The 115,343-nt window shown below is 69.6% G+C and carries 89 protein-coding genes (1 of these 89 cut by a window edge); 41 read left to right on the plus strand and 48 right to left on the minus strand.

Annotated elements, in window-relative coordinates; all coding sequences use genetic code 11:
* Positions 1 to 62: 62 nt before the first annotated feature.
* A complete protein-coding gene (locus tag I5731_RS18335) occupies positions 63 to 3,734 on the plus strand; it encodes a hydantoinase B/oxoprolinase family protein (protein WP_235981900.1) in 3,672 nt (1,223 codons plus the stop codon).
* Between the two features lie 360 nt (positions 3,735 to 4,094).
* A complete protein-coding gene (locus tag I5731_RS18340; protein ID WP_197312862.1) occupies positions 4,095 to 4,382 on the plus strand; it encodes a hypothetical protein in 288 nt (95 codons plus the stop codon).
* A 519-nt stretch (positions 4,383 to 4,901) separates the two neighbouring features.
* Here I5731_RS18340 and I5731_RS18345 read toward each other — a convergent pair.
* A complete protein-coding gene (locus tag I5731_RS18345; RefSeq protein WP_197312863.1) occupies positions 4,902 to 6,152 on the minus strand; it encodes an amidase in 1,251 nt (416 codons plus the stop codon).
* 137 nt (positions 6,153 to 6,289) lie between these two features.
* A complete protein-coding gene (locus I5731_RS18350) occupies positions 6,290 to 6,526 on the minus strand; it encodes a hypothetical protein (protein ID WP_197312864.1) in 237 nt (78 codons plus the stop codon).
* Between the two features lie 230 nt (positions 6,527 to 6,756).
* On the opposite strand from I5731_RS18350, the gene parE reads away from it, so the two are divergent.
* The gene (gene parE, locus I5731_RS18355) at positions 6,757 to 8,922 is read left to right on the plus strand and encodes a DNA topoisomerase IV subunit B (RefSeq protein ID WP_197312865.1); all 2,166 of its coding nucleotides are present in this window, start codon (positions 6,757 to 6,759) and stop codon (positions 8,920 to 8,922) included.
* 6 nt (positions 8,923 to 8,928) lie between these two features.
* Here the strand turns inward: parE and I5731_RS18360 are convergent, their stop codons facing one another.
* On the minus strand, positions 8,929 to 9,357 hold the full coding sequence (locus tag I5731_RS18360) for a DUF983 domain-containing protein (RefSeq protein WP_197312866.1): 429 nt from the start codon (positions 9,355 to 9,357) through the stop codon (positions 8,929 to 8,931).
* Positions 9,358 to 9,455: 98 nt separating this feature from the next.
* On the opposite strand from I5731_RS18360, the gene I5731_RS18365 reads away from it, so the two are divergent.
* From I5731_RS18365 to I5731_RS18390, 6 genes are all read left to right on the plus strand, one after another.
* On the plus strand, positions 9,456 to 10,886 hold the full coding sequence (locus tag I5731_RS18365; RefSeq protein WP_235981901.1) for an aminotransferase-like domain-containing protein: 1,431 nt from the start codon (positions 9,456 to 9,458) through the stop codon (positions 10,884 to 10,886).
* 174 nt (positions 10,887 to 11,060) lie between these two features.
* Complete coding sequence (locus I5731_RS18370; RefSeq protein ID WP_197312867.1) at positions 11,061 to 12,146, plus strand: LacI family DNA-binding transcriptional regulator; 1,086 nt, start codon at positions 11,061 to 11,063, stop codon at positions 12,144 to 12,146.
* A gap of 182 nt (positions 12,147 to 12,328) precedes the next feature.
* Complete coding sequence (locus tag I5731_RS18375; protein WP_197312868.1) at positions 12,329 to 13,279, plus strand: ABC transporter substrate-binding protein; 951 nt, start codon at positions 12,329 to 12,331, stop codon at positions 13,277 to 13,279.
* A 94-nt stretch (positions 13,280 to 13,373) separates the two neighbouring features.
* Positions 13,374 to 14,897: a sugar ABC transporter ATP-binding protein gene (locus tag I5731_RS18380; protein ID WP_197312869.1), complete on the plus strand. Its 1,524-nt coding sequence runs from the start codon at positions 13,374 to 13,376 to the stop codon at positions 14,895 to 14,897.
* Positions 14,894 to 15,934, plus strand: coding sequence for an ABC transporter permease (locus I5731_RS18385; protein ID WP_197312870.1), 1,041 nt, complete (start codon positions 14,894 to 14,896; stop codon positions 15,932 to 15,934). Before I5731_RS18380 ends, I5731_RS18385 begins: the two co-directional genes overlap by 4 nt.
* Positions 15,935 to 16,055: 121 nt before the next feature.
* Positions 16,056 to 17,396 (plus strand): hypothetical protein, encoded by a 1,341-nt coding sequence (locus tag I5731_RS18390; protein ID WP_197312871.1) that lies wholly within the window; start codon positions 16,056 to 16,058, stop codon positions 17,394 to 17,396.
* 20 nt (positions 17,397 to 17,416) lie between these two features.
* Here I5731_RS18390 and I5731_RS18395 read toward each other — a convergent pair whose 3' ends face one another.
* From I5731_RS18395 to I5731_RS18405, 3 genes are all read right to left on the minus strand, one after another.
* Positions 17,417 to 19,834: a PAS domain S-box protein gene (locus I5731_RS18395; protein WP_197312872.1), complete on the minus strand. Its 2,418-nt coding sequence runs from the start codon at positions 19,832 to 19,834 to the stop codon at positions 17,417 to 17,419.
* Positions 19,835 to 20,170: 336 nt separating this feature from the next.
* Complete coding sequence (eno, locus tag I5731_RS18400; RefSeq protein WP_197312873.1) at positions 20,171 to 21,445, minus strand: phosphopyruvate hydratase; 1,275 nt, start codon at positions 21,443 to 21,445, stop codon at positions 20,171 to 20,173.
* A gap of 206 nt (positions 21,446 to 21,651) precedes the next feature.
* Positions 21,652 to 22,461, minus strand: a complete 810-nt coding sequence (locus tag I5731_RS18405) for a cell envelope integrity EipB family protein (protein ID WP_197312874.1) — start codon at positions 22,459 to 22,461, stop codon at positions 21,652 to 21,654.
* A gap of 236 nt (positions 22,462 to 22,697) precedes the next feature.
* On the opposite strand from I5731_RS18405, the gene I5731_RS18410 reads away from it, so the two are divergent.
* The 3 genes from I5731_RS18410 to I5731_RS18420 all read left to right on the plus strand — a co-directional run bounded on the left by I5731_RS18410 (position 22,698) and on the right by I5731_RS18420 (position 25,252).
* On the plus strand, positions 22,698 to 23,162 hold the full coding sequence (locus tag I5731_RS18410) for a RidA family protein (RefSeq protein ID WP_197312875.1): 465 nt from the start codon (positions 22,698 to 22,700) through the stop codon (positions 23,160 to 23,162).
* A 4-nt stretch (positions 23,163 to 23,166) separates the two neighbouring features.
* Positions 23,167 to 23,922, plus strand: a complete 756-nt coding sequence (locus tag I5731_RS18415; protein ID WP_197312876.1) for a glycerophosphodiester phosphodiesterase family protein — start codon at positions 23,167 to 23,169, stop codon at positions 23,920 to 23,922.
* 115 nt (positions 23,923 to 24,037) lie between these two features.
* The gene (locus I5731_RS18420; protein WP_197312877.1) at positions 24,038 to 25,252 is read left to right on the plus strand and encodes a GNAT family N-acetyltransferase; all 1,215 of its coding nucleotides are present in this window, start codon (positions 24,038 to 24,040) and stop codon (positions 25,250 to 25,252) included.
* A 35-nt stretch (positions 25,253 to 25,287) separates the two neighbouring features.
* Here the strand turns inward: I5731_RS18420 and I5731_RS18425 are convergent, their stop codons facing one another.
* The gene (locus I5731_RS18425) at positions 25,288 to 25,797 is read right to left on the minus strand and encodes a hypothetical protein (protein ID WP_197312878.1); all 510 of its coding nucleotides are present in this window, start codon (positions 25,795 to 25,797) and stop codon (positions 25,288 to 25,290) included.
* A 128-nt stretch (positions 25,798 to 25,925) separates the two neighbouring features.
* Between I5731_RS18425 and I5731_RS18430 the strand changes: the two genes are divergently transcribed.
* Together I5731_RS18430 and I5731_RS18435 are read left to right on the plus strand one after the other, a co-directional pair.
* On the plus strand, positions 25,926 to 26,180 hold the full coding sequence (locus tag I5731_RS18430) for a FitA-like ribbon-helix-helix domain-containing protein (protein ID WP_197312879.1): 255 nt from the start codon (positions 25,926 to 25,928) through the stop codon (positions 26,178 to 26,180).
* An 80-nt stretch (positions 26,181 to 26,260) separates the two neighbouring features.
* Positions 26,261 to 26,680, plus strand: a complete 420-nt coding sequence (locus I5731_RS18435) for an HIT domain-containing protein (protein WP_197312880.1) — start codon at positions 26,261 to 26,263, stop codon at positions 26,678 to 26,680.
* 7 nt (positions 26,681 to 26,687) lie between these two features.
* On the opposite strand, the gene I5731_RS18440 is transcribed toward I5731_RS18435, so the two are convergent.
* The 9 genes from I5731_RS18440 to I5731_RS18480 form a co-directional block, all read right to left on the minus strand.
* Positions 26,688 to 27,044, minus strand: a complete 357-nt coding sequence (locus I5731_RS18440) for an AzlD domain-containing protein (protein WP_197312881.1) — start codon at positions 27,042 to 27,044, stop codon at positions 26,688 to 26,690.
* Complete coding sequence (locus I5731_RS18445) at positions 27,044 to 27,769, minus strand: AzlC family ABC transporter permease (RefSeq protein ID WP_197312882.1); 726 nt, start codon at positions 27,767 to 27,769, stop codon at positions 27,044 to 27,046. The genes I5731_RS18440 and I5731_RS18445 overlap by 1 nt, the downstream gene beginning before the upstream one ends.
* Before the next feature lie 96 nt (positions 27,770 to 27,865).
* A complete protein-coding gene (locus I5731_RS18450; RefSeq protein WP_197312883.1) occupies positions 27,866 to 28,207 on the minus strand; it encodes a hypothetical protein in 342 nt (113 codons plus the stop codon).
* 89 nt (positions 28,208 to 28,296) lie between these two features.
* Positions 28,297 to 28,710, minus strand: a complete 414-nt coding sequence (locus I5731_RS18455; protein WP_197312884.1) for a hypothetical protein — start codon at positions 28,708 to 28,710, stop codon at positions 28,297 to 28,299.
* On the minus strand, positions 28,707 to 29,201 hold the full coding sequence (locus I5731_RS18460; RefSeq protein WP_197312885.1) for a hypothetical protein: 495 nt from the start codon (positions 29,199 to 29,201) through the stop codon (positions 28,707 to 28,709). The genes I5731_RS18455 and I5731_RS18460 overlap by 4 nt, the downstream gene beginning before the upstream one ends.
* A 170-nt stretch (positions 29,202 to 29,371) precedes the next feature.
* Positions 29,372 to 29,929, minus strand: a complete 558-nt coding sequence (locus tag I5731_RS18465) for a hypothetical protein (protein WP_197312886.1) — start codon at positions 29,927 to 29,929, stop codon at positions 29,372 to 29,374.
* 13 nt (positions 29,930 to 29,942) lie between these two features.
* Complete coding sequence (aroC, locus tag I5731_RS18470) at positions 29,943 to 31,070, minus strand: chorismate synthase (protein WP_197312887.1); 1,128 nt, start codon at positions 31,068 to 31,070, stop codon at positions 29,943 to 29,945.
* Positions 31,071 to 31,240: 170 nt separating this feature from the next.
* Positions 31,241 to 32,233 carry an amidohydrolase family protein gene (locus I5731_RS18475; RefSeq protein ID WP_197312888.1) on the minus strand — a complete coding sequence of 331 codons (993 nt, stop codon included), beginning with the start codon at positions 32,231 to 32,233 and terminating at the stop codon, positions 31,241 to 31,243.
* A gap of 63 nt (positions 32,234 to 32,296) precedes the next feature.
* Positions 32,297 to 33,421: a Gfo/Idh/MocA family protein gene (locus I5731_RS18480; RefSeq protein ID WP_197312889.1), complete on the minus strand. Its 1,125-nt coding sequence runs from the start codon at positions 33,419 to 33,421 to the stop codon at positions 32,297 to 32,299.
* 302 nt (positions 33,422 to 33,723) lie between these two features.
* Between I5731_RS18480 and I5731_RS18485 the strand changes: the two genes are divergently transcribed.
* A complete protein-coding gene (locus I5731_RS18485; RefSeq protein WP_197312890.1) occupies positions 33,724 to 35,271 on the plus strand; it encodes a tripartite tricarboxylate transporter permease in 1,548 nt (515 codons plus the stop codon).
* A gap of 1,125 nt (positions 35,272 to 36,396) precedes the next feature.
* On the opposite strand, the gene I5731_RS18490 is transcribed toward I5731_RS18485, so the two are convergent.
* Together I5731_RS18490 and I5731_RS18495 are read right to left on the minus strand one after the other, a co-directional pair.
* The gene (locus I5731_RS18490; protein ID WP_197312891.1) at positions 36,397 to 37,050 is read right to left on the minus strand and encodes a tripartite tricarboxylate transporter TctB family protein; all 654 of its coding nucleotides are present in this window, start codon (positions 37,048 to 37,050) and stop codon (positions 36,397 to 36,399) included.
* A 99-nt stretch (positions 37,051 to 37,149) separates the two neighbouring features.
* Entirely contained in the window at positions 37,150 to 38,214 is a 1,065-nt protein-coding gene (locus I5731_RS18495; protein ID WP_197312892.1) for a Bug family tripartite tricarboxylate transporter substrate binding protein, read from the minus strand.
* Positions 38,215 to 38,750: 536 nt separating this feature from the next.
* Here I5731_RS18495 and lexA point away from each other — a divergent pair.
* Entirely contained in the window at positions 38,751 to 39,470 is a 720-nt protein-coding gene (lexA, locus tag I5731_RS18500) for a transcriptional repressor LexA (RefSeq protein ID WP_197312893.1), read from the plus strand.
* A gap of 662 nt (positions 39,471 to 40,132) precedes the next feature.
* Here lexA and I5731_RS18505 read toward each other — a convergent pair.
* Entirely contained in the window at positions 40,133 to 42,499 is a 2,367-nt protein-coding gene (locus I5731_RS18505) for a ComEC/Rec2 family competence protein (protein ID WP_197312894.1), read from the minus strand.
* 161 nt (positions 42,500 to 42,660) lie between these two features.
* Here I5731_RS18505 and gltX point away from each other — a divergent pair, with 161 nt between their 5' ends.
* Positions 42,661 to 44,079, plus strand: a complete 1,419-nt coding sequence (gene gltX / locus I5731_RS18510; protein WP_197312895.1) for a glutamate--tRNA ligase — start codon at positions 42,661 to 42,663, stop codon at positions 44,077 to 44,079.
* Positions 44,080 to 44,536: 457 nt separating this feature from the next.
* On the opposite strand, the gene ntrC is transcribed toward gltX, so the two are convergent.
* Genes ntrC through dusB form a run of 3 tightly spaced genes read right to left on the minus strand, consistent with a single transcriptional unit; the run spans position 44,537 to position 48,186 of the window.
* Positions 44,537 to 45,979, minus strand: coding sequence for a nitrogen regulation protein NR(I) (ntrC, locus tag I5731_RS18515; protein WP_197312896.1), 1,443 nt, complete (start codon positions 45,977 to 45,979; stop codon positions 44,537 to 44,539).
* Between the two features lie 60 nt (positions 45,980 to 46,039).
* Entirely contained in the window at positions 46,040 to 47,125 is a 1,086-nt protein-coding gene (locus I5731_RS18520) for a two-component system sensor histidine kinase NtrB (protein ID WP_197313116.1), read from the minus strand.
* Between the two features lie 59 nt (positions 47,126 to 47,184).
* Positions 47,185 to 48,186, minus strand: a complete 1,002-nt coding sequence (gene dusB, locus I5731_RS18525) for a tRNA dihydrouridine synthase DusB (protein ID WP_197312897.1) — start codon at positions 48,184 to 48,186, stop codon at positions 47,185 to 47,187.
* A 298-nt stretch (positions 48,187 to 48,484) separates the two neighbouring features.
* Here dusB and I5731_RS18530 point away from each other — a divergent pair, with 298 nt between their 5' ends.
* Positions 48,485 to 50,389: an ABCB family ABC transporter ATP-binding protein/permease gene (locus I5731_RS18530; RefSeq protein ID WP_197312898.1), complete on the plus strand. Its 1,905-nt coding sequence runs from the start codon at positions 48,485 to 48,487 to the stop codon at positions 50,387 to 50,389.
* A 209-nt stretch (positions 50,390 to 50,598) separates the two neighbouring features.
* Here I5731_RS18530 and I5731_RS18535 read toward each other — a convergent pair whose 3' ends face one another.
* The 8 genes from I5731_RS18535 to I5731_RS18570 form a co-directional block, all read right to left on the minus strand.
* Positions 50,599 to 52,230 (minus strand): alpha-D-glucose phosphate-specific phosphoglucomutase, encoded by a 1,632-nt coding sequence (locus I5731_RS18535; RefSeq protein WP_197312899.1) that lies wholly within the window; start codon positions 52,228 to 52,230, stop codon positions 50,599 to 50,601.
* Positions 52,227 to 54,446: a glycogen debranching protein GlgX gene (gene glgX, locus I5731_RS18540; RefSeq protein ID WP_197312900.1), complete on the minus strand. Its 2,220-nt coding sequence runs from the start codon at positions 54,444 to 54,446 to the stop codon at positions 52,227 to 52,229. The genes I5731_RS18535 and glgX overlap by 4 nt, the downstream gene beginning before the upstream one ends.
* Before the next feature lie 50 nt (positions 54,447 to 54,496).
* A complete protein-coding gene (gene glgA / locus I5731_RS18545) occupies positions 54,497 to 55,948 on the minus strand; it encodes a glycogen synthase GlgA (RefSeq protein ID WP_197312901.1) in 1,452 nt (483 codons plus the stop codon).
* Between the two features lie 142 nt (positions 55,949 to 56,090).
* Positions 56,091 to 57,356: a glucose-1-phosphate adenylyltransferase gene (glgC, locus tag I5731_RS18550; protein WP_197313117.1), complete on the minus strand. Its 1,266-nt coding sequence runs from the start codon at positions 57,354 to 57,356 to the stop codon at positions 56,091 to 56,093.
* A gap of 169 nt (positions 57,357 to 57,525) precedes the next feature.
* A complete protein-coding gene (locus tag I5731_RS18555) occupies positions 57,526 to 58,257 on the minus strand; it encodes a L,D-transpeptidase (protein ID WP_197312902.1) in 732 nt (243 codons plus the stop codon).
* Between the two features lie 127 nt (positions 58,258 to 58,384).
* Positions 58,385 to 58,753, minus strand: a complete 369-nt coding sequence (locus I5731_RS18560; RefSeq protein WP_197312903.1) for a DUF423 domain-containing protein — start codon at positions 58,751 to 58,753, stop codon at positions 58,385 to 58,387.
* A 37-nt stretch (positions 58,754 to 58,790) separates the two neighbouring features.
* Positions 58,791 to 60,803: an acetyl-CoA carboxylase biotin carboxylase subunit gene (locus I5731_RS18565; RefSeq protein WP_197312904.1), complete on the minus strand. Its 2,013-nt coding sequence runs from the start codon at positions 60,801 to 60,803 to the stop codon at positions 58,791 to 58,793.
* Positions 60,804 to 60,964: 161 nt separating this feature from the next.
* Positions 60,965 to 61,969, minus strand: a complete 1,005-nt coding sequence (locus I5731_RS18570; protein ID WP_197312905.1) for a hypothetical protein — start codon at positions 61,967 to 61,969, stop codon at positions 60,965 to 60,967.
* A gap of 492 nt (positions 61,970 to 62,461) precedes the next feature.
* Here I5731_RS18570 and I5731_RS18575 point away from each other — a divergent pair, with 492 nt between their 5' ends.
* The 3 genes from I5731_RS18575 (at position 62,462) to I5731_RS18585 (ending at position 64,473) form a co-directional block, all read left to right on the plus strand.
* Positions 62,462 to 62,905 (plus strand): c-type cytochrome, encoded by a 444-nt coding sequence (locus tag I5731_RS18575; RefSeq protein WP_197312906.1) that lies wholly within the window; start codon positions 62,462 to 62,464, stop codon positions 62,903 to 62,905.
* Positions 62,906 to 63,058: 153 nt separating this feature from the next.
* Positions 63,059 to 63,847, plus strand: a complete 789-nt coding sequence (locus I5731_RS18580; protein ID WP_197312907.1) for an NAD kinase — start codon at positions 63,059 to 63,061, stop codon at positions 63,845 to 63,847.
* A 101-nt stretch (positions 63,848 to 63,948) separates the two neighbouring features.
* Positions 63,949 to 64,473 (plus strand): Hpt domain-containing protein, encoded by a 525-nt coding sequence (locus tag I5731_RS18585; protein ID WP_197312908.1) that lies wholly within the window; start codon positions 63,949 to 63,951, stop codon positions 64,471 to 64,473.
* A 236-nt stretch (positions 64,474 to 64,709) separates the two neighbouring features.
* Here I5731_RS18585 and I5731_RS18590 read toward each other — a convergent pair whose 3' ends face one another.
* The 4 genes from I5731_RS18590 to I5731_RS18605 all read right to left on the minus strand — a co-directional run bounded on the left by I5731_RS18590 (position 64,710) and on the right by I5731_RS18605 (position 68,562).
* Positions 64,710 to 65,978, minus strand: a complete 1,269-nt coding sequence (locus tag I5731_RS18590) for a DUF2336 domain-containing protein (RefSeq protein WP_197312909.1) — start codon at positions 65,976 to 65,978, stop codon at positions 64,710 to 64,712.
* A gap of 111 nt (positions 65,979 to 66,089) precedes the next feature.
* Positions 66,090 to 67,247, minus strand: a complete 1,158-nt coding sequence (locus tag I5731_RS18595; RefSeq protein ID WP_197312910.1) for a transglycosylase SLT domain-containing protein — start codon at positions 67,245 to 67,247, stop codon at positions 66,090 to 66,092.
* Between the two features lie 143 nt (positions 67,248 to 67,390).
* Entirely contained in the window at positions 67,391 to 67,993 is a 603-nt protein-coding gene (locus I5731_RS18600) for a flavin reductase family protein (protein ID WP_197312911.1), read from the minus strand.
* Positions 67,993 to 68,562 carry a nitroreductase family protein gene (locus tag I5731_RS18605; RefSeq protein WP_197312912.1) on the minus strand — a complete coding sequence of 190 codons (570 nt, stop codon included), beginning with the start codon at positions 68,560 to 68,562 and terminating at the stop codon, positions 67,993 to 67,995. The genes I5731_RS18600 and I5731_RS18605 overlap by 1 nt, the downstream gene beginning before the upstream one ends.
* Positions 68,563 to 68,727: 165 nt before the next feature.
* Between I5731_RS18605 and I5731_RS18610 the strand changes: the two genes are divergently transcribed.
* Complete coding sequence (locus tag I5731_RS18610; protein ID WP_197312913.1) at positions 68,728 to 69,825, plus strand: hypothetical protein; 1,098 nt, start codon at positions 68,728 to 68,730, stop codon at positions 69,823 to 69,825.
* A 126-nt stretch (positions 69,826 to 69,951) separates the two neighbouring features.
* Here I5731_RS18610 and I5731_RS18615 read toward each other — a convergent pair whose 3' ends face one another.
* The 5 genes from I5731_RS18615 to I5731_RS18635 all read right to left on the minus strand — a co-directional run bounded on the left by I5731_RS18615 (position 69,952) and on the right by I5731_RS18635 (position 75,885).
* Positions 69,952 to 70,926, minus strand: coding sequence for a 2-hydroxyacid dehydrogenase (locus I5731_RS18615; protein WP_328839195.1), 975 nt, complete (start codon positions 70,924 to 70,926; stop codon positions 69,952 to 69,954).
* A 407-nt stretch (positions 70,927 to 71,333) separates the two neighbouring features.
* Positions 71,334 to 72,230 (minus strand): succinate--CoA ligase subunit alpha, encoded by an 897-nt coding sequence (gene sucD, locus I5731_RS18620; RefSeq protein WP_197312915.1) that lies wholly within the window; start codon positions 72,228 to 72,230, stop codon positions 71,334 to 71,336.
* A 3-nt stretch (positions 72,231 to 72,233) separates the two neighbouring features.
* Entirely contained in the window at positions 72,234 to 73,412 is a 1,179-nt protein-coding gene (locus I5731_RS18625; RefSeq protein ID WP_197312916.1) for a malate--CoA ligase subunit beta, read from the minus strand.
* A gap of 221 nt (positions 73,413 to 73,633) precedes the next feature.
* On the minus strand, positions 73,634 to 74,593 hold the full coding sequence (locus I5731_RS18630; protein ID WP_197312917.1) for an HpcH/HpaI aldolase/citrate lyase family protein: 960 nt from the start codon (positions 74,591 to 74,593) through the stop codon (positions 73,634 to 73,636).
* A 116-nt stretch (positions 74,594 to 74,709) separates the two neighbouring features.
* Complete coding sequence (locus I5731_RS18635; RefSeq protein ID WP_197312918.1) at positions 74,710 to 75,885, minus strand: aminotransferase class V-fold PLP-dependent enzyme; 1,176 nt, start codon at positions 75,883 to 75,885, stop codon at positions 74,710 to 74,712.
* 193 nt (positions 75,886 to 76,078) lie between these two features.
* Here I5731_RS18635 and gcvA point away from each other — a divergent pair, with 193 nt between their 5' ends.
* The 4 genes from gcvA to I5731_RS18655 all read left to right on the plus strand — a co-directional run bounded on the left by gcvA (position 76,079) and on the right by I5731_RS18655 (position 81,672).
* Entirely contained in the window at positions 76,079 to 76,999 is a 921-nt protein-coding gene (gene gcvA, locus I5731_RS18640; protein ID WP_197312919.1) for a transcriptional regulator GcvA, read from the plus strand.
* A 390-nt stretch (positions 77,000 to 77,389) separates the two neighbouring features.
* Positions 77,390 to 78,487, plus strand: coding sequence for an HD-GYP domain-containing protein (locus tag I5731_RS18645; protein ID WP_197312920.1), 1,098 nt, complete (start codon positions 77,390 to 77,392; stop codon positions 78,485 to 78,487).
* Positions 78,488 to 78,523: 36 nt separating this feature from the next.
* A complete protein-coding gene (locus I5731_RS18650; protein ID WP_197312921.1) occupies positions 78,524 to 79,033 on the plus strand; it encodes a hypothetical protein in 510 nt (169 codons plus the stop codon).
* 104 nt (positions 79,034 to 79,137) lie between these two features.
* The gene (locus I5731_RS18655; RefSeq protein ID WP_197312922.1) at positions 79,138 to 81,672 is read left to right on the plus strand and encodes an ATP-binding protein; all 2,535 of its coding nucleotides are present in this window, start codon (positions 79,138 to 79,140) and stop codon (positions 81,670 to 81,672) included.
* A 24-nt stretch (positions 81,673 to 81,696) separates the two neighbouring features.
* Here the strand turns inward: I5731_RS18655 and parC are convergent, their stop codons facing one another.
* Positions 81,697 to 83,958 (minus strand): DNA topoisomerase IV subunit A, encoded by a 2,262-nt coding sequence (parC, locus tag I5731_RS18660; RefSeq protein WP_197312923.1) that lies wholly within the window; start codon positions 83,956 to 83,958, stop codon positions 81,697 to 81,699.
* Positions 83,959 to 84,130: 172 nt separating this feature from the next.
* Between parC and I5731_RS18665 the strand changes: the two genes are divergently transcribed.
* Both I5731_RS18665 and rnr read left to right on the plus strand, forming a co-directional pair.
* Positions 84,131 to 84,613 carry a cupin domain-containing protein gene (locus tag I5731_RS18665; RefSeq protein WP_197312924.1) on the plus strand — a complete coding sequence of 161 codons (483 nt, stop codon included), beginning with the start codon at positions 84,131 to 84,133 and terminating at the stop codon, positions 84,611 to 84,613.
* A 386-nt stretch (positions 84,614 to 84,999) separates the two neighbouring features.
* Positions 85,000 to 87,333 (plus strand): ribonuclease R, encoded by a 2,334-nt coding sequence (rnr, locus tag I5731_RS18670; RefSeq protein WP_235981903.1) that lies wholly within the window; start codon positions 85,000 to 85,002, stop codon positions 87,331 to 87,333.
* A gap of 239 nt (positions 87,334 to 87,572) precedes the next feature.
* On the opposite strand, the gene I5731_RS18675 is transcribed toward rnr, so the two are convergent.
* The 3 genes from I5731_RS18675 to I5731_RS18685 all read right to left on the minus strand — a co-directional run bounded on the left by I5731_RS18675 (position 87,573) and on the right by I5731_RS18685 (position 89,972).
* Positions 87,573 to 88,676 (minus strand): alkene reductase, encoded by a 1,104-nt coding sequence (locus I5731_RS18675; protein WP_197312926.1) that lies wholly within the window; start codon positions 88,674 to 88,676, stop codon positions 87,573 to 87,575.
* A 134-nt stretch (positions 88,677 to 88,810) separates the two neighbouring features.
* Positions 88,811 to 89,194 carry a hypothetical protein gene (locus tag I5731_RS18680; RefSeq protein WP_197312927.1) on the minus strand — a complete coding sequence of 128 codons (384 nt, stop codon included), beginning with the start codon at positions 89,192 to 89,194 and terminating at the stop codon, positions 88,811 to 88,813.
* Between the two features lie 145 nt (positions 89,195 to 89,339).
* Positions 89,340 to 89,972, minus strand: coding sequence for an ATP-dependent Clp protease proteolytic subunit (locus I5731_RS18685; protein ID WP_197312928.1), 633 nt, complete (start codon positions 89,970 to 89,972; stop codon positions 89,340 to 89,342).
* Between the two features lie 357 nt (positions 89,973 to 90,329).
* Between I5731_RS18685 and I5731_RS18690 the strand changes: the two genes are divergently transcribed.
* On the plus strand, positions 90,330 to 91,880 hold the full coding sequence (locus I5731_RS18690; RefSeq protein ID WP_197312929.1) for a helicase HerA domain-containing protein: 1,551 nt from the start codon (positions 90,330 to 90,332) through the stop codon (positions 91,878 to 91,880).
* Positions 91,881 to 92,255: 375 nt separating this feature from the next.
* Here I5731_RS18690 and recD2 read toward each other — a convergent pair whose 3' ends face one another.
* Positions 92,256 to 94,454 (minus strand): SF1B family DNA helicase RecD2, encoded by a 2,199-nt coding sequence (gene recD2, locus I5731_RS18695; protein WP_197312930.1) that lies wholly within the window; start codon positions 94,452 to 94,454, stop codon positions 92,256 to 92,258.
* A 194-nt stretch (positions 94,455 to 94,648) separates the two neighbouring features.
* Here recD2 and I5731_RS18700 point away from each other — a divergent pair, with 194 nt between their 5' ends.
* On the plus strand, positions 94,649 to 96,211 hold the full coding sequence (locus I5731_RS18700; RefSeq protein WP_197312931.1) for a glucan biosynthesis protein: 1,563 nt from the start codon (positions 94,649 to 94,651) through the stop codon (positions 96,209 to 96,211).
* A 153-nt stretch (positions 96,212 to 96,364) separates the two neighbouring features.
* On the opposite strand, the gene glgB is transcribed toward I5731_RS18700, so the two are convergent.
* A complete protein-coding gene (glgB, locus tag I5731_RS18705; RefSeq protein WP_197312932.1) occupies positions 96,365 to 98,566 on the minus strand; it encodes a 1,4-alpha-glucan branching protein GlgB in 2,202 nt (733 codons plus the stop codon).
* Positions 98,567 to 98,974: 408 nt separating this feature from the next.
* On the opposite strand from glgB, the gene I5731_RS18710 reads away from it, so the two are divergent.
* Positions 98,975 to 99,397, plus strand: coding sequence for a hypothetical protein (locus I5731_RS18710; RefSeq protein ID WP_328839207.1), 423 nt, complete (start codon positions 98,975 to 98,977; stop codon positions 99,395 to 99,397).
* 36 nt (positions 99,398 to 99,433) lie between these two features.
* Here I5731_RS18710 and I5731_RS18715 read toward each other — a convergent pair whose 3' ends face one another.
* The gene (locus I5731_RS18715; protein ID WP_197312933.1) at positions 99,434 to 100,756 is read right to left on the minus strand and encodes an LLM class flavin-dependent oxidoreductase; all 1,323 of its coding nucleotides are present in this window, start codon (positions 100,754 to 100,756) and stop codon (positions 99,434 to 99,436) included.
* Positions 100,757 to 100,913: 157 nt separating this feature from the next.
* Entirely contained in the window at positions 100,914 to 102,722 is a 1,809-nt protein-coding gene (locus I5731_RS18720) for a methanol/ethanol family PQQ-dependent dehydrogenase (RefSeq protein ID WP_197312934.1), read from the minus strand.
* 180 nt (positions 102,723 to 102,902) lie between these two features.
* Between I5731_RS18720 and I5731_RS18725 the strand changes: the two genes are divergently transcribed.
* Complete coding sequence (locus I5731_RS18725) at positions 102,903 to 103,556, plus strand: MarC family protein (RefSeq protein WP_197312935.1); 654 nt, start codon at positions 102,903 to 102,905, stop codon at positions 103,554 to 103,556.
* A 172-nt stretch (positions 103,557 to 103,728) separates the two neighbouring features.
* Complete coding sequence (locus I5731_RS18730) at positions 103,729 to 105,771, plus strand: putative bifunctional diguanylate cyclase/phosphodiesterase (protein ID WP_197312936.1); 2,043 nt, start codon at positions 103,729 to 103,731, stop codon at positions 105,769 to 105,771.
* Positions 105,772 to 105,787: 16 nt separating this feature from the next.
* Here I5731_RS18730 and I5731_RS18735 read toward each other — a convergent pair whose 3' ends face one another.
* Positions 105,788 to 107,524: an ArnT family glycosyltransferase gene (locus I5731_RS18735; RefSeq protein ID WP_197312937.1), complete on the minus strand. Its 1,737-nt coding sequence runs from the start codon at positions 107,522 to 107,524 to the stop codon at positions 105,788 to 105,790.
* A gap of 276 nt (positions 107,525 to 107,800) precedes the next feature.
* Here I5731_RS18735 and I5731_RS18740 point away from each other — a divergent pair, with 276 nt between their 5' ends.
* The 8 genes from I5731_RS18740 to cysW all read left to right on the plus strand — a co-directional run.
* Complete coding sequence (locus I5731_RS18740) at positions 107,801 to 109,162, plus strand: M48 family metalloprotease (RefSeq protein ID WP_197312938.1); 1,362 nt, start codon at positions 107,801 to 107,803, stop codon at positions 109,160 to 109,162.
* A gap of 71 nt (positions 109,163 to 109,233) precedes the next feature.
* Entirely contained in the window at positions 109,234 to 110,016 is a 783-nt protein-coding gene (locus tag I5731_RS18745; RefSeq protein ID WP_197312939.1) for a DsbA family protein, read from the plus strand.
* 368 nt (positions 110,017 to 110,384) lie between these two features.
* Positions 110,385 to 110,828: an acetyl-CoA carboxylase biotin carboxyl carrier protein gene (gene accB / locus I5731_RS18750; protein ID WP_197312940.1), complete on the plus strand. Its 444-nt coding sequence runs from the start codon at positions 110,385 to 110,387 to the stop codon at positions 110,826 to 110,828.
* 11 nt (positions 110,829 to 110,839) lie between these two features.
* Positions 110,840 to 112,192, plus strand: a complete 1,353-nt coding sequence (accC, locus tag I5731_RS18755; protein ID WP_197312941.1) for an acetyl-CoA carboxylase biotin carboxylase subunit — start codon at positions 110,840 to 110,842, stop codon at positions 112,190 to 112,192.
* Between the two features lie 143 nt (positions 112,193 to 112,335).
* Positions 112,336 to 113,001, plus strand: a complete 666-nt coding sequence (aat, locus tag I5731_RS18760) for a leucyl/phenylalanyl-tRNA--protein transferase (RefSeq protein WP_197312942.1) — start codon at positions 112,336 to 112,338, stop codon at positions 112,999 to 113,001.
* Positions 113,002 to 113,189: 188 nt separating this feature from the next.
* Positions 113,190 to 114,191, plus strand: a complete 1,002-nt coding sequence (gene cysP, locus I5731_RS18765) for a thiosulfate ABC transporter substrate-binding protein CysP (protein ID WP_197312943.1) — start codon at positions 113,190 to 113,192, stop codon at positions 114,189 to 114,191.
* A 183-nt stretch (positions 114,192 to 114,374) separates the two neighbouring features.
* Positions 114,375 to 115,196: a sulfate ABC transporter permease subunit CysT gene (cysT, locus tag I5731_RS18770; protein WP_235981904.1), complete on the plus strand. Its 822-nt coding sequence runs from the start codon at positions 114,375 to 114,377 to the stop codon at positions 115,194 to 115,196.
* On the plus strand, positions 115,196 to 115,343 hold the 5' portion of the coding sequence (gene cysW, locus I5731_RS18775; RefSeq protein WP_197312945.1) for a sulfate ABC transporter permease subunit CysW. 734 nt of this gene lie beyond the right edge of the window; the window shows 148 of its 882 coding nt (coding positions 1-148); it begins with the start codon at positions 115,196 to 115,198; its stop codon lies off the right edge, out of view. The genes cysT and cysW overlap by 1 nt, the downstream gene beginning before the upstream one ends.

Consider the following 115,343-nt stretch of genomic DNA (forward strand, 5'->3'; position numbering starts at 1 on the left):
GGGAGAAGGGAAGAGCGGCGCGGCCGAGCGCGTTTCCTCCGCTTGACCCACCTGCCCCGCCCATGCCTCATCGCCCCGACATCACCAACCACGGCGGCGAGAGCGAGATGGGCGGGAACGGGCGCTGGGATTTCTGGATCGACCGCGGCGGCACGTTCACCGACATCGTCGCGCGCCGCCCGGACGGCGGCCTCGTCTCGCACAAGCTGCTGTCGGAGAACCCGGGCGTCTACGACGACGCGGCGATCCAGGGCATCCGCGACCTGATCGGAGTCGCGGATGGTGCTGCGCTGCCGGCCGGGCTGATCGGCACCGTCAAGATGGGCACCACGGTCGCAACCAACGCGCTGCTGGAGCGAAAGGGTGAGCGCACCGCGCTGCTCGTCACGCGCGGCTTCCGTGACGCGCTGGAGATCGGCTACCAGGCCCGGCCCGATATCTTCGCCCGGCGGATCGTCAAGCCGGCGCTGCTCTACGAGACGGTGGTGGAGGTGGGCGAGCGGGTGCTCGCCGACGGCAGCATCGAGCAGGCGCCGGACCTCGATGCCGTCCGGCTGCAACTCGCGGACCTCAGGGCGGACGGCTACGACGCGCTGGCGATCGTCTTCATGCACGCCTACGCCTTCCCGGCGCACGAGGCGGCCGTCGCGGCACTGGCGCGGGAGATGGGCTTTGCCCAGGTCTCGGTCAGCCACGAGGTGTCGCCGCTGATGAAGCTGGTCGGGCGCGGCGACACCACGGTTGTCGACGCCTATCTCTCGCCGATCCTCGGCCGCTACGTCGGCCGCGTCGCGGCGGCGCTGCAGGGCGACGGCGCGGCGCCGGCGCCGCGGCTGTTCTTCATGACCTCGGCCGGCAGCCTCACCTCGGCCGATCTCTTCCGCGGCAAGGACGCGATCCTGTCCGGCCCGGCGGGCGGCGTGGTCGGTGCGGTGGAGACGGCGCGCGAGGCGGGCTTCGACCGCATCATCGGCTTCGACATGGGTGGCACCTCCACCGACGTCTCGCACTACGACGGCCATTTCGAGAAGGCGTTCGAGACCGAGGTCGCGGGCGTGCGGATGCGGGCGCCGATGCTGCGCATCCATACGGTGGCGGCCGGTGGCGGCTCGCTGATCGCCTATGACGGCGCGCGCCTCACCGTCGGCCCGGCGTCGGCCGGCGCCGATCCGGGGCCGGCGTGCTACCGCCGCGGCGGGCCGCTCGCCGTCACCGATGCGAACGTGCTGCTCGGCAAGCTCGATCCGGCGACCTTCCCGGCGATCTTCGGGCCGGAGCGCGACCAGCCGCTCGACGCCGAGGTGGTGCGGGCGCGATTCGCAGCGCTGGCGGCCGAGATCGGCGACGGCCGCAGCCCGGAGGACGTCGCCGAAGGTGCCGTCACCATTGCGGTCGAGAACATGGCCAACGCGATCAAGAAGATCTCGGTCGAGCGCGGCCACGACGTCACCGGCTATGCGCTGGCCTGCTTCGGCGGCGCCGGCGGGCAGCACGCCTGCCTCGTCGCCGACGCGCTCGGCATGGGCCGCGTCTTCATCCACGCCGTCTCGGGCCTCCTGTCGGCTTACGGCATCGGCCGGGCCGCCGTTGGCGCGACGCGCCGGCAGGCGGTGGTGAAGCCGCTGGTGGACGGCCTGCTGCCCGACCTCGGCGCCCTGCTGGACCGTCTCGCCGAGGACGCGGCGGCTGAACTCGCCGGTCAGGGCGTGCCCGCGGGCGACATCCGGATCCGCGAGGCGCTGCATCTGCGCTACGACGGCACCGACACGCCGATCGAGGTCGACTTCGCCGGCCGCGACATCGCGGCGGCGCTCGCCGGCTTCGCCGCGGCCCACAAGGCGCAGTTCGGTTTTGTGTTCGCCGACAAGGCGGTGGTGGTCGAGGCGGCGGAGATCGAGGCGCGCGCCGCGGGCGCGGCGATCGCGGCCGCGTCCGACGCGCCGCCGGCCGAGCGTGAAGCGACGCCGTCACGGACGACGCGGTTCTATGCCGGCGGCGGCTTCCACGCGGCCGGTGCCTTCCGCAGCGACGAACTCGCCCCCGGCGACGTCGTCGCCGGCCCGGCGCTGCTCGTCGAGCCGCATCAGACCATCGTCGTCGAGCCCGAATGGCGGGCGCGGATCCTGCCGGGCGGCCACACCGTGCTGGAGCGCACGCGGGCGAAGACGCGCGCCGCGGCCGCCGGCACCGCGGCCGACCCGATCATGCTCGAGGTGTTCAACAACCTCTTCATGTCGATCGCCGAGCAGATGGGCGTCACGCTGCAGAACACCGCCTACTCGGTCAACATCAAGGAACGGCTCGACTTTTCCTGCGCGGTGTTCGACGGCGACGGCCATCTCGTCGCCAACGCGCCGCACATGCCGGTGCACCTCGGCTCGATGGACCGCTCGGTGGAGACGGTGATGCGGGAAAACGCCGGCCGGATCGAGCCCGGCGATGTCTTCGTGCTCAACGCGCCCTATAATGGCGGCACCCACCTGCCCGACCTCACCGTCGTCACCCCGGTGTTTTCCGCCGATGGCGGCCGCATCCTGTTCTGGGCGGCGAGCCGCGGCCATCATGCCGACATCGGCGGGGCGGCGCCCGGCTCGATGACGCCGCTCGCGACCACCGTCGAGGACGAAGGCGTCCTCATCGACAACTTCAAGCTCGTCGACGGGTCGGTGCCCGGCGGCCGGTTCCGCGAGGCGGAGCTCGTCGCGCTGCTCACCGACCATCGCTGGCCGGTGCGCAACGTCGCGCAGAATCTCGCCGACCTCCGCGCCCAGGTCGCCGCCAACGAGAAGGGCGTCGCCGAACTCAGCCGCATGGTGGAGAGCTTCGGGCTCGCCACCGTCGAGGCCTACATGGGCCATGTGCAGGACAACGCGGAGGAGAGCGTCCGCCGCGTCATCGACCGGCTGCACGACGCCGCCTTCACCTATCCGACCGACACCGGCGCAGTGATCGAGGTGCGGGTCAGCGTCGACCGCGCGCGGCGCGAGGCGACCGTCGACTTCACCGGCACCAGCCCGCAGCAGCCCAACAACTTCAACGCCCCGGAACCGGTGACGCGCGCGGCGGTGCTCTACTGCTTCCGCCTGCTGGTCGATACGCCGATCCCGATGAACGCCGGCTGCCTGCGGCCGATCCGCATCGTCGTGCCGGAGGGCTCGATGCTGAAGCCCGCCTACCCGGCCGCCGTCGTCGCCGGCAACGTCGAGACCAGCCAGCACGTCACCAACGCCCTTCTCGCGGCGCTCGGCGCCATGGCGCCGGCGCAAGGGACGATGAACAACCTGACCTTCGGCAACGACCGCTACCAGTACTACGAGACGATCTGCTCCGGCGCGCCGGCCGGGCCCGGGTACGACGGCATCGATGCGGTCCACACGCACATGACCAACTCGCGGCTGACCGATCCGGAGGTGCTCGAGTTCCGCTTTCCGGTGGTGCTGGAGGCGTTCTCGGTGCGGCGCGGCTCGGGCGGGCGCGGGCGCTGGTCGGCGGGCGGCGGCACGCTGCGCACGATCCGGTTCCGCGAGGCGATGGACTGCGCGATCCTTTCCTCGCACCGCGCCTTCGGCCCGCCGGGCCTCGAAGGCGGGGCGGCCGGCGAGACCGGCGCGACGGAGGTCCGCCGCCTCGACGGCTCCACCGAGGTGCTCGGCGCTTCGGCCCAGACCACCCTCGCCGCCGGCGAGGCCGTCACGGTGCGAACCCCGACGGGCGGCGGCTTCGGCCGCGCCTGATGCGGGGTTCCGGGCATCGGCTCCTCGGAATCAGCGCTGCGCCGGTTTGAGCACGCGACCGCTGGCGCCGCGTCGGCGGCCATCCCATAAGCCGGTGCCAGATACCCGCAGTAACGTCTCGTTCACCATGTTGCGCTGCACATTCCACGACAACTCAAAACGAAAGTGCAGATGCACCGGAACGAAAGCCGAATTCTTGGCCGATGAAACAATCCGCATTATTTCTTGAGTGCAAACTGCCCCAAATTTGACCAAGTTAAGCACGATTGAACGTTCTGTAATGTACGTTTCACAACGAGCCGGGCCTTCGCTCTCCGGCCTCGACGGGTTCAGTGCCGCGTAAGGCGAAAGAGGACGATTATGGACCGGACGAAGCTGATCATCGCGGAAGCGGTGAGCCAATATCCGCTCAAGGCCAGCCAGGAATGGGCGCGCGCCTTCGGCAACGACAGCAGCGTCGAGATCGATCACATCGAGACGAGCCCCACGTCCTACGACGTGCACGACTACCTGTTCGAAGGCCAGGCCCAGGTGTTCCTGCGCCATGGCGACGAGCCGGCGGCTCAGGCGGTTTCGGCGCATGTCTTCGGCCGCTGCGATGGTCGCCGCGTCGAACTCGACCGCTTCGTCTTCGATATCGCGTCCTGACTTGGTCAGGGCGACACCACGCCCTGCTGATCCGACCGGCCGACAATCGGGGCGCGATAAGCCCTGCTTAACCGGGATCGGATATCAAGGAATGGCTTGGGTGACCGAGGGTTTTCCCCGGTTGCCACGGGGCCGGCCGGTGCGCCGCCGAGATGATCGGCTGACGGACCGGCAGGCAGAGGTGCGGGGGCAAGCTCGCTTGCCGCATTTGGTGACCGCCGCGTACGGCGAGCACTCCGGTCCAATCGGGCGCTGAGGTGACCCCCTCAGATCGCGCCGACGAGGATTGCGCCCACGAACAGGAACGCGGCGCACACGCACAGAACATTGAGGCTCTTTGTCATGGTCATGGCATTGCCTCTCGTCTCGCAGCTCTGACACGATGAGTGTAGGGTCAAAAGCCCGCTGCACGAAGAAAATCTTTATGTGCAGCGCAGCATTCTCAATCACTTAGATGTTAGCGAAGTCGAATAGCGCCGAAATTCCGGGACTTGCCGCAATTCCGACCGCTTTTCGGACCTAGCCGCGTGCCAGCCGTTCGAGCCAGTTGGCGGCCGCGAGCGCGACCCGATCCTGTCCGAACGGGGCCACGACCTGGACACCGAGCGGCAGACCCGCCTCGTCGACCAGGCCCGGCACCGCGACCGCCGGCGTCCCGATCAACGTCCAGAGGCGGTTGAAGGTGGCGACGCCCGTCGAGCCGAGCCCTTCGGGCGGCGCGCCCGGGGCCGCCGGCATGAGAAGAACGTCGACGTTTTCGAAGAGTTCCCCCACCCGCCGGCGCGCCGTGTGCGCCACCGACCGGGCGGCGTCGTAGGCCGCCGTCTCGGTCGCGGCACCCCGCGCCAGCGCCTCGGCGAGCACGGCGGACAGCGCCGCCCCGTGGTGATCGCGCTCGTGCGCCAGCGCCAGCGCGCCCTCATATTCCATGATCAGCGGATGGATGCGGTCGGCCGCAGCGACGGTGCCGGAGAGGTCGACGGTCCGGATTTCGGCGCCTTTCGCGGCCGCCCGGCGCACGAGGCGATCGACGGCTCCGGCCATCGCGGCACTCGGCTCGGCCGAAAAGCCGCTGCGGACGACACCGATTCGCGGCGCACCGAAATCGGTGACGTCGACGCGGAGTTCGCGGCCCGAGATCGCCGAGAGGAACATGGCACAGTCGGCGACGCTCGCCGCGAACACGCCGACGGTGTCGAGCAGCCACGAGAACGGCTTCACGCCGACCGTCGGCAGCAGCCGGTAGGACGGCTTGATCGCCGCAATGCCGCAGAAACTCGCCGGCCGGATCACCGAGCCCGCCGTCTGGGTGCCGAAGGCGGCCGTCACCATGCCGGCGGCGACCGCCGCCGCCGAGCCCGACGACGAGCCGCCCGGCGTATGCCCCGGCGCCGCCGGATTGCGGGTGACGGTCGGGTTCAGATAGGCGAATTCCGTGGTGCGGGTCTTGCCGAGCACGGCCGCGCCGGCGCGCCGGGCCATGGTGACGACGCTGGCGTCGGCGCGCGGCTGCCAGCCGTCGTAGATCGGCGAGCCGTAGCCGGACGGCATGTCGGCGGTGTCGAAGACGTCCTTCACGCCGATCGGCAACCCGCGCAAGGGCCCGCCTGCCCCGGTTGCCGCGGTCCGCGCGCCACCGAGATCGAGATGCGCGAAGGCGCGGATGTCGGGTTCGCGCTCGTCGAGGGTCGAGGCGACCCCGTCGTAGACCGCCTCGATGGAGGTCCGGCCGGCGTCGAGCCGGGCGAGCAGATCGAGCAGCGAAAGCATGGCACCTCCCTCGGCCGCCAGCGCACGCCGAAGGCCGGCTGGGGGCGGGGCGCCATAAGACAGGCGGTGCGAGTGTTGTGCAAGGGAGGCGGGCAAGAGGTCGCGGGACGCGTAGCCATTAGGCCGGCGCCGCGGCGTCAGGCGAAATAGAACAGGGTCGCGAGGGCAAAGCAGGTGAGCGCGCGATCGAGCGGCACGGCGGCGCGGGCAAGGCCGGCGGCCGACGGCGCGGCGGCGAGGCGGCCGAGTTCGCGGCGCGACGCCCCGAGCCGCCCGGCCGCATCATCGCTCGCCATCACGACGCCGGCGAGGTCGCCGCGGACCGCGACGAGACCGGCAAGGACTGGATCGGAGGTGGACGACGGCTGCGGCATCGAAGCTCCTGCTGCGACAGGTCGAAGCCGACCATGCCCGTGCAAGCGTTAATGCCGCGTCTCCACGCGATGCCTTCTGCACCGTTTTCCGCAGATTTCCGTGGACCGCGCCGGAAAGCGGGCGGAACGAAAAATGAACGCCCTTCATCTTCCGCCGGCCGCCGTGCCATGTTATCGGCTGTTCCATGGTGCGGAAACGCGCGGATGCCGCACCGCAAGACAAGGCCGACATGACCGATCGCGACGATCTCTTCGCCAATCTCGACGCCGCCGTTCGTGCGATGAAGGCCAAGACGCAGCCGCGCCGGACCACGGGCGCCGCGGCGCCCGAACTCGCAGCCCCGGACCCCGTCGTTCCGCCGCCTGCCCTTGACGCCGTCCCCACCCCCGTTGCGCCCGCCGCCAAGTCGCCGGCCCGGCCGGCGGCCGCCGGTGCACGCGCGGCCGTGCCACCGAAGCCCGCCGGCGGCGACGATTACGACGCCGCGTCGATCGAGGTGCTGGAGGGGCTGGAGCCGGTGCGGCGCCGGCCGGGCATGTACATCGGCGGCACCGACGAGCGCGCCTATCACCACCTCTTCGCCGAGGTGATCGACAATTCGATGGACGAGGCCGTCGCGGGTCACGCGAGCTGGATCGAGGTCGAGCTCGACGCCGACGGCTTCCTCTCCGTAACCGACAACGGCCGCGGCATTCCGACCGATCCGCATCCGAAATTCCCGGGCAAGTCGGCGCTCGAGGTCATCATGACCACGCTGCATGCCGGCGGGAAGTTCGACAGCAAGGTCTACGAGACCTCCGGCGGCCTGCACGGCGTCGGCGTCTCGGTGGTGAACGCGCTGTCCGAGGTGCTCGAAGTCGAGGTGGCGCGCGGGCGGCAGCTCTGGCGCCAGCGCTTCGAGCGCGGCCATGCCGCCTCGCCGCTCGAAAGCCTCGGCGAGGTGATGAACCGGCGCGGCACCCGCGTGCGTTTCCGGCCCGATCCGCAGATCTTCGGCGCGGCCGCGAAGTTCGATCCGGCGCGGCTGATGCGGATGGCGCGCTCGAAGGCGTACCTGTTCGGCGGCGTCGAGATCCGCTGGCACTGCGCGCCGGCGCTGGTGGACGGCACGCAGACGCCGGCCGAGGCCGTGTTCCGCTTTCCCGGCGGCCTCAAGGACTATCTGGTCGAGGCGCTCGGGTCCGAGAAGCGGGTCGTCGAGGAGCTGTTTTCGGGCCGCACGCCGAAGCACAGCGGGCATGGCGCGGTCGAGTGGGCGGTGTCGTGGTTCGGCGGCGACGGTTTCGTCAACTCCTACTGCAACACCATCCCGACGCCGGAGGGCGGCACGCACGAGCAGGGCCTGCGCATGGCGCTCGCCCGCGGCCTCAAGGGCTACGGCGAACTCACCGGCAACAAGCGCGTCGCGGCGGTAACGCCCGACGACGTGATGACCTCGGCCGGGGCGATGCTCGCCGTGTTCATCCGCGAGCCCGAATTCGTCGGCCAGACCAAGGACAAGCTCGCTTCGGCGGAAGCGGCCCGCATCGTCGAGAACGCGGTCAAGGATGCCTTCGACCACTGGCTCGCCGGCTCGCCGAGCCAGGCGTCGCGCCTGCTCGACTGGGTGATCGACCGTGCCGAGGAACGGCTGCGGCGCCGGCAGGAAAAGGAAGTCGGCCGCAAGACGGCGCTGCGCAAGCTGCGCCTGCCCGGCAAGCTCGCCGACTGTTCGCAGACGGCGGCGCAGGGCTCGGAGATCTTCATCGTCGAGGGTGATTCGGCCGGCGGCTCGGCGAAGCAGGCGCGTAGCCGCGCCAGCCAGGCCGTGCTGCCGCTGCGCGGCAAGATCCTCAACGTCGCCAGCGCCGGACGCGAGAAACTCGGCCAGAACCAGCAGCTCTCCGACCTGTTGCAGGCGCTTGGCTGCGGCACGCGGGCCCAGTACCGCGAGGCGGATCTCCGCTACGACAAGGTCATCGTGATGACCGACGCCGACGTCGACGGCGCCCACATCGCCTCGCTGCTGATCACCTTCTTCTACCGCGAGATCCCGAACCTGATCCGCGAGGGCCACCTCTATCTCGCCGTGCCGCCGCTTTACCGGCTGAGCCAGGGCGGCAAGACGATATATGCCCGCGACGACGCCCACCGCGAGGAATTGCTCGCGACCGTGTTCAAGGGCCGGCAGAAGGTCGAGATCGGCCGCTTCAAGGGCCTCGGCGAGATGATGCCGTCGCAGCTGAAAGAGACCACGATGGACCCGGCGACGCGCACGCTGCTGCGCGTCCAGATGATCGAGGACGAGGCGGTCGCGACCGCCGATTCGGTCGAGCGGCTGATGGGCAACAAGCCCGAGGGGCGCTTCCAGTTCATCCAGGAAAACGCCGAGTTCGCCGTCGACCTCGATATCTGACCCGGCTCAGGACGGGGTGCGGGTATCGCTCGCCGCATCGCGCCGGGCGGCATAGTCGAGGTCGAGCCGCCCCTCCTCCGCCTTGAAGTAGTACTGGCTCGCGACCAGCCAGCCCTTCAGCGGCCGCAGCGGCGGGATGCAGGTGAGCAGCAGGAACGGCAGCGTCGTGATCAGGTGCATCCAGTAGGGCGCCTGGAACGCAACCTCGATCCACAGCGCCAGAATGACCGCCGGCACGCAGGCAAAGCAGATCACGAAGAAGGCCGGGCCGTCGGCCGGATCGGCAAAGCCGTAGTCGAGGCCGCAGACGTCGCACCGCGGCGCGATGGTGAGGAAGCCGTCGAACAGGTGGCCCTCGCCGCAGCGCGGGCAGAGCCCGCGGATGCCGGTCGAGACCGGCGGCAGCGGCGGGTAGTAGGCGGGGTATTCCTGCATCGAAATTGCTCCTCGGCCTTCCGGCAACGGTCTTGATATTGTATGGATCATCGGCAGTTTGAAGCGACATTCCATGCATTATGTATGGATGTCTTTGTATGGTTCCGCTTGTCCTGATCGATGCGCGGGCCGGCCGGGGGCGCGCGCCGACGATGTGGACACCGTGGATCAAGACCGAGGCCGGCTCGAAGTTCCTCGGCATCGTGGCGGCGATCGAGGAAGACGTCGCGGCCGGGCGGCTGGCCGAGGGCGACCGCATGCCGGCACAGCGCGGCGTCGCCGCGGCGCTCGGCATCGATCTCACCACGGTGACGCGGGCCTATGGCGAGGCGAAGGTCCGCGGCCTGCTCACCGCCGCGCCCGGCCGAGGCGGCACGCGGGTTGCGCCGGCCGCGCCGGGCAAGGCGCGCCGGTCGCTCGCCGATCCGGTCGATCTCAGCCTCAACATCCCGCCGCAGCCGGCGCGCGCCGACCTCGGCGCCCGGATCACCCGCGCGACCGCGGAGGTGCTGCGCGCCGGCACGCGGGTGCTGCAGTACCATTCGGCGGCGGGCAGCGATGCCGACCGCGCCGCCGCGGCCGCCTGGCTCCGCGGCACGCGGGGGATCGGCCGCCCCGGACAGATCGTCGTCGCCGCCGAGGCGCAGGCTGCGCTCTACGCCACCTGCCAGGCCCTGCTCGGCCCCGGCGCGGTGGTCTGCTGCGGGGCGCTGACCTATCCCGGCATCCGTGCGGCCGTGGCGGCGCGCGGTGCGGTCCTGCAGGGCCTCGTCATGGACGAGGGCGGCATCGTCCCGGAGGCCTTCGCCGAGGCGTGTGCGCGCGGGCCGGTCGCGGCGCTCTATCTCGTGCCGACGATGGACAACCCGACCACCGCCACGATTGACGCGGGCCGCCGGGCCGAACTCGCGCGGATCGCCGCGGCGCACGGCGTGACGATCATCGAGGACGACCCTTACCGCGAACTCGCCGTGGACCCGCCGCCGGCGATCGCCGGCATCGCGCCGGCCCATACCGTCCACATCGCGACGCTGGCAAAATGCGCGACGCCGGGGCTTCGCGTCGCCTACCTGCTGGCGCCGTCGACGGCGCTGGCCGACCGGATCGCCGACGTCCTCAGGGCGAGCACGTTGATGGCGCCGCCGCTGATGACGGCGGTGGCGAGCCGCTGGATCGCCGACGGCACGCTGCTCGGCATCGTCGCCGCGCTGCGCGAGGAATGCGCGGCACGGCAGGAGATCGCGGTGCGCCACCTCGGCGCCGCGGCGTTCCGCAGCGAGGCGAACGCGCCGCACATCTGGCTGCCGCTGCCCGCCCCCTGGTCCGGCGACGCCTTCGCCGCTGCCGCGGCGCGGGACGGCGTCGCGGTGGTGCCCGCCTCGGCCTTTGCGGTCGGCGCCGCCGCCCCCGCCGCCGTCCGCATCTCGCTCGGCGCGGCCCCGAGCCGCCCTGCCCTCACTTCCGGCCTCCGCCGCATCGCCGCCCTGCTGGTGAGCGGACCGGAGCGGCGGGAGATCGGGGTGGTGTGAGCGCCGTCCTCCGATTGCCCGATTTCGACCCTTGCTGCCCTATTGACAGGCACACGGACTTCCCGCTAACGTTCCTAAACGATTAGGACAGACGAGAATTAAAATCGTTTAGCTCGACTATGGTCCGCCGATCGGTCCAAAACCTAAACGATTAGGTAGCCTGGGGAGGCTTGGGTGAGGAAGTCGACCATGCGCGACGTCAGCCGCGCGACCGGACTGTCGATGTTCACGGTGTCGCGCGCCCTCAGCGGCGGCGACGGCGTGTCGACCGAGAGCCGTGAGCAGGTGCTGAAGACGGCGCGGGAACTCGGCTACATCCCGAACCGGGCCGCGCAGGAACTGCGGCGGGCGAGCCGGGATTCGGTGGCGGTGATCACCGCCAGTACCTCCAACTCCTACTACCTCGACCTGATGGCCGGCATCCAGCACGCGCTGCGGCCGTCGAACTGGACGGTCGTGGTCGGTGACGTCGCGGTCGACGGCATCTACGACCCCCGGCTCGAGGACCGGATGGTGCAGCGGCTGATCGAGTCGCGCATGGCCGGGGTGATCTCGACGCTGACGCTGACGCCGGAGAACACCCGCCTGCTCGCGAGCTGGGACATCCCGGTGGTGTTCGTCGACTCCTCGCCGCCCGCCTCGGCGCGCGATTTTCCGAGCGTCACCACCGACAACTACAACGCCAGCCTGATGGTCGGCGCGCACATCGCCGAGCACGGGCTGAAGGACTGGCTGTTTCTCGTCTATCCGCCGAAGTGGTCGACGCGCTTCGACCGCGAGCGCGGCCTGCGCGACAGCGCCAAGCGGCACGGGGCGCGGATCGTCGTGCTCGAGAGCGAGAACGACGCGGTGTCGGGCTACGACACCCTCGCCGCCCACCTCGAAGCCGCCGGCAAGCTGCCGGACGTGCTCGTCGCCGGCAACAACCCGCTGCTGCTCGGCGCGCTCAACCTCGTGCGCGACCGCGGCATCAAGGTCCCCGGCGACCTCGCCCTCGTCGCCTACGACGAGTTCGCCTGGTCGTCCCTCGTCAACCCGCCGCTGACCGTCCTCGACGAGCGCAGCGAGGAGATCGGCCGGCTCGCTGCCCGCACCCTCGCCGAGATCATCGAGGGCCAGGCCGAGGCCGAGAAGCGCGGCGGCTCCAAGACACCGGTCTATCGCCCCGAGCACCAGCAGCAGGTGCCGGCGCAACTGGTGATCCGCCGCTCCTGCGGCTGCCACGGCGGCAGCTTCGCGGCGACGCCCGCCCCGGCCTGAGCCGGCGCGGCGACAGAACGACCCCATCCGGCAGCCGGCGACGGCCGCCGCTTCGTCCGCCCCGCCGGGGCGGCGCCCCGTGCGCTCGCGTGCACGAACCCCGCCGCGCGTCCGCCAGCCGGCGCCGCGGTCTTTCGAAGGCTGGCCGCAGACCCGAAGCCTTGTTGAGGAGGAAACCAACAATGAACACGACCGCACGCTTCCGCCACAGTCTCACCGTCTCCGTCGCCGCGCTCGCGACGCTCGTCGCCGCCTCGGCCGCGAACGCCCAGTCGATGCCCGAGAAGATCGAGCAGATCGGCCTGATGGTGCAGGACATGTCCAACCCGTTCTTCTCGGCGATGGACAAGGGCGCCAGGGAAGCCGCCGAGGCGATCGGCGCGACGCTGAACACCCAGGATGCCCAGCTCGACCTCGCCAACCAGAACACCCAGATCGACGCCTTCATCCAGCAGGGCGTCGACCTGATCGTGATCTCGGCGGTGGACGAAGGCGGCATCGGCCCGGCGATCGCCCGCGCCAAGGCGGCCGGCGTGATCGTCATCGCCGTCGACACCCCGGCCGTCGGCGCCGACGCGGTGATCATGACCGACGCGGTGCAGGCCGGCGAGAAGTCGTGCCAGTACCTCTTCGAGCAGATGGGCGGCAAGGGCGAGGTGCTGCTCGTCGACGGCACGCCGATCCAGACGATCATCGACCGCATCGCGGGCTGCAAGACGGTGGCGGCGAACTTCCCCGACATCAAGATCGTCGGCCAGCAGGCCTCGAAGAACGACCGTGCCTCGGGCCTGCTCGTCACCACCGACATGCTGACGGCGAACCCGGACGTCACCGGCATCTTCGGCATGAACGACCCGTCCGCGCTCGGCGCGGTGCTCGCGGTGGAGCAGGCCGGCAAGTCCGGCTCGATCAAGGTCACCGGCGTCGACGGCAGCCCGGAAGCGGTCGCCGAGCTGACGCGCGAGGGCTCGCCCTTCATCGCCAGCGCGACGCAGAACCCGGCCGAGATGGTGCGCCAGGCGGTGAAGATCGCAGGCGACATGGTCGCCGGCAACCCGCCGGCCGAGACCACCATCCTGATCCCGAGCGTGCTCGTCAGCCGCGACACGGTGAAAGACTACGCCGGCTGGTAAGCCGCGGCCGCGGTTCTCGCCGCGGCGGAATGCGACAGGGATCGGGCGCCCCGGCGCCCGGTCTCTCCCCGACACCCAACTCCGGATGGATGCCATGGCCGAGGAGCCGCTGCTCCGACTCGAGGGCGTGACCAAGCGCTTCGGCGCGACGCTGGCGCTCGACGACGTGCGCTTCGACCTCCGTGCCGGCGAAGTTCACGCGCTGATGGGCGAGAACGGCGCCGGCAAGTCGACACTGATGAAGATCCTCGCCGGCAACATCGACCGCGACGCCGGGCGCATCGTCATGGACGGGCGCGAGATCGAGATCCGCTCGCCGCGCGACGCCCGGAGCCATGGCATCGCGATCATCCACCAGGAACTCAACACCGTCCCCTTCATGACGGTGGCCGAAAACCTCGCGCTCGGCAACGAGCCGCGCACCGCGCTCGGCCTGCTCGACCGCCGCCGCATGATGGCGGACGCGCGGGAGAAGCTCGCGCGCATCCATGCCGACATCGATCCCGCCCGCCCGCTCGGCTCGCTCAGCGTCGGCCTGCAGCAGATGGTCGAGATCGCGCGGGCGGCCAGCGAAGAGGCCCGCGTGCTGGTGCTCGACGAGCCGACCGCGGCGCTGTCGCGGTCCGAGGCGCTGGAGCTCTACCGGATCATCAGCCAGATGCGCGCCGCGGGCGTCGGGCTCGTCTACATCTCGCACCGGATGGAAGAGGTCTGGCAGCTCGCCGACCGCGTCACCGTGTTTCGCGACGGCACCTATGTCGGCACCGGCCGCATGGGCGCGATCACGCCGACCGTCGTGGTGCGCATGATGGTCGGCCGCGCCATGGGCGACCTCTACGATCACGCGCCGCGCGCGCCGGGCGACGTGATGCTCGAGGTCCGCGGTCTTTGTGACGACCGCGTCGGGCCGGTGGACCTTGCCGTGCGCGCCGGCGAGGTGGTCGCCATGGCCGGGCTGATCGGCTCGGGACGCACCGAGGTCGGGCGGCTGATCTTCGGCGCCGATCCGCGCAGCGGCGGTACGGTGCGGATCGCGGGGCGCGACAGCGCGCCGGCCGACCCGTTCGGCGCCATCGCCGACGGGATCGGCATGGTGCCGGAGGACCGCAAGGACCAAGGCCTCTTCCTCGAGCACTCGGTCGAGGACAACATCGCGATTTCGTCGCTCGACCGCTTCGTCACCGCTGGCGTCGTGCGCCGCGGCGAAGCGCGCAGCGCCGTGACGCGGCAGATGGAGCGGCTGCGGCTCAGGCTCAGCGCGCTCGCCCTGCCCGTCCGCGCGCTTTCCGGCGGCAACCAGCAAAAGGCGGCTCTGGCGCGCTGGCTGCTCCGCGATTCCCGGGTGCTGATCCTCGACGAGCCGACCCGCGGCGTCGATATCGGCGCCAAGCGCGAGATCTACGAACTGATCGACGAGCTCGCCCGCGCCGGCAAGGCCATCCTCGTCATCTCTTCCGACCTGCCCGAGGCGATCGGCATCAGCGACCGGCTGCTCGTCATGCGCGCCGGCCGGATCGTCCACGAACTCGTCTCCGCCAGCGCCACCGAAGAAGACGTGATGGTCCACGCGACCGGTGCCGGCGCCGGCACGCCCCATTCCGACGGAGCCACCGCATGACCCACACCCCAGACCATCCGGCGCCGCGTGCGCCCGAGGCGCCCGCCCGGCAGCCGTTCGATTTCGCCAAGTGGTGGGACCGGGTCGGCATCCTCTTGGTGCTGGTCGCGCTGCTGCTGCTGATGTCGGCGATCGCGCCGAACTTCAACCGCGTCGACAACCTGCTCAACATCGCCCGGGCGATCTCGGTCAACGCGATCCTCGCCGCGGGCCTCACCTTCGTGATCCTCACCGGCGGCATCGACCTCTCGGTCGGCTCGACCATCGCCGTCTCCGGCGTGGTCGCGGTGATCGCGGCGATCGCCGGCTGGCCCGCTCCCATCGCGATCCTCGCCGGCGTCGCGGTCGGCGCCGCCTGCGGCCTCGCCAACGGCGTGCTGATCGCCTATCTGGCGCTGGCGCCGTTCATCGTCACGCTCGGCACGATGACCTTCCTGCGCGGCCTCGGCTACACGATCACCGCCGGCCAGCCGATCGTCTCCAGCGACCTCAACTTCCGCGACGTCGGCAATGGCTATCTCTCCGGCGTGCCGGTGCCGGTGCTGATCATGATCGCGGTCTACGTCGTCGCCTGGTTCGTGCTGGAACGCACCCGCTACGGGCGCCACGTCTATGCCGTCGGCGGCAATCCGCAGGCGGCGAGGCTCGCCGGCGTGCGGGTCGGGCGGATCCTCACCTCGGTCTACGTCATCGCCGGCGCCTGCGCCGGGCTCGCCGGCGTGATCTTCGCCGCCCGGGTGATCTCGGCGCAGCCGACGGCCGGCACCGGCTACGAGCTCGACGCCATCGCGGCGGTGGTGCTCGGCGGCACCAGCCTCGCCGGCGGCCGTGGCCGCATCGTCGGAACACTGATCGGCTCGGTCATCCTCGGCGTGCTCAGCACCGGGCTGATCCTGCTCAACGTGCCCTTCTTTACGCAGCTGCTGATCAAGGGCGTCGTCATCATCCTCGCGGTCGCGATCGACGGGCTGAAGCAGCGCCCGCTGCCACTGTTCCTGAAGCGCCGCCAGGCGGCGGCGGGCGCCGAGCGGCCCTGAGGCCACGTTGCTTCCAGAGCTTGTTCCCCGCGGTCCACGACATGGGACCGCGGCGACGGCGGGCGCCTCCTCCTCCCCCTCTCACGGTGCCCGCCGTCCCTCTTTCCTTCGGAGTTCCGTCATGGCCGAAACCGTCACCATCACCGATCCGCTGCCGGGCGCCCGCGTCCACGAGCCGGTGCGCTTCACAGTCGCCGGCGAGCATCCCGCCCCCTTGCGCTGGGCGACGACCGACGGCGGCGACCGCGTGCTGTGCCAGCGGCTTGCCGCAGGTTCGGGCGGCGGGCGCACCGCCTATGTCGCGGCGGTGAGCTTCGAGGGCACCGTCACTCTCGCGCTCGGGGCCGCGGCCGAGGGCGCGGAGGGCATCCGCACCCTGCCCGGCAAGGAGAGCGACTGCTTCGCCCGGCTCGACACCGGCGCCTTCGACCTCGAGCTCTGCGCGGGCAAGGCCGAGGGGCTCGGCTCGTCGAAATGGGGCATCCGCCACTTCCGCGCCACGGCCGACGGGTTCGAGCTGCTTCCCTCGGGCAACAACGCCATCGGCGGCTTCTACGGGCCGTTCTTCACCCCCGAGAACGGCCTGATCAACCCGCCGGAGCACACCCGCGTCGAGATCGAGGTCGTCGAGCGCGGCCCGGTGCTGCACCACTACCGCATGCACGGCGTCATCCCGGACGGCCTGCTCGACGAGCTGAAGGGCAAGCGCTTCACGATCGACTGGCAGTTCTTCCACCGGACGCCGTGGTTCCAGCGCCGCTACCTCGTCGACGACTTCCAGACCGTGATCAACGGCCGCTCCGTCACCAACAAGATCACCGTCGGCGACGAGTTCGAGGGCGGCCAGGGCAAGCTGGTGTTCGACCGCTTCGCCGCCTATGGCGGCACCCGCTACCGCGCCGGCGATCCCTATGCCGGCGAACTCGTCGCCATGGTGGCCGAGACGGTGGCGAACTCCGCCGACGACAGCCCGAAGTTCGAGGAGTTCCGCCGCGAGCTCGCCGACATCGAGGCGGCGCACTGGGACCTCTACTGGCGCCTGTTCTGCAAGTGGGAGGGCGTGCTTTCCGACGACGAGATCCGCGCCCGCCTCGCCCGCGTCCGCGCCGCCGCCCACGTCAAGGCCGACCGCAACGACCGGCCGTGGATGCTGACCGACGCGCCGGTGGACGTGTCGGCGACACCGCACGAGACGATCTTCCCCGGCCCCGCCTCGAAGACCGTCGAGTACGACGAGGCGTCGGGCCGGGCGATGGTGTGGTGGACGTCGCAGCCGTCGGGCGCGTTCCAGATCGTGCAACGGCGCCAGTCCGGCTGGGTGAACTGGGGCTCGAACGGCGAGAACGAATGCCCGGAGCTGCCCGTGGGCGTCGACATCAAGACCGCCTACGGCCCGTTTGCGGGCCGCTGGGAGGCGGTGGCAGACGGGCTGGAAACGCCGCCCGTCGTCATCGTCCGCTGAAGGGGCGGTCTGCCGACGGCTCAGCCGTCGCCGTCGATCACCGCCCGCACCTTGCGGGCGAGGTGCTCCATGGCGAACGGCTTCGTCAGCATCGGCAGGCCGGAGGAGCCGGCCATGCCGGCGGCGAGCGCGTCGTCCGGCGCATAGCCGGAGACGAACAGCACCGGCAGCTCGGGCTTCGCGGCCCTGGCCGCCATGGCGAGTTCGTAGCCGGTCATCACCGGCATCACGACATCGGTGACGAGCAAGGCGATGTTCTCGGCGATCGCGATGGGCAGCGCATCGGCGCCGCTGCCCGCCTCGACCACCGTATAGCCGAGGTCACGCAGTACCTCGACCGCATAGGCCCGGACCCGCGGATCGTCCTCGACGACGAGGATGATCTCGGCCGGCGAGCCGTGCGGCAGCGTTGCATCGATCGCGCGCGGCAGCCGTTGGCCGGGTTCCTCGCCGTAGTAGCGCGGCAGATACATCCGTACCGTGGTGCCCTCGTCGACCGCCGACTCGATCTTCACGTGACCGCCCGACTGGCGCACGAAGCCGAACACCTGGCTGAGGCCGAGGCCGGTGCCGCGGCCGACGCCCTTCGTGGTGAAGAACGGATCGAACGCCCGCGCCACCACCTCTTCACTCATTCCCTCGCCCGTGTCGGCCACCGCGATCGTGACATACTCGCCGGCCGGAAGGTCGTAACAGCGGGCTTCCTCCTCGTCGACGTAGACGTTGCTGCAGTCGATCGTCAGCCGGCCGCCGTCCGGCATCGCATCGCGGGCGTTGACCGCGAGGTTGAGCACGGCATTCTCGAGCTGGCCGGGATCGGAATGGATCCGCCAGAGGTGAGCGGCCGCGACGATGCGGGTCTCGATGCGTTCGCCGAGCGCCCGGGTGAGCAACTCCGACATGCCGGCGACCAGTGAGCCCGGCTCGACGACCTTCGGGTCCAGCGGTTGCTGGCGCGAAAAGGCGAGCAGCCGGTGAGTCAGGGCGGCGGCGCGACGGGCCCCGTCGAGCGCGCCGTCGATGTAGCGCTGCACGTCGGTCTCGCCGCGGGCGAGGCGCTTGTCCAGCAGTTGCAGGCCGCTGATCACCACCGAGAGCATGTTGTTGAAGTCGTGCGCGATGCCGCCGGTGAGCTGGCCGACCGCGTCCATCTTCTGCATCTGCCGCATGGCGCCCTCGGCCTCGAGCAGCCGCGCGGTGCGTCGCTCGATCTCGAGCTCCAGTTCCTCTCGGGAGCGGGCGAGCACCTCGCGCGCATCGACGATGTCCTGGATGTCGGTGCAGCTGCCGAACCAGCGGGTGATGCGCCCATCGGCATCACGCACCGCCTGGGCACGGCCGAGCACCCAGCGATAGACGCCGGAGTGGTGCCGCAGCCGGTATTCGATGTGATAGGGCGCACCCGTGCGCAAGCTATGGCGCCAGACCGTCCAGGCCCGCTCCTGATCGTCGGGGTGGAAGAGGCCGTTCCAGCCCTCGCCGTCGGTCGATCCCGGCGGCACGCCGGTGAACTCGTACCAGCGCGCATTGTAGTAGTCGTGGAAGCCGTCGGGACGGGTCGACCAGACCATCTGGTCGATCGAGTTGGCGATCGCCTGGAAGCGTGCCTCGCTCTCACGCGCCTGGCGCTCGGCCTCGTGACGCTCGTCGATGTCGACGACCGAGCCGATGTAGCCGAGGAACTCGCCGGTCTCGCTGTGGCGCGGGGCGCCGGCGTCGATCGCCCAGCGGTAGGCGCCGTCTGCGCGGCGGATGCGGTACTCGATCCGGAAGGGGCGATGCGCGGCATTGGCGGCGAGGAAAATGTCGGCCGCCATCTGCTTGTCGTCGGGATGGGTCGCCTCGAGCCAGCCGAAACCGAGCGCGTCCGCCTCGGTCTGGCCGGTGTAGTCGTACCAGAGCCGGTTCAAGTACTCGCAGTAACCGGTCGCGTTGGTGAGCCACATCATCACCGGCGCCTGATTTGCCATGGTGCGGAAGCGCTTCTCGCTCTCGCGGACGAGGCGTTCGCCGATCACGCGCTCGGTGGTCTCGCTGACGATACAGAGCACACCGGCGACGGCGTCCGTCTCGTCGAACACGGCCGAATAGGAGATGTCGAAATAGACCGTTTCGGGATAGCCGTGCCGTTCGATGTAGAACGGCCGGTCCTTGGCATGGAAGGTTTCGCCGGTCTCGCGAACCTGCCGCAACAGCGGCTCGAGGTCGTCCCAGAGCTCGGACCAGTTCTCCGCCGCCGGGCGGCCGAGGGCGCGGGGGTGCTTGTTGCCGATCGTCGGCGCATAGGCGTCGTTGTAGAGCGCGACGTAGTCCGGGCCCCAGAACATCACGATCTGGGCGCGTGATCCGAGCATCAGACCGACGGTGGTACGAAGCGCCGGCGACCAGCTGCCGAAGGCGCCGAGCGGGGTCGTCGTCCAGTCGAGACGTGCGATCAATCCACCGAGTTCGCCGCCTCGGGCAATGGACCGGGAAACCGTATTGACCATGATCGACCTGCTCTCACGCATCCCGCCATGGGCGGGACCATCATAGGACCAATCAACGAACAATGAAAAAAGTTCATCGGCTGTTCGCCGTTCGTGCCGTCCCGGGCCGGCGCTTCGCGATGCTCCCCGCCGTTTTGCGGCTGCTCACGAAGGCCGGATCGCGCCCCTGCCAGGGCGGAATCCGAGGGATCGACGCAAAGAAGGCCGGCTGCAACAGCAACCGGCCTTCCTTGCGTTTTCACGGACCGACGCGCCCCCGGAGGGAGCGGCGGTCCCGCGTCCGGATCAGCCCTTGAGGATGCTGCGGCCGGCGTAGCGCGCCTGCGGCCCGAGTTCCTCGGCGATGCGGATCAGCTGGTTGTACTTCGCCACCCGGTCCGAGCGGGCGAGCGAGCCGGTCTTGATCTGACCGCAGTTGGTGGCGACGGCGAGGTCGGCGATGGTGCTGTCCTCGGTCTCGCCCGAACGGTGCGACATGACGGCGGTGTAGCCGGCCTTGTGCGCCGTCTCGACCGCGTCGAGCGTCTCGGACAGCGTGCCGATCTGGTTGACCTTGACGAGGATCGAGTTGGCGGTGCCGAGCTTGATGCCGTGGCGCAGGCGCTTCGAGTTGGTGACAAAGAGGTCGTCGCCGACGAGCTGCACCTTGGAGCCGATCTTGTCGGTGAGCAGCTTCCAGCCGTCCCAGTCGTCCTCGGACATGCCATCCTCGATCGAGATGATCGGGTACTTCGCGGCGAGCGAGGCGAGATAGTCGACCTGCTCCTCGATCGAGCGGGTGACGCCCTCGCCCTCGTAGACGTAGGCGCCGTTCTTGAAGAACTCGGTCGCGGCGCAGTCGAGCGCGAGGTAGACGTCCTCGCCCGGGCGGTAGCCGGCCTTCTCGATCGAGGCGACGACGAAGTCGAGCGCCTCGGTGGCGGAGGCGAGGTTCGGCGCAAAGCCGCCCTCGTCGCCGACGCTGGTGTTGTGGCCGGCGGTCTTCAGGCCCTTCTTCAGGGTGTGGAAGATCTCGGAGCCGATCCGGACCGCCTCGGCGATGCTCTCGGCACCGACCGGCATGATCATGAATTCCTGGAAGTCGATCGGGTTGTCGGCATGGGCGCCGCCGTTGATGATGTTCATCATCGGCACCGGCAGGATGCGCGCGTTCGGGCCGCCGACGTAGCGGTAGAGCGGCAGGCCGGCGGACTCGGCGGCGGCCTTGGCGACGGCGAGCGAGACGCCGAGGATGGCGTTGGCGCCGAGGCGGCTCTTGTTCGAGGTGCCGTCGAGCTCGATCAGCGCCTCGTCGATCTTCAGCTGGTCTTCCGCGTCGAGCCCGCCGATCGCCTCGAAGATCTCGTTGTTGACCGCATCGACGGCGGCCATGACGCCCTTGCCGAGGTAGCGGTCGCCACCGTCGCGCAGTTCGACGGCCTCGTGGGCGCCGGTGGAGGCGCCGGACGGCACGGCCGCGCGGCCGAAGGAACCGTCTTCGAGAATCACGTCGACCTCGACGGTCGGATTGCCACGGCTGTCGAGGATTTCGCGGCCGACGATGTCGATGATGGCGGTCATGCGGGAGGGACTCCGTTGGATGGGCCTGGATGAGCAGGCCGGGGCGGCAAGGGACAGAGCCGCCGGGAACCGGGGGTTTCTATAGCCGAGGCGTATGACGCTGCAAAGGCCGGGTACGGCGCGACACGGTGGTCATCGCCCGCGTCGCCCCCGTCGGCCCACCCGCCGCGCTCACCGGGGCCCGGGCCGTGTGCAGCCCCAGGCTCTCAGTCGCACTTCGGGACCGGCAGCGGCTCCAGCGTCGCGAGCCGGCCGCCGATCTGGAAGTCGCCGTAGTCGAGGGTGAGGTCGTCGGACACCCCGTTCTCGTAGAGGTCGAAGGCGATGCTGTACTCCGGCACCTGGTCGCCGGTGGCGCCGATGTCAAAGTAGGCGACGTTGACCGGCCAGCGTTTCAGCCCGGCGAAGGCGGCGGCCGGGCCGCTCGGCGCGTCCATTTCCGGCGCGCTGATCATCGCCGTGGTGCGATAGGCTTCCTGGCCGGTGTCGGAGCCGTCGAAGATGTCGGCCTCGAGCACCCGGCCGCCCTTCTCCGCGGTCGCGATGATGTCGACGAGGTTGCCGGTCGGGAACATGGTGCCGGCGCCGAGGTCCACCGTCTTGCCTTCGGGCTGCTCGAGCTTGACGACGACGCCGTCGCCGCCCCGCGTCGCCGACCCCTTCACCTCCTGGCTGAGCACCTGGTTGGTGTAGGTCTGCGACAGGAACTGGAACGATTCGCCGCCCGGCGCCTCGTAGGTCGAGGTGCGCAGGTCGGTGACGACCTCCTGCTCGTCGTTGTCGGTGAACTCGAGCACGAAGCGGAAGTTGGTCGTGTAGCCCTCGCAGGCGGCGCCGGTGAACTCGAGCACCATCCGGCCGCTGAGGCCCGCGATGTTCGAGCGCTCGGTGGCGTCGGCGAGCGCGAGGTCGTAGATCGCGCGGTGCGGCAGCAATTCGGTGGCCGACGCCGCTCCGGCCGCGGCGATCAGGCCGATCGAGACGGTGGAAAGCAGCGCCCGGGAGGTTTTCGTCATTCAACTATCCTGCGTTCACGCTGCGGCATCAGGCGACGGCGCGGCGATCGACCCCCGCGGACCATAACGCAGTTGGACGCGGCGGCGTAAGGCGCCGCAGTGCAAAAACCATCACTTGCGGGCGCCGCGGCTTTCCGCCAAAACTGACGCGCCGACTGCCGCCGCCCGGTTCCATCCGCGGTCCTACCCCGGCGGCCTCCGCCACTTCTCGCCTTTTTCGAAGCAGGACATTGTCGATGACCGGAACCGTCGAAGCGCTCCTCGCGGAGCTGGGGCTGACGCTGCCCGCCGCCCCCGCCCCGGCCGCCAACTACGTGCCGTTCGTGGTGACCGGCAACCTCCTCTTCGTTTCCGGCCAGATCTCGAAGTCACCGACCGGCGAGGTGTTCACCGGCAAGCTCGGCACCGACCTCGGCATCGAGGAAGGCCAGGCCGCCGCGCGGATCTGCGCGCTGAACATCCTCGCCCAGACCAAGGCGGCCCTCGGCAGCCTCGACCGCATCACCCGCGTCGTGCGCATCAACGGCTTCGTCAATTCGGCGCCGGACTTCGGCGATCATCCGCAGGTGATCAACGGCGCCTCGAACCTGCTCGGCCAGATCCTCGGCGAGAAGGGGGCGCACTCGCGCTGCGCGCTCGGGGTGGCGAACCTGCCCTTCGGCGTCGCGGTCGAGATCGACGCCGTCATCGAGTTCGCCTGACGCCATGGCCCGACCCGACTGGCTGACGGCTCGTCCCGTCGCGCACCGCGGCCTGCACGTCGCTTCCGCCGGCCGGATCGAGAACACGCTGTCGGCGGTCGCCGCCGCGGTGGAGCGCAACTTCGCCGTCGAGATCGACATCCACCTCTCGGCCGACGGCGAGGCCTTCGTCTTCCACGACACCACGCTCGACCGCCTGACCGAAGGCAGCGGCCTCGTCGCGACGCGCACCATGGCCGAGCTCAAGGCCGTGCCGTTCCGGGCGACGGCCGACCGGATCCCGACGCTCGGCGACGTGCTGGACGTCGTCGGCGAGAAGGTGCCGATCTTCTGCGAGGTGAAGAGCTACGGCGGCAACGAGCCGTGGCCGCTGGTCGCCCGCGCCGCCGACGTGCTGGCGCGCTACCAGGGGCCGGTGGCGATGATGTCGTTCGATCCCGGCGCCGTCACCGCCATCCGCGACCTCGCGCCGGGCATCGCCCGCGGCATCGTCGCCGACGACTGCCGCGACGAGGAGGACTGGGCGGGCTTTGCCTGGACCACCCGCTTCTACCTGCGCAACTTGCTTCACCTGCCGAAGACCCGGCCCGACTTCGTCGCCTACTGGATCAAGGCCCTGCCCGCGGCCGCGCCGAACGCGCTGCGGGCGCTGGGCATGCCGCTGCTGACCTGGACCGTGCGCACGCCCGAGGACCGCGCCCGGGCGGCGAAGCACGCCGACCAGATCATCTTCGAAGGCTTCGACCCCGAACTCCCCTGAGCACCGTCCGCCATGCAGCGCAGGGCTGCCCTGCGCTCTTGCATTGCGGCATGAGTGCCTATGTTCATCGGGCTGGACGCGCCGGCGCTGCGTCGGCCGCGCGATGGAAATGCCGATGCCGCAAGAGATCGTGCTCAAGGTCGAGACCTCGCTCGCCGCCGTCGACCGCGACGGCTTCGACGCGGTCGCCAATCCCGGCTGGCACCGCGCCGCGGGTGGCAAGCTGGAAGACCGCGGTTCAACGTCGCCGTACAACCCCTTCGTCTGCCACGACTTTCTGACCGCACTGGAGATCAGCGGCTGCGCCACCGGGCGCTCCGGCTGGCTCGGCCAGCATCTCTTGCTGGAAGATCCGGAGGCGGGGCTGCTCGCCGCCGCGCCGCTCTATCTGAAAAACCACAGCCAGGGCGAATACGTCTTCGACCACGGCTGGGCCGACGCCTATGAGCGGGCCGGCGGGCGCTATTATCCGAAGCTGCAGCTCTCGGTTCCGTTCACCCCCGCGACCGGCCCGCGCCTGCTCGTCGGCGCCGGCAGCGAGACCGAGGCGGCGACGCGGCGGGCGGCGCTCGCGGCCGGCGTGGTGGAACTCGCGCGCCGCCACCGCGTCTCCAGCGTGCACGCGACCTTTCTGGAGACCGCCGACGCCGAGGCGCTCGGCGAGGCCGGGTTCGTTGCCCGCAGCGACCGGCAGTTCCACTGGACCAACGCCGGCTACGGGAGCTACGCCGACTTCCTCGGCGAACTCGCCTCGCGCAAGCGAAAGGCCCTGCGCAAGGAGCGCGAGGCGGCGCTCGCCGCCGGCATCGAGATCGAATGGGTCACCGGCGCGGACCTCACCGAGGCGCACTGGGACGCGTTCCACGCGTTCTACGTCGACACCGGCAGCCGGAAATGGGGCCGGCCCTACCTCAACCGGCGCTTCTTCTCCGAAGTTTCGGCGCTGATGGCCGACCGAATCCTGCTGGTGATGGCGAAACGCGAGGGTCGCTACATCGCCGGGGCGCTGAACTTCATCGGCTCCGACACGCTCTACGGCCGCAACTGGGGCTGCATCGAGGAACACCCGTTCCTGCATTTCGAGGTCTGCTACCATCAGGCGATCGATTTCGCGATCGCGCACGGCCTCGCCCGGGTCGAGGCCGGCGCGCAGGGCGAGCACAAGCTCGCCCGCGGCTACCTCCCCGCCACCACGCACTCCGCCCACTGGATCGCCGACCCGGGCTTCCGCGAGGCCGTGGCCGACTATCTGGTGCGCGAGCGCGCCGCCGTCGCCGCCGACGCGGAGGCCTGTCTGGAGCTCTCGCCGTTCCGGCGCGGGGACGGGTAAGCACGGTCACTCGCCGACCGAGCGGCCGTCGCAACCTACTCGGGCGCCCGTGCCGAACGACCGATCCCGGCCGCGGCGATGACCCAGAAGGCCAAGCCCCCCAGCGCACCGAAAGCTGCAACGTCCAGAAGAAATCTCAGGAAATACAGCCATCCCCAGATGGTTCGAACGCCATCGATGGTGGTAGCGTGTCCTCCCATCGACGAGCTGCCCGCGTTTTCTAGCATCAGATCCAATAACACCCAAGGTGTCACCGCAATGATCGCGCCGAAAGCTGCGCAATTTCCGATAGACGTTCTGGTTCTCTTTCTCAGGATCAGGAAGATCGGCACGCCGAGCGCAATTGCCGGCGGGTAGGCACCAAATGTGGCGTAGAAAAACGTCGACCTGAGGACCCGCTCGGTAATGCTCGGCATCCCGAAGAACATCGGTTGCATCCAGCCGATCGCCAACGCTGCGAACAGCGGAGCGAACAGGAAGGCAGCGACGATCCTCCACGCCGGAGGAGATGCAACGGAGGGTTCTTTCATCCCGCGATTGTACATGTCTCGACGTCCGGCTTCATCTGCAAACACGTGACAGGGATCGAGCCTGGAGTTCCGCCGCGACTTGAAGGCGAATATCTGACGGCTTAAACCTACAGCAACGTCAACGTTGGAAGCAGACAGCCACAATGGCCGACGTCACCATCCCCGATCTTTCCGACGAAGCATACCGCGCCCTGAATTTGCACGCAGCGCAGAACGATCGCAGCGTGGAAGCGGAAATACTCGCCATTCTGGAGGCGGCCGTGCGCCCGGAGGGCCGGTTGCGGCTCGGCACCGCCCTGGCGGCAATCGGACAGAAGCACGGTGTCAACAGCGCCGATATCGAGGCGCTCGAACAGGTGCGTGATCCCCGTGCCGCTGCGCCGATCGATCCGGGCTGACCAAGCATCGTGACCGCCCCCGCCCTTGCCGCGCGCACGCGCCCCGCTTAATCAGGGGCCAGCAACCGGAGGCCCTCGGCATGTCCTACGACGATCAGAACATCTTCGCGAAGATCCTGCGCGGCGAGATCCCGTGTCACAAGGTGTTCGAGGACGCCGATACGCTGGTGTTCATGGACATCATGCCCCAGAGCGAGGGTCATGCGCTGGTGGTGCCCAAAGCGCCGTCGCGCAACCTGCTCGACGCCGATCCCGCCGTGCTCGGCCGCACCATCGCGGTGGCCCAGAAGGTCGCGATCGCGGCGAAGGCGGCTTTCGCCGCCGACGGCATCGTCATCACCCAGTTCAACGAGGCGCCGGCCGGCCAAACGGTGTTCCACCTGCACGTCCACGTCATCCCGCGCTACGAGGGCGCGGCGTTGCGTGCGCATGGCGGCGGTGCGGCCGACCACGGCAAGCTCGCGGCGGACGCGGCAAAGCTGAAAGCCGCGCTCGGCTGAACGCCGGCTAGGGCAGCGTCCAGAGCATCGCGGCGAGCAGCAGGGCCTCGCCGACGAGGACGCCGACGATCACCTTGCGACCGAGGGTGAGATAGGCGGCAAAGCCGCCGAGCAGCGCGACGAGGCGCAGCAGCGCCGGCACCTCGGCGAGCATGCCTTGCGGATAGAGCACCAGCCGGGCGACGACGGCGGCGACCAGCGCCGTCGCCACCGCGCGCACCCAGCGCATCGTCTCGCTGTCCTCGTCGAGCCGCGTGCCGAAGGCAACGCCCAGCCAGCGCCAGATGTGCGTCGGCAGCGCGCCGGCGAGGATGACGAAGGCGAGGTGCCACCACGGCGCGTCGATCAGCGAATAGCCGGGCATCAGAGCCCTCCCCGCCGCCGGCGCAGCCGGTCGAAGCCCCAGGTGGCGGTGCCGCCGATGATGCCGGCGAAGACGAGATCGAGCGTCGGGTCGAGCGCGTGCATCGCAGGCAGCAGGGCAAAGCCGGCGACGAAGGCGAAGCGCTCGAGGTTCGCCCGCGCCGCGCCCCACAGCGAACATGTGAAATAGAGCGGCGTCAGGAAGAACAGCGCCGCGGCGAGCATGTCGGGCAGGCCGCCGATCAGCGCGTAGGCGATGATCGTCATCAGCGTGTTGAGCACGACCAGCGCCAGCGCGAAGCCGGCGAACCACGGCACCCGCGCCTCACGCGGCAGCTTCGGCAACTCGGCCATCGCCACCACCCAGGCGGTGACAGCGACGAAGGTGGAGAGTCCATAGAGCTGCCAGCGCGGCGTGTTCTCGCCGCGCAGCGTCGGCAGCAGCGCCACGACCATCGGCAACAGGCGCACCGAGCACAGCGTGATCGCGAGGATCGTCGCGCCCATCGACGCACCCGCAGCGATCGCGCCGACCAGCACCACCTGGCTTGGCAGCGCCCAGATCAGCGCCGTCATCACCGCGGCGAGTTCCATCGAGATGCCGGATTCGCGGGCGAGACCGGCAAAGCCGACCATCGCGGCGAGCAGGATCGCCGTCGGCACCGACACGACGCCGCGCGCGCCGCGCAGGAACCATCGACCGGCTGAGGCGGGGGGCACTGGCATGCCCTCTCAATGCCCGAAAGCGGCGTCGGGATAAACCCGGGGCGTGGGGATGGGAGGCATGCGGGGATCGGAGGCGACGCGGCGGAGTGCCGGTCTTCACCTCTTGACGAAGCTCCTCAGGTCGTCCAGCGCGTTCTCCGCAGATTCCCCGAAATACTCGTGTTTTTTCAGCTGTTTCAGCACCGGAATTACGGTGTCCCGACTGATACGTCGATGAATCCTGCCGAGATGGCCAAGGCAGATGACCGCGACACGGCGGAGTTGCCTGTCTCTGGTCTCGTCCGCAATCAGGTCCAGGAACAACGCTTCCGCCCATCGCCAGTCATCTTCGAAATAGGCGACCGACAACAAGGCCTCACAAGCGCGTTCGACGGGCTCATGCGCGAGAACCCGGACCGCTTCGTCGCGCTCTATGGGCAGCACTTGATGGTAAAGCACGATGAGTACCTTTAATGGGGACACCCGGGAGATGGTGTCTAGAGACGGCCACTGTACCCTTTAGGATGCAAGATGCATCATGGATAGGATCAACTCTTTATATTTAGATAACATTTTTCCACAAGATAGGACCTGTCAGTTTCAGCGAAAGTCGAAATGAGATACCGAACGATATCTTCCTTGGGATAGCTCTCTTTTCTGCGGAGATACTTCACATGCTGAACCAACCTGTGCTGGACCTCGTTCACATTGATCATCAAGGCGTCATCACCGATGACGAGCGTGAAACTGTCGTCCGAGGCGTCGTCACCGACCTGCTCCCGGGCATATGATTCCCGCCCGACGATGGTCAGCTCCCACGACAAGGCAAGGATCAGATCGATGAGCTGTTCGTCGCTCAAAGCTGTCAGTTGTGTGAAACCATCGTTCCCCATTCGTCTCAACCTTTCGATGGCTCGTTCCGGTGGCGTTTGTTCGGCAATCTTGCGATGCCGGTCTTTCATGTCTTGAGGGAAAGTGCCAAGGCGAAAATCGACAATATCCTGATGACGATCGACCAGCTTACGAGCATTGCAAAAGAAGCCAATGCTTTCGCGCGAAATTTGAAAATCGCGATAAAGAAAAAAGATGCAAGCTCCGAAAGGAGCAGAGCGAAAAATACTGAAATCACCACACTGCTTATTGAAACATTGTATTCCCGAATATAATTCAAATTAATTTCAAAACAGATAAAATTCCAAATGTAAGATGTAGCAACCACAATCGTCGAGAAAAATATAATAAGTATTATATCCTGGCGCAAAAACCTTGATCTGAAAAACAATATTGAACCGATAGCGGCAAAAATGCCAATCAGGTAATTTTCTGCGTCGTATATCAGAAACCGGAACCCTGACTTCCAAGACTGGAAAAGATCGTTTGACCAGATCTGATAAATGCCGAGCCAAACCACCATCAAAATAATGGTGACTGCATACCCGACCGCTCGTCTCATGGCGAACTCCTCAGTCGGATGTCCAATTGCCACTCGCTCGTCTCAAGGGGACCGGGAAAGCCGTCGTCCGCATCGTCATCGCGGGCAACCGCGTTGAACTCTGCTTTTCCAGCATCAGAATGTCTCACACTGCTTGCGTCGGATATACGAACCCCGGCCGGGATTGATTTTCACTTGCTTTGCAAGTCAGCCCTCGTGCCAGCCGGGGAGCGTGGACTTCCGATTGCTCCAAAGTCTTCATACGACTCGATCATAGCGAGAACGCATGTCTGGTCGATCGTCATTCCGATCTTAAAATATAGAGATGGATCTGACTGATAAGATACGTCCAGATGGGTCGATCCGGCCGCATAGACTGCGTGGCTCAACCGAGCAATACAAAATGTGATGCGTCGATAGTCCAGCACCGATTCGATTTTTTCGCTGAACTCTCGTCGACTCAAGTCTCCAAACTCGTCCAGTGAATTGTAAAAATCTCTGATGCTCTCCAGAAACAGAGCCATTGATCCCGGCGGCATCACGAAAGAATAGATCTTGACGATGCTGTCGGTGCTCTTTGCCTGCTCGCTCGTCCCGAGAAAAACGTTCCCCCCGTGGATCTCGAGGTCGAAGACCTCCATTCCATCTTGATCGTACCCACTCCACCAGCAGAGCACTGCCCTGCCGCTGCCGGAGGATGGGAGGCGCCAGACGAGCGGCCTTTGTTTGTCGGCGCTGTCGGCGTGCATGACGCCCCTCCCCTCACCCCTGCCGATGCAGCGGATACTCCGCAGGTCCGCCGCGGCCGGTCTGGCCGCGGTGGCGGAGGAGGTGGTCGGCGAGGACGATGGCGAGCATGGCTTCGCCGACGGGGACGGCGCGGATGCCGACGCAGGGGTCGTGGCGGCCCTTGGTGCGCAGGTCGACCTCGGTGCCCGTCGCGGAGATCGAGCGGCGGTGGGTGAGGATCGACGAGGTCGGCTTGACGGCGAAGCGGGCGACGACCGGCTCGCCGGTCGAGATGCCGCCGAGAATGCCGCCGGCCTTGTTGGAGAGAAACACCGGCTCGCCGTTCGGCCCGAGCCGCATCTCGTCGGCGTTTTCCTCGCCGGTGAGGGTGGCGGCGGCAAAGCCGTCGCCGATCTCGACGCCCTTGACGGCGTTGATCGACATCAGCGCCGAGGCGAGATCCTGGTCGAGCTTGGCGTAGACCGGCGCGCCGAGGCCGGCCGGCACGCCCTCCGCCACCACCTCGATCACCGCGCCGACGGAGGAGCCCGCCTTGCGCACGCCGTCGAGATAGTCTTCCCACAGCGCCGCCGTCACCGGGTCGGGGCAGAAGAACGGGTTGTCGTCGACGGTGGTCCAGTCCCAGCGCGACCGGTCGACCTTGTGCGGACCGATCTGAACCAGCGCGCCGCGGATGGTGACGCCGGGCAGGATCTTGCGCGCGACGGCGCCCGCCGCGACGCGGGCGGCGGTTTCGCGCGCGGACGAACGGCCACCGCCGCGGTAGTCGCGCACGCCGTATTTCATGTCGTAGGCATAGTCGGCATGGCCGGGCCGGTACTGGTCGCGGATGTCGCCGTAGTCCTTCGAGCGCTGGTCGACGTTGCGGATCATCAGCGAGATCGGCGTGCCGGTGGTGACCTGGCCGCCGGTGCGGTCGTCGGAAAAGACGCCCGAGAGGATCTCGACGGTGTCGGGCTCCTGGCGCTGGGTGACGAAGCGCGACTGGCCGGGCTTGCGGCGGTCGAGCCACTGCTGGATCTCGGCGGCCTCGAGCGGGATGCCCGGCGGGCAGCCGTCGACGACGCAGCCGAGCGCCGGACCGTGGCTTTCGCCCCAGGTCGTGACCCGGAACAGATGACCGAAGCTGTTGTGCGACATGGGGGCACTCGCGGAAAGCCGCCCGGAATTCGGGTTGCGAGCGTTCTATGGACTGCGTGCCGCCGCGTCAAACCGGACGGCATCGGCGGGGGCTCAGAACGGCGCCGGGCGCGCACCGGATGAGGGTGCGCGCCCGGCGGGACGTCAGGGGATCGGGCGAAGCCCGATCATCAGGGCAGCAGCGCCAGCGCGCTGGTCGCGCGCAGGCCGTCGCGGGCGGCGGCGCTGAGGCGGAGCTGGTCGATCACCTCGAGCCCGTCGTACTGGCCCATGTCGAAGGGATAGTCGGTCCCGTACAGCACGCGCTCCGGCCCGGCCCAGTCGACGAGGAACTGCAGCTGTTCCGGCCCGTGCAGGATGGTGTCGAACAGCAGCCGGTCGATCGACGCCGCCGGCGAGCCCTGCAGCTTCACCTTCGATTCCGTCCGCTCGGCCCAGCCGTGCACCCAGCGCGCCGCCTGATAGGGCGTGAAGCCGCCGCCGTGGCTGAGCACGATCTTGAGGCCGGGGAAGCGCTCCAGCACGCCGCCGAAGACGAGGCAGGCGGCGGCGATGGTGGTGTCGAGCGGATTGCCGATGAAGTTGTTGAGATAGTAGGAGCGCTGCCGGTCGAGACCGGCGACCTTCACCGGGTGCAGCAGGATGAACGCCTTCAGCCGCTCCGCCTCGGCCCAGAACGGGTCGAGCGCCGGATCGTCGAGGTTCTTGCCCTCGACGTTGGAGCCGATCATCGCGCCCTTCAGTCCGTCCTCGGTCATGGCGCGGGCGAGTTCCGCGGCGGCGAGTTCGGGCGCCTGCATCGGTACCGTGGCGATGCCGAGGAAGCGGTCGGGCATCGCCCGCACCCGGGCGGCGATCGCCTCGTTCTGGATGCGCGAGGCAGTGAGGCCGTCGTCGGGCGACGCGTCGTACATCACCGTCTGCGGCACCACGGCGAGCAGCTGCCGGGCGATGCCGTAGCGGTCCATGTCGGCGAGGCGGACGCCCACGTCCCAGCCGCCGCGCGGGAAGTTGCGATAGGGCGAGCCGTGGATCACCAGCTCGCCAAAGTCGCCGCCGGGCCGGTGCAGTTCGAGCCCGCAGGACGGGACCGCCTTCTGGATCGCCTCGAGCGTCTCGGGCTCGAGGATGTGGGCGTGGATGTCGAGAGAGTCATGGGTCATGCGGAACCTGTCCGTTCGGGGCGCGCCGCAGCGCTATCGGGGGTCGGGCCTCGAGCGCCGGGCTCAGGTCTCCGACATCAGCTCGTCGAGGGCTGCGGGCAGCGAGATCTCGGTGCCGCGGCGGGCGGAAAGGTCCATCGCCATGGTCAGCACCAGATTGCGGTGGCCGTCCTGGGCGGTGGCGTGCGGCGTCGGCAGGCCGACACAGAGCCGCTGGTACCAGGACACGGTCTCCTCGCGCATCGGCCCCCAGAGCTGGCCCATGTGCAGGTCGCCCGGCGGGTAGCTCGTCAGGAAGTCGACATGGCGCGGCGCGCCGGGCGAATAGCCGTCCGGGCTGTAGCCGGCGCCCTGGGCGATCTCCGAGGCGAGCACCAGGTCGCGGTGGGTGTCCTCGATGTCGATGACGCCCTTGGTGCCGACGATGCCGATCTCGAGGCCGTAGACCGAGCCCGGCCAGATTTCCGGCAGGCCCCAGCAGATGTTCATGCTGAAGATCGTGCCGTCGTTCATTTCGAACAGGCCGAACGTCGAATCCTTGGTGCCCCAGCGCGACAGCACCTTGTCGGTCGACTTGGCGTAGATCGAGACCGGCTCCTTGCCCTCCATCAGCCACATGCACATGTCGAGGCTGTGCGTGCCGGAGACGACCATCGGCGTCAGGTGGCGGCGGTTCTGGGTGCGGGACACGGTGGCGATCGGCACCATGCGGTTCATGAAGGCGCGGGTGACGACGGAGTGGACGTCGCCGATCTGGCCGGTGATCAGCCGCTCCTTGACGGCGAGGAAGCGGCGGCGGAAGCGCTGGGTGTAGCCGAGCACGGCGTCGACGCCGGCCGCCTCGATGCCTTGCAGGATCTTGAGGGATTCGAACGCGTCGGTCGCCAGCGGCTTCTCGATGAACAGCGCCTTGCCGCGCTCGGCGGCCGCCAGCGTCGGGGCGGCGTGGTTGTTCTCGTCGGTCGCGATGATGACGGCGTCGACTTCGGGACGGTTGAGCAGTTCCTCGAAGTCGGTGGTGAAGAAGTCCGCCTCGCAGTCGGTCTTCAGGCGTTCGCCGAGGTCGCGGTTGACGTCGCAGAGCCCGAGCCAGGCGATGCCCGGGTAATCGCGGGCGATGATCGCCCTGATGCGTCCGATCGTGCCGCAGCCGATGACGGCCAACCCGATCTGCTTGCCCTTCGCCATGCTCCTCCCCTTCCTGTTTCGGTGGTGCGGGCATCCTGGCGCGCACGTCGTTTTCTTGACCGGCCCCGGGCGGAGCCGACGGATGGGTTATAGTCCGCGGCCCAGCGGCGGCGGAAATCAGCTTTCGTGTTGGCGCCTATAAGATATTATAATACCTAGATTTTTCGGCTTTCGAGTTGACCCGCGGGTATTTGGCGCCCCTAATCGGAGCGCGGGCCAACGATCCCGCCCGGGGGCCCCGAAGCCCGACGTCAGACGAGGGCGCGGCGGCCATTCCCGGCGAACTGGGAGGATTGCCGGACATGGATCTGATGCTGACATCCCTGACGGAGGCGCTCCGTTACGGGCTCGATCCCTTCATGCTGCTGATCATCGCGGCGGGGGTGATCTGGGGCTCGGCGGCCGGCGCCCTCCCCGGGGTCACGTCCGTCATCGCCATCGGCGTGATGGTGCCGTTCACCTTCGGTCTCGCGCCGATCTATGCCGTGGCCTTTCTCGTCGCCATCAATGTCGGCGCGAGCTTCGGCAACTCGATTCCCGCCATTCTCGTCGGCCTGCCCGGCACGCCCTCGGCGGTGCTGACGGCGCTCGACGGCTACGCCCTGCACCGGCAGGGCAAGACCGGCCTCGCCCTCGGCGTGACGTTCTATTCGTCGGTGATGGGGCAGCTGCTGTCGGTGTTCCTGTTCCTGCTGATGGTGGTGCCGCTGTCGGGGCTCACCTACGTGTTCTTGTCGCCGGAGATGTTCGCGCTCTACTTCCTCGGCGTCACCGCGATCATCTCGATCACCAGCGAGAACATCCTGAAGGGCCTCGTCGCCGCGGCGTTCGGCCTGCTCATCGCCACCGTCGGCCGCGATCCCACCACCGCGGTCTCGCGCTTCGACTTCGGCTATGCCGAGCTTCGATCCGGCGTCGCGACGGTGCCGGTGGTGGTCGGCCTGCTCGCGGTCAGCGAGCTCTTCCGCTCCATGCGCCAGAACTACAACTGGAGCGCGCTGTCGACGAAGTTCGAGGCGAAATTCCCGTCGCTGAAGACGCTGTGGAGCGTGACGCCCGCCGTCGGCGTCGGCACGCTGATCGGCGGCGTGATCGGCGCCGTGCCGGGGGTGAGCGGCTCGCCGGCGGCGGTGATCTCGTACCAGCAGTCGAAGCTCTGGTCGAAGCACCCGGAGGAATACGGCAAGGGCTCGATCGAAGGCATCGCCTCCAACGAGGCGGCGCAGAATGCGGCGCAGGCCGGCGAAATGGTGCCGACACTCGGCCTCGGCATCCCGGCCGGCGGCGCCATGGTGATCCTGCTCGGCGCGCTGCTGATCCACGGCTTCGTGCCGGGACCGCTGATGATCCGCGAATCGCCGCAACTGCTGCACGCCGCGGTCGCCGGCCTGCTGCTCGCCACCGTCGTGCTCGCCTTCATCGGCTGGCCGATCGCGCTCGGCCTCACCAAGCTGGTGCAGGTCGACCGGCGGCTGGTGCTGGTGGGGGCGCTGCTCCTCACCATGATCGGCACCTACACGCTCGACCGCTCGACCTTCGACGTGGTGCTGCTGCTGATCTTCGGCGTCGTCGGCTACTTCATGCTGCGCTACGGCTATTCGGTCGCCGGGGCGTCGCTCGCCGCGGTGCTCGGACCGGGGCTCGAGAACAACCTCCGCTCCGGCCTCCTGCTGATGGACAAGGACATCGTCGCCTTCGTGTCGCGGCCGTGGACGGCGGGCATCCTGCTCCTGTCGTTCGCCCTGCTCGCCTACGGCACCTACGGCACCATCAAGCTCGCCCGCGCCTCCGGCCGCGCCAAGCGCGCCGCCCTCGACGCCCACAAGGCGGGCCTCGCCCGGCCGGGCTGAGGGACCAGAGCTGACGGCGGCACTTGCCGCCGCTCCACGACGAAACGCCCCGCGGGACACCGCGGGGCGTTTTTTTGCGTCGGGAAGGATAGCGACCCTGGCGCAGACGATGGGCGGGGTTGCCTGTCCTTACGTGAACGGGCCACCCGGGCAGACCGTGGCGCGCCGGGTCGGCGGTGGAAATCCAGTGGGGACGGCGCGGTCGGCACATCAATGCCGGGGGCGAGACCGCATGAAGCAGGAGAACCTCTCGGTCGTCTTTGCCGGGTTTGACCTACGGCTGTCCGGTTCGGCGAGTTCAGGCGGACGTCGGCTTTCTCTCCCTCGCGACCGTCATCACCGGCCTTGAGCCGGTGACCCACTCGCCGTCCCGAACGGGATGGCGTTCGCGGTGGAATTTTTTCGACCTATCAATCTCTTGGATTAAACGATCCCGCACGGCCATTGGGTCGTCGGGTAGAGCTCACTGCCGTTCGTTCTGGCGAATTTCGGCGGACGTCGGGTTTCTCAGCCTCGCGACCGTCATCACCGGCCTTGAGCCGGTGACCCACTCGCCGTCCGGAACGGGATGGCGTTCGCGGTGCAATTATTGCGAGAAACCAATCCCTTCGATCAAAGGATCGCCGCACGGCCATTGGGTCGCCGGGTCAAGCCCACTGGCGTTCGTGGGCGAGTTCCGGCGGACGTCGGCTTTCTCTGCCTCGCGACCGTCATCACCGGCCTTGAGCCGGTGACCCACTCGCCGTCCGGAACGGGATGGCGTTCGCAGTGGAATTACTGCGAGACATCAATCTCTTCGATCAAACGATCGCCGCACGGCCATTGGGTCGCCGGGTCAAGCCCGGCGATGACGATCGAGAGGGGGGTCATCGGAGGCGAAGTCCGGCGAGCCGCGTGTCCACACCGTGTCCGCGCAGGGCAACGCTGCGAAACATCCCGGCCAATCAACATATTGACCGGCTGGCAGCTGTCGAGGGCGCGCTCGGAACGGAAGCTCTCGGACCACCGCCCGGACGCGGCCGGCGCACAGCCCTCCCGACATGCCGAGGCGATCCGGACGGGGGTCCGGATCGCCTGCAGGCAGCCACGAAGGGTGTCGAGGTCAGGGCGTCGGCCCGGGCCGGGTCAGAGCATCAGCCCGAGCGAGCGCGCCAGCGGGTTGAGCGGGCCGAGCGGCAGGTTGAGGCTGAGGATCTGGGAGAAGGTGATCCAGAGCAGCAGGGTGAAGCCGAGCGGAAAGATCACCAGCTTGACGACGCCGCGCTCACCGAGCATCGCGATCATGGCGGCGCAGGCGAGCGGCGTCACGATGAGGAAGCCGACCGGGCGCAGCAGCAGGGCCCAGCCGAAGGCGATGGCGACGTTCACGAACGCCGTGCGGGCCGAGGCGGGATGGCCCGGTTCGTCCTCCATGCCTTCCGACACGACGAAGTTGCCGGGCAGGTCGTTCCATGTGCGCACTCGGCGCAGCGCCAGGACGAGCCCGCCGACGATCATGCAGCCGCCGAGGATGTAGGGCAGTCCGCGCGAGGTGAGCGGATCGGGGAAGTTGCCGATGCGGAAGCCGGTGGCGATCCAGACCGCCACGGCGCCGACCACGGCGATGGCGGCGGCCAGCGCGGTGTCGATCCGCTTGTCCATCAGGATGGTGAGTTCGTCGGCCTGATCATACACCGCGTCGGGATCGGGCAACCCGTGGAGGGGATCGGGGTGGATCGCCGTCACGGCCGGCGACTGTGCGGGCGCGACCGGCGCCCGCGGGGTTGGATGCGTCGTCATGAAGGTCCTTTTCCTCGCCGAAGCGGCAGCTGGAACGGACCGGCACCGCGCAAGACGGCAGGCGCGGTGCCGGGAGGCGAGCCCCTTGGGGCGGCGGCGTCAGCGGTCGTCGATGTGCATGCCGAGGGCGCGCACCACCGGGTCGAGGAAGGCGACGATATCGGTCTTCACCTTGTTCGCCTCTTCCGGACCGATGATCGCGAAGGTGAGCCCGGGGATGACGTCTTTTCGCTTCTGGTGCACTTCGCTCTCGGCGGCGGCCTTCAGCAGCGCATGCAGCCATTCGACGTGGGCGGCGGGCACGGCCTTCGGCACGACGAAGCCGAGGTAGAGGCCGAACGGCGCCGGCGGCAGGCCGGCCTCGGTCGCGGAGACGACGTTCTCGTCATCCGCCCACGGGGCGGGCACGGTGTCGCCCGTCACCATCACCACGTCGACGCGGCCCGACTGCCAGGCGTTGAGCGCGATGTCCGCCTGCGCCAGCGAGAAGTCGCCCTCGCCTGCGCCGACGATGGCACCGACCTGCGGATCGGTGGGCGCCGGCACCTTGTTCACCTCGAGGCCGAGCTGCTGGATGATCCACGACATGGCGAGGTCGTTGCCGGTGCCGACCTGGTGCGAGATGTACTTCACCTTGCCGGGGTTCGCCTTGATGTGCTCGACGAGCGAGGCGAAGGTCTTGCCCCAGGGCGCGTCCTTCTTCTGGATCAGCACGTAAGGAATGCGCTCGGTGCCGATGACGAGGTTGAGGTCGTCGAGGGTGAGGCCGGTGTCGGCGGTGATCGGCTCGACGAGGATGTCGGCGCTGCCGCCGGGGATCGTCATGATGATCGGGTAGTAGCCCTCGTTGCCGCCCTCGCGGCCCCCGACGTCCTGTACGGTGAAGAAGGTGCCGTAGGCCGGCGACGGTTCGTCGGAAACGAGGACGTCGACCGGCGAGATCGAACGCAGCGCTTCCTGCAGCGAGCGGGCGTAGATGCCGTCGCGGGTGCCCGGATCGTCGACGTTGATCAGCGTGATCGCGCGGTTCGGGAAGCCGTCCGCGAGCGGCTGCAGCTTGCCGTCCTTGAACTCGGGCTCGGCGAAGGCCGCGCCGGAGAGGGCGAGGGCGATCGCGCCGGCGCCGAGCCAGGCCGCAAGGCCTTGCCGTGAATTGGTTTTCATCAGGTTCCTCCCATTTATGGTTCTTGAAGAGCCGTTCGCAAGTCACCTCCTGGCCGCCACCCGCGTGCTGGCGCGCGCCGGGCAAACCTCGTCCGTTCACCCGCGCATCTCCTCCTGCGCGGGCGTCTTCCGACATGCGGCCGGATCCGGTTGCGGCCCCCTTGTCCCTGGTCCCGGGCGGGCGACGGCGATGATGACGGTCGATCGTGCGAGATGATGATAGGCCGACTGAGCCATCAGCCAGAAATCAGAGTTTCTGCTATGCCTCATCAGCGCCGACGATTGCCCATGTGCGCCGGCCGCCGAGAAAAACCGACATCCACCGCCGTATTCGGCACGCCGCTCGCGGCCGGGCTGGCAGGCTTTCTCGGGGGATCCGATCAATCTCCCGCGGTGGCTGTTGCAGAACACACTGGGAACGAGTAAACATTGTTCGTGTTTTGTACCGAATCAACCAAGTCCCCTCGCGGACGAGCCGACGCCGGCTTCCCTGGCGACGGCTGGTCCCGGCAGACGGCGCGATGGAACCCGGAACGATGTTGACCCGCAAACAGCACGATCTGCTGATGTTCATCCACGAACGGCTCAAGGAGACGGGGGTGCCGCCGTCGTTCGACGAGATGAAGGACGCGCTCGACCTGCGCTCGAAGTCGGGCATCCACCGCCTGATCACGGCGCTCGAGGAGCGCGGCTTCATCCGGCGACTGCCGAACCGCGCCCGGGCGCTGGAGGTGATCAAGCTGCCGGATTCGGTCGGCCCGGGCCTCGCGTCCAGCCGGCGCGGCTTCTCGCCGAACGTCATTCAGGGCGACCTCGGTCGCACACCGGCCGAAGCACCTCGGCCACGCGCGGCGGCCCCTGCCGAGAGCAGCGACAGCCTCGCCGTGCCCGTCATGGGCCGGATCGCCGCCGGCGTGCCGATCTCCGCGATCCAGAACCACTCGCACACGATCCAGATCCCGCTCGACCTGCTGTCGCACGGCGAGCACTTCGCCCTCGAGGTGCGCGGCGACTCGATGATCGAGGCCGGCATCCTCGACGGCGACACGGTGGTGATCCGCAAGGGCGAGTCGGCAGAATCCGGCGAGATCGTCGTCGCCCTCGTCGACGACGAGGAAGCGACCCTGAAGCGGCTGCGCCGGCGCGGCGCCTCGATCGCGCTGGAAGCGGCCAACCCGGCCTACGAGACCCGGATCTTCGGACCCGACCGGGTGCGGGTGCAGGGCAAACTGGTCGCGCTGCTGCGCCGCTACTGAGCGGACGCGGCCGGGGTCGACGGCGGTGGCTTGTCGGATTGGATGGCAGGTTCGCTGGGCGGGTCTGCCGCTTGGTCGGGACGTTTGTCTTTGCCATGCGCGGCGCGTCGTGGGGCCAGAGCTCTTCGGTGGACGGGGCGGAGATGCGCTTTGGCGAAGGGCCGGGCTGGCGCTGAGGCGTGCGGTCGGGGCCGGTGCTCAGCCGACCGGTCGGGGCTGGCATTGAGGCGTGCGGCCTCAGTTGGTGCTCAGCCGAGCGGCGGGGTCAGAGCGCCCGGCCTCGCCCTTCGAGACGGCTCGTTCCGGGCCTCCTCAGGATGAGGCCTCCGAGAGGTTTTTTGGTTTATCTGCAGGAGCTTAGCCTTTTCCCTCATCCTCCAGCCCTCTGATTTTCGAACGCGTGTCCTTTTCCCTCATCCTGAGGAAGCCGCGCAGCGGCTGTCTCGAAGGGCGAGGGAAAAGCCGGGGCGTTTTCGCGATACCAGCCCTCTGGTTTTCGGAGGCGTGTCCTTGTCCTTCGTCCTGAGGAAGCCGCGAAGCAGCTGGAAGGGCGCGTGAGACGCGGGTTTGCCCGCGCATCGTGCCCTGTTCTCGTCGGCGGAATTTCGGATTAGGCCGCCGGGCGGCACGGCGTGCCGGCGATCACGGCGGCTGCACCCGGCTTACGGCAGGCCGGACGCTGGGGTCCAGGGCCGCGGTTCGGCCGGGCGGGACCGGTCGATGATCTCGAACCTCGGCATCGCCCCCGGCAAGGCGCGCAGGGCCACGGCGCCGTGCTCGGCGAGGATCGTGCGGTCGATGACCGCCGCCGTGTCGGCGCACCAGCGCGGGGCGTCGAGCGGCGTCACCACGACGGCGTTGCGGCGGCATTCCTCCGCGAAGGCATCGGGCCTGCGCACCACGGCCATGGTGAACTCGGCAGGTCCGGTCTCCGTGGCTCCGCCGTCGTCTTGGCCTTCCCCTTCCCATTCTCCGGACCGAGCGCCGGGCGCCACGACCGCGTGATCGGCCGGGAGTCGGCCGGCGCCGGATCGTGCCCGGCCCCGCGCCGTTGCGTGAGCCTCGTCCCGCTCTTCCCGCATGATGCAGGCGGAGGGGTCGCAGCCGGTGCGGCGCGTCAGGGCGCGGTCGCCCGGCGCGCGCGGGTCACCAAAGGCGCGCAGCATCAGTTCGGTCTCGAGGCCGCCGGCGCGGCCGACGAGCACGAGGTCGCCGTCGGCGCCGCGCAGCATGACGCGGGTTCCGGCCCCGCTGACGAGGACGTCCGGTTCGCGCTCGCCGGCAACGAGCAGGATCAGCACCCCGGCCGCGAGCGGCGCGAGGCAGAACAGCCTCAGCCGGCCCGACCACAGCACGCACCAGAGGCCGGCCATCACGAAGGCGACCGTTGCGGCGAGCGGCGGGCCCCTGAGCACGCCCCCCGCCGGCGTCACGGCCGCGACCTCCTCCGCCGTCCACAGCATCGCCTCGACGCCCTGCCCCATCAGGATCAGCGGCCAGCCGTCGAGGCCGAGCGGCATCGCCAGGGCGGCGACGAGGCCGGCCGGCATGACGACGAAGCTGACGATCGGCGCGGCGACGAGGTTGGCGACGAGGCTGAGCGGCGCCAGTCGGTCGAAGTGATGCAGCGCGATCGGGGTCGTCGCGAGCCCGGCGATCAGCGAGGTCGCCGCCAGCCCGCCGACCCAGCGCGCCGCCGTGCCGAGGCCGCGCACGAGGGGCGAGGCGTCCGGCTCGGCGGGCTGGCGGGCGCGGCGGGCGGTCCACCATTCGAAGCCGGCGACCAGCGCGGCGACTGCGGCGAACGACATCTGCGCGCCGGGATCGAGCACCGCCTCGGGCCGCAGCAGCATCACCACGAGCGCGGCGACGGCGACGAGCCGGAGGCTGATCGCCGGCCGGCCGAGGATGACGGCGAGGAGAACCAGCGACGTCGTCACCGCGGAGCGCTGGGTGGGGATGCTGAGGCCGGACACCGCGAGATAGGCGAGCGCGCCGACGAGGCCGACGCCGGCGGCGATCTGTTTCACCGGCCAGGCGAGCGCGATTGCGGGGATGGCCGCGAGCAGCGCTCGCACAGTGCCGTAGATCGCCGCCGTCACCAGCGTCATGTGCAGGCCCGAGATCGACAGGATGTGCGAGAGGCCGGAGATGCGCATCGCCTCGTCGGCCTCGGGCGTGATGGCGCCGCGGTCGCCGACCATCAGCGCCGCGGCGATGGCGCCGGGATCGCCGGGCAGCACGCTGCGGATGTGCGCCGCGACACGGAAGCGGAAGCGCTCCAGCGCGGCGACGGCGCGCACGTCCCACGGTGCGGGCGGCGCCGGCGTCCACGCCGCGACGTCGCCGATCGCGAAGCCGTTGCCGGCGATGTCGAGAAAGTAGGCGCGGCGGGCGAAGTCGTAGCCGCCGGGCACCAGCGGGCCGGACGGCGGCTGCAGCCGGGCGCGCAGCGACACCGCGCTGCCGGGCAGCGGCGCGCTGCCGCCACGCACCGCGATCTGCAGGCGCTGCGGCCGATCGGCGGCGGCGTAGCCGGACACCGCCACCGTCCGCAGTGTGATTCGGCCGCCGTTGTCGCGCGTCTCGTAGCTTTCCACATGGCCGAGTACCGCCGCGGTGCGCGGCGCCTCCACCCGCGGCGCGTGGTGCCAGGCGGTGGCGAGTTTGGCGTGGAGAAACCCCAGCGCGGCGAGGAGGGCGAAGATGGCGAGGAAGCCCGGCGCGATCGTCGTCGCCCGGTGCCGGACCACCAGCGCCGCCGCGGCGAGCAGCGCGGCGACGGCGCCGGCGGCTGCGCCGGGCTCGCCCGGCCAAGCGAAATAGAGGAAGATTCCGGAAGCAAAGGCGACGGGAAACCAAAGGAAATCGCGACCGTTGCCAAGGTCGGCGGCGGCCTCGGCGGCGAGACGGCGGCCCTCGGCGCGCAGCAGGCGCAGGCGGCGATCGAGGCGCGCGACGGTCGGCGCGGGCAGCGCCCGGCGCAGGCCACCGCCGCGTTCGCCGCCGGCGGCGGCGCCATCCGCCATGCTGCGCCCTCCCCCGCCCGGGCTGCATCGCTGCCGGCCGTCGCAACGCTTTGCGACAGCGCCGCAGCCCGTGCTACATGACCGGCGACTTCGATGGAGCCGGCCGCGCGACAGCCCCCGCTGGCGCGCCTCCGCTCGTCACCCGCATGAAGAGTTTGCCCATGTCCGACGCCGTCGTCACGCGCTTTGCTCCGTCGCCCACCGGCTTTCTGCACATCGGCGGCGCGCGCACCGCGCTGTTCAACTGGCTCTACGCCAAGGCGAAGGGCGGGCGCATGCTGCTGCGCATCGAGGACACCGACCGCGAGCGCTCGACGCCGGCGGCGGTCGACGCGATCATCGACGGGCTGATGTGGCTCGGCATCGAGTGGGACGGCGACGCGATCTCGCAATACGAGCGCGCGCCGCGTCACCGCGAGGTTGCCGAGGAGCTGGTCGCCGCCGGCAGGGCCTATCGCTGCTACTGCAGCCAGGCCGAGCTCGAGACGATGCGCGAGACCGCGCGCGCCGCGGGCCGCCCGCCGCGCTACGACGGCACCTGGCGTGACCGCGATCCGTCGGAGGCGCCGGCCGGCGTCAAGCCGACGATCCGGATCAAGGCGCCGCAGGACGGCGAGACGGTGATCGACGACCAGGTGCAGGGCCGCGTCGTGTTCCCGAACAAGGACCTCGACGACTTCATCATCCTGCGCTCGGACGGCAACCCGACCTATATGCATGCCGTCGTCGTCGACGACCACGACATGGGCGTCACCCACATCGTGCGCGGCGACGACCACCTGACCAACGCGGCGCGCCAGAAGATCATCTACGACGCGATGGGCTGGCGCCTGCCGGTGATGGCGCACATCCCGTTGATCCACGGCTCGGACGGCGCCAAGCTGTCGAAGCGGCACGGCGCGCTCGGCGTCGACGCCTACCGGGCGATGGGCTACCTGCCGTCGGCGCTGCGCAACTATCTCGTCCGCCTCGGCTGGTCGCACGGCGACGCGGAGATCCTGTCGACCGACGAGATGGTCTCGCTGTTCGATCTCGCCAGCATCGGCCGCTCGCCGTCGCGCTTCGACTTCGCCAAGCTCGAGAACCTCAACGGCCACTACATGCGCTCGACCGGCGACGCCGAGCTGCTCGCCGCGCTGGAGGCGCTGCTGCCCTATCTGCCGGGCGGCCCGGCGATCGCCGCACGGATCGACGAGACCGTGAGGGCGCAGTTGCTCGCAGCGATGCCGGGGCTCAAGGAGCGCGCGAAGACCCTGCTCGAACTCCTTGACGGCGCTCAGTTCCTGCTCAGCGACCGGCCGATCGCGATCGACGAGAAGGCGCAGGCGTTGCTCGACGCGACCGGCCGGAAGATCGCCACCGACCTCGCCGACCAGCTCGAGAACATCCCCGAGTGGAGCGCCGCGTCGACCGAGGCGGTGGTGCGGGCCTATGCCGAGACCGGTGGGCTGAAGCTCGGCAAGGTGGCGCAGCCGCTGCGCGCCGCCCTCACCGGGCGCACGACGTCGCCCGGCATCTTCGACGTGCTCGCCGTGCTCGGCCGCGACGAGACGGTCGCCCGCCTGCGCGACGCCGCCTGACGAAAAAGCTGCTTCAGTCGCCGATGACGGATCTCTCCATCATCGCCTGGCAAAGGCGCACCAACTCCGGCGCGAAGCGGCACCCATCCCTCCCCCTCGTGGGGAGGGTGGCCCCGCCAAAGGCGGGGTCGGGAGGGGGGCGGCGGATTCGCCGAGCACGGCGATGTTTGTCGCCTCCAGGATCGGCCGAACATCGCACGACTGAGCGTGTGGAGAGGTCCACCCCTCCCGACCCGGCTGCGCCGGGCCACCCTCCCCACAAGGGGGAGGGATGTATGCAACCGCCGTTCAGGATCCGCTCCTCACCTCGACGAGCGGATCACCTGGATGTCGAGGTCGCGGATCTTCTTGCGCAGGGTGTTGCGGTTGACACCGAGCAGCTCGAAGGCGCACCAACTCCGGCGCGAAGCGGCACCCATCCCTCCCCCTCGTGGGGAGGGACGAACAGACCTGCTCCTCACCTCGACGAGCGGATCACCTGGATGTCGAGGTCGCGGATCTTCTTGCGCAGGGTGTTGCGGTTGACGCCGAGCAGCTCGGCGGCCTTGATCTGGTTGCCCCGGGTGGCGGCCAGCGCCGCCCCGATCAGCGGATACTCCACTTCCTTCAGGATGCGGTGATAGAGGCCCGGCGGCGGCAGCGCGTCGCCGTAGCCGCCGAAATACTTGTTGAGGAAGCGCTCGACCGAGCCGGAGAGGTCGTCCTCGTCCGAGGTCTCGGATTCTGCCGGCGCCGAAGCCGGCGTCGACAGTTCCTGGTCGATCAGGTTCGCCGTGATCACGTCCTGCGGATAGAGCGCGGCGAGGCGGCGGACGAGGTTTTCGAGTTCGCGCACGTTGCCCGGCCAGCGATAGCGCTTCAGCCGCTCCACCGCCGCCTGCTCGATCTGCTTCGAGGGCAGCCCCTGCTTTTCGGCCTGCAGGAAGAAGTGGCGGACGAGGTCCGGCACGTCCTCGGTGCGTTCGCGCAGCGGCGGCAGCCGGATCGGCACCACGTTGAGGCGGAAGAACAGGTCTTCGCGGAACAGGCCCTGGTTGATCAGCTGGCGCAGGTCCTTGTTGGACGCCGCGACGATGCGCACGTCGGTCTTGATCGGGGTGCGGCCGCCGACGGTGGTGTATTCGCCCTGCTGCAGCACGCGCAGGAGGCGCGTCTGCGCGTCCATCGGCATGTCGCCGATCTCGTCGAGGAACAGCGTACCGCCCTCGGCCTGCTCGAAGCGGCCGGCCGAGCGCGAGGCGGCGCCGGTGAAGGCGCCCTTCTCGTGACCGAACAGTTCCGATTCGATCAGGTCGCGCGGGATCGCCGCCATGTTGATGGCGACGAACGGGCCGGCGCGGCGCTTGCCGTAGTCGTGCAGTGCGCGGGCGACGAGCTCCTTGCCGGTGCCGCTCTCGCCGGCGATCATCACGGTAAGGTCGGTCTGCATCAGGCGCGCCAGCACCCGGTAGATTTCCTGCATCGCCGGCGAGCGGCCGACCAGCGGGATGTTGTCGCCATTGTCGTCGCCGGAGGCGGCGAGCGCCCGGGTCTTCGGCTCGGCCAGCGCCCGGCCGATGATCGAGATCAGCTCCTTCAGATCAAAGGGCTTCGGCAGGTACTCGTAGGCGCCGCGCTCGGAGGCGCGGATCGCCGTCATGAAGGTGTTCTGCGCGCTCATCACGATGACGGGCAGCTCCGGCCGCACCTTCTTGATGCGCGGCAGGAGGTCGAAGGCGTTCTCGTCGGGCATGATCACGTCGGTGATGACGAGGTCGCCGTCGCCCTGCGCCACCCAGCGCCAGAGCGTCGCCGCGTTCGAGGTCAGGCGCACCTCGTAGCCGGCGCGCGAGAGTGCCTGGTTGAGCACCGTCCGGATCGCCGAGTCGTCGTCCGCTACTAGAATACTGCCGGTCGCCATACTGCTAGGTCCTCAGGTTCGAACCGCTCCGGGCGGCAGGGTGGGAGGGCACCCGGCGGCTCACGCGTCGACGGACTTTTCGTTGAATGCCGGCATCAGGATCCGGAAGATCGTGCGGCGCGGCTGGGAATCGCACTCGATCACGCCGCCATGGTCGCCGATGATCTTGGCGACCAAGGCCAGGCCGAGACCGGTGCCGTTGGTCTTCGTGGTGATGAAGGGATCGAACAGGTAGGGGTAGAGGTCCTCGGGCACGCCCGGACCATTGTCGCGGACGCAGAATTCCAGCGGCAGGCTGACCCGGTCGCGCGTGCCCGGCACCGACAGGCGGACGCCGGGGCGGAACGCGGTCGTCAGCACGATCTCGGCGTCGGGCGTGTCGGCGAGCGCCTCGGCGGCGTTCTTGACGAGGTTGAGGAACACCTGGATCAGCTGGTCGCGGTTGGCATAGACCGGCGGCAGCGAGGGGTCGTACTCCTCGACCATGCGGATGTGGCGGGCGAAGCCCGACTGGGCGAGCCGCTTCACGTGCTCCAGCACGGCGTGGATGTTGACCGGGTCGCGCTCAATCGGGCGCTCGTCGGAGAACACCTCCATGCGGTCGACCAGCTTGACGATGCGGTCGGCCTCCTCGGTGATCAGGCGGGTCAGCGCGCGGTCGTCGTCGTCGGCCGACTGCTCGAGCAGCTGCGCCGCGCCGCGGATGCCCGACAGCGGGTTCTTGATCTCATGCGCCAGCATGGCGGCGAGGCCGGTCACCGAGCGCGCGGCGCCGCGGTGGGTCAGCTGGCGGTCCATCTTGTCCGCCATGGTGCGTTCCTGGAGCATCAGGACCACCGCGCCGGGCATGTCCGAGACCGGAGCGGCGTAGATGTCCACCACGCGCTCGCCGCCGTTACGCGGCGTGCCGATGTCGACGCGGTACTCGTTGACCGAGGCGCCCCGCTCCAGCACCTGCTCGATCAGGGGCAGCAGCGGGCTGCCGAACGGGATGAAGTGCTTCAGCGGATAGCGCGCCAGCATGGTGGCGCTCGCCTGGAAGAACGCCTGCGCCGCGTCGTTGGCGCTGACGATGGTGCCGCGGTCATCGACCATGATGACCGGGTGCGGCAACGCGTTCAGCATCGTCGTCTCGGTGCCGGACATGCCGTTCCCGTCCTGCTTCTTGCCCGGGCTCTTGGCGCCCAGGGGCCGCGCGGCTTCGCTCATGCGGCTCTCCTGCTGGTTTCGAAGGCATCGAAGTAGCCGGCGAGCGCACGGCGCACGGCGGCGGGGTCGACGCTGGTGAAGATGCTGCGCTTCAGCTGCTCGGCCTCGCGATCGGCGCGCGGCGCGCCGTCGAGGTACCAGCCGAGGTGCTTGCGGGCGATGCGGACGCCGGTGCCGGCGCCGTAATGGTCGAGCAGTGCTTCGTAGTGCGCGGCGGCGATCGCGCCGATCTCGGCCGGGTCCGGCGCGGTCTCGGCGCCGCCGCAGGCGAGCGCCTCGGCAATGCGGCCGGGCGCCCAGGGGCGGCCGTAGGCGCCGCGGCCGACCATGACGGCGGCGGCCCCCGACGCGGCGAGCGCGGCGCGCGCCGCGGCGGCCGAGACGATGTCGCCGTTGACGACGACCGGGATGCCGACCGCGTCGACCACCGGCCGGACCGCGCCCCAGTCGGCGGTGCCCTTGTAGAACTGGCAGCGGGTGCGGCCGTGCACGGTGACCATGGCGATGCCGGCGGCTTCCGCGCGGCGGGCGAGGTCGGGCGCGTTGCGGTTGCTGTCGTCCCAGCCGAGCCGCATCTTCAGCGTCACCGGCACGGAAACGGCCCCGACCACCGCCTCGATCAGGCCGAGGGCGTGGTCGAGGTCGCGCATCAGCGCGGATCCGGAATAGCCCGTGGTGACACGCTTCGCCGGGCAGCCCATGTTGATGTCGATGACGTCGGCACCGGCGGCTTCGGCGCGGCGGGCGCCCTCGGCCATCCAGTGCGCCTCGCGGCCGGCGAGCTGCACCACGTGTGGCGCAAGGCCGGCGCCTTCGGCGCGCAGCAGGCTTTCGGGGTCACCGCCGGCCAGCGTTTCGGAGGCGACCATCTCGGACACGACCATGCCGGCGCCGAAGGCTTGCGCCAGGCGGCGGAACGGGAGATCGCTCACGCCGGACATCGGCGCGAGGAACACGCGATTCGGAAAGGTGACGCGTCCGACCGCGAGCGGCGTCATCGGGTTCAGGTCCGCCTCCTGCTGGGTGCCGGCGCCTTGCCCAGCCGATGGGCAACGGTGTTTTCTGCTTAACATTTAGACATGCATAGCGCCGACCGGCCCGGTGTTGCAAGGCTTCTCGTAGGTGTTTTCATCCAAGGGGCGCTGGCGGGCTCATCGCCGGCCATCAGGGCGTTGAACGCCGCGCCCGGCGGTCCATATCAGGCGTCTCGCCTGCCCACCCTTGCAGCGGCCCCGGAAGCGTGACACCTCCGGCCGGGACGTTACCGTTGCAATGAACAATCCAAGGACATGCCCGATGGCCGAGCCGAAAGAGGCCGGAAAGGTCAGTGCCGACGAAGGCACGCTGATCTCGACGATCCGCCATCTCTGGCCCTACATCTGGCCCAGCGACCGGCTCGATCTCAAGCTCCGCGTCGCGGCGGCCTTCGTCGCGCTGATCATCGCCAAGGTGATCACGGTGCTGGTGCCCTATACCTACAAATGGGCGACCGACGCGCTGGTTCCCGGGGACGCGGACATCTCGCAGGGGACAATCTTCCTCGTCTCGACGCCGATCTTCCTCGTCATCTCCTACGGCGTCGGGCGCATCATGCTCAACGCCTTCAACCAGCTGCGCGACGCGCTGTTCGCCAAGGTCGGCCAGCACGCGGTGCGCACCCTCGCCTTCCGCACCTTCGTGCACCTGCACCAGCTGTCGCTGCGCTTCCACCTCGCCCGCCGCACCGGCGGCCTCACCCGCGTCATCGAGCGCGGCGTGAAGGGCATCGAGACGATCAGCCGCTTCTCGATCCTCAACGCGCTGCCGACGCTGGTCGAGTTCGTGCTGATGGCGGCGGTGATCTGGTGGCAGTTCGACTGGATCTACCTCGTGGTGATCGGCATCACCGTCTGGCTCTACGTCTGGTACTCGGTGCGCGTTACCAACCAGCGCATTGGCATCCGCCGGCGGATGAACGATTCCGACACCGAGGCGAACACCAAGGCGATCGACAGCCTGCTCAACTTCGAGACGGTGAAGTATTTCGGCAACGAGGCGATGGAGGCAAAGCGCTTCGATGCCTCGATGGCGATCTACGAGCAGGCCGCCACCGAGACCAACACCTCGCTCGCCCGGCTCAACAACGGCCAGGTGATCATCTTCTCGATCGGCATGACGATCTGCATGGTGCTGTCGGCGCAGGCCGTGGTGGCCGGCACGCAGACGGTCGGCGACTTCGTGCTGATCAACGCGCTGCTCATGCAGCTGGCGATCCCGCTCAACTTCATCGGCTTCATCTACCGCGAAATCCGCCAGGGCATCGCCGACATCGAGGCGATGTTCACCCTGCTCGGCGAGAAGCCGGAGATCGTCGATGCGCCGGGGGCGCGGGCGCTGGTCGTTTCGGGCGGCACCGTCGCCTTCGACAACGTCGTGTTCGCCTACGACCCCGAGCGGGTGATCCTGAAAGGCATCTCGTTCGAGGTGCCTGCCGGCAAGACCGTGGCGATCGTCGGGCCATCGGGGGCGGGCAAGTCGACGCTGTCGCGCCTGCTGTTCCGCTTCTACGAGGTGACGTCCGGCCGCATCACCGTCGACGGGCAGGACATCTCCAAGGTGACGCAGGCCTCGCTGCGGTCGGCGATCGGCATGGTGCCGCAGGACACCGTGCTGTTCAACGACACCATCCTCTACAACATCCGCTACGGCCGCCCCGAAGCCAGCGACGAGGAGGTGCGGGAAGCCGCACAGATGGCGCAGATCGGCCACTTCGTCGAAATGTTGCCGATGGGCTTCAAGGCGATGGTCGGTGAGCGCGGGCTGAAGCTCTCGGGCGGCGAGAAGCAGCGCGTGGCGATCGCCCGCACCATCCTGAAGGCGCCGCCGATCCTGATCCTCGACGAAGCGACCTCGGCGCTCGACACCAACACCGAGCGCGAAATCCAGGCCGCCCTCGACCGCGTCTCGCGCGGCCGCACCACGCTGGTGATCGCGCACCGGCTCTCGACGGTAATCAACGCCGACGAGATCATCGTGCTCGAAAAAGGCGAGATCCGCGAACGCGGCACCCACGGAGACCTGATCCTGCAGGGCGGCCTCTACGCCACCATGTGGAATCGCCAGCGCGAAGCGGCGGAAGCCGAGGAGCGGCTGCGCGCGGTGCGCGAGGAGGATGCGGCGGGGATGGTGGTGCGGGGGAAGCGGGCGGAGGAGATTGGGTAGGGGGCGACGCCTTTATTCGCGGATAGTCCCCCCCTCCCTGACCCTCCCCCTCGAGGGGGGAGGGGAAATCGGCGTTGGTGCCCGCCGACCTACGTCGCCACTAGCTCTTCGGTCCAATACTGAGGCGGTTCAGTCCCCTCCCCCCTCGAGGGGGAGGGTCAGGGAGGGGGGGACTCTCCGCGGGTAAAGAACATTCGAAAAAGCCCCCCTCACGTCACCACATCCGGCCCCGCCCTGCCCGTCCGGGCCTTCAGCCCCGACAGTTCCTCCGCCGCCGCGATCACGGCCGCCAGCGCCTCCTGCGCGTCCCCGCCGGCCTTCGCCGCGTCCTCCTCGAACTTCTCGAGATAGACCCGCACCGTCGCGCCCTCCGTCCCCGTGCCGGACAGGCGGAACACCACCCGTTCGCCGGTCTCGAAGTAAATGCGGATGCCCTGCCCCGTCGTCACCGAGCCGTCGACCGGGTCGGTGTAGGAAAAATCGTCCGCGGCGCTGACGGTGAGCCCCGCCACGTCGGTGCCGGGCAGCGTGTCGAAGCGGGTGCGCAGGTCGTTCATCAGCACGGCGGCGACGGCGGCGTCGACCGCCTCGTAGTCGTGGCGGGTGTAGAAGGTGCGGCCGAACTCCGCCCAATGCGCGGCCTGGATCTCGGCGATGGTCTGCTGGCGCACCGCCTGGATGTTCAGCCACATCAGCACGGCCCAGAGCCCGTCCTTCTCGCGGACGTGGTCGGAGCCCGTGCCGGCGCTCTCCTCGCCGCACAGCGTCACCTTGCCGGCGTCGAGCAGGTTGCCGAAGAACTTCCAGCCGGTCGGGGTCTCGAAGCAGGGAATGCCGAGCTTTTCGGCGACGCGGTCGACGGCGCCCGAGGTCGGCATCGAGCGGGCGACGCCGGCAAGGCCGCGGGTGTAGCCCTTGGCGAGGTGGGCGCTCGCCGCGATCATCGCGAGGCTGTCGGAGGGCGTCACCGGGGCGCCGCGGCCGATGACGACGTTGCGGTCGCCGTCGCCGTCGGAGGCGGCGCCCATGTCGGGGGCCTCGGGTGACGCCATCAGGTCGTAGAGCTCGGCGGCGTAGATCGGGTTCGGGTCCGGGTGGCCGCCGCCGAAGTCGGGCAGCGGCACGGCGTTGACCACGGTGCCGGCCGGCGCGCCGAGGCGGCCTTCGAGGATCGCCTTGGCGTAGGGTCCGGTCGCGGCGTGCATGGCGTCGAAGCGCATGGTGAAGCCGCCGGCGAACATCGCGGCGATGGCGTCGAAGTCGAACAGCTCTTCCATCAGCACGGCGTAGTCGGCGACCGGATCGACGATCTCGACCACTGCATCGCCCAGCGCCGTTTCGCCGAGGGTGCCGAGGTCGACGTCGGCGACGTCGAGGATCTTGTAGGAGGCGATGTCCTTGGTCCGGGCGAAGATCTCGGCGGTGACCGCCTCGGAGGCCGGGCCGCCGTTCGCCATGTTGAACTTCAGGCCGAAATCGCCCTCGGGACCGCCCGGATTGTGGCTCGCCGACAGGATCAAGCCGCCGAAGGCGCCGCGCTTGCGGATCACGTTGGAGGCGGCCGGCGTCGAGAACAGGCCGCCCTGCCCGACGATCAGCCGCGCCGCGCCAGCGGCGGCCGCCATCTTGAGGATCGCCTGGATCGCGGTGTCATTGAAGAAGCGGCCGTCGCCGCCGACGACCAGCGTCTTGCCGGCGACGCCGCCGACGCCGTCGAAGATCGCCTGGACGTAGTTTTCGAGGTAGCCGGGCTGCATGAAGACAGAGGTCTTCTTGCGCAGGCCCGAGGTGCCCGGCTTCTGGCCGTCGATGGGCTGTGTCGCCACGGTGTTGACCGTCATGGTTCCCCCCGTTGTTCTCTGGTTGCGCCGGATCGGAGTTCTTCGAAGACGAGCACGCTCTTCGCCTCGACGGAGAGCACGGTGCGCGCATGGCTCGCGCGCGCGCCCACCCTGCCATCGGCAGATGCCGTGGAGAAGACGTGGTGCCAGGCGTGACTGCGCCGGGTCGGCGGCAGCGCGAAGCGCACGGCGTCGGTGTTGCCGTTGAACACGATGAGCACGCTGGTCGAATCCTCGGCGGCGGTCCGCGGCGCCGCGCTGCGCAGGATCAGGCCGAAGCAGCGGAAGCCCGGGTCGCGCCAGTCGCCGGTGGTCATGGAGCGCCCGGTCGGCGCGATCCACTGCACCTCGAGCTGGCCGTCGGCCGAGCGGATCTTGGCGTGGATGAAGCGCGGCTGGCGCAGCAGCGACAGCCGGCCGCGCAACTCGGCGAGCGCCGCCACCAGCGCCGGCAGCTCCGGATCGGCCGCCGCGGCCGCCCAGTCGATCCAGCCGGTCGGGTTGTCCTGGCAATAGGCGTTGTTGTTGCCGCCCTGGCTGTTGCCGACCTCGTCGCCTGCCGTGAGCATCGGCGTGCCCTGCGACAGCAGCAACGTCGCCAGCATGTTGCGGCGGGTGCGGCGGCGGGCGGCGAGGATCACCGGGTCGTCGGTCGGGCCCTCGACGCCGTGATTGTCCGAGAGGTTGTCGTGGTGGCCGTCGCGGTTGTCCTCGAGGTTCGCCTCGTTGTGCTTCGACGCATAGGAGGTGAGGTCGGCGAGGGTGAAGCCGTCGTGGGCGGTGACGAAGTTGACCGAGCTCCATGGCCGCCGGCCGCGGTGGTCGAAGCGGTCGGCCGAGCCGAGCAGCCGCGTGGCGAGGTCGGGCGTTATCGCCTCGTCGCCGCGCCAGAAGCGGCGCACCGTGTCGCGGAAACTGTCGTTCCACTCGGCGACACCCGGCGGGAAGGTGCCCAGCTGGTAGCCACCGGGGCCGATGTCCCACGGCTCGGCGATCAGCTTCACCCGCGACAGCACCGGATCCTGCATCAGCGCGGCGAGGAAGCGGCCGTTCGGGTCGAAGCCGGGAGGCTCGCGCCCGAGCGTGGCGGCAAGGTCGAAGCGGAAGCCGTCGACGCCCATCACCTCGACCCAGTAGCGCAGCGAATCGAGCACGTACTGCAGCACGCGGGGATGGCCGACGTTGAAGGTGTTGCCGGTGCCGGTGTCGTTGACGTAGTAGCGCCGGTTGTCGGCGCGCAGCCGGTAGTAGGAGGCGTTGTCGATGCCGCGGAAGGCGATGGTGGCGCCGAGCTGGTCGACCTCGGCGGTGTGGTTGTAGACGACGTCGAGGATCACCTCGATGCCGGCGGCATGGAAGCGGTCGACCATGGCGCGGAAGCGGCCAGCGATGCCGAGCGCGCGGTCGCGGCCGCCGGTCTCGCCGTCGTAGCGCGGCTCGGGCGCGAAGTAGGCGATCGGGCTGTAGCCCCAGTAGTTGGTCAGGCCGCGCCGCGTCAGGAACCCCTCGTCCATGAAGGCGTGCACCGGCAGCAGCTCCACCGCGGTGACACCGAGGCGCACGAGGTGGTCGAGCAGGCCCGGTGTCGCGAGGCCCTCGTAGGTGCCGCGCAGCTCCGGCGGCACGTCGGGGCGCTGCATGGTGAGGCCGCGGACGTGCCCCTCGTAGATGAAGCTGCGCGACCACGGCGTGTCCGGCCGGCCGGTGCCGGGCAGGTCGCCGCCGCGCGGCAGCACCACCGCCTTCGGCACGACGCGGGCGCTGTCGCGGACATCGAAGGTGAGATCGTCGAGGGTGCGGGCGACATAGCCCGCCATCATTTCGTCAGTGCGCACCCGGTGGGTCAGCGCGCGGGCGTAGGGGTCGATCAGCAGCTTGTTGGGATTGAAGCGGTGGCCGTTGCCCGGATCATACGGTCCGTGCACGCGAAAACCGTAGAGCGCGCCGGGGGCGAGGCCGGGCACGTAGCCGTGCCAGACCTCGTCGGTGAACTCCGGCAGGCGGATGCGCGCCACCTCGTGCCCCGTCAGCGGCGCGAACAGGCAGAGGTCGACGGCGGTGGCGTGAGCGGAGAAGATCGCGAAGTTGACGCCGTCCGCGTCCGGCGTCGCGCCGAGCGGAAAGGGCCGTCCGGCCTCGACGGGGCCGAGGCGCGGATAGCCGTCGGCGGACGCCGCCTTCTTCGGGACCTGCCCGGACCTGCCGACGACCTTCATGCCTGTGTCCACCACCCCCGTCCGCCCTCTTCCATCGCCTCGCCGCGGCCTCAGGCGCCGTCGCTACCGAGCAGCGAGCGGTAGAGCTCGACGTAGCGCGCCGCGGACAGTTCCCACCCGACCGGGTGGCCCATGCCGCGCCGCTGGATCCGGCGCCAGCTCTCACGGTCGGCGAAGAGATCGAACGCCCGCTCCAAAGCAAAGCCGAGTCCGGCCGCCGTCACCGGCGCAAACTGCAGGCCGGTCGCGACACCCGCCTGGATCGCGGCGTCGTTGGCGTCGATCACCGTGTCGGCGAGGCCGCCGGTGCGGGCGACGATCGGGACCGTGCCATAGCGCAGGCCATAGAGCTGGGTGAGGCCGCAGGGCTCGAAGCGCGACGGGATAACGATCGCGTCGGCGCCGGCCTGCAGCAGGTGCGACGCTTCCTCGTTGTAGCCGAGGTAAACGCCGACGCGGCCGGGCCAGTTGCGCGCCGCCTCGGTGAACGCGCGTTCGAGGCCGATGTCTCCGGAGCCGAGCACCGCGAGCTGGCCGCCGCGCGCGACGATGTCGCCGATCAGCGGCAGCAGCAGGTCGAGGCCCTTCTGCGGCGTCATCCGGCTGACGACACAGAACAGCAGCGCCTTGGGATCGGGCGCGAGACCGAGCATCGCCTGCGCTTTCGCCTTGCTCGCCGCCTTGCGCTGCAGCTTGCTCGCCGAATAGGTCTCGGCGATCTGGGTGTCGGTCTCGGGGTTCCAGACGTCGAGATCGATGCCGTTGAGGATGCCGCTGAGCACGCCCGCGCGTTCGTTGAGCACGCCCTCGAGGCCGAGACCGAACTCCGAGGTGCGCAGCTCGCGCGCATAGGTCGGGCTGACGGTGGTGAGATGGTCGGAGAAGACGAGGCCGGCCTTCAGGAACGAGGTCTGGCCGTAGTACTCCAGCCCGGAATGGCCGAAGAACGACGCCGGCAGGCCGAAGCCGCCATAGGCGTGGAGGCCGCAAAGGCCCTGGTAGGCGATGTTGTGGATGGTGAAGACCGTGGCGGGCCGCGTCTCGCCCGCCGCCACCAGATAGGCCGACGTCAGGCCGGCCTGCCAGTCGTGGCCGTGCACAATGTCGGGCACCCAGCCGCCCGCCGCGCCGAGGCCGATGTCGGCGCCGATGCGGCAGAGGGCGGCGAAGCGGCGCGGGTTGTCGGGCCAGTCGCGCCCGTCGCCGCCGAGATAGGGATTGCCCGGCCGATCGTAGAGATGCGCCGCCTCGAGCGCGAAGACGTCGAGCCCGTCGACGGTCTGGCCGTGCAGCAGCTGGACCGGGCCGCCGAAGAGCTCTTCGCGCGTGTCGGCGACGGTGACGTCGTGCAGGCCGGCCAGCACCGACGGATATCCGGGCAGCAGCACACGGACGTCGCAGCCGAGCAGCTTCAACGCCAGCGGCAATGCACCTACGACATCGGCGAGACCGCCCGTCTTCACCAGAGGATAACATTCGGAGGCGACGAACAGCACGCGCACGCGGCACTTCTCCTTCAGGTCCAGCGACGGTCAGCCCGGCCAGAGCCGCAGCGGGATCCGGCAGGCCCGCGGCGCTGGTGGAACGCACTCCAGAGCGGTTCCACGCCGCGGCGCCGCGGTCAAGGCCGGTCTCGCCGCGCCGTCAAAGCTCGAGGCGGTCGATCATCGGTTGGGTGATCAGGCAGATGCCGTTGTCGGTGCGCCGGAAGCGCCGGGCGTCCTCCTCCGGGTCCTCGCCGACGATGAGGCCGGGCGGGATCACCACGCCGCGGTCGATCACGACTTTCCGCAGCCGCGCCCCGCGGTTGATGGTGACGTAAGGCAGCACCACCCCGTGCTCGACCTCGGAGAAGGAGTGCGCGTGTACGCCGGTGAACAGCAGCGACTTGTCGATGCGCGAACCGGAGATGATGCAGGCGCCCGACACCAGAGATGAGGTCGCCGAGCCGCGCCGGCCGTCCTCGTCATGGACGAACTTCGCCGGCGGCACGATCTCGCCATAGGTCCAGATCGGCCAGCTGCGGTCGTAGAGATCGAGCTCGGGCACGAAGTCGGTGAGGTCGATGTTCGCCTCCCAGAACGCCTCGACCGTACCGACGTCGCGCCAGTACGCGGACGATTCCGACGTGGACCGGACGCAGGAGTTGGTGAAGCGATGGGCGACCGCCTTCCCGTGCTTGACGAGGTACGGGATGATGTCCTTGCCGAAATCATGCGCGGAATCCGGGTCTTCGGCGTCGCGGCGCAGCAAGTCGAACAGCAGCGAGGTCTCGAAGACGTAGATGCCCATCGAGGCGAGCGCGAGATCGGGCTGGCCGGGAATGGAGGGCGGATCTGCGGGCTTCTCGATGAAATCGATAATGCGGTCGTTCTCGTCGACATGCATGACGCCGAAGGCGACCGCCTCCATGCGCGGCACGTCGATGCAGCCGACGGTGACGTCGGCGCCCGAGAGAACATGCTCCTCGAGCATGACCTCGTAGTCCATCTTGTAGACGTGGTCGCCAGCGAGGATGACGATGTAGTCCGGCGCGTAGCTCTCAACGATGTCCATGTTCTGGGTCACGGCATCGGCGGTGCCGACGTACCACTTGTCCTCGGCGACGCGCTGCGACGCGGGGAGGATGTCGAAGCTCTCGTTGCGCTCCTCGCGGAAGAAATTCCAGCCGCGCTGCAGATGGCGGATCAGGCTGTGCGCCTTGTACTGGGTCGCGACCGAGATGCGGCGGATGCCGGAGTTCATGGCATTGGAGAGCGCGAAATCGATGATGCGGCTCTTGCCGCCGAAGTAAACCGCGGGCTTGGCACGCGGATCGGTGAGTTCCTTCAGCCGCGAGCCGCGACCGCCCGCCAGCACGAAGGCCATTGCATTCCGCCCGAGCCTGCGCTGGTCTCGCTTCGACGCCATCATGCCGTTTCTCCCTCAAGGTCCGTTCGCCACCGGGGGAGCGGGCGACGGCCCGATTTCTTGGTCCGCGCAGCTGCCGCCGCCGCGGTATTTTCCCCCTGATTCAACGTACTATGGCGCGTCTGCGGCGGTTTGTCTCGCCTGCCGCAGCCGCCCGTTCCGTCGTGTCTTACGCGACGCCGTCCGACCCGAGCACGACGACCTCGGTCCCGATCGGAACGCGGCTGTAGAGATCGACGACGTCCTGGTTGAGCATCCGGACGCAGCCGCTCGACATCGCCTGGCCGATGCTCCACGGCTCGGTGGTGCCGTGCAGGCGGTAGAGCGTGTCGACGTCGCCCTGGTAGAGGTAGAGGGCGCGCGCGCCGAGCGCGTTGTCGAGCCCCGGCGGCTGGCCGTTGGCGAAGGGGGCGGCGCGCGGATCGCGCGCGATCATCTCCTTCGGCGGATACCAGGTCGGCCATTCCTGTTTGCGCTTGATCACCGCCCGGCCCGACCAACCGAAGCCGTCGCGGCCGACGCCGACGCCGTAGCGCAGCGCGCTGCCGCCGGTCTCGGTGAGGTAGAGGAAGCGGTTGTAGGGATCGACGACGATGGTGCCGGGGGCATAGGCGGAGGTGTAGGACACCTGCTGACGCCAGTAGACGGGGTCGATCCGGCGGATGTCGATCGCCGGGAGCGGGAACGGCTCGTCGAGCTTCGGGCCGTACATCGAGAGATAGTAGGGGTCGATCCGGCCGGAATTGCTGATCCGCGCCCGCGGGGCGCCATATCCGCCGTCAAAGCCGGCGAGCCGCGAGTAGCTGCCCGAACAGGCGGCCAGACCCACCGGCAAAGCGGCGACGAACGCCCGGCGGCTGAGGCGCCCGGCGGTGGAAGACGACGGCTTCAGGATGGTCATGCGGCGAGCCCCTCTCGATGCGAACCCCTGTCGCATTCGGGGCCATAATGATCGAAGCGGGCCGAAAGTTCCCGGCCGATCCGCAGCAAGGCGGAAGTGTGGCGGTCACTTTCCGCTTACCGATCGGCTACTTGCGGCCGATCAAAGCCGAAATCGTCACCAAGATCCAACCCGCGATCAGCGCCATGCCGCCGCCCGGCGCGGCCATCGGGAACAGCGGCGTGCCGGCGAGAACCCGCAGCGCGAGGTCGCCGGAGAACAGCGTCACGCCGACGACGAGCACCGTGCCGGCGAGCCGGCGCAGGGGATCGTGCAGGACCGACGCGGCGCCGAGGGCGGCGAGTGCCGCGGCATGGACGAGCAGCATGCCGCCGGCCGTCGTCAGCCGTCCGCTGGCGTCGAGATGGGCGCCGGCGGCGGATGCCGCGACCCCCGCCGCACCGGCGAGGCCGGCGGCGGCGAAGAGCAGCCGGTCGACGAGGGACGGGCTCGGCATCGGAAGGTTCCCGGGAGGATGCGGGCTCAGAGAGCGGTCAGGCGAACTCGAGGATCACCGCGTCGACGGCGAGGCTGTCGCCGGCCTTCGCCTTGATCGAGCCGATGGTGCCGTCGCGCTCGGCGCGCAGCACGTTCTCCATCTTCATCGCCTCGACCACGGCGAGCGTCTCGCCGGCCTTGACCTCCTGCCCTTCCGCGACGGCGATCGAGACGACGAGGCCGGGCATCGGGCAGAGCAGGTACTTCGACATGTCCGGCGGCAGCTTGACCGGCATCAGTGCGTCGAGGGCGGCGATCTCGGGCGTCATCACCCGGGCGTAGAGCTCGACGCCGGACCAGGCGAGACGGGCGCCGGCGGTGGCGGCGCGCACCTGGACGGCGACCTCCTCGCCGCCGATGCGGCCGTGCCAGAGCGGCTCGCCGGGGCGCCAGTCGGAGCGGACGGTGACCGGGCGCTCGCCGCCGATCGAGACGTCGATCTCGAGCGGCACCGCGGCAAAGCCTTCCGGAACCTTGACCTCGATCTGCTCGCGGCCGAGGCGCACCACCCAGGCGTCGCGCCAGCGGCCGGACGCCGGGCGCAGCCGACCCTCGAGGCCGTCCAGCCGTTCGCGCCGCACGAGCTCCATCGCCAGCGCCGCGGTGGCGAGCACGCGGCGCGCCTTCGCGTCGGGTTCGCGGCCGGTGAAGCCGTCGGGGAATTCCTCGGCGATGAAGCCGGTGGAGAGCCGGCCTTCGCGCCAGCGCGGGTGCTGCATCAGCGCGGTGAGGAACGGGATGTTCGGCTGGATGCCGTCGATGATGAAGCTGTCGAGCGCCTTCGCCTGCGCGTCGATCGCCTCGATGCGAGTCGGCGCATGGGTGACGAGCTTGGCGATCATCGGGTCGTAGAACATCGAGATCTCGGAGCCCTCGACGACACCGGTGTCGTTGCGCACCGTGATCCCGTCCTCGGTGCCCTCCTGCGGCGGCTTGTAGGAGACGAGGCGGCCGGTGGAGGGCAGGAAGCTGCGGAAGGGATCCTCGGCGTAGACGCGGCTTTCCACCGCCCAGCCGTCGAGCTTCACGTCGGCCTGGGTGATCGAGAGCTTCTCGCCGGCGGCGACGCGGATCATCTGCTCGACGAGGTCGATGCCGGTGATCAGCTCGGTGACGGGATGCTCCACCTGCAGGCGGGTGTTCATCTCGAGGAAGAAGAACGAGCGGTCCTGGCCGGCGACGAACTCCACCGTGCCGGCGCTGTCGTAGCCGACGGCCTTGGCGAGCGCGACCGACTGCTCGCCCATCGCCTTGCGGGTCGCCTCGTCGAGCAGCGGCGACGGGGCTTCCTCGATGACCTTCTGATTGCGGCGCTGGATCGAGCACTCGCGCTCGCCGAGATAGACGACGTTGCCGTGCTTGTCGCCGAGCAGCTGGATCTCGATGTGGCGCGGATTGACGATGAACTTCTCGATGAACATGCGGTCGTCGCCGAACGACGACGCCGCCTCGGACTTGGCGCGCGCGAAGCCTTCGGCGACCTCGCTGGCGTTCCAGGCGATGCGCATGCCCTTGCCGCCGCCGCCGGCGGAGGCCTTCATCATGACGGGATAGCCGATCTCGTCGGAGATCCGCACCGCCTCGTCGATGCTCTCGATGACGTCGAGATTGCCGGGCACGGTCGAGACCTTGGCGGCGGCCGCGAACTTCTTCGATTCGATCTTGTCGCCCATGGCGTCGATCGCGGCCGGGTTCGGGCCGATGAAGACGATGCCCTCGGCTTCGAGCGCCCGCGGGAAGGCCGCGCGCTCGGAGAGGAAGCCGTAGCCGGGATGCACCGCCTCGGCGCCGGTCTGCTTGCAGGCGGCGACGATGCGGTCGATCAGAAGATAGGACTGCGCGGCCTGCGGCGGGCCGATGTGCACGGCCTCGTCGGCCATTTCCACATGCAGCGCATCGCGGTCGGCGTCGGAGAAGACCGCGACGGTCTTGATGCCCATCTTGCGCGCAGTGCGGATGACCCGGCAGGCGATCTCGCCGCGGTTCGCAATCAGGATCTTGGAGAACATGAACGCCGCCCTGCCCCGTCTTATGTGTCACTTCGCCTGCGGTTGTACGGAGAAGGACTGGGCGCGGCAACCGATGCGGAAGTTCTAGACGGCGCGCATAAAGCCGCACGTCGGGCAGGTGTGCCGGCCGGGCGCGGCGGCCCGGCCGGTGGCGGCGCCGTTCAGGCGGCGGTGTCGATCAGCGTCTGCAGCGACGGATGAATGTCCGGGCTTTCCTCGCGCAGGAAGGCGATCAGGGCGCGCTCGTTCTCGTGGATCACGCCGTCGCGGCCGATGCGGTCGGCAAGCCAGCGCACCTCGTCGGCGGTCAGCGTTTCGCTGGCGCGGACATCGGCCTCGAAGGCGGTGTTGCGGGCAGCGACGATGCTCTCGTCCGGCTGGGTGTAGCTGCGCCAGATGCCTTTCAGCCCGTCGCTGAGCAGGCCCGACATCATCCCTGAAAACACCCCGGCGACGCCCGGCGTCTCCGAATCGACCCAGGCTTCGCGGCGCAGCGCCTCGGCGCGCGGCGGCGGGGTGTAGCCGCGGGCGGCCATCAGGAAGTTGGCGACCGCCTTGACGAAGAGGTCAGACCAGGCCGGGTGGTTGTCCGCCTCGCGGGTGCGGTCGTTGAGGTCGAACAGGACCTCGGCTTCCTCGCGGCTGACGCCGATCGCGGCGTCGCCGGCGAAGGCGTAGAGGATGCGGCGGATCAGCTCGACTTCGGCGCGGCCGATGACGCCGGGCTCGAGATGACCGGAGGCGAGCGGGCCGGTGCCGTCGACGACGGCGGCCTTGACCTGGGCCAGCGCATAGGCCGAAAGCCGCGCCGGCGCCGAGCGGGCCGCTTCCAGCACGCGGATCAGTAGTTCGAGTTCGCTGCAGGTGCCGACGATGCCGTCCTGGCCGATGCGGGCGATGAGCCAGTCGGCGTTCTCCTCGCTGACGTAGCCCTCGGGTGCGGCCTGCCAGACGAGATAGTCCGTGATCGCTTCGCAGAAGAGCTGGTCGAAGGCGGGGTCGCGGTCGGCGACGCCGGCTTCGAGGGCGAACAGCCAGCCCGCCTCGTCCGGCCCGATCGCGCCGTCGCCGTAGACGGTCTTGCGGATCACGGCGACGTCGTCCGCGCGGAGGGTTCCGGCGGTCGTCATGGCGGCGAGGGCCGCGGGCATTGCGACATGCGGCATCGGCTGGTTGCTCCCTGAAGCGTTCTTTTCAGGGCGAAACGCTACCGGGGAAAGCCGAGTATTCGCTTAAGAGGCAAGGTAAAGAAAAGGTTGACGGCCGCAGGAAGAGCGTTCTGGGGCGACCGGCTGGGCTGATCGCCCCGCGTCACAGCGGCATTTCCGCCAAAAAAGACGGTCGCAGCAGGGAGATTACTGCGACCGCAGGAGGGAGGGGGTCGGAGTCCGCAGCCGCGCGGCGAACTCGATATGACGGAATGCATCATACACTAGTCGGTTGCGGCCGTCACGACGCTGGGAGGCGGCGTGAAATTCTGTCGCGCCGGCGCGCCTCCCCGGCCGTTGCGCCACATGGATTCCGGTGTTTCCGCAAGTGGTTGCGTCACGGCAACGTGAAGCGGCGGCGGGTGTCGCGTCTTGCCGGCGTCATGGCAGATTGAGACGGTTCCAATCTGCCTGCCGCCGCCCGTCGTGGCGCCAACCCGAGAGTGACGCATGAAACGCACCTGCCTCGTCATCGCCGCGATCACCGCCGCCGCCACCTTCGCCACCGGCGCCCTCGCCCAGGGCGACCCGATCGCCCAGCGCCAGCAGCTGATGAAGCAGGTCGGCGACCAGATGAAGATCGTCGGGCCGATGATGCAGGGCAAAGTCGCCTACGACGGCGCCGCGGCCGGTGCGGCGATGGCCGTCATCTCGAAGAACTCGGCCGACTTCATCACGCTGTTCCCGGAGGATTCGAAGACCGGCGGCGACACCGAGGCGCTGCCGGTGATCTGGGAGCGCAAGGCCGAGTTCGACGCCATCGGCGAGAAGCTCTCGACCGAGGCGGCCGCGGCGGCCGAAGGCGCCGGCGGCGGGCTCGACGCGTTCAAGCCGCTGTTCGCCGCGGCGGCCGCGAACTGCAAGGCCTGTCACGAGGATTTCCGCAAGCCCTGACCGGCGAGCGCCTCCCCTGACCGCACCCGCGTCCGGCGCCCCGCGCCGGGCGCTGTGCACTGCAATGCCGCTTTGCCTTCCGCCGTCGCTTCGGCCATGGTTGCGCCGGCGCCGACCGGGCGCCGGAACGGGCTGAGGACGGGCTGGGGATCGATGATCGCTGAGGGCAAGCCGCATCGCGCCGAACGCATCGCCTTCGTCGCGAGCCAGACCGAGGATGCCGAGGCGGCGCGGCGCCGGCTGGTCGAACTCTATGGCGACGTCGAGCCCGACAATGCCACCGCGATCGTGGCGCTCGGCGGTGACGGGCTGATGCTGCAGGCGCTGCATCGCTTCATGAACAGCGGCAAGCCCATCTACGGCATGCACCGCGGCTCCGTCGGCTTCCTGATGAACGACTTCCGCTTCGAGGGCCTGCGCGAGCGCCTCTCTATGTCGGCGATCACCGCCGTGCATCCGCTGATCATGGTGGCGACCGACGCCGCCGGCGTCGTGCACCAGGCGAAGGCGATCAACGAGGTCTCGCTGCTGCGCCAGACCTTCCAGGCCGCCAAGCTGAAGATCACCATCGACGGCAAGGTTCGCCTCGACGAGCTGATCTGCGACGGCGTGCTGGTCGCGACGCCGGCCGGCTCGACCGCCTATAATCTATCCGCGCACGGCCCGATCCTGCCGATCTACGCGCCGCTGCTCGCCCTCACCCCGATCAGCCCGTTCCGGCCGCGTCGCTGGCGCGGCGCGCTGCTGCCCGACCGCTGCGAGGTGCAGCTCGACGTGCTGGAGGCCGAGAAGCGGCCGGTCAGCGCGGTCGCCGACCACACCGAGATCCGCTCGGTGGTGAAGGTGGTGGTGCGCGAAGATCCGAAGCAGAAGAGCCTGATTCTGTTCGACCGCGATCACAACTGGGAAGAGCGGATCCTTAACGAACAGTTTCGCTACTAGGTTCCTACCGGGCTTTTCCCGTGCATTAGCGGGCCGTTAAGCCTGTGGTGCGACAGTTCCTCGTCAAGGTGGACCGGGGGGCGCGGCATGGCCGCGGCGGCATGATGGCACAGCGGCAGCATCTCGAGAGTTCCGACGGCGAGCGCATCGTCGCGCAGGTCGATCTGCGCAAGAAATGCCGCGAGTTGCCGATGCGCTCGGCGGCCGACGACCCCGTCGCCCGCGCCGAAGCCGCCCTGCAGAAGATGTCCGGCCATTTCCGCGGCTGGATGGACGAGGAACTCACCACCATCGACGAGGCGTGGAAGCGGCTGCGCGCCGCCGGTATCGCCGACGACACCGCCCGCGCCGGCCTGTTCCGCGCCGCGCACGACATCAAGGGCCAGGCGGCGACGCTCGGCTTCCCGCTCGTCGGCGTGCTCGCCGGCAGCCTCTGTGCTCTGCTCGACGAACCCGCCGATCCGGGCGCGGTCCCGGCCGTGCTGATCGAGCAGCATGTCGCGGGGCTGAAGGCGATGGTGCGCGAGGACGTGCGCAACGAGGACGATCCGGTCGCGACGCAGCTCGTCGGCGAACTCAGCCGGGTGACGCGCGGCTTCATCGCCTCGGTCGCGCCGCGGAGCTGACGCTCCCACGCGCCGCCGGATTTCGAGCGTCCCGCCGGCGCCTCGGCTTTTCCCTCGCCCTTCGAGAGAGCCGCTACACGGCTTCCTCAGGATGAGGGAAAAGGATAAGCGATTGAAAGAAAGCGATAAAATCCCGGAGGCCTCATCCTGAGGAAGCCGCGCAGCGGCTGTCTCGAAGGGCGAGGCCGGGTACGCCGATCCCTGCCGCTGGCCCTGCCGTACAACCGTGCGTTTGGTCAGGCCGCGACGGCCTCGGGGCGCCCGTCCTCGAACACCCCATCATCCATGTCGTCGCCGGCGTACCCGTCGTCGGCATCCTCGGCGTCGTCCCCCAGCCCCTCGCGGGCGGTGACGGCCGGGGTTTCCGGCGTGCGGACGTATTCCTCGACGAAGCCGCGGGCGGCCTCGCGCGCGGCTTCCGCGGCGAGGCGGCGCAGCATGGTGAGCAGGTCGTCGAGGTCGGAGCGGGTGAAGTCCTCGTAGCGCGTCAGGATGCGCTCGATCATGCGGCGCGAGAAGCGGTACTGGTCGCCGGGACGGCCGTCGAAGTCGAGGTCGCGCCAGACGTCGAGCGCAGCGATGAAGGCCGGGTGCGAGCGCTCCGGCAGGCCGGCGCGGGCGAACAGCGCGCGCAGGCTGCTCTCGCGGCCCTCGGCGAGGATCGAATAGACGCGCGGCGCCGGCATGGCGGCGAGGCTCGACAGCGCCGCCTCGAAGAAGTGCATGTGGCCTGCACACATGACGCGCACCAGCAGCGACGTCGTCAGTTGCCCGGTGCCGCGCAGATGCTCGACCAGCGCGATGCGGTCGGCCTCCCCTGCCCCGGCGACGAGGCAGCAGGTGGCCTTGTCGCAGGCGTCGCGCACCAGCGCCTCGATGCGGCGCGGCGGCATCCAGCTGTCGCGTGCGGCGTGCTCGCCGAGGCGTTCCGACATGCGCCGGATCAGCGCCTGGCGGACGACGATCGGCAGGTCGACGCGGGCGAACATCAAGGTGCGGATCTCGGCGTCGTCGCCGAAGCGTTCGGCGAGGCGCTGGAAGCTGTGCAGGCCGAGACGGGCGGCGGCATTGCGCAGCAGCTCTGCGATCGCCTCCGGACCCGCGACCTCGACGATGGCCGCCGACACCGGCGGCGAGACGACGGGGCGGCTGGCGATCGCCTGCTGCAGCATGTCGGTGCCGGTCGCCACCGCATCGACGAGCTCGGCATCGAGCAGCACCGGCGACCGGGCCAGCACGGGGGCCGCGACCTCGGGCCGGTCCTGCGTCAGGGCGATGATCAGATGGCGCGGGGCATCCTCGTGCCGGGCGAGCGACTGCGCGAGGGCGCGGCGGACGTCGGGCGACGGGTCGTCGAGCAGGATGGTCATCGCGGCCTCCATCGCCTCGCGCTCCCGTTCGGAGACATCGGCGATGAAATAGGCCCGGACCAGAGGATCGACGGCTTCGGCGCGGCGCCCTGCGGGCGCCTGCTCCATCCATTTCAGGTATTGCCTGACCACCATGTGGCGACCGCCCCGTACGCTCAGTCGAACTTACGGATCGAAGATCGCATGACTCCCTTAACGAGGAGTTCACCACGTTCGGCAACGCGGCATTCACCACGTTGGAGCCGCTCAGCCGTCTTCGCGGTCGTCGCCCCAGGCGGTCGGCAGCAGGAAGCTGCCGAGGTCGAGCGGGCCGCCACTCTGCTGCTGCATCCGGGCGGCGAGCGCTGCGATCGAGGGCGAATCACCGGCGCCGCTTGCCACCTGCTCGGCCGCCGCGATGCGCGCCGTGACCGGGTCGATGGACATCACCGGGCTCACCGGGGCGACGGCCGGCGTCGCGGCCGCCGTGGCCGCGGCCGAGGCTGCCGCATCCTCCGCGACCGCCACGGCGAACAGGCCGGGGGTGGCGGCAAAGCCCTTCCAGAAGGCGGAGGCGAGCGGCTTGCCGGCGCCGTCGTTGCGGAACAGCGCGTCGAAGGCGGCGTCCGGGTCGGAGGCGCGCCAGCCGGCGGCGACGCGGTCGCCGGTCGAGACCGCCTTCGCGGGGTCGGCGAAGGCCGTCGTGGTCTCCGCGCCGACGCCGGGGGCGTTGGCGAGCATGGTCCGGGTCGGCGCCTCGTGGTCGCGCACCAGGCGGTCGTAGACCTCGGAGACGCTGCGGGGGGTGCCGTCGCGGTTATAGAAGATCGGCCGGTTCGCCGCGGCCTGCCGCGGGAAAGCGGTGGCGGCGGTCGCGTTCGGATCGGCCTCGGAGAGGCGGATCAGCTTCGAAGCGCCGCCTGCCCCGAGGAAATGGGCGATGTAGAGTTCGCCGTCGCTCGGCTGGCGACCGATCTTGTGGTCGAGCAGTTCCGCGTTGCGGCGCGTCAGCGCCCCGGCCATCATCGAGGAGATCTCGGGATCCTTGCGCAGCGCGAGGATCTCCTTGCGCTGCGCGGGGTCCGCGACGTTGTAGCGGCCGTTGGCGTCGACCGAGATCGCGGCGGCATACTGGCCGAGGCCGAGTTCCTCGCCCGACAGCTTCATCGTCTCGAGCCAGGTGCTCTCGATGAACTGGAACAGGCCGGTCGCCGTCGACGTCTTCGCCTGCGCCGACGGGTTCATCGACGACTCGCGCTGCGCGGTCTTCACCAGATAGTCGAACGACGTGCCCGTCGACGCGCTCGCCGCATCGAAGGCCTGGGCGATGCGGCTCGACACGTCGGCATTGCCGACCCGGTCCGCCTTCGCGATCGTCGTCTTCGTGGTTCCGCCGGAATAGAGATCGTGGAACACGGGTTTCATCGGCGCCTCCAGCCCCAATTCATGAGAGGACGATCGGCGCGACGTGGTTAACGAGTGGTTAATTTGGCGGAATGACCGGCAAATATTGCCTACTTCCCCCAAGTTTCCGCCGGTCTTCGCCCGCCGGAGGCCGCGCGCCGTGGTCAGGCGCGCGGGCGGTCCATCTCGAAAATGGTGTCGATGCTGGCGTAGTCGCGGTAGCCGAGTCGGGCGAGCGGGCGCAGGCGGGTGATGTCGACGTGGCCGTTCGTCAGCACCTCGTCGGCGATGTGGATGCCGACCACCTCGCCCAGCACCAGCCAGTTCTTCGCCTCGCCGCCGGCCTTGCCGAGGATCGGAACGGTCTGGGTGTGGACGCATTCGAGCGCGACGGGCGTCTCGACGACGCGCGGGGCGCGCACGACGCGGCCGGGCACCGAGGTGAGACCCGCAAGGGTGAACTCGTCGACCTCGGGACCGACGCCGGCCGAGGAGGCATTCATCGCCTCGCGGAGATCGTAGACGGCGAGATTGAAGACGAACTCGCCGGTCGCCTCGACATTGACGAGGCTGTCCTTGCGGCCGGAGCTCGAGAAGCCCACGACATAGGGCCGGGTCGAGAAGGCGGCGAAGTAGCTGTAGGGCGCGAGGTTGCGCACGCCGTCCGCCGACAGCGTCGAGATCCAGCCGATCGGCCGCGGCGCGACGAGCGCGAGGAACGGATCGTGCGGCAGGCCGTGCGGCTCCGTGCGGGGGGCGTAGAACATCAGGCGGTCCATTCGCTGACGATGTCGGAAAGCGCCGGCCGCGGCCGGTCCTGCGGCGGCACGGTGGGCGTTCCGACATGGATGAAGGCGACGAAGCGCTCGCCGTCGCCGAGGCCGAGCATCGCGGCCGCCTCCGCGTCATAGGCGCACCACTCGGTCAGCCACTGGCCGGAGAAGCCGGCGGCGTGCACCGCGACGAGCAGGTTCTGCGCCGCGGCGGCGGCCGACATCTGCTGCTCCCAGATCGGGATCTTCACATGCTCGGCCGCCTGGCTGACGACGCCGATCACCAGCGGCGCGCGGCTGAAGCGCCCCCGCTCCTCGGCGAGCCGCGCGTCGGTCGCCGCCGGATCGCGGGCCGCGACGATGGCCGCCAGCCGCTCGCCGACCGCGGCGCGTGCATCGCCGCGATAGACGATGAAGCGCCACGGGGTCAGCTTGCCGTGGTCGGGCACGCGCGACGCGATGGTGAGGAGCTGATCCAGCGTGGCCTGGTCGGGGCCGGGCTCGGCGAGGAAGGCGGCCGAGATGGTACGGCGCGTCGCGAGAAGGTCGAGGGCATCGGGCATGGAGCGGGGAACCACCGGCAGGAACGGAATCTGCCGGCTGATATGGACCTTTTCGCCCGACCGCGCCAGACTGCCGCCGCGGGCGGGCCCCCGGCCGCGACTTGAATTCGCCACGAACTTTGCCGATCACGGCTTCACCGCTTCCTGAGTGGGACCGAACACGCCTTGGCCTCCGACCACCTCTCCACCGCCGCATCCATCGCCGCAACCCGCCGTCTCCGCGACGGGCGGCCGGGGATCCGGCGTGCGGCCGGGGCGGCAGCGATCGGCGGCCTGCTGCTGATTGCACTCCAGGGCCCGGCGGCGGCGCAGAACTTCGACGGCGAAGGCGGCTTTGCACCCGGCGGTCTCGAGCCCGGCATCGGCCTGCCCGGTGGTCCGACCGACGGCGTGCTGCCCTATGCCCCCTCGACGCTGCCGGCGATGCCCGGGCTCGACGGCGAGATCCTGCCGGGCGAAGCGGACCTGCTCGTATCGGCGCGGCTCACCGAGGACGGGCCGGAGATCAAGACCGGCATCGTCTGGCGCATCTTCTCCAGCCTGCCCGGCCCCGACGGCAAGCTGGTGCTCGCGGCTTCGGGCTCCGGCGGTTCGGCCAACTTCAAGCTCGAGCCCGGTACCTACTTCGTGCATTGCGACTTCGGCTACGCCTCCGCGACGGTACGCACCGATGTGGAAAAGGGGCTGAAGCGCGAGCAGGTCGTGCTCAATGCCGGCGGCCTGAAGCTCAGCGCCGCCACCGACGAGACCGACCCGATCGATCCCGCCAAGGTGCGCTTCGACATTTATTTCATGGAGTTCGACCAACTCGGCGAGCGCAAGGTGGCGGCCGAGAACATCGCCGCCGACGAGATCGTGCGGCTGCCGGTCGGCACCTATCACGTCGTCAGCCGCTATGGCGCGGTCAACGCCACCGTACGCGCCGACATCGACGTGCGCGCCGGCAAGCTGACCGAGGCGCAGCTGTTCCAGAAGGCCGCCGAGGTGACGCTAAAGCTGGTCGGCGAGGAAGGCGGCGAGGCGATCGCCGACACGCACTGGTCGATTCTCACCCCCGGCGGCGACATCGTCTCGGAAGGCGTCGGCGCCTTCCCGACCTTCGTGCTCGCGGCGGGCGATTACACCGTGGTTGCAAAGCACAACGAGCGCGTGTTCTCACGCGACTTCAACGTCGAATCCGGCCGCGACGGCGAAGTCGAGGTGCTGACGGAGAACCCGATCGACACCTCGCAGGGCGTCAACTCGGACGACGACGGGCGCTAGTCCGCGTGCTGCGGCCCTCCTTCCGAAGCCGACACGAAAAGAGCCCCGCGATCCTGACGATCGCGGGGCTTTTGTCGTTTCCGGAGCGCCGTCCGGCGCGGGGCGGTCGGCCCCGCGCGGCCGCTGTCACGCCACGCGGTCTTTCGGCGTCTCACCCTTGAAGAAGGCTTCGAGGTTGTCCATCACACGCCAGCCCATCGCCTCGCGGGTGGCGAGCGTCGCCGAGCCGAGGTGCGGCAGCAGCACGGCCTTTTCGGTGGCGAGCAGCTCCGGCACGATCTTCGGCTCGCCCTCGAACACGTCGAGGCCGGCGCCGGCGATCGTGCCCGCTTCAAGCGCCGCGGCCAGCGCGACGCCGTCGACGACTTCACCGCGGGCCGTGTTGACGAGGATCGCGGTCGGCTTCATCAGCTTCAGCCGCTCGGTGCTGATCAGGTGGTAGTTCTCCTTGCCACCCGGCATGTGCAGCGAGACGACGTCCGCCTCGGCCAGCACCGCCTCGATCGAATCGCGCGCCTCGGCCCCGGTTTCCGCCGCGAGTTCCGGCTTCACCGGATAGGCGTCGAAGTAGATCACCTTCATGCCGAAGCCGAAGTGGGCGCGCTTCGCCGCCTCGCGGCCGATGCGGCCGAAGCCGAGCACGCCGAAGACGCCACCCGACACCTTGGTGCCGATCATGTGGGTCGGCCGCCAGCCGGTCCACTTGCCGGCACGCACTTCGCGCTCGCCCTCGCCCGCCCGGCGCGCCGCCATCAGCATCAGCGTGATGGCGAGGTCGGCGGTGCAGCCCGACAGCACTTCCGGCGTGTTGGTGACGACGAGCCCGGCCTTCTTCGCCGCCTCGGTGTCGATGTGGCTGTAGCCGACGCCGTAGCTCGCGAGGATCTTGGCGCGCGGCGCCTCGACGGCGAGAGCGGCCGCGTCGACCTTGTCGGACACGGTCGGGCAGACGGCGTCATAGTCGTTCAGCGCCTGACGGATCTCGTCGACCGTCATCGGGACGTCGCTCTCGTTGAGCGTGACGTCGTAGGTCTCTTTGAGCTTGGCCTCGACCGCCTCGGGCCAGCGGCGGGTGATCAGGACTTTCGGTTTCGTGGCCACGGCGTTTCCCCATGCTTGCTTGCGGCGACCGGCGCTGCCGGTGCGGTTTTCCATGAACACCGGCCGCGGCCGGCGCAGGCGGTGGTGTTACGATGCGGGCGGCAGGCTGTCGATGCCGGCCGGGGGCCCGCGAACCTGTGTCGTCGCCGGTCGAGGCGCGAGTTCGGGCTGCTCGGCCGTCGGGCACTCGCCAGGACCGCAATCCCCGACCCGCCTCATCCTGAGGAGGCCCGCGAGGGCCGTCTCGAAGGACGGGGCGGCCCGGGCCTTGCCGGTGGCGGGCCGGCGCCGGGGCCACCCTCGTCCTTCGAGACGCATCGCGATGCGATGCTCCTCAGGATGAGGGTGGAGGTTGGCCGAGTGTGTCCCCGGCCACCGCCCTGCCCCTCAGAGACCCGTCGCCCCCCTCAGGCCGCGGCGGCTTTCGCCAGCATGGCCTGTACGGTGGTGCCGAACTCGGCGGGGGTCGGGACGATCGTCAGCCCGCACTCGCGCAGGATCTCGACCTTCTCCGCCGCGCTTTCGCCCGACGACGAGACGATCGCACCGGCGTGGCCCATGCGGCGGCCCTTCGGCGCCGAGAGGCCGGCGATGTAGGCGCAGACCGGCTTCTTCATGTGCTTCTGGATGTACTCGCCGGCTTCCGCCTCCTGCGGGCCACCGATCTCGCCGATCATCACCACCGCGTCGGTGTCGGGATCCTCGTTGAACAGCTCCATGATGTCCTTGAAGGACGAGCCGTTGATCGGGTCGCCGCCGATGCCGACCGAGGTCGAGACGCCGATGCCGAGGTCCTTCATCTGCGAGGCCGCCTCGTAGCCGAGGGTGCCGGAACGGCCGACGATGCCGATGCGGCCCTTCAGGTAGATGTGGCCGGGCATGATGCCGAGCAGGTTTTCGCCCGGCGTGATGACGCCGGCGCAGTTCGGGCCGAGGAGCCGCATGCGGTCCTCTTTCTTGTAGCGGCGCATGTAGCGCTTCACGCGCATCATGTCCTGGGCCGGGATGCCGTCGGTGATGCAGACGCAGACCTTGATGCCGCTGTCGGCGGCTTCCATGATCGAGTCGGCGGCGAAGGGCGGCGGCACGAAGACGATCGAGGCGTGCGCCTTGGTCGTCTCGACAGCTTCCTTCATGGTGTTGAACACCGGCACGCCGTAGATCTCGGTGCCGCCCTTGCCGGGCGTGACGCCGCCGACCACGGGGGTGCCGTAGCGGATCATGTCTTGCGCGTGGAAACCGCCGATCTTGCCGGTGATGCCCTGCACGAGGACGGGCGTGTTCTTGTTGATGAGAACGGACATTCCTCAGGCTCCCGGCTTGTAGTTCTTTGCGGCGGCGACCGACTTCTCGGCCGCTTCGGCGAGCGTCACGGCGGTGATCACGGGCAGGCCGCTCTCGTCGATGATGCGACGGCCTTCCTCGACGTTGGTGCCGGCGAGGCGGACGATCAGCGGACGGTCGAGCCCGGCGAGTTCCACCGCCTTCACCACGCCCTGGGCGACCCAGTCGCAGCGGTTGATGCCGGCGAAGATGTTGACCAGCACCGCCTTGACGTTGTCGTCCTGGGTGACGAGGCGGAATGCCTTCGCCACGCGCTCAGGCGTCGCGCCGCCGCCGATGTCGAGGAAATTGGCGGGCTCGCCGCCGGCGAGCTTGATCATGTCCATGGTCGCCATGGCGAGGCCGGCGCCGTTGACGATGCAGCCGACGTCGCCCTCGAGGCCGACGTAGGAGAGACCGCGGTCGGCGGCCTGGGTCTCGCGCGGGTCTTCCTGGCTCTTGTCGCGCAGTTCCGAGATGTGCGGATGACGGAACAGCGCGTTGTCGTCGAAGCTCATCTTGGCGTCGAGCGCGAGAAGGTGGTTCTCGCCGGTCAGCACCAGCGGGTTGACCTCCAGCATCGTCGCGTCGTTGTCGCGGAAGGCGCGGTAGCAGCCGAGGATCAGCGTCACCGCTTCCGACAGCACGCTGGCGTCGAGGCCGAGGGCGAAGGCGAGCTCGCGGGCCTGGAAGGCCTGCATGCCGACGGCCGGCTCGACGAAGATGCGGATCAGCGATTCCGGCCGGTGCTCGGCGATCTCCTCGATGTCCATGCCGCCTTCGGCCGAGGCCGCGACGACGACGCGCTCGGTCTTCCGGTCGAGCAGAAAGCCGAGGTAGAGCTCGCGCTCGATCTTGCAGCCGGCCTCGACGTAGAGGCGGAAGATGCCCTTGCCGGAGGGGCCGGTCTGGTTGGTGACGAGGCGCCGGCCGAGCATGCCTTCGGCGGCCGCCTCGACGTCGTCCTCGCTCTTGCAGATCTTGACGCCGCCGGCCTTGCCGCGGCCGCCGGTGTGCACCTGGGCCTTCACGACCCAGACGCTGCCGCCGATTTCCCGGGCGCGATACGCCGCCTGCTCGGGGCTGTAGGCGAGCCCGCCGCGCGGGATCGGCACGCCGAACTTGGCCAGGATTTCCTTGGCCTGGTACTCGTGGATATCCATGGTCGCCTCCTCCTCGGGCAGATTGATTGGGCCTTGGACGGGCTCGAATCCCTCCCCCTCGTGGGGGGGTGGCGAGCGCAGCGAGCCGGGAGGGGTGCGGCCTCTCCGCAAAATGCGGCGGCGCTGCACCCCTCCCGACCCGGCCTTCGGCCGGGCCACCCTCCCCACGAGGGGGAGGGATGTTGTCAGTCGCCTCCCCTCCTCCGGGAGGCGCGGCCGCCTCAGGCCGCCGAACGGTCCGCCTTCCCCTTCGCCTCGATGGCGTCGGCGACGGTGACGACGTTCTGCGCCATGCGCTCCGACGCGGCGTCGATCATGCGGCCGTCGAGCGAGGCTGCGCCCTTGCCCTGGGCGGCGGCTTCGGCCAGCGCCTGGATGATGCGGCGGGCGCGGTCGACTTCGGCGGGCGGCGGCGAGAACACGTCGTTGGCGAGCGCGATCTGGCTCGGGTGGATCGCCCACTTGCCTTCACAGCCGAGCACGGCGGCGCGCTTGGCGGCCTTGACGTAGTCTTCCGGCGAGTTGAAGTCGCCGAACGGGCCGTCGATGGCGCGCAGGCCGTAGGCCCGGCAGGCGGTGACCATGCGGTCGATCGCGGCGTGCCACTGGTCGCCCGGGTAGTCGGGATTGAGGCCGCCGATGACGACGGTGCGCGAGCGGCGCGAAGCCGAAAAGTCGGCGACGCCGAAGTGCAGCGCCTCGAGGTTGCGCGCCGCGGCGATCGCCTCGACGTTGGCCATGCCGAGGGCGGTCTCGATCAGCGCCTCGAGGCCGATCTCGTTCTTGAGGCCCTTGGCCTCGCGGATCTGGGCGACCATCATCTCGACGACGTAGACGTCGGCCGGCACGCCGACCTTCGGGATCAGGATGGTGTCGAGGAACTCGCCGGCCTGCTCCACCACGTCGACGACGTCGCGGTACATCCAGTAGGTGTCGAGGCCGTTGATGCGGACCGACATCGTCTTGCCGCGGGCGCGCCAGGGAAGCTCCTGCAGCGCCTTGATGATGTTCTCGCGCGCCTGGACCTTGTCGTTCGGGGCGACGGCGTCCTCGAGGTCGAGGAAGATGAAGTCGACGTCGGAGTTGAGCGCCTTCTCGAACATCGCCGGGTTGGAGCCGGGAACGGCGAGCTCGGAGCGCTGCACGCGCGTCTTCACGGGCTTGAACTGGGTGAAGCTCATGGGATCTGACCTTTCGGGACGATCTCGGCGGGTGGCCGGAGCGTCCTCATCCGTTCGATGCGGTTTGAACCGGCCCGCAAGAGCGGGCCGGCTGATGACGGGCTTCGTCTGACGGCTCAGGCCGCGTTGCGGCGGCTGCCGTAGTACTGCTGCGCCGCGGCGACGCCCGAGCCGAACTCGATCTCGGCGCCGCAATCATTCAGCGCCATCTCGGCCGCGCCAAGCGCGCCGAGCAGCATCAGTTCGTTCAGCGCGCCGAGGTGGCCGATGCGGAACACCTTGCCGGCGACCTTGTTGAGGCCGACGCCGAAAGAGACGCCGTAGCGGCTGTAGGCCTGCTTCACGACCTGGGCGCTGTCGACGTTCTCGGGAACGTAGATCGCGCTGACCGTGTCGGAGTGCCACTTCGGCTCCTTGGCGCAGACCGTCAGGCCCCACGCCGTCACCGCCTTGCGCACGCCTTCGGCGAGCCGGTGGTGGCGGGTGAAGACGTTCTCGAGGCCTTCCTCGAAGATCAGGTCGAGCGAGGCGCGCAGGCCGCGCAGCAGCGTGGTCGCCGGGGTGTAGGGGAAGTAGCCGTCCTTGTTGGTGCGGATCATGTCCTCGAAGGACAGGAAGCAGCGCGGCATCTTCGCGGTCTTGTTGGCTTCCAGCGCCTTCTGGCTCACGCAGATGATCGCGAGGCCGGTCGGCAGCATGAAGCCCTTCTGCGAGCCGGAGACGGCGCAGTCGACGCCCCACTCGTCCATGCGGAAGTCGATCGAGGCGATCGAGGACACGCCGTCGACGAACAGCAGCGCCGGGTGGTCGGACGCGTCGAGCGCCTTGCGGACGCCGGCGATGTCGGAGGTGACGCCGGTGGCGGTCTCGTTGTGCGTGGTGAGCACCGCGCGGATCTTGTGCTCCTTGTCGGCGGCGAGGATGTCGGCGAATTCCTCGACCGGCACGCCCTCACCCCAGGGGCGATCGACGATCTGGACCTCGAGGCCGAGGCGCTCGCACATGTCGACCCAGAGCAGCGAGAACTGGCCGAAGCGCGAGATCAGCACCTTGTCGCCGGGGTTCAGCGTGTTGGTGAGCGCCGACTCCCAGCCGCCGGTGCCGGACGCCGGGTAGATGAAGCACTGGCCGGTGGTGGTCTTGAAGACCTTCTTCAGGTCTTCGAACAGCGGCAGGGTCAGCGTCGGGAAGTCGGGAGCGCGCATGTCCTCCATCGGGAGGTTCAGGGCACGGCGGACCTGGTCGGGAATGTTGGTCGGGCCAGGAATGAACAGGCCGGTGTGGTAGCGCATGGGAGACCCTCTTGTTCGCTTCCCGAGATTTTCTTGTCCCTCGAGAGGTCTTGGACAGGCATCAACGGTGCCCCGGTGATACGCCCCGGGCTCCCCTGCGGACAAGTGCCCTTACCCCACGCAATGGTGCGACTTGATGATCCACTCCAAATCAACGCAATATGGCGGCGAGCCATGACGTGGAGTAATGGCAATGCTGCGGCGCAACCTCCCCCCGGTGAACAGTCTCGTCATTTTCGAAGCGGCGGCCCGGCATCTCAACTTCACCCGCGCGGCCGGCGAGATGGGCCTGACGCAGGCCGCCGTCAGCCGGCAGATCCAGGCGCTGGAGGCGGATCTCGGCACCTCCCTGTTCGTGCGCCAGGCGCGCGGCCTGCAACTCACCAAGGACGGCGAGCGGCTGCGCCACGCCGTGACGATGGGGCTCGAGTACATCGCGACGACCAGCGCCGACATCCGCCGCCGCCAGCGCCGGCCGCGGGAACTCACCGTCTCGACCAGCGTCAGCTTCGCGTCCTACTGGCTGGTGGCGCGGCTCGCGAAGTTCCGCGGCCAGCATCCGGAGATCGATCTCCGGTTGCTCGCCTCCGCGCAGGTCTCGGACCTCACCGCGAGCGGCATCGACGTCGCGATCCGCTACGGCTTCGGCCACTGGCTGGGGCTTTCGTCGGAGCGCCTGTTCGGCAACGAGATCTGGCCGGTCTGCGCGCCGCGCTACCTCGAAGGACGGCCGAAGCTGCGCAACGTCAGCGACCTTCTGAACGAGACGCTGCTCAGCCTCGGCGAGTTCGACGACAACTGGACGACCTGGGACAGCTGGTTCCGCGCGCACGACCTGACCAACCGGCCGGTCGGGCGCACCATCGCCTATGACAACTATCTCGTGCTGCTGCAGGCGGCGCTGCGCGGCGAAGGCATCGCGCTGTGCGGCCAGCGGCTCGCGGAGGATTTCATCGTCCGCGGCGACCTCGTGCGGCCGATCGAGATCGCGCTGTCGTCGGAGAAGGCGTTCTATCTCGTCTATCCGTCGACGACCGATCTTTCGCCGGCCGCGGAAGCCTTCTGCGCCTGGCTGCGCGACGAGGCCAAGGCCGAAGGGCGTCGATCGAACTAGGTGATTGTTCACCAATCCGTGGACAATCCGTTGGCGGCGCAGCAGCGCTCCGTATCGGCCCCTGCTCTCCCGTGCATCGGTCTCATGGCTGCCGAACCGCGGAAATCCGCGATTTCAATCGCGCGGCCCAGCTTGTTCCGCGGCGTTGAAGCTGTTTCGCCCTTGGCCGGGCCTGCGGTCTGCCGCACGCGCTGCGGGCCGACCCGTGCCCTACCCCCGCGCCGGCCGGGCTTCGACGGTCCGGCAGCGCGCCCAAATATTAACCGCCCTTCACCACGACGATTAAAGTTTTCAATACATCCCGGTGGGCATTTCTACATAGGCCCCCAATTAAATACTCTTTAAATCCCACCGTGTATCCATCCGGCAACAAGGGCGGATACACGGACGATGAAAGCTCTGGCCGTCGACGACAACGCAACCAACGCCTTCATGCTCGGCAAGCTCGTCGCCGCGGCCGGCATTGAATCGGTTGCGACCTCGACCGATCCACGCCTCGCCCTCGACCAGCTCGCCGCCGACCAGCACGACCTCTTGATCTGCGACTACATGATGCCCGGCCTCGACGGGCTCGAGCTGATCCGCGCGGTCCGGGCCATGCCGGGCTACGAGGACGTGCCCATCATCATGGTGACGACAGCCGACGAGCGCGCCGTCTGCTACGAGGCGCTCGAAGTCGGCGCGACCGACTTCCTGACCAAGCCGATCGACTTCATCGAGGCGCGCACCCGCATCCGCAATCTCGCCAAGCTGCGCCGCGCCCAGAACGCGCTGCGCGACCGCGCCGCCTGGCTCGCCGACGAGGTGACCAAGGCGACCGCCGAGATGGCGCAGCTCGAGGAAGAGATCATCCTGCGCCTGTCGCGCGCCGCCGAATACCGCGATACCGACACCGGCGAGCATGTGCTGCGCATGGCGCGGATCTGCCGCGAGATCGTCATGGAACTCGGCTACCCGGCGGACTTCTGCCGCGACCTCTACCTCGCGGCGCCGATGCACGACGTCGGCAAGATTGCCGTGCCCGATGCGATCCTGCGCAAGGTGGGGACGCTGACGCCCGAGGAACGGGCGCTGATGCAAACCCACACCACGATTGGCGCCGACATCCTCGCCCATTCGGACTCGCGGCTGATCCGGCTCGCGCACGAGCTCGCGCTGACCCATCACGAGCGCTGGGACGGCGGCGGCTATCCGAGCGGCCTCGTCGGCGAGGAGATCCCGATCTCCGGCCGCATCGCCGCCGTGGCCGACGTGTTCGATGCGCTGGTGTCGCCGCGCCCGTACAAGGCGGCGTGGTCGATCGCCACCGCCGCCGCGTTCATCCACGACCATGCCGGCACGCAGTTCGATCCGCGGATCGTGGCGGCCTTCGAAGCCCGGCTTCCCGCCATTGCGGCGATCGTCGCGCCGCTCGCCGACCGGCCGCCGTCGACGGCGGCCTCCGACCCTGCCCCGCTCCACCTCCTCAACACCCGCGCCTCGCACTGAATGCCGCGCCTGACTGCACCGTACTGGACACACCCCATGAAGACCGCAATTCGCCTCGCCGCCGGACTCGCCTTCGCCTTGACCCTCGTGGCCCCGCAGGCCGCACTGGCGCTCGACGCGCCGAAAGGCCCTGTGGTGCTCACCATCACGGGCGCCATCTCGGAAACCAACGCGCCGGACGCGGCGGAATTCGACCTCGAGATGCTCGAAGCGCTCGCCGGGCGCGTCACCGAGACCGAGACGCCCTGGATCGACGGCAAGCGCCGCTTCGAGGGTCCGCTCGGGCGGGCGGTGCTCGATGCGGTCGGCGCGAGCGGCGAGACACTCAACGTCGTCGCCCTCAACGACTATGCGGCGGAGATTCCGGTCGAGGACTTCCGCACCCTGGACGTCATCCTCGCGACCCGTCTCGACGGCAAGCCGATGTCGGTGCGCGAGAAGGGACCGCTGTTCGTGATCTATCCCTTCGACGCCGACAGCTCGCTCTACAACGAAAAATACTTCAACCGCTCGGTCTGGCAGGTCGCGCGGATCGAGGTGCACTGACGAGCGGGCCGGCATCGGACGCCTGACTTGAAACGGCGGCGCGGGCCCGTGGTCCGGGCCGGAGCCGCGCGGACGGCGGAGGGGGCGACATGCCGGGCCGATCGATGATTGCACCTGCCCCGACCGAACGGTTTCGCGGCCTCTTCACCCTGTCGGCCATCGCCGGGGTGTTCCTCGTCGCGGCCGTCGCGGTGCTCTGGATCCTGGTCGTCCGGCAGGACGAGATCCGCCAGGGCGTGCAGGAAGACGTGCTCTGGGCGACCTACCAGCTCGACCGCGAGGCGGCCAAGATGGCGGTCGCGGTGGACGAGTACCGCTACGGCGTTGACACCGACCTCACCCGGCTGACGCGGCGCTACGACATCCTGTACAGCCGCGCCGACCTTTTGACGCGGCGGGCCTTTGCAGACGCGATCCGCGCCGACCTCGAGCTTGAGCAGCGTTTCGTGATGTTGGCGGATCGCGTCCGCTCTATCGCGCCGCTGTTCGACGCCTTCGCGCAGGAGCGCGTGCCGACCGGCGCCGAGCTGGCCATGCTGTCCGGGCTGTTCACGAAGCTCGCGCAGGATTCCGAGCAGCTGGTGATGAAGCGCAACGGCGTTCTCTCGGCGGAGCGGGCCGATTCGCGCGACACCATCGCCTCGCTCTACCGGCTGCTCGCCGGCCTCGTCGCCGCACTGACCATCGCGATGCTGGCGATCGTGGTGGTGCTGGTGCGCCAGATCGGCGAAATCCTGTCCTCCCGCGCCAAGCTGCAGTCGATGACGGAGCGCCTGAAGCAGTCCGCTGACGCGGCCGAGGCGGGCAACCGGGCGAAATCGGCGTTCCTCGCCACGATGAGCCACGAAATCCGCACGCCGATGAACGGCGTGCTGGCGATGGCCGAGCTGCTCGCCGAGACCGACCTCGACGCCGACCAGCGCAAGGCGCTCGGCACGATCCGGTCCTGCGGCACGACGCTGATCGAGATCATCAACGACATCCTCGACTTCTCGAAGCTGGAAGCCGGCTCGTTCGACGTCGAGAGCGTCGTCTTCGACCCGGTCGCCGAGGCGACGACGGCGCTCCGGGCCGTGGAGCCGCGCGCGGCGGAAAAGAGCATCGCCCTGCTCGTCGCGCCGCAGATCGCGCCGGCGCGGCGCTTCGTCGGCGACCCGGCGCGCTTCCGGCAACTGCTGCTCAACTTCGCCAGCAATGCCGTGAAGTTCACCGAAACCGGCGTCGTCGTGGTGCGTATCCGCGCCGTCCAGGCGGGCAGCGCCACGAGCCTGCGCTGCGAGGTCGAGGACACCGGCATCGGCATTCCGGAAACGGCGCGGGAGCGTCTGTTCAGCGAGTTTCAGCAGGTCGACGCCAGCATCACCCGGCGCTTCGGCGGCACCGGTCTCGGCCTTGCGATCTGCAAGCGCATCGTCGAGGGGCTCGGTGGCGAGGTCGGCTTCCTCAGCGAGGAAGGCAAGGGCAGCCTGTTCTGGTTCGAGCTTCCGTTCCCGGCCGGTGACGACGAGCCGGTGCCCGATTCGCAGTCGCTCGACGGCTGCGCCGTCTGGATCGACGCCGACCGAGGCATCGAGCAGGACGCCCTCGCCGACCTCGTCGCCTATTGCGGCGGCGCCGTTGCCGCGCACGACGCCCGCTTCGTCTTCGCCTGCCGCGACATCGATCCGCGCGACCGGCAGCGGCCGGTCTCGATCCTGCGCCGCGGCGCCGCGAACACCGTCCCGGCACCGCGGGACGCCACCCTGCTGCGCGGCAACCTGCTCAGCCCCGCCGATGTCACCGCCGCGCTCGGCGGCAAGCTGCCGGTCGAGCGCCGCGGCGGCGCGGCGCCGGCGGAGGCCGGCGAGCGGCTTCGCATCCTCGTCGCCGAGGACAACCGGGTGAACCAGGAGGTCGCCCGGCGGGCGCTCGACCGCCTCGGCCATGACGTCGTGATCGCCGAGAACGGCCTCGAGGCACTGGCCCTCGCGGCCCGCGAAGCCTTCGACATCGTGCTGATGGACATGCAGATGCCGATGATGGACGGGCTGGAGGCGACGCGCGCGATCCGCCGCATGGACGGACCGGCCAGCCGGATCCCGATCGTGGCGATGACCGCCAACGCCTTCTCCAGCGACCGCGACGCCTGCATCGCAGCGGGGATGGACGGCTTCGTCGCCAAGCCGATCGATCTCACCCGCCTCGCCGAAGCGCTGGAGGCGGTGCGCCCGGCCTCCCCCGCCAGTCGCGGCCGCCTCGCCCTGCCGGAGCCGGAACCCGTCGCCGAGCCGGCCCCGTCGAGCGCCGCGCCGGCGATCTGCCTGAAGCGGCTGCGCCAGATCCGCGACGAATTCGGCGCCGATTCCGCCGAGTTCCTGATCACGAGCTTCGTCGAGGACGCGACCGGCCTGCTCGTCGCGCTCACCGATGCGCTGGAAGGCGGCGAGCCCGAGGTGATCCGGCGCGTGCTGCACACGATCAAGGGCTCGGCCTCGAACGTCGGCTTCAGCCGGATCGCGAGCCTTGCGACCGAGCTGATGGCCGGCGGGGCCGCGCCCGACCCGGCGCAGCTCAACCAGCTCGTCTTCGCCATTGCCTCGGTGGGTTCGGCGGCGGACGACGCACGCGCGGAACTCGCGGCCGAACATCGCGCCGCCTGAGGCCGCCACCGGATTGGAAGCGGCTCAGAGCCCGCGCGGTCCAAACCGGTTGGATTTCGGGAAGCCGGACGGCGGCAGGCGGCCGGCGGTGCCGCGCTCGCTGATCCAGTCGGCGAGCTCGGCGAGGCTGCGCACATAGGTGCTGCCGGCCGACGTCGTCCAGGTAAGGCCGACCACGCCGGAAAACACCCGCATGTCGGCGACGCTGCCGTCCTTGTAGCGCTGCAGGCGCACGCCCTTGCCGCGCGCCATCTCCGGCACCTGGTCGAGCGGGAACAGCAGCAGCTTGCGGTTCTCGCCGATCATCGCGACGTGGTCGCCCTCCGCCGGCACCGCAATCCGTGCCTCGACCGGCGCCGAAACGTTGAGCACCTGGCGGCCCTTGCGCGTCGTCGCGACGAGGTCGGTCTCGTCGACGAGGAAGCCGTAGCCGTCGCTGGAGGCGATCAGCAGCCGGCGGCCGGGCTTGTGCACGAACACCTCGACCGCGTCGGCGCCCTCCTCCAGATCGACCATCAGCCGGAGCGGCTCGCCGGTGCCACGGCCGCCGGGCAGCCGGTCGGCGCCCAGGGTGAACACCTTGCCGTTGGTGGCGAGCACCAGGATCTTGTCGGTGGTCTCGGCATGGAACGCGGTCTTCAGGCTGTCGCCGGCCTTGAAGGTGAGCGTGCCCATGTCCGCGACATGGCCCTTCATCGCCCGGATCCAGCCCTTCTGCGAGACAACGACGGTGATCGGCTCGCGCTCGATCAGCGCCTGCGCCACGTCGCCGACGTCGTGCACCGGCCGGTCGCCGAGCGTGGTGCGGCGGCGGCCGAGCTCGGTTTCGGGGCCGAATTGCGCGCGCACCTCGCCGATCTCCCAGCGCACCGCCGCCCACTGCTTGCCGTCGGAGGCGAGCAGCGCCTCGATGTCGGCGCGCTCGGCGGAGAGCTTGTCGTGCTCGCCGCGGATCTCGATCTCTTCCAGCTTGCGCAGGCTGCGCAGCCGCATGTTGAGGATCGCCTCGGCCTGGGTGTCGGTCAGGCTCCAGCGGGCCATCATGACGGCCTTGGGCTCGTCCTCCTCGCGGATGATGCGGATCACCTCGTCGAGGTTGAGGTAGGCGACGAGGTAGCCTTCGAGAATCTCGAGCCGGCGGAGGATCTGCTCGAGGCGGAAGCGCGAGCGGCGCTGCAGCACCTCGCGCCGATGCGCGAGCCACTCCTTCAGCACCTGGCGCAGGCCGATGACGTTGGGCACCTGGCCGCGCGACAGCACGTTCATGTTGAGCGGGAAGCGGGTTTCGAGCTCGGTGAGCTTGAACATCGATTCCATCATCAGATTGGCATCGACGGTGCGCGAGCGCGGCTCCAGCACGATGCGGACGTCCTCGGCGCTCTCGTCGCGGACGTCGGCGACGAGCGGCAGGCGTTTGGCCTGCAAGAGCTCGGCGATCTTCTCGATCAGCCGCGCCTTCTGCACCTGATAGGGAATCTCGGTGATGACGGCGACCCAGGTGCCGCGACCGAGATCCTCGATTGACCAGCGGGCGCGGACGCGGAAGCCGCCGCGGCCGGTGCGGTAGGCTTCGGTGATCGAGGCGGGCTCCTCGATCAGGATGCCGCCGGTCGGGAAATCCGGGCCGCGGACGAACTCGACCAGCTTCTCGACCGTCGCCTCCGGATCGTCGATCAGGTGCATCGCGGCGTCGCAGAGTTCGGCGGCGTTGTGCGGCGGGATCGAGGTCGCCATGCCGACGGCAATGCCGGACGAGCCATTGGCGAGCAGGTTCGGGAACGCGCCCGGAAGGACGATCGGCTCCTTCTCTTCGCCGTCATAGGTCTCGCGGAAGTCGACCGCGTCCTGGTCGAGGCCTTCGAGCAAGAGGCCGGCGACTTCGGTCAGGCGCGCCTCGGTGTAGCGCATGGCGGCGGCGTTATCGCCGTCGATGTTGCCGAAGTTGCCCTGGCCGTCGACGAGGGGATAGCGCTGGGCGAAGTCCTGCGCGAGGCGCACCAGCGCGTCGTAGACCGACTGGTCGCCGTGCGGATGGTATTTGCCGATCACGTCGCCGACGACGCGGGCGCACTTCTTGAAGCCCTGGCCGGGGTCGAGGCGCAGCAGCCGCATCGCGTAGAGCACGCGGCGGTGCACCGGCTTCAGGCCGTCGCGCACGTCGGGCAGCGCCCGGTGCATGATCGTCGACAGCGCATAGGCGAGATAGCGCTCTTCCAGCGCCGAGCGCAGGTTTACCGGCTCGATGCCGCCGGCCGGATCGTCGGGTCGCCGCGTCTCGTTTCCCATATGTCCCGGTTACGGCATCGCCGCGCCGCGGGCAACCGCCGTGCGCTGCGCCGCCGCATTTTTCCAGCCTTTCCGAGCATCCTGCGTGCCCGGCTTCATCCTCCATTGAGGCAACCGGGCCTAGCGTGCGGATGGCGCACGCCGAGATTGCGGCGCCGAGGGGGGAACCGCCATGTCCAGGTCGATCATCACCGCCGCCGTCCGGCGCCGCACCGCCTTCGCCGCTCTCCTCGGCGGCTTCGCCGCGCTCGCGCTGCCGCTGTCCGCGCTCGCGCAGGACAGCCACGACCCGGCAACCTACCAGCAGGTGCAGCCGGTTCTGAAGACGACCGAAACCGTCGTCGGCCAGCCGATCGTGTTCCCGGCGGCCCCGAACGGCGTCACCGCGGTGATCGTGACGCTCGGCCCCGGCGAGGCCACCGCCTGGCACCGCCACGACGCGCCGATGTTCGCCTACATCCTCGAAGGCGACCTCACGGTCACCTACGAAGGCATCGGCGAGAAGTCCTACACCGCCGGCGCGGCGCTGATGGAAGCCCAGCAGGTAATCCACCAGGGCCGCAACACCGGCACCGGGCCTGTGCGGATCCTGACGGTGTTTCTCACCGGCGAAGGCAGCGTGCCGACGACGATGACGGAGGCGCCGGGGAAGTGAGGATGGCGGGAGCACGGCGCCGGGGAGGTCGGCCGCCCGACCCGGCGTGGATGAAGAACGTACGACAGGTGCCTGATATAACTGCACTTGGTGGTCATGGTCCGCGCAGGCGGACCATCCACGAAGGCCGCGGGCACGGGGGAATGAACCGGGCAACGCGTCGCGCGGCTGCCGCACGTCCCTCGCCCGGGGCCGGTCGTGGATGGTCCGCCTGCGCGGACCATGACGAGGTTGGGGGGTGGGGAGAGCAAGTCCAAGTCGTAGAGACAGCCCGGCCCCGCGCCGCCCTCACCCTCTCTGTACGCGCACGACAAATCCCGCCCCAGTCGTTAAGGTCGCGTCGACTGGCGCGATGTCGCGCGCCGCGCAGAACGGACATTCGAGACTTGGCCAAGCCCCCCCGCCCGCCGCAGACGGAACCCGCGTTGCCGACCCGCGAGGCTGTGCTGCGCTTCATTGCGGAGCACCCCGGCAAGGGGACGAAGCGCGACATCGCGCGCGCCTTCGACGTCTCCGGCGACGCCCGCATCGGGCTGAAGAAGCTCCTGAAGGAACTCGAGGGCGAAGGCCTGATCGAGCGCAAGCAGCGCCGGCTGTCGACGCCGGGCGCCCTGCCCCCGGTGCTCGTCTGCGAGGTCGTCGCGCGCGACAGCGAGGGCGACATCTTCGCCGAGCCGGTGACGTGGGACGAGGACGACGGCGCGCCGCCGCGCCTGCTCGTCATCGTGCCGCGCGGCCGCCGCGCGGCGGCGACGCCGACCCCCGGGCTCGGCGACCGCTTCCTCGCCCGCGTCGGCGACTTGCCGCACGGCTACGAGGCGACGGCCCGGGCCGCGGTGCGGGTGATCAAGCTGCTCGACCGGCGCCCCTCCGGCATCATCGGCGTCTTCCGCAAGACGCCGGGCGGCGGGCGCATCGTGCCGGTGTCGCGCAAGCAGTCCGAGATGGTCGTCGACGAGGAGCACGCCGGCGGCGCCGAGGATGGCGACCTCGTCTCGGTCGAGGTGCACCGCGCCGGCCGCTACGGCCTGCCGCAGGCGCGGGTGCTCGAGAAGATCGGCTCAGTGAACTCGGAGAAGGCGGTCTCGATGATCGCCATCCACGCCAACGAGATCCCCTACATCTTCCCCGAGGCGGTGCTCGCCGAAGCCGCCGCCGCCCCCGCGGTGACGCTGAAAGGCGGCGACAAGCGCGAGGACTGGCGCGACCTGCCGCTCGTCACCATCGATCCGCCCGACGCCAAGGACCACGACGACGCCGTGCACGCGGCGCCGGACACCGATGCGTCGAACCCCGGCGGCTTCGTCGTCACGGTGGCGATCGCCGACGTCGCGGCCTATGTCCGGCCCGGCTCGCCCCTCGACAAGGAAGCGCTGAAGCGGGGCAACTCGGTCTATTTCCCCGACCGCGTCATCCCGATGCTGCCCGAGCGGATCTCGAACGACCTCTGCTCGCTGCGCGAGGGCGAGGACCGCCCCGCCGTCGCCGTCCGGATGATCTTCGACGCCGACGGCCACAAGAAGAAGCACCAGTTCCACCGCATCATGATGCGCTCGGCGGCGAAGCTCGCCTACGGCCAGGCGCAGGCGGCGATCGACGGGCGCACCGACGAGAAGACCGAGCCGCTGCTGGAGCCGGTGCTGAAGCCGCTGTGGGACGCCTACGCCTGCCTGTCGAAAGGCCGGGCGTCGCGCGAGCCGCTGGAACTCGACCTGCCCGAGCGCAAGGTGGTGCTGAAGCCCGACGGCACGGTCGACAAGGTGGTGACGGCCGAGCGCCTCGACGCGCACAAGCTGATCGAGGAGATGATGATCCAGGCGAACGTCGCCGCCGCGGAAACGCTGGAGGCGAAGCGCTCGCCCCTCGTCTACCGCGTGCACGACCAGCCGTCGCTGCAGAAGCTGGAATCGCTGCGCGACTTCCTGCAGACGATGGACCTGAAGTTCGCCAAGCAGGGCAACCTCCGCCCCGGCGTGTTCAACACGATCCTCGCCCGGGTCGAGAACACCGAGAACGCCCACCTCGTCAACGAGGTGGTGCTGCGCTCGCAGAGCCAGGCCGAATACAATCCGATCAACATCGGCCACTTCGGCCTCAACCTCCGCCGCTACGCCCACTTCACCTCGCCGATCCGGCGTTACGCCGACCTGATCGTCCACCGCGCGCTGGTCGGCGTGCTCGGCTTCCATGCCGACGGGCTGCCCGAGCGGTTCGAGGAGAAGCTGGAGCGGATCGCCGCCGATATCTCGGCGGCCGAGCGGCGCGCGATGATGGCGGAGCGCGAGACCATCGACCGGCTGATCGCCGGCTGGCTCGCCGACCGGATCGGCGCGACCTTCAAGGGGCGCATCGCCGGCGTCACCAAGGCGGGGCTGTTCGTGAAGCTCGCCGAGAGCGGCGCCGACGGCTTCGTGCCGGCCGCAACCCTCGGCCAGGACTACTACGCCTACGACGAGACCCGGCACGCCCTGATCGGCAGCCGCAGCGGCGAGACCTTCCAGCTCGGCGACATCGTCGACGTGAAACTGGTCGAGGTCGCCCCGCTCGCGGGCGCCCTGCGCTTCGAGATGCTGTCCGATGGTCGGAAAGGCCGGCCGGGGGGCGGCGGGCGGCCGGATAAGCACCAGCGCGGCAGGCGGACGGGGCCGCCGACCGGGCCGAAGGGACTGGGGCCGAAGGGGTCGGCGGGGCCGAAGGGGCGGGCTCGGGCGCGGGGGTAGTTCTCGGCTGGGGATGGCCTCGGTGGGCTATGCCGTGGGGCACACCCCTCACCCCAACCCTCTCCCACAGGGGGAGAGGGGGCAGGTCGTGCCGTGGGCGACGCCGAGAATCACGGCCGTCGCCCGATCAAAAACCCTCACCGACGTGGTCCCCTCCCCCCTTGTGGGGGAGGGACAGGGAGAGGGGTCAGGCCGCGGGGGAAAGCCTCGGCGACGAAGCCTACTCCCCCCGCCCCCACTCACTCCGCCGCTTCGGCCAGTGCCGGATAGTCGGTGTAGCCGGTCTCGTCGCCGCCGTAGAAGGTCGCCTGGTCGGGCTTGTTCAGCGGGGCGCCGGTGCGCAGGCGCTCGGGCAGGTCCGGGTTGGCGATGAAGAGTTTGCCGAAGGCGACCGCGTCGGCCTTGCCGGACGACACCGCCTCGACCGCGAGCTCGCCGGTGTAGCCGTTGTTGGCGATGTAGACCCCGCCGAAGGCCGCCTTGAGCTTCGCATAGTCGAACGGCGCGACGTCGCGCGGACCGCCGGTGGCGCCTTCCACGACGTGGATATAGGCGAGACCCCGCTTGCCGAGTTCCGCGGCGACGTAGTCGTACAGCGCCTGCGGATCGCTGTCGCTGCCGCCGTCGTTGGCCGGCGTCACCGGCGAGAGGCGCACGCCGACGCGGCCGGCGGGCAGCACCTTGGTCACGGCATCGACCACTTCCAGCAGCAACCGGGCGCGGTTCTCGATCGAACCGCCGTAGGCGTCGGTGCGCTTGTTGATCGAATCGCGCAGGAACTGCTCGAGAAGGTAGTTGTTGGCGGCGTGGATCTCGACGCCGTCGAAGTCGGCGTTCTCGGCGTTCTCGGCGGCGCGGGCGTAGTCGGCGACGATGCCGGGGATCTCGGCGAGATCCAGGGCGCGCGGCTCGGAGACATCGGCAAAGCCGCTCTCGATGTAGGTCTTGCCCTTGGCGCGGATCGCCGAGGGGGCGACCGGGGCGCCGCCGTCCGGCTGCAGCGAAGAATGCGAGATGCGGCCGACGTGCCAGAGCTGGATGACGATCTTGCCGTCCTCGGCGTGCACCGCGTCGGTGACCGCGCGCCAGCCGGCGACCTGCGCGTCGGTGTAGATGCCCGGGGTCCAGACATAGCCCTGGCCCTGCTGCGAGATCTGCGAGGCTTCGGTGATGATGAGGCCGGCGCCGGCGCGCTGGCGGTAGTACTCGACATTGATGTCGCGCGGGGCGTCGGTGCCCTTGGTGGCGCGATTGCGCGTCAGCGGCGCCATCACGATGCGGTTGGCGAGCTCGATATCGCCCACGCGAAGGGGCTGGAACAGGCTGGAAACGTCGGCGGTCATGCGAAACTGTCCTTGGTCGTTCGAAAACGAATGTCATCGTTCCGGAGGAACGGAACTGGCCAGCTGCATGTGGGGAGGCCGGCGGCAGCGCCAAGGCCGGCCGGACGACGGTAACGCGGTCGTGTGATGATCGGCTACTCGGGCGCCAGCTTCGAGCCGTGCACGTTGCCGACCCGGCCGTTGTAGCTCACTTCGCACCAGCGCTGGTCGAGCGCCTTGCGCTTCACGGCTGCGTCGCCGAACTGCCACTCGCCGAAGCCGAATTCCTTGCGGCACCACCGCAGCACGATGCCGGCCGCGTTCGCGGGAATCGTGCCGACGACGCCGGCGCTGTCGTCCATGCCGGAGCGCAGCGGCACGCCGCCGGCCGGGGCGTTGTACGCCTTGAAGGTCATGTCGTAGGGGCTGGGCGACTGGGCGTGGGATGCGGCGAGGCCGGCGGCGACGAGACCTGCCGCCACGGCCGCGACCGCCAGCAGGCGGAGCATCTGGCTCCGCAGCATGCGCGATGCGCTCATGGGAAACTCCACTTTCCTCGATGCCGGCTCCGGCGCGTTGGGAGCGCGCCCGGGAAACGGCCGGCCCGGCGCGGGCGGCGAGGGTCGCCGCGCGTGCCGGGCCGAAGTCGGGTCGCATCCGCAGGGCGCGGACGCGGGGTCCTGGTCAGGCGACGTCGGCGGCCGAGTTCACGACCTTGCCAGCGAGGCCGTAGGCGATCGCCTCGTCCGGACCCATCCAGTAGTCGCGGTCGGTGTCCTTCTCGATCCGCTCGAGCGGCTGGCCGGTCGCAGCGGCGAACATCTTGTTCAGGCGGTCGCGCATCTTGATGATCTCGCGCGCCTGGATCTCGATGTCGGTCGCCGGGCCGCCGGCACCGCCCGAGGGCTGGTGCAGCAGGAAGCGGGTGTTCGGCGTGCAGAAACGACGCTCGAGCGGCACCGAGACGTAGATCAGCGCGCCCGCGCTCGCCACCCAGCCGGTGCCGATCATGTTCACCGGCGCCGGGATGAAGCGAATCATGTCGTGGATCATGTCGCCGGACTCGACGTGACCGCCGGGCGAGGAGACGATCACGTTGATCGGGTCGTTCGACGCCTCGGCGAGCGCCAGCAGCCGCGCCGTGACGTCGCGGGCGAGATCCTGGTTGATGCCGCCGGTGATCAGCACCGTGCGCGACTTGAAGAGATACTTGTCGACCTGCGGCGCCGCCGCCTCTTTCGCCTTGCCGGGCTTGTCCTCGTCCTCTTCGTCGTCGAGGCGGGCGGTCACGTCGGCGGGATATGCCTTGGAGATCATGAGAACCTTTCGAGCGTTCGGCGTGCCGCGCGGCGGAACCGGACCGTCGTTCCGCAGCGGCTTGATGTCCATGGGCAACACCGGATTCCCGGCCGAAGCGGCCCGGGGCCGGCGTTGCGTCGGCCGGACACTATCCCAACTGCAGCGGCCGCGGCAACACGGGGGTAAATGCGGTGGTGCACCGGCCCCGATGTGGGGGCTCCGGGGCCGGCTGACCAGCCGCCCCCTCCCTTCAATCTGTGGGCATCGTTGCGGTGCACGCCCCGCGCACTGGCGCCCGGGCCGCGGCCCCGGCTATGGTCGGCGCCCGCGGGGCGAGCGCGCTCCGGGCTGTGACGTTGCGTAGACGGAGACCCGATGAAGGTCGCGATCGACATGGGGACGACCGCTGCACTCGCCGGAAACGGCGCGGCGGCGGGGACGGCCGGGACCCCGGCACTGCTCGACCTCGAGGAACTGCTCGCGACTCGCCTGCTCGTCCAGGGCAACTCCGGCTCCGGCAAGTCGCACCTGCTCCGCCGCCTGCTCGAGCAGAGCGCGCCCTGGGTGCAGCAGTGCGTGATCGATCCGGAAGGCGATTTCGTCACGCTGGCCGAGAAGTACGGCCACGTCGTCGTCGAGGCCGATCGCGGCGAGGCGGAACTCGCCGGCATCGCCGACCGCATCCGCCGCCACCGCGTCTCCGTCGTGCTCAACCTCGAGGGCCTCGACGTCGAGCAGCAGATGCGCGCCGCCGCCGCCTTCCTTACCGGCCTGTTCGATGCCGACCGCGAGCATTGGTACCCGGTGCTGGTCGTCGTCGACGAGGCGCAGCTGTTCGCGCCAGCGGTGGCCGGCGAGGTGTCCGACGAGGCCCGGCGGTTGTCGCTCGGCGCGATGACCGACCTGATGTGCCGAGGCCGCAAGCGCGGCCTCGCCGGCGTCATCGCCACCCAGCGGCTCGCGAAGCTCGCGAAAAATGTCGCGGCGGAAGCCTCCAACTTCCTGATGGGCCGCACCTTCCTCGACATCGACATGGCCCGCGCCGCCGACCTGCTCGGCCTCGACCGCCGCCAGGCGGAGATGTTCCGCGACCTCGCCCGCGGCCGCTTCGTCGCGCTCGGACCCGCCCTGTCGCGCCGGCCGCTGCCGATCGCCATCGGCACCGTGGAGACGCAGCCGCGCTCGACCAGCCCGAAGCTGACGCCGCTGCCCGAGGCACCCGAGGATGCGCGCGAGCTGATCCTGACCGCCGATCCGGCGGCGCCCTCGGTGATCCCGCTGCGCCGCCGCCCGGCCGCGCCGCCGCGCCCGACCGGCGACATCCTCGCCGAACTCAGCCGCGCCGCGAGCGAGCGCCACGAGGCCGGGCCGGCGCCCGCCCAGCCGGCCGTCGCCGTCGATCCGGCGCAGCGCGACGCGCTGATCGCCTCGGTGCTCGCCGAGATCCTCGAGGACCCGGACGCCGCCTTCCGCACCGACGCGGTGGTCTACCAGGACTTCCTCGTGCGCTGCCGTATCCGCCGCTCGGTCGGCGATCCGGTGACGCTGACCGAATTCCGCCGCAAGCTCGCGGTCGCCCGCGCCGGCGTCTCGGGCGACGCGGCGGCCGATCCGGTGTGGCAGGAGGCGCTGCGCCTCAGCGAGGGGCTGCCCGGCGACGTGCAGGGCGTGTTCCTGATGGTGGCGCAGGCGGCCCTCGTTGCGGCGCCCTGCCCGTCCGACGCGGCGATCGCCCGCGCCTACGGCAGCCATTCGTCGAAGCGCGCCCGCCGGCTGCTCGATTTCTTCGAGGAGCGCGGGCTGGTGGTGCTGCGCACCGACTTCTCCGGCCGCCGCGTCGTCGCCTTCCCCGACCTCGGCGTCGAGACGGCCCCGGGCGACCCGAACCGCCGCGAGGATCCGGCGGAGCGGCTGGCGGCGGAGTAGTGGGGGTTGGGGGGCAGTGCCGTAGGGCCTACCCCTCCCGATCCCGCTTCGCGGGTTCCGTGGGTGGGGCTACCCCTCCCGACCCCGCTTCGCGGGTTCCGTGGGTGGGGCCTACCCCTCCCGACCCCGCTTCGCGGGTTCCGTGGGTGGGGCCTACCCCTCCCGACCCCGCTTCGCGGGGCCACCCTCCCCACGAGGGGGAGGGATGAGGCGCGGCGCGTTTGCGGGGGGAATTGAAACGCAGCAGATTCGGCGCGGATATTTGAAAAACCACATATCAGTCAACGACATCCCTCCCCCTTGTGGGGAGGGTGGCCCGGCGAAGCCGGGTCGGGAGGGGTAGCCCCACGGCAAGGCTCCACCTGGACTAAACGATCACCCCTCCAGCAACTGCCGCAACCGCGTCCAGCGCCGGCGCGTGCCGCGGCCCGAGACCGCGACGTCGAGGGCGCGGGGTTCGGCGATCAGCACGACCAGCCGGCGCGCGCGCGTCACCGCCGTATAGAGCAGGTTGCGCGCCAGCATCGGGTAGTGCTGGCCGCTGAGCGGGATCACCACGGCGGGATATTCCGAGCCCTGCGCCTTGTGGATGGTGATCGCATAGGCCGGGAGGAGCGCGTCGAGGGCGCGGGTCGGATAGTGCAGCTCGCGGCCGTCGAAGTTCGCGACGACGTCGTCCTGCTGGCGGTCGATGCGGACAATGCGGCCGAGGTCGCCGTTGAAGACGTCGCGGTCGTAGTCGTTCTCGACCTGCATCACCCGGTCGCCGACGGCATAGGCGGCGCCGCCGCGCTCGATGCGGTCGGCGGCGTTGGGGTTCAGCAGTTGCGCGAGCTCGACGTTGAGGTTGCGGGCGCCGAGGATGCCCTTCTGCATCGGGGTCAGCACCTGCACGTCGCGCATCGGGTCGAGGCCGAAGCGGCCGGGAATGCGGCGGCCGACGATCTCGCGGAGCTTGGCGAGGCCGTCTTCGGGGCTCGACATCGGCACGATGTAGAAGTCCGCCTCCTCACCGGCCGGCGTCGCGATCGGCGCCTCGCCGTGGTTGATGCGGTGGGCGTTGACGATGATGCGGCTGGATTCGGCCTGGCGGTGGATCTCGGTGAGGCGCGCCACCGGCACCGCGCCGGACTCGATCACGTCGCCGAGGATGCGGCCCGGTCCGACCGAGGGCAGCTGGTCGACGTCGCCGACCAGCACCAGCGCGGCCTCGTCGGGCACGGCGGCGACCAGCGCCGCCATCAGCCCGGCGTCGACCATGCTCGCCTCGTCGATCACGACGAGGTCGGCCTCCAGCGGATTGCCGGCGTTGCGGCGGAAGTTGTCGGTGCCGGCGTCGATCTCGAGCAGGCGGTGGATGGTCTTCGCCTCGCGGCCGGTCTGGTCGCTCATCCGCCGCGCGGCGCGGCCGGTGGGGGCGGCGAGCGCGATGCGGGTGCCGCCGCGGCCGACCAGCGACAAGAGCGCGTCGAGGATCGTCGTCTTGCCGACGCCGGGGCCGCCGGTGACGACCGAGACCTTGGCGCCGGCGACCAGCGCCAGCGCCGCGCGCTGCGAGGCCGACAGCACCACGCCGGCGCGGCGCTCGAAGGCGGTCGCCGCCTGGTCGAGGTCGGCGCCGCTCCACGGCAGCGACCCGGCCGAGAGCGCCTTCAGCCGCTCGGCGACCATCGCCTCGGCGTCGGCGAGGCGTCGGCCGAAATAGCAGGTGGTGCCGTCGACCACGGTCTCGACGACGTCGCCGGCGGCGACGGTCTCGGCGAGCGCGGTGCGCACCAGCGCCTCGTCGACGACGAGCAGCCGCTCGGCCTTCTCGACGAGGTCGCCGCCGGGGAGACCGGTGTGCCCGTCGGCGGCCGCGTCCTCCACGGCATAGGCGATGCCGGCGCGCAGCCGGGCCGGCGCCTCCCGGTCGAGGCCGAAACGCACGGCGATCGCGTCCGCGCCGGTGAAGCCGATGCCGGGCACGTCGCGGGCGAGACGGAACGGATCGGTCTCGACGATGGTGCGCGCCTCCTCGCCGAACTGGCGATGGATGCGCACGGCGTCGGCGGTGCCGATGCCGCGCTCCGCGAGGAAGACCAGCAATTCGCGCAGCGCCTTCTGCTCGGCCCAGCCGCGCGCGATCTTCTGCGCCGCCGACTTGCCGACCCCGGGCACCTCGAGCAGCCGCATCGGCGCGGCGTCGATGACGTTGAGCGCCTCGGCGCCGAACGCCTTGACGATCCGCTCCGCCATCGCCGGACCGACGCCCTGCACCATGCCGGACGCGAGGTAGCGGGCGACGGCCTCCTTCGCCGTCGGCGGGCGCGTCGCGAGCCGCTCGGCCTTGAACTGCAGACCGTGCGCGCGGTCGGTGACCCAGACGCCGACTGCGTCGAAACTCTCGCCGGGGGCGATCTGCGGCGCATGGCCGACGAGGCTCACCGGCTCGCGCCGGCCGGCGACCTTGACCTTCAGCACCGCGAAGCCGTTTTCGGGATTGTGGAAGGTGACGCGGTCGATCGTGCCGCTGAGGCTGGCGGCAACGCCGGCGCCGGCCGGTTGCAGAGCGGTGGGATCGGGATTCGCCATGCCGCGTTATAGCGCGAAACCGCGCCGGGGCGACCTGCGAGAACGGCGTCCGCGGTCGGTGAAATCGCCGCCGGATGGTGTTATGACGAGGCCCCGCGGAGGGGTTTTGCCCTTGAACCGCCGCTTTCGGCCGTTTTCGTCGTCACATCGCTTTTCCCGTAGCGCTTTTTCTTCCGCATCCGACAGGAGCCGCAATGACTGCATCCGTCAACCGCCGTGACTTTCTCGCCGTGCTTGCCGCGCTGGGCATCCAGTTTCCGCTCGGCGCCTCGGCGGCAGCGACGGGGGTGAAGCTCGGCGACCAGGTGCCGTTCTCGTTCGACGCGCTCGTCGAGCAGGCCCGGGAGACGGCAGCGCGCCCCTATGCGGCGCCGCAGACCCGCGCGGCGGACGTGCTGGAGACGATCGACTACGACAATCACTGGAAGATCAAGTTCCGCGCCGACCACACGCTGAACCTGCCGGGCGACAAGGCGCCGATCCGGTTCTTCCACCTCGGCCGCTATTTCAAGGATCCGGTCGGCATCAACGTCGTCGACGGCGAGACCGCGCGGCCGGTGCTCTACGGACCCGACTATTTCGACATGCCGTCCGACAGCCCGGCGCGCCAGCTGCCGACCGACATCGGCTTCGCCGGCTTCCGGGTGATGGAGCCGGGCGGGGTCGAGCGCGACTGGCTCGCCTTCCTCGGCGCCGCCTATTTCCGCACCTCCGGCCCGCTCGGCCAATTCGGCATGTCGGCACGCGCGGTGGCGATCGATGTGGCGCTGCCGAAGCCCGAGGAGTTTCCGCGCTTCACCGACTTCTGGTTCGCGCCCTCGTCCGCCGGCGACATCACCATCTACATGCTGATGGACGGCCCGAGCATCACCGGCGCGCTGAAGATGGACTGCAAGCGCGAGAACGGCATCGTGATGGACATCGCGGCGCGCTACTTCGTGCGCAACGACATCGACCGGCTCGGCGTCGGGGCGCTCACCAGCATGTTCTGGTACGGCGAGACCAGCCGTCGGCAGGCGCGCGACTGGCGCCCCGAGATCCACGATTCCGACGGCCTGTCGATCTGGACCGGCGGCGGCGAGCGGCTGTGGCGGCCGCTGAACAACCCGCCGCAGGTGATGACGTCGAGCTTCGTCGACAAGGACGTGCGCGGCTTCGGCCTGATGCAGCGCGACCGCAATTTCGAGAATTACCAGGACGACGGCGTGTTCTACGAGAAGCGCGCCAGCGTCTGGGTCGAGCCGGTCGGCGCCTGGGGTGACGGCGCGGTGCAACTCGTCGAGATCCCGACCGACGACGAGATCCACGACAACATCGTCGCCTACTGGGTGCCGGCGAAACCCGCCAGGGCCGGTGACGCCGTGCCGCTCGACTACAAGGTGCACTGGCTGATCGACGAGCCCTACCCCGCCCCGATCGGCCGCACCTATGCGACCCGCGCCGGCATCGGCGGCGTGCCCGGCCAGCCGCGCCCGCCGGGCGTCGTCAAGTTCTCGGTCGATTTCGACGGTGGCGACCTCGGCAGTTTCACCGCCGAGAACGGCATCGAGGCCGACGTCACCGCCTCGAAGGGCATTGTCTCGGGCGTCTACACGCTGCCCGTCGTCGGCACCAAGCGCTGGCGCGCCTTCTTCGACTTCACGGCGAGCCCCAACGACGCCTCGCCGGTCGACATGCGGCTCTATCTCAAGCGCGAGGGCGTCGCGCTGACGGAGACCTGGCTCTACCAGTACCACCCGGGCGCGCTGGTGCCCTGAGGCGGGCGGGGGCGGAGATGCTGCTGCCCCCTCATCCGCCCTTCAGGCACCTTCTCCCGCGAGGGGAGAAGGGCGTCCCCGCATTCGCCGCGCCAATCCCTTCTCCCCTTGCGGGAGAAGGTGGCCGAAGGCCGGATGAGGGGTCTCTTCCCGTCACTCCCCCTCGAACCGGAACGCCACCACGCCAAGCGGCGGGACCGTGACCTCGATCGAGTCCGGGAACCCCTGCGCGCCGTGGCCGCGGGTCTTCACGCCGCCGAAGTTGCCGTGGTTGCTGCCGCCGTAGACACCGGCGTCGCTGTTCAGCACCTCGCGCCAGAAGCCGGACTTCGGCACGCCGAGGGTGAAGCCGAGCCGCGGCTCGGGCGTCATGTTGGCGACGACCAGCACCGGCGAGAAGCCCATCGGGTCCCAGCGGATGAAGGCGTAGAGGCTGAGCTCGCGTTCGTCGACCAGCACCCACTGGAAACCGCCCTGCTCCGCGTCGCGCAGGTGCAGCGCAGGCTCGCGGGCGTAGAGGTGGTTGAGGTCGCGCACGAGGCTCTGCACGCCGGCGTGCATCGGGTCGTCGAGGTGCCACCAGTCGAGCTCAGCGTCGTGGTTCCACTCGCGCTCCTGGGCGATTTCGCAGCCCATGAACAGCAGCTTCTTGCCCGGGTGCATCCACATCAGCCCGAGGATCGCGCGCATGTTGGCGAAGCGCTGCCAGCGGTCGCCGGGCATGCGGCCGATCAGCGAGCGCTTGCCGTGTACGACCTCGTCGTGGCTGATCGGCAGCACGAAGCGCTCGGTGAAGGCGTAGGAGAGGCCGAAGGTCACCTTGTCGTGGTGCCAGCGGCGGTAGATCGGGTTCTGGCTGGCGTAGAACAGCGTGTCGTTCATCCAGCCCATGTTCCACTTGAAGTCGAAGCCGAGGCCGCCCTCCTCGAGCGGGGCGCTGACGCCGGGCCAGGTGGTGGACTCTTCGGCGATGGTGATCGCGCCGGGCACCTTCTCGCGCACCACCTCGTTGAGCCGCTTCAGGAAAGCGACCGATTCGAGGTTCTCGCGGCCGCCGTATTCGTTGGGGATCCAGGCGTCGGACGAGCGGGAGTAGTCGCGGTAGAGCATCGACGCGACCGCATCGACGCGCAGGCCGTCGATGTGGAAATGCTGCAGCCATTCCAAGGCGCTGGCGATCAGATAGGCGATCACCTCGTTGCGGCCGAGGTTGAAGATCAGCGTGTTCCAGTCCTGGTGGAAGCCCTCGCGCGGGTCGGCGTGCTCGTAGAGCGGCGTGCCGTCGAAGTTGCCGAGGCCGTGCGGGTCGGTCGGGAAATGCGCCGGCACCCAGTCGAGCAGCACGCCGATGCCGGCGGCGTGGCAGGCGTCGACGAAGGCGGCGAAGTCGCGCGGCGTGCCGTAGCGCGAGGTCGGCGCGAACAGGCCGAGCGGCTGGTAGCCCCAGGAGCCGCCGAACGGGTGCTCCATCACCGGCAGCAGCTCGATGTGGGTGAAGCCCATGTCGCGGACGTAGGGAATCAGCGTCTCGATCAGGAAGCCCCAGTCGGCGCCGCCGTCGCGGTGGCGCCAGGAGCCGGCGTGGATCTCGTAGACCGAGATCGCCGCGCTCGCCGACTGCCGCTCGCCGCGCTCCGCCATCCAGACGTCGTCGGTCCAGGCGAACGGGGCGGGATCGGTGACGACGGCGGCGGTCGACGGGGCCGCCTCGAACTGCAACCCGACCGGATCGCTCTTTTCGAACGGCAGCACGGCGCCGGGGCCGCGAATCTCGAACTTGTAGCGGTGGCCGGGGGTCAGGCGCGGGATGAAGATCTCGAACACGCCGGCCTCGAGCCGCTTGCGCATCATGTGGCGGCGGCCGTCCCAGTTGTTGAAGTCGCCGATCACCGAGACACGCTCGGCGTTGGGTGCCCAGACCGCGAATCGCACGCCGGGAACACCGTCCACCTCGATCGCCTGCGCACCAAGGCAGCGGCCGATCTCGAGATGGGTGCCTTCGCCGAGCAGATAGACGTCGACCTCGCCGAGCAGCAGCGGGAAAGAATAGGGATCCTCCGTCTCCTGCACCGTGTCGCCCCAGTCGATGCGCAGGATGTACGGATCCGCCGAAGACACCGGCGCCGCCATCAGGCCGCCCTCGCCGACCGCTTCGAGGACGCCGTAGAGACTGCCGTCGGCGCGTCCCACCACTTCGGCCCGCCGGCAGCCGGGCAGGAAGGCGCGCACCAGCGGCCCCTCGGCGGTCCAGTGTGGCCCCAGCACGGCGAAAGGATCGTCGAGGCGCCCCTCGAGCAGCGCACGGATGGCGGCTTCGTCGACGATCGTCGGTTCCGGAGTGGTCTGCTGCACCATCGGACGTATTCCTCTTGTCGTTGTTTCTCCGATCGTTGCCGCAGCCTACACCGCGGCTGCACGGCTCGCACGATCGATCCGCACGATGGGCCGGTCGGTCCCGGCCGGGGTGCGACACCACGGCCAGAACTGTCGCCGCATTGTTCGCGTAGCACGGTTCGAGCGCCGACCTGAGCGGCCGGATGGCGCGACCCCGCCTCGACCGGAGAGGCTGTCGACAACGGCGATACATCGCAGGCGCGACGGCATGCCTATTGCGTTGCAGCACGCTGTCTCGGGTATAACGGCGAAGGGGTGGGTATTCGTTCCGGCATAGCTCGTCGAAAGATGGACGGGCGCCTGCCGGTCCGAGACGGTGCCTCCCCCGCCCGGTGCGGATGGCTCGATCCTGGTGCGAGGTACAGCAAGGTGGCGGAGATCGCGGCGACGGACGACGGCGTCCAGCTCTACAAGGCGGTGCTGCGCGAGGTGCTGGAGCGCCGGCCCTCCGGCATGCGCCAGCGGCTCGCCGAGGCGCTCGGCAAGACGCGCAGCTTCGTCAGCCAGATCACCAGTCCGAGCTACAACACGCCGATCCCGCCGAACTGCGTCGAGACGATCATGGCGACCTGCCATTTCACCGACGGCGAGCGGGCGCGCTTCCTGTCCGCCTATCGCCGCGCCCACCCGCGCCGGCTCGACCGGGTCGACGGCGTGGTCGGGGGCGCGATGCGCCGGATCGAGCTCACCGTGCCCGACCTCGGCTCGCCGAAGGCGAACGAGGCCTTCGACCGCCTCGTCGAGGCGACCGTCGACCAGCTGCGGCGGGCGTCCGAGCTGAAGGGCGGCTGAGGCGCAGATTGTCGCCGGTTCGCCCAGCCCTCACGCTCAGGCAAAGTGACGATTGGACGGGCGCGGCAGGCCGAGGCTGTCGCGCAGCGTCGTGCCTTCATATTCGGTGCGGAAGATGCCGCGCCGCTGCAGCTCCGGCACCACGCGGTCGACGAAGAGATCGAGGCCTTCGGGGACATAGGGGAAGACGAGGTTGAAGCCGTCGCTCGCCTCGGTCTCCAGCCACTCCTCCATCTCGTCGGCGATCGTCTCGGCGGTGCCGACGAAGGCGAGGCCCGCATAGCCGCCGAGCCGCTGGGCGAGCTGGCGGACCGTGAGGTTCTCCCGCTCGGCAAGCTCGATCACCCGCTCGCGCGAGCTCTTCGACTGGTTGGTCTCCGGGATCGGCGGCAGGGGGCCATCGGGATCGAACGCCGAGGCATCGACGCCGAGCGAGATCGACAGCGCGGCGATGGCGCTGTCGGCGTGCACCAGCGCGTCGACCCGCGCCCGGCGAGCCTTCGCGTCCTCCACGGTATCGCCGACGAAGACCATCGCGCCGGGCAGGATCTTCAGCCCGTCGCGCGGGCGGCCGAGCCGGTCCATGCGGCCCTTGACGTCGGCGTAGAAGCTGCGGCCGTTCTCGATGGTCGAGGAGGCGGCGAAGACGACCTCGGCGGTCTCGGCGGCGAGCTGGCGGCCGGGCTCCGACGCGCCGGCCTGCACGATCACCGGCCAACCCTGCACCGGGCGCGCGATGTTGAGCGGCCCGCGCACCGAGAGGAACTCGCCCTTGTGATCGATGCGGCGCATCCGGTCCGGGTCGAAGAACAGGCCGCTCTCGACGTCGTGCAGGAAGGCGTCGTCGGCGAAGCTGTCCCAGAGGCCGGTGACGACGTCGTAGAACTCCCGCGCCCGGCGGTAGCGTTCGCCGTGCTCGACGTGTTCGTCGAGGCCGAAGTTGAGCGCGGCGTCCGGGTTCGACGTGGTGACGATGTTCCAGCCGGCGCGGCCGCCGCTGATGTGGTCGAGCGACGCGAAGCGGCGGGCGATGTGGTAGGGCGCGTCGAAGGTGGTGGAGGCGGTGGCGACGAGGCCGATCCGCTCGGTGACGACGGAGAGGGCCGAGAGCAGCGTGAACGGCTCGAAGCTCGTCACCGTCTGGCTGCGCTTCAGCGCCTCGATCGGCATGTTCAGCACGGCGAGATGGTCGGCCATGAAGAAGGCGTCGAACTTGCCGCGCTCCAGCGTCGTCACGAAACGCTTCATGGCGGCGAAGTTGAAGTTGGCGTCGGGCCAGGCCCCGGGATAGCGCCAGGCGCCGGTGTGAAGGCTGACGGGCCGCATGAAGGCCCCGAGTTTCAGCTGCCGCCGCGCCATGTGCCGATCTCCGTCCGTTGCCGTCACCCGATACCGTTCGGGGTTCCGGCCGGCGGCCGGACCATCCAGATAGGCAGCCTTCCCGCACCTGCGAAGGGGCTTGGGCGGAGAAATCCACTGGTGAAGTAGACTTTCTTGAAGCCATGCCAATGGCCCTTCAGGGCAGTTCGAATACCGTCAGCACGCCGCCGTTGGCGGTGTATTTCGCGAGGCTCTCGTAGGCGCCGACGGCGCCGGAGCCGTCGTAGGGGTCGGTCAGCCCCGCGGCGAGGCCGATGCCGGCCCAGCCGCCGACGCCCGACAGCACGGCGACATACTGCCGGCCGGCGTGGAGGTACGTGGTGACGTTGCCGACGATGCCCGAGGCGGTCTTGAAGCGGTAGAGCTCGGCGCCGGTCTCGGCATCGACGGCCTTCAGGAAGCCTTCGAGGGTGCCGTAGAAGACGACGTCGCCGGCCGTCGCCAGCACGCCCGACCAGACGGAGAACCGCTCCGGCAGCGCCCACTTGATGCGGCCCGCAACGCCGTCCCACGCCGTCAGCGACCCCATGATGCCCGGTTCCTCGAATCCCTGCCCGGCCGGCGCCGGATAGAGCCGCAGCGTCGCGCCGACATAGGGCTGGCCGGCGGTGTACTTCACCCGGAACGGCTCGTAGTCCATGCAGACGTGGTTGGTCGGCACGTAGAAGAGCCTTGTGCGCGGCGAGAAGGCGGCCGGCTGCTCGTTCTTCGAGCCGAGCGCGCCGGGGCAGATGCCTTCCGTGGTTACGTCCTCGCCCTCCCCGTCCTGGTCGGTGGAATAGGCGGGGTCGAGCTGCGGCCGGCCGTAGGTCGGGCTCGCAGGGTCGGTGTCGACCCCGGTCGCCCAGTTCACCGCCGGATCGAACTTCTCCGCGACGAGGAGGTCGCCGCTTTCGCGGTCGAGGGTGTAGCCGAAGCCGTTGCGGTCGAAGTGGGTGAGCAGCTTGCGGGTCTGCCCGTCGACATCCTGCTCGGTCAGGATCATCTCGTTGACGCCGTCGTAGTCCCACTCGTCGTGCGGCGTCATCTGGTAGACCCAGCGCGCGCCGCCGGTTTCGAGATCGCGAGCGATGATGCTGTTCGACCATCTGTTGTCGCCCGGCCGCTGCACCGGGTTCCAGGTCGAGGGGTTGCCGGTGCCGTAGTAGACGAGGTCGAGCGCCGGATCGTAGGAGAACCAGCCCCACGGGCAGGCGCCGCCGATCTGCCACTGGTCGCCCTCCCAGGTGGCAAGGCTCGAGTCCGGTCCGACCGGCTTGCCGAGCACGGTGGTCTTCACCGGGTCGATCAGCATCTCGTCGTCCGGCCCGGTGGCATAGGCGCGCCAGAGCCGCGCGCCGGTCTTCTGGTCGTAGGCGGTGAGATGGCAGCGGACGCCGAACTCGCCGCCGGCGATGCCGACGATCAGCTTGCCCTTCGCGGGCAGCACGGTCGCGGTGTTGACCTCGGCCTTCGCCGGATCGCCGTTCTTGACGCTCCATTTCACCGTGCCGCTGCGCGCGTCGAGCGCGACGATGGTGGTGTCGGCCTGGTGCAGGAAGATGGTGCCGTCGTCATAGGCGAGGCCGCGGTAGACCGTGTCGCAGCACATCACCTCGATCGTCGAGGGGTCCTGCTGCGGCTGGTATCGCCAGAGGATCGCGCCGTCGTTGTCGAGGTCGAGCGCATAGACGGTGTTCGGAAACGGGGTGTGCACGTACATCACGTCGCCGATCACCAGCGGCCCGCCCTCGTGGCCGCGCAGCACGCCGGTCGAGAAGGTCCAGGCGACCTTCAGGCGGCCGACGTTGTCGCGGTCGATCTGGTCGAGCGCCGAGAAGCGCGTGTTGGCGTAGTCGCCGGTCTGGATCGCCCACTCTGCCGGGTCGGCAATCCGGTCGGCGAGGTCTTCGGCGGCGGCGGGAACGGCGACGAGGAACAGCAGGGCGGCGAGGCATCCGCGCATCGGCGAAGCACCCTTTCGGCAGCGGGGTTGGACGGCCCCGCCCTCCTAGCAGGATTTGCCGTCGCTGCCGACGCGGATCGCCGCGGATTTCATGCCCGCCAGGCCGCGGCGCCCATTGCGCTGCGCCACCGCGGCGCGTCAGATGGCCGGGCGCCACGCCGCGCCGGAGCGACGTCCCCCGTGAACGAATTCCTGCTCAACGCCCTCGCGACGCTGCTGGTGACGATCGACCCGATCGGCCTCGCGCCGATCTTTCTCGCCGTGACCCGCGGCGCCGACCAGAAAGTCCGGCGCAGCATCGCGCAGCGGTCGTCGCTGATCGCCTTCGTGATCCTCGTCGTCTTCGCGCTGACGGGCTCGACCCTGCTCGAATTCCTCGGCATCTCGCTCGCCGCGTTCCGGATCGCCGGTGGATTGCTCCTGTTCTGGATCGCCTTCGAGATGGTGTTCGAGAAGCGCGAGAAGCGAAAGCAGCAAACCGCCGACAAGGCGCTGCAGGCCGATGCGGCGACCGCGACGGCGCCGGAGGACCTGCGTCACCTCGCGGTGTTTCCCCTCGCGATCCCGCTGATCGCCGGCCCGGGGGCGATCTCGGCGACGATCCTGCTCGCGACCCAGGCGCCCGGGCCGCTCGGCCTCGCCGGCCTCATCGCCGTCGTCGCGCTGCTGATCGGCAGTTGCCTGCTGGTCTTCACCGCAGCCCACCGGGTCGACCGCCTGCTCGGCGAGACCGGCCGCAATGTGCTGACCCGGCTGCTCGGCGTGCTGCTGTCGGCGCTGGCGGTGCAGTTCGTCGCGGACGGCGTCATCCGCCTCGCGCAGGACGCCGTCTGACCGGGCGGCGCGAGGCGTGTGACGCACACATAACGGGCGACGGGGATATCCGTAAAAATTAGTATGACGACTCATTGCGGATTGAGGCATTAACGGCGAATTAGAAGCAATGACCGATAGTTCGTGGCAAGACGCGCCCTCTCGGCCTTCCGTCCAGCAGCGAGCAACCAGCTTGGCCAAGTCCGAAGGAGCGCTCCGCCGATCGCTGGGTCCTGCGACCTCCAGCGACGCCGCCCTCGATGCGGCGGTGCGCAGCGAGCAGGCGCGGAAAATTTCCGACGGACTTCCGCGCACCCTCGCCGGCCATGCGATCTCCTCGGTCGTCGTCGGCCTGCTGATGCTGCAGCAACTCCCCTTCGAGATGGTCGCCGCCTGGTTCGGTGTCGTCTGCGTGGTGCTCGCCGTGCGGCTCTGGGCGGTGCGGCGCCCGAGCATTCTTGCGGCGATCGAGGCCGATCCGGACCGGGTGCTGCGCCTCACCACGATCGGCGGCGTCGTCGGCGGGGTCGTCTGGGGCGTCGTGCCCTTCGTGGTCACGAAGGCCGACAGCTTTGCCAGCGACTCGTTTGCGATCTTCATGTTGAATGGGGTGACCGCGGGCGCGGTCGTGATGGCCACCGCTCATGCGGCGACCGGTCTCGCGTTTGCGACCGTGGTGCTCGGCGCGCTGATGGGCGCCCTGCTCGCGCGCGGCGGCCTGCCCCATCTCGGCTTTGCCGGCTGCGTCGGTATCTTCCTGCTGATGCTGGCGAAATCGGCGACGGCCGCCGAGGCGACGTTCCGCGAGGCGATGCGGCTGAAGCACGAAAAGGGGCGACTCGCCGATTCGCTCGCCGATGCCCGCGACCGGGCGCAGAGTGCGATCGACGACCTCGAGCACCAGGCGCTGGTCGATGCGCTGACCGGCCTCTCCAACCGCAACGCCTTCAACCTCCAGCTCTCGCGCGAACTCGCTCAAGCTCTTGCCGACGGACAGTCGGTGGCCGTGCTGCTGATCGACGTCGACCACTTCAAGATGATCAACGACACGCTCGGCCACGGCGCCGGCGACGACCTGCTCGTCGAATTCGGGCGGCGGCTGCGGCGCACCGTGCGCGAGGCCGACGTGGTCGCCCGGCTCGGCGGCGACGAGTTCGCGATCATGGTGTCGGGCGGCGACCTCGACCGGCTGGTGCCCGACCTCGCCAACCGGCTGCTCGACGTGATCGCGGCGCCCGTCGAGATCGCCAGTCGCAGCACGCAGGTCGGCGCCAGCATCGGCGTCGCGGTGTTTCCCCGCGACGCGCGGGCGCACGACGACCTGCTCGCCTGCGCCGACATGGCGCTCTACCAGTCGAAGGACATGGGCCGGCGACGCTGGAGCGCCTTCGACCCCGTCCTCGCCCTGCGGGCGCGAACCCGGCGCGAGCTGGAACTCGACCTGCGCGAGGCGATCGCGGCGGACCGGCTCGAGTTCCATTTCCAGCCCCAGGTCTCGATCCGCGACGGCCAGGTGGTGGGCTTCGAGACGCTGCTGCGCTGGAACCATCCGGAGCGCGGCTGGGTGCCGCCGCCGGCGGTGATTGCGGCCGCGCATGCCGAGCATCTTGCGGCGTCGGTGACGCGCAAAGCGCTGGAATCGGCGGCCGACCTGCTGGAGTGGCTCGCCGCGAACGGCCATGCTTCGATCCGCGTCGCCGTCAACATCTCGCCGCGCGACCTGTCGAGCTACGCCTTCTCGGATCTCGTCGAGGAGGTGATCACCGGGCGCCAGTTCGCGCCGGGGCGCCTCGAGATCGAGATCACCGAGGACGTGATGCTCGACCCCGCCACGTCGGGCCGCCAGTTCGCCCATCTCGACCGGCTCGGCATCGCGCTCGCGGTCGACGACTTCGGCGTCGGCTATTCCTCGCTCGCCTATCTGCGCGATCTCAACATCGCCAGCGTCAAGATCGACCGGCGCTTCGTCACCAACATCGTCCTGGACGAAGGCGACCGGGTGCTGGTGCAGGCGATCCGCAGCGTCGGCGACAGTCTCGGCATCCAGCTCGTGGCCGAGGGCGTCGAGACGCAAGAACAGCTCGCCATGCTGCGGCAACTCGGCTGCGACATCGCCCAGGGCTTCCTGTTCGCGCCGGCGCTGCCGCGCGAGGCGGCGCTCGACTGGCTCGGCAGCTATGTCGCCAGCCACCGCGGCCAGCGGCGCGGTGAGCCGGGGCGCCCTGCCGACGCGTGAGCCGCCGCGTGCCGGCTCAGAAGGCCGCGGCGATGAACGCGGCCGGCCAGATCCGGTCGATCGGCCAGAGCAGCACCCCGAAGCCGGCGGCGAGGATCACGGCGGCGCCGAGCGCGGTCGCCGTCAGGCCGAGCCGGAAATCCCCCGCGACGAGGGCGCGCCAGCCGGCGATGGTGCCGGCAGCACCGAGGAACGTCGCGCCGAGCCCGATCGGCTCGATCCGCCCGACGCCGATCACATGCACCGCGTTGACGGCGACCGCGAGGCCGACGGCGCCGATCGGCAGCCAGGCCGCCATCAGCGATTTCAGCCGCGAGCCGATGCGCAGCGCCGCGTCGCCGGCGGCGAGGCCGAGCAGCAGCGCCAGTACCGGATAGAGCGGCAGCACGTCGCCGGCGCGCTTGCCCGCCATCAGTTCGGCGACGATCCACGCCGGCGCCAGCCAGGCGAGCGCGAGGCCGGCGGCCGGCGTGGTGCGCTGGCGCACCAGCCAGGCGAGCGCGAAGGGCAGCAGCGCCGAGCCGGGCCAGAAGGCCCCGGCGAGCAGCACCGCGTGGGCGCCCGGCGGCAGCGGCAGGCCGTCGGCGGTGAGGGTGAAGCTGTCGCGCATGCGGGCGAAGACGTCGCCGCCGGCGACCTGCAGCGCCGCCGGCAGCCCAGCGACCACCGCGACCGCGACGGCCGGGGCGAGACCGATCACCAGCGCGGCCGGCAAGCCGATCGAGGGCCGCAGTCGGCTCAGCCGCGCCAGCGGCCAACCGAAGATCACCAGGATCAGCACCGCGAGCAGCGGGATCCAGATGCCGCCGACGCCGGCGACGGCGAGGCCGAGGCCGAGGCCGCCCCAGAACAGCAGCGCCGAAAGGCGCGCCGGCACGGCCGTACCGCGCGCGATGCCGGCGAGGCCGTAGAGCGCCATCACCGAAGCGAGCAGCACGACCGCGTCCGGGCCGGCGATGCGCGCGCCGACCTGGGCCAGCAGCGACAGCGCGAGGAACAGGCCGGCGACGAGGCCGGCGAACGGCCCTTTCAGCACCCAGCCGATGGCGAAGACGAGGGCGACCGCGAGGATCACCGCCGCAATGGAGATCGAGCGCAGCACGACGAGCGGCGCGTCGGCGCCCTGCCCGAAGCCGGTGGCGACGGCCGCCTGCAGGCCGGCGAGACCGACCGACGCGCGCGGATCGATCGCCGGCGCCAGCGCGGCGCCGACGCCCTCGGCGGCGATGGAACGGCCGAGTTCGACGGTGGCGCTCTCGGAGCCGGGCACCCCCGGGAGCCGCTCGAGGCCGGGGACGAGCGTGACGAGGACGAGGGCGAGCAGCACCAGCAGCGAGCCGATCGCCCCGGCGACGGACACGCCGCGCGGAGCGGCGCGCGGAGGGACTGTGGCCGCGGGCTCCGCCGGAGCGGGCGCGGCGACGGAGACCGGCTCCGACGGAGCGGCCGCGGTCTCCGGATCGGGCACGACCGCAGCGGTCTCGGGGACGGCAACGGGCGCCGGTTCGCTAGTCGTCTCCGCCGCTGGGACGGGTGCGGACGGCGCCGGCGCCGGGATTTCGGCGGGCGCAGGCGCTGCCTCGGTCGGCAGTTCCGAATTGGGCGTGGCGGTCCCTGCGGCGGGGGCGAATGCGGGCTCCGCATGGGTCTCCGGCGCGGTCGCCGGGGTCGCGGGCGTGCCGATCGGCATCGAGCCGAGACGAAACACCGGCCGATCCTCGCCGCCGCCCGCCGCGCTGCCGTTTTCCGCCATGTCGTTCGCTCCCGGTCGGCCTGCCGCGCGATCCGCGCGCCCGTTCCGGACTTAGCAACGCCGGCGTCCGAAAACCAGCGCCGCCACGCGGACGGCATGGGATCGGCGCGACCGGGCCCGATTGCGAAGTTTTGATGCCGCCCGGCCGGGCGGGTGTTGAGCGGGGGCGGCGCTCGGGCTACCAAGGCGCTGGGGAGCGACGTGTCCGCCCCATATGCGGCAGGCACGACGAAGGAGGCTCCGCGCGGCTGGCGCCGGACCTCGGGATGGAAAAGCATGGCGACTTCGATCTTCGGCCGCATCATGGCGGCGGTGATGGCGACAGCCCTCGCCCTGACCAGCCTGCCGGCTTCGGCCCAGCAGAAGGGTAGCCGTTCGATCGCGCTCGTCCGCGACGGCGAAGCCGAGGCGCTGATCCGCGACTATGCCAAGCCGATCCTGAAGGCGGCGGGACTCGGCGGGGCGACCATCAAGATCCGCATCGTCAACGACACCCGCTTCAACGCCTTCGTCGCCGACGGACGGCACATTTTCGTCAATGCCGGCACGATTTCCCAGACCGAGACGCCGAACGAACTGATCGGCGTCATCGCGCACGAGACCGGCCACCTCGCTGGCGGCCACCTCGCCCGGCTGCGCGACGCGGTGGTGCAATCGCAGATCCTGTCGGTGATCGCGATGCTCGGCGGCGCGGCGGCGGCCGCGGCCGGCGGCGGTGGCGAGGGCGGCCTCGCCGCGGCGCTCGGCGGCCAGCAGGTGGCGCAGCGCAGCCTGCTCTCCTATCAGCGCGGCGAGGAAACCGCCGCCGACCGCGCCGCGCTCACCTATCTGGAGCGCACCGGCCAGTCGGCGCAGGGCATGCTCTCGGTGTTCAAGCGCCTCGGCGACCAGCAACTGTTCGCCGCGCGCTTCGCCGATCCCTATGCCCAGAGCCATCCGATGGCGGCCGAGCGGCTGTCACAGGTCGAGAACGTCGCGCGCAAGAGCAAGTTCTTCGACAAGACCGATGCGGCCGACCTCCAGGCCCGGCACGACCTGATCCGGGCGAAGTTCATCGCCTTCACCCAGGCGCCGCAGAAGACGGCGCGCCTGTACCCGCCGAACGCGACCGACTTGCCCTCGCGCTATGCCCATGCCGTGATCGCCTTCCGCTCGGGCAATCCGCAGGCGGCGGTGCGCCAGATCGACGGGCTGATCGCCACGCAGCCGCGCAATCCGTGGTTCTGGGAGCTGAAGGGCCAGGCGCTGCTCGAGGGCGGCCGCCCGGCCGAGGCGGTGGAGCCGCTGCGCCAGGCGGTGGCGCTCGCCCCGAACGAAGGCCAGCTCCGCGTCATGCTCGGCCACGCGCTGGTCGCGACCGAGAAGGACTCGCTGCTCGCCGAGGCGATCCAGAACCTCAACAAGGGGCTCGCCGACGATCCCGACGCGGCGATCGGCTATCGCCAGCTCGCCATCGCCCATGCGCGATCGGGCAACATCGCGCTCGCCGACCTCGCCACCGCGCAGGGCTACTTCGCCGCCGGCGACAATCCTTCGGCGCGGCAGTATGCGGCGCGGGCACAGGCGAACCTGAAGCGCGGCACGCCGGCCTGGCTGCGCGCCGACGACATCATTTCCTTCAAGCCGCCGCGGCTCTGACCCCGCGACGGCGCCCGCCGCGGCCCCGCCGCACCCCCCGTTTTCCCGAGATCCCCGGAGCCCCCTCGCCCATGCCGTTCCCGTTCCAGACGTCGCGCCTTCGCATCGCGGCGCTCGCCGGCCTGATCGCCCTCGCGCCCGCAGCCGTCGTTCCTGCGGCCGGGGCCGCCGAGGGCACGCCGGACAAGGCGGCGATCGAGGCGATCGTGCGCGACTACATCCTCGCCAACCCCGAGATCGTCGAAGAGGCGCTGACGGCGCTGCAGGCGAAGAAGTCGGAGAGCGAGGCGTCCGAACGCGCCGCGCTGATCGCCTCGGCCGGCGACATCCTGTTCAATTCGAAGCGACAAGTAGTGCTCGGCGATCCCGATGCGCCGATCACGCTGGTCGAGTTCTTCGATTACAACTGCGGCTACTGCAAGCGCGCGCTCGACGACATGAACGCCCTGCTCGACAGCGAGAAGGACGTGCGCATCGTCCTGAAGGAGTTCCCGATCCTCGGACCGGGTTCGGTGGAAGCCGCCCGCGTCGCCGTCGCGGTGAACCTCGCCGCTCCCGACAAATACCGCGGCTTCCACGATGCGCTGCTCGCCAGCGACGTGCCGGCCGACAAGGCGCGGGCGCTGGAGGCCGCCCGGGAAGCCGGGATCGACGTCGCGGCGGTGGAGTCGCGCCTCGACGACGCCGAGGTCGTGGCGACGATCGGCGAGGTCTATGAGATCGCCGAAAAACTTGGCCTGACCGGCACGCCGACCTACGTCATCGGCAAGGAAGTGGTCTTCGGGGCCGTCGGGGCCGACGAGCTTCGCACCCGCATCGAAGCAATGCGCCAGTGCGGCGAAGCGAGTTGCTGAGGACGCCACTCCGCCGATCCGTGTTTTGCCTTTTTTTCAGCGCGCCGAATACCTATAAGGGGGCGGCGCGACAAATCGGCCGTGCCCGAATTTGGTTCTTGCCGGGTTCGATCCGGCCAGACTTCGACCCCGGGCGGATTTGACCCGACGCGGAACCGGCAAGGAAGGCGATGACGTCGACCACCAGCGACAGGGCGGCGCTTCTGCGGCGACCCGGCCGACCGAACGGTTCTTGCGCGGCGTCGACCGACCGTGCCGCCACGACCCACGTTTTCCGCCCGCCGGCCGGCTCGGCCGGGACCAGATGGCCGTGATCGGCCGCCATCCCGCCGCCTGAGCCGCTCCCCCTCGCGAAGACAGACGAGATCATGTCGAAAACACCCATCAATCAGGACCTCATCCGCCAGCTCGCCGAGCTCCTCCACGAGAAGGACATCTCGGAGATCGAAGTCGAGCACGACGACTTCCGCATCCGCGTTGCCCGCAACGTGACCGTCGCCGCCCAGGTCGCGCCGGTCGCGGTGGCCGCGGCGCCGATCGCCGCCGCGGTGCTGGCACCGGCGGACGCCGCGAATCATCCGGGCACCGTCAGCTCGCCGATGGTCGGCACCTGCTACCTCGCCGCCGAGCCGGGCGCGCGCAGCTTCGTCGCCGTCGGCGACACGGTGCGCGTCGGGCAGACGCTGCTGATCATCGAGGCGATGAAGCACATGAACCCGATCCCCTCGCCGCGCGCCGGCAAGGTGACGGCGATCCTCGTCGACGACGGCCAGCCGGTCGAATTCGGCGAGCCGCTCGTCGTGATCGAGTGAACGGGCCCCGCATGTTCAACAAGATCCTGATCGCGAACCGCGGCGAGATCGCGCTGCGCGTGCTGCGCGCCGCGAAAGAGCTCGGCATCGAGACCGTGGCGGTGCACTCCACCGCCGACGCCAATGCCATGCACGTCCGCCTCGCCGACGAATCGGTCTGCATCGGGCCGCCGCCGGCGCGCGACAGCTACCTGAAGATCCCCGAGATCCTCGCCGCCTGCGAGATCACCGGCGCCGACGCGATTCACCCGGGCTACGGCTTCCTGTCCGAGAACGCGCGCTTCGCCGAGATCCTCGCCGCGCACAACATCGCCTTCATCGGCCCGTCGGCGCAGCACATCCGCATCATGGGCGACAAGATCGAGGCGAAGGCGACCGCGCGCCGGCTCGGCATTCCCGTGGTGCCCGGCTCCGAGGGCGCCGTGACCACCGACGAGGACGCGATGCGGATCTCGGCCGAGATCGGCTATCCGGTGCTCGTCAAGGCGGCAGCCGGCGGCGGCGGGCGCGGCATGCGCGTCGCCCACGACGAGACCGAGATGTCGGCGGCGCTGTCGGCGGCGCGCACCGAGGCGAAGAACGCCTTCGGCGACGATTCCGTTTACATCGAGAAGTATCTCAGCAAGCCGCGCCACATCGAGATCCAGATCCTCGGCGACGGCAAGGGCAACGCGGTGCACCTCGGCGAGCGCGACTGTTCGCTGCAACGCCGGCACCAGAAGGTGTGGGAGGAGGCGAATTCGCCCGCCCTCAACCAGGAACAGCGCGACCGCATCGGCATGATCTGCGCCAACGCGATGGCCGACCTCGGCTATTCCGGCGTCGGCACGATCGAGTTCCTCTACGAGGACGGCGAGTTCTATTTCATCGAGATGAACACCCGCTTGCAGGTGGAACATCCGGTGACCGAGATGATCACCGGCATCGACCTCGTCAACGAGCAGATCAAGGTCGCCTCGGGGGCCGGGCTGACGTTCCGCCAGGAAGACATCGTCTTCAACGGCCACGCCATCGAGTGCCGGATCAACGCGGAGAACCCGTCGACCTTCGCGCCCTCCCCCGGCCGGATCTCTTACTACCATCCGCCCGGCGGGCTCGGCGTGCGCGTCGATTCCGGGGTCTATCAGGGCTATACGATCCCGCCGCACTACGACAGCCTGATCGGCAAGCTGATCGTGCACGGCCGCAACCGGGTCGAGTGCCTGATGCGGCTGCGCCGCTGCCTCGACGAGTTCGTCATCGACGGCATCGAATCGACGATCCCGCTGTTCAAGAACCTCGTCGACAACCAGGACATCGCCAACGGCGTCTACGACATCCACTGGCTGGAGAAGTACCTGGCAACGGGTCCGGTCTTCGAGTGACCGCGGCATGGCCCGGCCTCCGGGCCGCGCCCCGGATGATGCGCCGCAATAGCGGCGCAGTTCGTGCCGATGATGTAGACTTGCGAAAGGGCGCGACCGCCGCTTCTGCGTGAAGCATGGCCGCGCCGGACGAGGACAGCGGGATGGCGAGCCGCAACCATCATTCCTTCGAGATCACGCCGGAAGTGCTGCTCAAGGCCTACGCCTGCGGCATCTTTCCGATGGCGGAAAGCGCCGACGACCCCGGGCTCTACTGGATCGAGCCGGAGGATCGCGGCGTGCTGCCGCTCGCCGACTTCCACGTGCCGCGCCGCCTGCAGCGGACGGTGAAGGGCGACCGGTTCGAGGTCCGCGTCGACGGCGATTTCGACGCCGTCATCAGCGGCTGCGCCGCGCCCGCGCCGGGTCGGTCGAAGACCTGGATCAACGGCCGCATCCGCAAGCTCTACGGCGACCTCTTCCGCCTCGGGCACGCCCACACGGTGGAAAGCTGGCGTGACGGGCAGCTCGTCGGCGGGCTCTACGGCGTCGCGCTCGGCGGCGTGTTCTTCGGCGAGAGCATGTTCTCGACCGAGACCGACGCCTCGAAGGTGGCGCTCGTGCACCTCGTCGCCCGGCTGCGCGCCGGCGGCTACCGGCTGCTCGACACCCAGTTCGTCACCGACCATCTCTCGCGCTTCGGCACCATCGAGGTGCCGCGTGCCGACTATCGCAAGCGGCTCGAGGCGGCGCTGGTCGAGACGGCGGATTTCCACGCCCTGCCCGCCCGGATTTCCGGCGCGGAGGCGATGGCCTGGATTGGCGGCTGAGCGCGTTCCCGGCAATCTTTTCTCCTGCCGCGGCGAGTTTGCCGCGCAGGGGCGATTGCGTTGCGGCAAACCGGTGCCAGCCGGAATGATATTCCGCATCGGTCACCGGCTACGCTAGCGGGTACCTCTGCAACGCTTGCGGTCCCCACTAGTCTGACGGCCGATCAATCATTCGGCTGGAGACTCTCATGAAGCGGCTTCTCGCGATCGGCGCGGCCCTCGGCGCCCTCGCCCTCGGCTCCGCACCCGCCCTTGCGGCGGACAAGATCCTCAATGCCTCCTACGACATCTCGCGCGAGCTGTTCGTCGCCGTGAACCAGGGCTTCATCGCCAAGGTGAAGGCCGAGACCGGGCAGGACGTCACCATCGACCAGTCACACGGCGGCTCGTCGCGCCAGGCGCGCGCCATCCTCGAGGGGCTGGAAGCCGACGTCGTCACCTTCAACCAGGTCACCGACATCGACCAGCTCGTGAAGGGCGGCGCCGTCGAGGCGGGCTGGCAGGAGGAGTTCCCGAACGGCGCTTCGCCCTACTACTCGCTGCCGGCCTTCCTCGTGCGCGAGGGCAACCCGAAGAACATCCGCAACTGGGACGATCTCGTCCGCGACGACGTGCAGGTGATCTTCCCGAACCCGAAGACCTCGGGCAACGCCCGCTACACCTACCTCGCCGCCGCCGCCTTCGCACAGGAGGCCTTCGGCGGTGACGCCGAGAAGGTCGCCGCGTTCATCGGCAAGCTGTTCGACAATGTTCCGGTGTTCGACACCGGCGGGCGCGCGGCGACGACGACCTTCGTCGAGCGCGGCCTCGGCGACGTGCTGATCACCTTCGAGGCCGAGACCTGGGGCATCGCCAAGGAATTCGGCGAGGACAAGTTCGACACCGTGGTGCCGGCGGTCAGCATCCTCGCGGATTTCCCCGTCGCCGTGGTCGACCGGGTCGCTGAGAAGCGCGGTTCGGTGGAGCTCGCCAAGAATTACCTCGGCTTCCTCTACACGCCCGAAGGCCAGACCATCCTCGCCGAGAACGGCAACCGCGTCCGCGACGAGACCGTCGCCGCCGCCCATGCCGCGAACTTCCCCGAGGTCCGTCTCGTCACCGTCGACGAGGCGTTCGGCGGCTGGGACAAGGTTCAGGCCGAGCACTTCGCCTCGGGCGGCCTGCTCGACCAGATCTACGGCGACCGCTGATCCGGTCATCCGGCGCCGGCGCGGGTTGAACCCGGCGCCGGCTTCATGCGAAACAGCGGCGACCGCGACGGTGCATTCTGCCCGTCGCGGTCGTTTTCGTGCCAACGCGCCGCGCCGGTCGCCGGCGTTACGCAGGCAACAGGTCCGGTCGCCCCGCCGGTGCCGTGCAGGAGACATCCGCCCTTGGCCCGCCGCCACGTCCTGCCCGGTTTCGGGCTGACCCTCGGCATCACCCTGTTCTACGTCGGCCTGATCATCGTGCTGCCGCTCGCGGCGCTCGCGGTGAAGGCCGCGAGTCTCGGCTTCGAGGACTATTGGCGGGTGGTGTCGTCGGCGCGCGCGGTGGCGAGCTACCGGGTCACCGTGCTGTCGGCGCTGGCCGCGACGGCGTTCAACGTCGTGTTCGGGCTGGCGCTCGCCTGGGTGCTGGTGCGCTACCGCTTTCCCGGCCGGCAGATCGTCGACGCGCTGGTCGACGTGCCGTTCGCGCTGCCGACGGCGGTTGCCGGCATCGCGCTCACCACGCTGTTCGCGCCGTCCGGCTGGTTCGGCGCGCCGCTCTCGGCGATCGGCGTCACCGTCGCCTACACGCCGCTCGGCATCATGATCGCGATGGCCTTCACCAGCCTGCCGTTCATCGTGCGCACGGTGCAGCCGGTGCTGGAAGACCTCGACCCGGCCGCTGAAGAAGCCGGACGCGTGCTCGGCGCGCGCGACGGCACCATCGCGCGCAAGATCATCTTTCCGGAGATCGCACCGGCGCTGATCACCGGCGCTTCGCTCGCCTTCGCCCGCAGCCTCGGCGAGTTTGGCGCCATCATCTTCATCGCCGGCAACCAGCCGAACCGCACCGAGATCACCGCCCTGCTCGCCTTCATCCGGCTCGAGGAATTCGACTACCCCGCCGCCGCCGCGATCGCCTCGGCGCTGCTGCTGGCCGCCTTCGCCATCCTCGCGTTCACCGGCGCGCTCAACGCCGTCGCAACCCGGCATCTGGAGCGCTGATGGCGATCGCAGGCCCCGCCCGACTGACGCGCGCGCCGAGTGTCGCCCGCCCCGACGCCGCCGGCCGGCCGCCGCGCGTCGGCGATACGCCGCTGGTGCGCCGCGCGCTGATCGGCTTCGTGGTGGTCGTCGGCGCGCTGCTCGTCG

It is taken from the genome of Methylobrevis albus, from assembly GCF_015904235.1.
GTDB lineage: Bacteria > Pseudomonadota > Alphaproteobacteria > Rhizobiales > Pleomorphomonadaceae > Methylobrevis_A > Methylobrevis_A albus.

Bases quoted from the DNA above. Each gene is read 5' to 3' on its own strand.
- I5731_RS18345 (WP_197312863.1), bottom strand. From the start codon at position 6,152: ATGCTTTCGCTGCTCGATCTGCTCGCCCGGCTCGACGCCGGCCGGACC.
- I5731_RS18530 (WP_197312898.1), top strand. From the start codon at position 48,485: ATGGCCGAGCCGAAAGAGGCCGGAAAGGTCAGTGCCGACGAAGGCACG.
- I5731_RS18735 (WP_197312937.1), bottom strand. From the start codon at position 107,524: ATGGCGGAAAACGGCAGCGCGGCGGGCGGCGGCGAGGATCGGCCGGTG.
- accC (WP_197312941.1), top strand. From the start codon at position 110,840: ATGTTCAACAAGATCCTGATCGCGAACCGCGGCGAGATCGCGCTGCGC.
- I5731_RS18410 (WP_197312875.1), top strand. From the start codon at position 22,698: ATGACCGGAACCGTCGAAGCGCTCCTCGCGGAGCTGGGGCTGACGCTG.
- glgB (WP_197312932.1), bottom strand. From the start codon at position 98,566: ATGGTGCAGCAGACCACTCCGGAACCGACGATCGTCGACGAAGCCGCC.
- I5731_RS18475 (WP_197312888.1), bottom strand. From the start codon at position 32,233: ATGACCCATGACTCTCTCGACATCCACGCCCACATCCTCGAGCCCGAG.
- I5731_RS18490 (WP_197312891.1), bottom strand. From the start codon at position 37,050: ATGACGACGCATCCAACCCCGCGGGCGCCGGTCGCGCCCGCACAGTCG.
- I5731_RS18645 (WP_197312920.1), top strand. From the start codon at position 77,390: ATGAAAGCTCTGGCCGTCGACGACAACGCAACCAACGCCTTCATGCTC.
- I5731_RS18690 (WP_197312929.1), top strand. From the start codon at position 90,330: ATGAAGGTCGCGATCGACATGGGGACGACCGCTGCACTCGCCGGAAAC.
- I5731_RS18425 (WP_197312878.1), bottom strand. From the start codon at position 25,797: ATGTACAATCGCGGGATGAAAGAACCCTCCGTTGCATCTCCTCCGGCG.
- I5731_RS18520 (WP_197313116.1), bottom strand. From the start codon at position 47,125: ATGTCCGGCACCGAGACGACGATGCTGAACGCGTTGCCGCACCCGGTC.
- I5731_RS18580 (WP_197312907.1), top strand. From the start codon at position 63,059: ATGATCGCTGAGGGCAAGCCGCATCGCGCCGAACGCATCGCCTTCGTC.
- I5731_RS18665 (WP_197312924.1), top strand. From the start codon at position 84,131: ATGTCCAGGTCGATCATCACCGCCGCCGTCCGGCGCCGCACCGCCTTC.
- I5731_RS18715 (WP_197312933.1), bottom strand. From the start codon at position 100,756: ATGGCGCGGCGGCAGCTGAAACTCGGGGCCTTCATGCGGCCCGTCAGC.
- I5731_RS18575 (WP_197312906.1), top strand. From the start codon at position 62,462: ATGAAACGCACCTGCCTCGTCATCGCCGCGATCACCGCCGCCGCCACC.
- I5731_RS18385 (WP_197312870.1), top strand. From the start codon at position 14,894: ATGACCCACACCCCAGACCATCCGGCGCCGCGTGCGCCCGAGGCGCCC.
- cysP (WP_197312943.1), top strand. From the start codon at position 113,190: ATGAAGCGGCTTCTCGCGATCGGCGCGGCCCTCGGCGCCCTCGCCCTC.
- I5731_RS18455 (WP_197312884.1), bottom strand. From the start codon at position 28,710: ATGAAAGACCGGCATCGCAAGATTGCCGAACAAACGCCACCGGAACGA.
- sucD (WP_197312915.1), bottom strand. From the start codon at position 72,230: ATGTCCGTTCTCATCAACAAGAACACGCCCGTCCTCGTGCAGGGCATC.
- I5731_RS18585 (WP_197312908.1), top strand. From the start codon at position 63,949: ATGATGGCACAGCGGCAGCATCTCGAGAGTTCCGACGGCGAGCGCATC.
- I5731_RS18495 (WP_197312892.1), bottom strand. From the start codon at position 38,214: ATGAAAACCAATTCACGGCAAGGCCTTGCGGCCTGGCTCGGCGCCGGC.
- I5731_RS18590 (WP_197312909.1), bottom strand. From the start codon at position 65,978: ATGGTGGTCAGGCAATACCTGAAATGGATGGAGCAGGCGCCCGCAGGG.
- I5731_RS18740 (WP_197312938.1), top strand. From the start codon at position 107,801: ATGGCGACTTCGATCTTCGGCCGCATCATGGCGGCGGTGATGGCGACA.
- glgX (WP_197312900.1), bottom strand. From the start codon at position 54,446: ATGAAGGTCGTCGGCAGGTCCGGGCAGGTCCCGAAGAAGGCGGCGTCC.
- I5731_RS18535 (WP_197312899.1), bottom strand. From the start codon at position 52,230: ATGACGGTCAACACCGTGGCGACACAGCCCATCGACGGCCAGAAGCCG.
- I5731_RS18720 (WP_197312934.1), bottom strand. From the start codon at position 102,722: ATGCGCGGATGCCTCGCCGCCCTGCTGTTCCTCGTCGCCGTTCCCGCC.
- I5731_RS18745 (WP_197312939.1), top strand. From the start codon at position 109,234: ATGCCGTTCCCGTTCCAGACGTCGCGCCTTCGCATCGCGGCGCTCGCC.
- I5731_RS18565 (WP_197312904.1), bottom strand. From the start codon at position 60,803: ATGTTCTCCAAGATCCTGATTGCGAACCGCGGCGAGATCGCCTGCCGG.
- accB (WP_197312940.1), top strand. From the start codon at position 110,385: ATGTCGAAAACACCCATCAATCAGGACCTCATCCGCCAGCTCGCCGAG.
- I5731_RS18420 (WP_197312877.1), top strand. From the start codon at position 24,038: ATGCCGCAAGAGATCGTGCTCAAGGTCGAGACCTCGCTCGCCGCCGTC.
- I5731_RS18350 (WP_197312864.1), bottom strand. From the start codon at position 6,526: ATGCCGCAGCCGTCGTCCACCTCCGATCCAGTCCTTGCCGGTCTCGTC.
- I5731_RS18650 (WP_197312921.1), top strand. From the start codon at position 78,524: ATGAAGACCGCAATTCGCCTCGCCGCCGGACTCGCCTTCGCCTTGACC.
- I5731_RS18465 (WP_197312886.1), bottom strand. From the start codon at position 29,929: ATGCACGCCGACAGCGCCGACAAACAAAGGCCGCTCGTCTGGCGCCTC.
- I5731_RS18435 (WP_197312880.1), top strand. From the start codon at position 26,261: ATGTCCTACGACGATCAGAACATCTTCGCGAAGATCCTGCGCGGCGAG.
- gltX (WP_197312895.1), top strand. From the start codon at position 42,661: ATGTCCGACGCCGTCGTCACGCGCTTTGCTCCGTCGCCCACCGGCTTT.
- aat (WP_197312942.1), top strand. From the start codon at position 112,336: ATGGCGAGCCGCAACCATCATTCCTTCGAGATCACGCCGGAAGTGCTG.
- I5731_RS18680 (WP_197312927.1), bottom strand. From the start codon at position 89,194: ATGAGCGCATCGCGCATGCTGCGGAGCCAGATGCTCCGCCTGCTGGCG.
- I5731_RS18600 (WP_197312911.1), bottom strand. From the start codon at position 67,993: ATGTTCTACGCCCCCCGCACGGAGCCGCACGGCCTGCCGCACGATCCG.
- dusB (WP_197312897.1), bottom strand. From the start codon at position 48,186: ATGACGCCGCTCGCGGTCGGACGCGTCACCTTTCCGAATCGCGTGTTC.
- I5731_RS18430 (WP_197312879.1), top strand. From the start codon at position 25,926: ATGGCCGACGTCACCATCCCCGATCTTTCCGACGAAGCATACCGCGCC.
- I5731_RS18340 (WP_197312862.1), top strand. From the start codon at position 4,095: ATGGACCGGACGAAGCTGATCATCGCGGAAGCGGTGAGCCAATATCCG.
- I5731_RS18555 (WP_197312902.1), bottom strand. From the start codon at position 58,257: ATGACCATCCTGAAGCCGTCGTCTTCCACCGCCGGGCGCCTCAGCCGC.
- I5731_RS18335 (WP_235981900.1), top strand. From the start codon at position 63: ATGCCTCATCGCCCCGACATCACCAACCACGGCGGCGAGAGCGAGATG.
- I5731_RS18480 (WP_197312889.1), bottom strand. From the start codon at position 33,421: ATGGCGAAGGGCAAGCAGATCGGGTTGGCCGTCATCGGCTGCGGCACG.
- I5731_RS18700 (WP_197312931.1), top strand. From the start codon at position 94,649: ATGACTGCATCCGTCAACCGCCGTGACTTTCTCGCCGTGCTTGCCGCG.
- glgC (WP_197313117.1), bottom strand. From the start codon at position 57,356: ATGGCGTCGAAGCGAGACCAGCGCAGGCTCGGGCGGAATGCAATGGCC.
- gcvA (WP_197312919.1), top strand. From the start codon at position 76,079: ATGCTGCGGCGCAACCTCCCCCCGGTGAACAGTCTCGTCATTTTCGAA.
- I5731_RS18440 (WP_197312881.1), bottom strand. From the start codon at position 27,044: ATGCCCGGCTATTCGCTGATCGACGCGCCGTGGTGGCACCTCGCCTTC.
- I5731_RS18655 (WP_197312922.1), top strand. From the start codon at position 79,138: ATGATTGCACCTGCCCCGACCGAACGGTTTCGCGGCCTCTTCACCCTG.
- eno (WP_197312873.1), bottom strand. From the start codon at position 21,445: ATGACCGCCATCATCGACATCGTCGGCCGCGAAATCCTCGACAGCCGT.
- I5731_RS18560 (WP_197312903.1), bottom strand. From the start codon at position 58,753: ATGCCGAGCCCGTCCCTCGTCGACCGGCTGCTCTTCGCCGCCGCCGGC.
- I5731_RS18485 (WP_197312890.1), top strand. From the start codon at position 33,724: ATGGATCTGATGCTGACATCCCTGACGGAGGCGCTCCGTTACGGGCTC.
- I5731_RS18365 (WP_235981901.1), top strand. From the start codon at position 9,456: ATGGTTCCGCTTGTCCTGATCGATGCGCGGGCCGGCCGGGGGCGCGCG.
- I5731_RS18570 (WP_197312905.1), bottom strand. From the start codon at position 61,969: ATGCCGCATGTCGCAATGCCCGCGGCCCTCGCCGCCATGACGACCGCC.
- I5731_RS18360 (WP_197312866.1), bottom strand. From the start codon at position 9,357: ATGCAGGAATACCCCGCCTACTACCCGCCGCTGCCGCCGGTCTCGACC.
- I5731_RS18445 (WP_197312882.1), bottom strand. From the start codon at position 27,769: ATGCCAGTGCCCCCCGCCTCAGCCGGTCGATGGTTCCTGCGCGGCGCG.
- I5731_RS18380 (WP_197312869.1), top strand. From the start codon at position 13,374: ATGGCCGAGGAGCCGCTGCTCCGACTCGAGGGCGTGACCAAGCGCTTC.
- ntrC (WP_197312896.1), bottom strand. From the start codon at position 45,979: ATGGCGACCGGCAGTATTCTAGTAGCGGACGACGACTCGGCGATCCGG.
- I5731_RS18685 (WP_197312928.1), bottom strand. From the start codon at position 89,972: ATGATCTCCAAGGCATATCCCGCCGACGTGACCGCCCGCCTCGACGAC.
- lexA (WP_197312893.1), top strand. From the start codon at position 38,751: ATGTTGACCCGCAAACAGCACGATCTGCTGATGTTCATCCACGAACGG.
- I5731_RS18605 (WP_197312912.1), bottom strand. From the start codon at position 68,562: ATGCCCGATGCCCTCGACCTTCTCGCGACGCGCCGTACCATCTCGGCC.
- aroC (WP_197312887.1), bottom strand. From the start codon at position 31,070: ATGTCGCACAACAGCTTCGGTCATCTGTTCCGGGTCACGACCTGGGGC.
- parC (WP_197312923.1), bottom strand. From the start codon at position 83,958: ATGGGAAACGAGACGCGGCGACCCGACGATCCGGCCGGCGGCATCGAG.
- I5731_RS18415 (WP_197312876.1), top strand. From the start codon at position 23,167: ATGGCCCGACCCGACTGGCTGACGGCTCGTCCCGTCGCGCACCGCGGC.
- I5731_RS18625 (WP_197312916.1), bottom strand. From the start codon at position 73,412: ATGGATATCCACGAGTACCAGGCCAAGGAAATCCTGGCCAAGTTCGGC.
- I5731_RS18505 (WP_197312894.1), bottom strand. From the start codon at position 42,499: ATGGCGGATGGCGCCGCCGCCGGCGGCGAACGCGGCGGTGGCCTGCGC.
- I5731_RS18390 (WP_197312871.1), top strand. From the start codon at position 16,056: ATGGCCGAAACCGTCACCATCACCGATCCGCTGCCGGGCGCCCGCGTC.
- recD2 (WP_197312930.1), bottom strand. From the start codon at position 94,454: ATGGCGAATCCCGATCCCACCGCTCTGCAACCGGCCGGCGCCGGCGTT.
- I5731_RS18630 (WP_197312917.1), bottom strand. From the start codon at position 74,593: ATGAGCTTCACCCAGTTCAAGCCCGTGAAGACGCGCGTGCAGCGCTCC.
- parE (WP_197312865.1), top strand. From the start codon at position 6,757: ATGACCGATCGCGACGATCTCTTCGCCAATCTCGACGCCGCCGTTCGT.
- I5731_RS18675 (WP_197312926.1), bottom strand. From the start codon at position 88,676: ATGACCGCCGACGTTTCCAGCCTGTTCCAGCCCCTTCGCGTGGGCGAT.
- I5731_RS18635 (WP_197312918.1), bottom strand. From the start codon at position 75,885: ATGCGCTACCACACCGGCCTGTTCATTCCTGGCCCGACCAACATTCCC.
- I5731_RS18595 (WP_197312910.1), bottom strand. From the start codon at position 67,247: ATGAAACCCGTGTTCCACGATCTCTATTCCGGCGGAACCACGAAGACG.
- I5731_RS18460 (WP_197312885.1), bottom strand. From the start codon at position 29,201: ATGAGACGAGCGGTCGGGTATGCAGTCACCATTATTTTGATGGTGGTT.
- I5731_RS18375 (WP_197312868.1), top strand. From the start codon at position 12,329: ATGAACACGACCGCACGCTTCCGCCACAGTCTCACCGTCTCCGTCGCC.
- I5731_RS18405 (WP_197312874.1), bottom strand. From the start codon at position 22,461: ATGACGAAAACCTCCCGGGCGCTGCTTTCCACCGTCTCGATCGGCCTG.